General features: G+C 69.9%; 95 protein-coding genes, 4 tRNA genes and 9 pseudogenes (2 of these 108 running past the window's edge). 54 read left to right on the top strand and 54 right to left on the bottom strand.

The genetic code is table 11. The features are described 5' to 3' along the window. Positions 1-369 carry the 3' portion of a hypothetical protein gene (locus tag HHL28_RS13850; protein WP_404325793.1) on the top strand. 96 nt of this gene lie to the left of the window's left edge, so 369 of the gene's 465 nt are visible here — the last part of the coding sequence; the start codon falls outside the window, past its left edge; it ends in the stop codon at positions 367-369. A 33-nt stretch (positions 370-402) separates the two neighbouring features. Here the strand turns inward: HHL28_RS13850 and HHL28_RS13855 are convergent, their stop codons facing one another. Further along, the gene (locus HHL28_RS13855) at positions 403-756 is read right to left on the bottom strand and encodes a hypothetical protein (protein ID WP_075769835.1); all 354 of its coding nucleotides are present in this window, start codon (positions 754-756) and stop codon (positions 403-405) included. An 86-nt stretch (positions 757-842) separates the two neighbouring features. Here HHL28_RS13855 and HHL28_RS13860 point away from each other — a divergent pair, with 86 nt between their 5' ends. Beyond that, entirely contained in the window at positions 843-1,496 is a 654-nt protein-coding gene (locus HHL28_RS13860; protein ID WP_169655301.1) for a tetratricopeptide repeat protein, read from the top strand. Here the strand turns inward: HHL28_RS13860 and HHL28_RS13865 are convergent. Beyond that, positions 1,420-2,046, bottom strand: coding sequence for a pseudouridine synthase (locus HHL28_RS13865; RefSeq protein WP_075769837.1), 627 nt, complete (start codon positions 2,044-2,046; stop codon positions 1,420-1,422). The genes HHL28_RS13860 and HHL28_RS13865 overlap by 77 nt on opposite strands. Positions 2,047-2,055: 9 nt before the next feature. Further along, positions 2,056-2,871 carry a TrmH family RNA methyltransferase gene (locus tag HHL28_RS13870; RefSeq protein ID WP_083698899.1) on the bottom strand — a complete coding sequence of 272 codons (816 nt, stop codon included), beginning with the start codon at positions 2,869-2,871 and terminating at the stop codon, positions 2,056-2,058. A gap of 158 nt (positions 2,872-3,029) precedes the next feature. Between HHL28_RS13870 and HHL28_RS13875 the strand changes: the two genes are divergently transcribed. Continuing rightward, a complete protein-coding gene (locus tag HHL28_RS13875) occupies positions 3,030-3,689 on the top strand; it encodes a hypothetical protein (RefSeq protein WP_075769838.1) in 660 nt (219 codons plus the stop codon). A 168-nt stretch (positions 3,690-3,857) separates the two neighbouring features. Here HHL28_RS13875 and HHL28_RS13880 read toward each other — a convergent pair whose 3' ends face one another. The 3 genes from HHL28_RS13880 to HHL28_RS13890 all read right to left on the bottom strand — a co-directional run bounded on the left by HHL28_RS13880 (position 3,858) and on the right by HHL28_RS13890 (position 12,376). Further along, a complete protein-coding gene (locus HHL28_RS13880; protein WP_075769839.1) occupies positions 3,858-7,028 on the bottom strand; it encodes an efflux RND transporter permease subunit in 3,171 nt (1,056 codons plus the stop codon). After that, a complete protein-coding gene (locus HHL28_RS13885; RefSeq protein WP_075769840.1) occupies positions 7,025-8,500 on the bottom strand; it encodes an efflux RND transporter periplasmic adaptor subunit in 1,476 nt (491 codons plus the stop codon). Before HHL28_RS13885 ends, HHL28_RS13880 begins: the two co-directional genes overlap by 4 nt. Before the next feature lie 411 nt (positions 8,501-8,911). Next, the gene (locus HHL28_RS13890; protein WP_075769841.1) at positions 8,912-12,376 is read right to left on the bottom strand and encodes an autotransporter outer membrane beta-barrel domain-containing protein; all 3,465 of its coding nucleotides are present in this window, start codon (positions 12,374-12,376) and stop codon (positions 8,912-8,914) included. A gap of 340 nt (positions 12,377-12,716) precedes the next feature. On the opposite strand from HHL28_RS13890, the gene HHL28_RS13895 reads away from it, so the two are divergent. After that, positions 12,717-13,640, top strand: coding sequence for a pirin family protein (locus HHL28_RS13895; protein ID WP_075769842.1), 924 nt, complete (start codon positions 12,717-12,719; stop codon positions 13,638-13,640). 168 nt (positions 13,641-13,808) lie between these two features. Next, positions 13,809-14,462 (top strand): TerC family protein, encoded by a 654-nt coding sequence (locus tag HHL28_RS13900; protein ID WP_075769843.1) that lies wholly within the window; start codon positions 13,809-13,811, stop codon positions 14,460-14,462. Between the two features lie 80 nt (positions 14,463-14,542). Here the strand turns inward: HHL28_RS13900 and HHL28_RS13905 are convergent, their stop codons facing one another. The 7 genes from HHL28_RS13905 to oppB all read right to left on the bottom strand — a co-directional run bounded on the left by HHL28_RS13905 (position 14,543) and on the right by oppB (position 23,425). Next, the gene (locus HHL28_RS13905; RefSeq protein WP_075769844.1) at positions 14,543-15,547 is read right to left on the bottom strand and encodes a TerC family protein; all 1,005 of its coding nucleotides are present in this window, start codon (positions 15,545-15,547) and stop codon (positions 14,543-14,545) included. A gap of 308 nt (positions 15,548-15,855) precedes the next feature. Then, a complete protein-coding gene (locus HHL28_RS13910; protein ID WP_075769845.1) occupies positions 15,856-16,245 on the bottom strand; it encodes a hypothetical protein in 390 nt (129 codons plus the stop codon). 54 nt (positions 16,246-16,299) lie between these two features. Next, the gene (locus HHL28_RS13915) at positions 16,300-19,143 is read right to left on the bottom strand and encodes an ATP-binding protein (protein ID WP_075769846.1); all 2,844 of its coding nucleotides are present in this window, start codon (positions 19,141-19,143) and stop codon (positions 16,300-16,302) included. Positions 19,144-19,487: 344 nt separating this feature from the next. Next, positions 19,488-20,501, bottom strand: a complete 1,014-nt coding sequence (locus tag HHL28_RS13920; RefSeq protein WP_075769847.1) for an ABC transporter ATP-binding protein — start codon at positions 20,499-20,501, stop codon at positions 19,488-19,490. Beyond that, positions 20,501-21,547, bottom strand: a complete 1,047-nt coding sequence (locus HHL28_RS13925; RefSeq protein ID WP_075769848.1) for an ABC transporter ATP-binding protein — start codon at positions 21,545-21,547, stop codon at positions 20,501-20,503. Before HHL28_RS13925 ends, HHL28_RS13920 begins: the two co-directional genes overlap by 1 nt. A gap of 14 nt (positions 21,548-21,561) precedes the next feature. Continuing rightward, complete coding sequence (locus tag HHL28_RS13930) at positions 21,562-22,476, bottom strand: ABC transporter permease subunit (RefSeq protein WP_075769849.1); 915 nt, start codon at positions 22,474-22,476, stop codon at positions 21,562-21,564. Positions 22,477-22,501: 25 nt separating this feature from the next. Further along, positions 22,502-23,425 (bottom strand): oligopeptide ABC transporter permease OppB, encoded by a 924-nt coding sequence (oppB, locus tag HHL28_RS13935; protein WP_075769850.1) that lies wholly within the window; start codon positions 23,423-23,425, stop codon positions 22,502-22,504. Positions 23,426-24,012: 587 nt separating this feature from the next. Between oppB and acnA the strand changes: the two are divergent. Both acnA and HHL28_RS13945 read left to right on the top strand, forming a co-directional pair. Further along, positions 24,013-26,765, top strand: a pseudogene (acnA, locus tag HHL28_RS13940) (aconitate hydratase AcnA). Positions 26,766-27,055: 290 nt separating this feature from the next. After that, positions 27,056-27,598 (top strand): DUF2087 domain-containing protein, encoded by a 543-nt coding sequence (locus HHL28_RS13945; protein ID WP_075769852.1) that lies wholly within the window; start codon positions 27,056-27,058, stop codon positions 27,596-27,598. A gap of 142 nt (positions 27,599-27,740) precedes the next feature. On the opposite strand, the gene HHL28_RS13950 is transcribed toward HHL28_RS13945, so the two are convergent. The 5 genes and pseudogenes from HHL28_RS13950 to rfaE1 all read right to left on the bottom strand — a co-directional run bounded on the left by HHL28_RS13950 (position 27,741) and on the right by rfaE1 (position 34,374). Beyond that, the gene (locus HHL28_RS13950) at positions 27,741-30,581 is read right to left on the bottom strand and encodes a TonB-dependent receptor (RefSeq protein WP_075769853.1); all 2,841 of its coding nucleotides are present in this window, start codon (positions 30,579-30,581) and stop codon (positions 27,741-27,743) included. A 415-nt stretch (positions 30,582-30,996) separates the two neighbouring features. Beyond that, positions 30,997-31,485 carry a hypothetical protein gene (locus HHL28_RS13955; RefSeq protein ID WP_075769854.1) on the bottom strand — a complete coding sequence of 163 codons (489 nt, stop codon included), beginning with the start codon at positions 31,483-31,485 and terminating at the stop codon, positions 30,997-30,999. A gap of 8 nt (positions 31,486-31,493) precedes the next feature. Continuing rightward, positions 31,494-31,736, bottom strand: a complete 243-nt coding sequence (purS, locus tag HHL28_RS13960; RefSeq protein ID WP_075769855.1) for a phosphoribosylformylglycinamidine synthase subunit PurS — start codon at positions 31,734-31,736, stop codon at positions 31,494-31,496. Positions 31,737-31,760: 24 nt separating this feature from the next. Beyond that, a pseudogene (gene purC, locus HHL28_RS13965) lies at positions 31,761-32,524 on the bottom strand (phosphoribosylaminoimidazolesuccinocarboxamide synthase). Positions 32,525-32,922: 398 nt separating this feature from the next. Beyond that, positions 32,923-34,374 carry a D-glycero-beta-D-manno-heptose-7-phosphate kinase gene (gene rfaE1, locus HHL28_RS13970; protein ID WP_075769857.1) on the bottom strand — a complete coding sequence of 484 codons (1,452 nt, stop codon included), beginning with the start codon at positions 34,372-34,374 and terminating at the stop codon, positions 32,923-32,925. A 530-nt stretch (positions 34,375-34,904) separates the two neighbouring features. Here rfaE1 and HHL28_RS13975 point away from each other — a divergent pair. After that, complete coding sequence (locus HHL28_RS13975) at positions 34,905-35,531, top strand: GNAT family N-acetyltransferase (RefSeq protein WP_169655303.1); 627 nt, start codon at positions 34,905-34,907, stop codon at positions 35,529-35,531. Continuing rightward, positions 35,525-35,758 (top strand): hypothetical protein, encoded by a 234-nt coding sequence (locus tag HHL28_RS13980; RefSeq protein ID WP_169655311.1) that lies wholly within the window; start codon positions 35,525-35,527, stop codon positions 35,756-35,758. Before HHL28_RS13975 ends, HHL28_RS13980 begins: the two co-directional genes overlap by 7 nt. 120 nt (positions 35,759-35,878) lie before the next feature. Here the strand turns inward: HHL28_RS13980 and HHL28_RS13985 are convergent, their stop codons facing one another. Beyond that, positions 35,879-36,892, bottom strand: coding sequence for a polysaccharide deacetylase family protein (locus tag HHL28_RS13985; protein WP_075769860.1), 1,014 nt, complete (start codon positions 36,890-36,892; stop codon positions 35,879-35,881). Positions 36,893-36,981: 89 nt separating this feature from the next. After that, the gene (locus HHL28_RS13990) at positions 36,982-37,578 is read right to left on the bottom strand and encodes a gamma-glutamylcyclotransferase (RefSeq protein WP_075769861.1); all 597 of its coding nucleotides are present in this window, start codon (positions 37,576-37,578) and stop codon (positions 36,982-36,984) included. A gap of 125 nt (positions 37,579-37,703) precedes the next feature. Here HHL28_RS13990 and HHL28_RS13995 point away from each other — a divergent pair, with 125 nt between their 5' ends. From HHL28_RS13995 to HHL28_RS14005, 4 genes are all read left to right on the top strand, one after another. After that, entirely contained in the window at positions 37,704-38,726 is a 1,023-nt protein-coding gene (locus tag HHL28_RS13995) for a DUF2125 domain-containing protein (RefSeq protein ID WP_075769862.1), read from the top strand. 81 nt (positions 38,727-38,807) lie between these two features. Beyond that, entirely contained in the window at positions 38,808-40,736 is a 1,929-nt protein-coding gene (locus HHL28_RS14000; protein WP_404325802.1) for a S9 family peptidase, read from the top strand. Further along, entirely contained in the window at positions 40,718-40,858 is a 141-nt protein-coding gene (locus tag HHL28_RS18790) for a hypothetical protein (RefSeq protein ID WP_404325804.1), read from the top strand. The genes HHL28_RS14000 and HHL28_RS18790 overlap by 19 nt, the downstream gene beginning before the upstream one ends. A 66-nt stretch (positions 40,859-40,924) precedes the next feature. Beyond that, entirely contained in the window at positions 40,925-41,383 is a 459-nt protein-coding gene (locus HHL28_RS14005) for a septal ring lytic transglycosylase RlpA family protein (protein ID WP_075769864.1), read from the top strand. A 104-nt stretch (positions 41,384-41,487) separates the two neighbouring features. Here HHL28_RS14005 and HHL28_RS14010 read toward each other — a convergent pair. The 4 genes and pseudogenes from HHL28_RS14010 to HHL28_RS14025 form a co-directional block, all read right to left on the bottom strand. Next, positions 41,488-42,344 (bottom strand): annotated as a pseudogene (locus tag HHL28_RS14010) (prephenate/arogenate dehydrogenase family protein). A 359-nt stretch (positions 42,345-42,703) separates the two neighbouring features. After that, positions 42,704-43,243, bottom strand: coding sequence for a hypothetical protein (locus HHL28_RS14015; RefSeq protein WP_075769865.1), 540 nt, complete (start codon positions 43,241-43,243; stop codon positions 42,704-42,706). Positions 43,244-43,265: 22 nt separating this feature from the next. Further along, a pseudogene (hisC, locus tag HHL28_RS14020) lies at positions 43,266-44,362 on the bottom strand (histidinol-phosphate transaminase). Between the two features lie 41 nt (positions 44,363-44,403). Further along, entirely contained in the window at positions 44,404-45,255 is an 852-nt protein-coding gene (locus tag HHL28_RS14025) for a chorismate mutase (RefSeq protein WP_075769867.1), read from the bottom strand. Positions 45,256-45,494: 239 nt separating this feature from the next. Between HHL28_RS14025 and metX the strand changes: the two genes are divergently transcribed. The 4 genes from metX (at position 45,495) to HHL28_RS14045 (ending at position 48,377) form a co-directional block, all read left to right on the top strand. Next, positions 45,495-46,640: a homoserine O-acetyltransferase MetX gene (metX, locus tag HHL28_RS14030; protein ID WP_169655313.1), complete on the top strand. Its 1,146-nt coding sequence runs from the start codon at positions 45,495-45,497 to the stop codon at positions 46,638-46,640. 2 nt (positions 46,641-46,642) lie between these two features. Continuing rightward, complete coding sequence (gene metW, locus HHL28_RS14035) at positions 46,643-47,278, top strand: methionine biosynthesis protein MetW (RefSeq protein WP_075769869.1); 636 nt, start codon at positions 46,643-46,645, stop codon at positions 47,276-47,278. A gap of 177 nt (positions 47,279-47,455) precedes the next feature. Further along, positions 47,456-48,076, top strand: a complete 621-nt coding sequence (locus HHL28_RS14040; protein ID WP_075769870.1) for a PRC-barrel domain-containing protein — start codon at positions 47,456-47,458, stop codon at positions 48,074-48,076. Between the two features lie 160 nt (positions 48,077-48,236). After that, complete coding sequence (locus tag HHL28_RS14045) at positions 48,237-48,377, top strand: hypothetical protein (protein ID WP_169655316.1); 141 nt, start codon at positions 48,237-48,239, stop codon at positions 48,375-48,377. A 10-nt stretch (positions 48,378-48,387) separates the two neighbouring features. On the opposite strand, the pseudogene proB reads toward HHL28_RS14045, so the two are convergent. Continuing rightward, a pseudogene (proB, locus tag HHL28_RS14050) lies at positions 48,388-49,529 on the bottom strand (glutamate 5-kinase). Between the two features lie 89 nt (positions 49,530-49,618). On the opposite strand from proB, the gene HHL28_RS14055 reads away from it, so the two are divergent. Continuing rightward, on the top strand, positions 49,619-50,074 hold the full coding sequence (locus HHL28_RS14055) for a ribonuclease domain-containing protein (RefSeq protein WP_404326934.1): 456 nt from the start codon (positions 49,619-49,621) through the stop codon (positions 50,072-50,074). Positions 50,075-50,102: 28 nt separating this feature from the next. Continuing rightward, a complete protein-coding gene (locus tag HHL28_RS14060; RefSeq protein WP_083698901.1) occupies positions 50,103-50,555 on the top strand; it encodes a barstar family protein in 453 nt (150 codons plus the stop codon). Positions 50,556-50,602: 47 nt separating this feature from the next. Here the strand turns inward: HHL28_RS14060 and obgE are convergent, their stop codons facing one another. The 3 genes from obgE to rplU all read right to left on the bottom strand — a co-directional run bounded on the left by obgE (position 50,603) and on the right by rplU (position 52,463). Then, the gene (obgE, locus tag HHL28_RS14065; RefSeq protein WP_075769874.1) at positions 50,603-51,661 is read right to left on the bottom strand and encodes a GTPase ObgE; all 1,059 of its coding nucleotides are present in this window, start codon (positions 51,659-51,661) and stop codon (positions 50,603-50,605) included. A gap of 174 nt (positions 51,662-51,835) precedes the next feature. Then, positions 51,836-52,117 (bottom strand): 50S ribosomal protein L27, encoded by a 282-nt coding sequence (gene rpmA / locus HHL28_RS14070; protein ID WP_075769875.1) that lies wholly within the window; start codon positions 52,115-52,117, stop codon positions 51,836-51,838. Between the two features lie 34 nt (positions 52,118-52,151). Further along, positions 52,152-52,463: a 50S ribosomal protein L21 gene (rplU, locus tag HHL28_RS14075; protein ID WP_075769876.1), complete on the bottom strand. Its 312-nt coding sequence runs from the start codon at positions 52,461-52,463 to the stop codon at positions 52,152-52,154. Between the two features lie 359 nt (positions 52,464-52,822). On the opposite strand from rplU, the gene HHL28_RS14080 reads away from it, so the two are divergent. The 4 genes from HHL28_RS14080 to HHL28_RS14095 all read left to right on the top strand — a co-directional run bounded on the left by HHL28_RS14080 (position 52,823) and on the right by HHL28_RS14095 (position 55,578). After that, a tRNA-Ser gene (locus HHL28_RS14080) sits at positions 52,823-52,912 on the top strand. A 298-nt stretch (positions 52,913-53,210) separates the two neighbouring features. Next, complete coding sequence (locus tag HHL28_RS14085) at positions 53,211-54,017, top strand: trypsin-like peptidase domain-containing protein (RefSeq protein WP_075769877.1); 807 nt, start codon at positions 53,211-53,213, stop codon at positions 54,015-54,017. Positions 54,018-54,146: 129 nt separating this feature from the next. Further along, positions 54,147-54,866 (top strand): 2OG-Fe(II) oxygenase, encoded by a 720-nt coding sequence (locus HHL28_RS14090; RefSeq protein WP_083698902.1) that lies wholly within the window; start codon positions 54,147-54,149, stop codon positions 54,864-54,866. A 25-nt stretch (positions 54,867-54,891) separates the two neighbouring features. After that, positions 54,892-55,578: a 2OG-Fe(II) oxygenase gene (locus HHL28_RS14095; RefSeq protein WP_404325809.1), complete on the top strand. Its 687-nt coding sequence runs from the start codon at positions 54,892-54,894 to the stop codon at positions 55,576-55,578. A 269-nt stretch (positions 55,579-55,847) separates the two neighbouring features. Here the strand turns inward: HHL28_RS14095 and HHL28_RS14100 are convergent, their stop codons facing one another. The 4 genes from HHL28_RS14100 to HHL28_RS14115 all read right to left on the bottom strand — a co-directional run bounded on the left by HHL28_RS14100 (position 55,848) and on the right by HHL28_RS14115 (position 59,229). Then, a complete protein-coding gene (locus HHL28_RS14100; protein ID WP_075769878.1) occupies positions 55,848-56,300 on the bottom strand; it encodes a BLUF domain-containing protein in 453 nt (150 codons plus the stop codon). 113 nt (positions 56,301-56,413) lie between these two features. Next, positions 56,414-57,967, bottom strand: coding sequence for an ATP-binding protein (locus HHL28_RS14105; RefSeq protein ID WP_169655318.1), 1,554 nt, complete (start codon positions 57,965-57,967; stop codon positions 56,414-56,416). Then, positions 57,874-58,170, bottom strand: a complete 297-nt coding sequence (locus tag HHL28_RS14110) for a hypothetical protein (protein ID WP_169655320.1) — start codon at positions 58,168-58,170, stop codon at positions 57,874-57,876. Before HHL28_RS14110 ends, HHL28_RS14105 begins: the two co-directional genes overlap by 94 nt. A 48-nt stretch (positions 58,171-58,218) precedes the next feature. Continuing rightward, entirely contained in the window at positions 58,219-59,229 is a 1,011-nt protein-coding gene (locus HHL28_RS14115) for an SDR family oxidoreductase (RefSeq protein WP_169655322.1), read from the bottom strand. A 121-nt stretch (positions 59,230-59,350) separates the two neighbouring features. Here HHL28_RS14115 and HHL28_RS14120 point away from each other — a divergent pair, with 121 nt between their 5' ends. Both HHL28_RS14120 and HHL28_RS14125 read left to right on the top strand, forming a co-directional pair. Continuing rightward, positions 59,351-59,617: a DUF3072 domain-containing protein gene (locus tag HHL28_RS14120; protein WP_075769881.1), complete on the top strand. Its 267-nt coding sequence runs from the start codon at positions 59,351-59,353 to the stop codon at positions 59,615-59,617. A 16-nt stretch (positions 59,618-59,633) separates the two neighbouring features. Next, positions 59,634-60,311, top strand: coding sequence for a UdgX family uracil-DNA binding protein (locus HHL28_RS14125; RefSeq protein WP_075769882.1), 678 nt, complete (start codon positions 59,634-59,636; stop codon positions 60,309-60,311). A 275-nt stretch (positions 60,312-60,586) separates the two neighbouring features. On the opposite strand, the gene HHL28_RS14130 is transcribed toward HHL28_RS14125, so the two are convergent. Both HHL28_RS14130 and HHL28_RS14135 read right to left on the bottom strand, forming a co-directional pair. Further along, entirely contained in the window at positions 60,587-61,141 is a 555-nt protein-coding gene (locus HHL28_RS14130; protein ID WP_075769961.1) for a tetratricopeptide repeat protein, read from the bottom strand. Positions 61,142-61,202: 61 nt separating this feature from the next. Then, positions 61,203-62,606: an APC family permease gene (locus HHL28_RS14135; RefSeq protein ID WP_404325812.1), complete on the bottom strand. Its 1,404-nt coding sequence runs from the start codon at positions 62,604-62,606 to the stop codon at positions 61,203-61,205. A gap of 405 nt (positions 62,607-63,011) precedes the next feature. On the opposite strand from HHL28_RS14135, the gene HHL28_RS14140 reads away from it, so the two are divergent. Together HHL28_RS14140 and HHL28_RS14145 are read left to right on the top strand one after the other, a co-directional pair. Further along, on the top strand, positions 63,012-64,583 hold the full coding sequence (locus HHL28_RS14140; protein ID WP_075769884.1) for a M10 family metallopeptidase C-terminal domain-containing protein: 1,572 nt from the start codon (positions 63,012-63,014) through the stop codon (positions 64,581-64,583). A 117-nt stretch (positions 64,584-64,700) separates the two neighbouring features. Continuing rightward, positions 64,701-65,653 (top strand): annotated as a pseudogene (locus tag HHL28_RS14145) (acetyl-CoA carboxylase carboxyltransferase subunit alpha). 234 nt (positions 65,654-65,887) lie between these two features. Here the strand turns inward: HHL28_RS14145 and HHL28_RS14150 are convergent. Continuing rightward, positions 65,888-66,904, bottom strand: coding sequence for a zinc-dependent alcohol dehydrogenase family protein (locus tag HHL28_RS14150; protein ID WP_075769886.1), 1,017 nt, complete (start codon positions 66,902-66,904; stop codon positions 65,888-65,890). Positions 66,905-67,045: 141 nt separating this feature from the next. On the opposite strand from HHL28_RS14150, the gene HHL28_RS14155 reads away from it, so the two are divergent. Continuing rightward, complete coding sequence (locus HHL28_RS14155; RefSeq protein ID WP_075769887.1) at positions 67,046-67,936, top strand: LysR substrate-binding domain-containing protein; 891 nt, start codon at positions 67,046-67,048, stop codon at positions 67,934-67,936. Positions 67,937-68,167: 231 nt separating this feature from the next. Here HHL28_RS14155 and HHL28_RS14160 read toward each other — a convergent pair whose 3' ends face one another. Further along, the gene (locus HHL28_RS14160; protein ID WP_083698904.1) at positions 68,168-69,505 is read right to left on the bottom strand and encodes a class I SAM-dependent RNA methyltransferase; all 1,338 of its coding nucleotides are present in this window, start codon (positions 69,503-69,505) and stop codon (positions 68,168-68,170) included. A 15-nt stretch (positions 69,506-69,520) separates the two neighbouring features. After that, the gene (locus HHL28_RS14165) at positions 69,521-69,955 is read right to left on the bottom strand and encodes an acyl-CoA thioesterase (RefSeq protein WP_404325815.1); all 435 of its coding nucleotides are present in this window, start codon (positions 69,953-69,955) and stop codon (positions 69,521-69,523) included. Positions 69,956-70,118: 163 nt separating this feature from the next. Between HHL28_RS14165 and HHL28_RS14170 the strand changes: the two genes are divergently transcribed. Then, positions 70,119-70,376, top strand: a complete 258-nt coding sequence (locus tag HHL28_RS14170; protein ID WP_075769888.1) for a hypothetical protein — start codon at positions 70,119-70,121, stop codon at positions 70,374-70,376. Between the two features lie 327 nt (positions 70,377-70,703). Here the strand turns inward: HHL28_RS14170 and HHL28_RS14175 are convergent, their stop codons facing one another. Beyond that, a complete protein-coding gene (locus HHL28_RS14175) occupies positions 70,704-73,184 on the bottom strand; it encodes an ATP-binding protein (protein ID WP_075769889.1) in 2,481 nt (826 codons plus the stop codon). A 230-nt stretch (positions 73,185-73,414) separates the two neighbouring features. Here HHL28_RS14175 and HHL28_RS14180 point away from each other — a divergent pair, with 230 nt between their 5' ends. Next, complete coding sequence (locus HHL28_RS14180) at positions 73,415-74,392, top strand: NADPH:quinone oxidoreductase family protein (protein ID WP_075769890.1); 978 nt, start codon at positions 73,415-73,417, stop codon at positions 74,390-74,392. A 3-nt stretch (positions 74,393-74,395) separates the two neighbouring features. On the opposite strand, the gene HHL28_RS14185 is transcribed toward HHL28_RS14180, so the two are convergent. Both HHL28_RS14185 and HHL28_RS14190 read right to left on the bottom strand, forming a co-directional pair. Next, positions 74,396-74,662 carry a hypothetical protein gene (locus HHL28_RS14185; protein WP_169655324.1) on the bottom strand — a complete coding sequence of 89 codons (267 nt, stop codon included), beginning with the start codon at positions 74,660-74,662 and terminating at the stop codon, positions 74,396-74,398. A 193-nt stretch (positions 74,663-74,855) separates the two neighbouring features. Then, positions 74,856-76,157: an ammonium transporter gene (locus HHL28_RS14190; protein ID WP_075769892.1), complete on the bottom strand. Its 1,302-nt coding sequence runs from the start codon at positions 76,155-76,157 to the stop codon at positions 74,856-74,858. Between the two features lie 472 nt (positions 76,158-76,629). On the opposite strand from HHL28_RS14190, the gene glgC reads away from it, so the two are divergent. From glgC to glgA, 3 genes are all read left to right on the top strand, one after another. After that, on the top strand, positions 76,630-77,919 hold the full coding sequence (gene glgC, locus HHL28_RS14195) for a glucose-1-phosphate adenylyltransferase (protein ID WP_404325818.1): 1,290 nt from the start codon (positions 76,630-76,632) through the stop codon (positions 77,917-77,919). A gap of 23 nt (positions 77,920-77,942) precedes the next feature. Next, positions 77,943-78,776 carry a type I methionyl aminopeptidase gene (gene map, locus HHL28_RS14200; protein WP_075769893.1) on the top strand — a complete coding sequence of 278 codons (834 nt, stop codon included), beginning with the start codon at positions 77,943-77,945 and terminating at the stop codon, positions 78,774-78,776. Positions 78,777-78,928: 152 nt separating this feature from the next. Beyond that, positions 78,929-80,410 (top strand): glycogen synthase GlgA, encoded by a 1,482-nt coding sequence (gene glgA, locus HHL28_RS14205; RefSeq protein WP_075769894.1) that lies wholly within the window; start codon positions 78,929-78,931, stop codon positions 80,408-80,410. 270 nt (positions 80,411-80,680) lie between these two features. Here the strand turns inward: glgA and HHL28_RS14210 are convergent. Next, positions 80,681-81,792: pseudogene (locus HHL28_RS14210) on the bottom strand (asparaginase). A 155-nt stretch (positions 81,793-81,947) separates the two neighbouring features. Here HHL28_RS14210 and HHL28_RS14215 point away from each other — a divergent pair. From HHL28_RS14215 to HHL28_RS14235, 5 genes are all read left to right on the top strand, one after another. Continuing rightward, the gene (locus HHL28_RS14215) at positions 81,948-82,205 is read left to right on the top strand and encodes a type II toxin-antitoxin system RelE family toxin (protein WP_075769895.1); all 258 of its coding nucleotides are present in this window, start codon (positions 81,948-81,950) and stop codon (positions 82,203-82,205) included. Next, a complete protein-coding gene (locus HHL28_RS14220) occupies positions 82,202-82,573 on the top strand; it encodes a helix-turn-helix domain-containing protein (protein WP_083698906.1) in 372 nt (123 codons plus the stop codon). The genes HHL28_RS14215 and HHL28_RS14220 overlap by 4 nt, the downstream gene beginning before the upstream one ends. Before the next feature lie 45 nt (positions 82,574-82,618). Then, positions 82,619-83,455 carry a TrmH family RNA methyltransferase gene (locus tag HHL28_RS18795; protein WP_404325820.1) on the top strand — a complete coding sequence of 279 codons (837 nt, stop codon included), beginning with the start codon at positions 82,619-82,621 and terminating at the stop codon, positions 83,453-83,455. Beyond that, the gene (locus tag HHL28_RS14230) at positions 83,398-83,610 is read left to right on the top strand and encodes a hypothetical protein (protein WP_169655326.1); all 213 of its coding nucleotides are present in this window, start codon (positions 83,398-83,400) and stop codon (positions 83,608-83,610) included. The genes HHL28_RS18795 and HHL28_RS14230 overlap by 58 nt, the downstream gene beginning before the upstream one ends. Before the next feature lie 111 nt (positions 83,611-83,721). Further along, positions 83,722-85,329 carry a catalase gene (locus tag HHL28_RS14235; protein ID WP_075769898.1) on the top strand — a complete coding sequence of 536 codons (1,608 nt, stop codon included), beginning with the start codon at positions 83,722-83,724 and terminating at the stop codon, positions 85,327-85,329. A gap of 80 nt (positions 85,330-85,409) precedes the next feature. Here HHL28_RS14235 and gpt read toward each other — a convergent pair whose 3' ends face one another. After that, positions 85,410-85,871, bottom strand: coding sequence for a xanthine phosphoribosyltransferase (gene gpt, locus HHL28_RS14240; protein ID WP_075769899.1), 462 nt, complete (start codon positions 85,869-85,871; stop codon positions 85,410-85,412). 202 nt (positions 85,872-86,073) lie between these two features. Here gpt and HHL28_RS14245 point away from each other — a divergent pair. The 5 genes from HHL28_RS14245 (at position 86,074) to HHL28_RS14265 (ending at position 87,815) form a co-directional block, all read left to right on the top strand. Next, a tRNA-Arg gene (locus HHL28_RS14245) sits at positions 86,074-86,150 on the top strand. Between the two features lie 35 nt (positions 86,151-86,185). Beyond that, positions 86,186-86,262 (top strand) — tRNA-Arg (locus tag HHL28_RS14250). A gap of 35 nt (positions 86,263-86,297) precedes the next feature. Next, a tRNA-Arg gene (locus tag HHL28_RS14255) sits at positions 86,298-86,374 on the top strand. A 306-nt stretch (positions 86,375-86,680) separates the two neighbouring features. Further along, positions 86,681-87,211: a dihydrofolate reductase family protein gene (locus HHL28_RS14260; RefSeq protein WP_075769900.1), complete on the top strand. Its 531-nt coding sequence runs from the start codon at positions 86,681-86,683 to the stop codon at positions 87,209-87,211. An 82-nt stretch (positions 87,212-87,293) separates the two neighbouring features. Further along, complete coding sequence (locus HHL28_RS14265; RefSeq protein ID WP_075769901.1) at positions 87,294-87,815, top strand: thioredoxin family protein; 522 nt, start codon at positions 87,294-87,296, stop codon at positions 87,813-87,815. 185 nt (positions 87,816-88,000) lie between these two features. Here the strand turns inward: HHL28_RS14265 and HHL28_RS14270 are convergent, their stop codons facing one another. Together HHL28_RS14270 and HHL28_RS14275 are read right to left on the bottom strand one after the other, a co-directional pair. Further along, positions 88,001-88,837 (bottom strand): class I SAM-dependent methyltransferase, encoded by an 837-nt coding sequence (locus HHL28_RS14270; protein ID WP_075769902.1) that lies wholly within the window; start codon positions 88,835-88,837, stop codon positions 88,001-88,003. Between the two features lie 115 nt (positions 88,838-88,952). Next, a complete protein-coding gene (locus HHL28_RS14275) occupies positions 88,953-89,798 on the bottom strand; it encodes an SGNH/GDSL hydrolase family protein (protein ID WP_169655328.1) in 846 nt (281 codons plus the stop codon). A gap of 164 nt (positions 89,799-89,962) precedes the next feature. On the opposite strand from HHL28_RS14275, the gene HHL28_RS14280 reads away from it, so the two are divergent. The 3 genes from HHL28_RS14280 (at position 89,963) to HHL28_RS14290 (ending at position 91,025) form a co-directional block, all read left to right on the top strand. Then, the gene (locus HHL28_RS14280) at positions 89,963-90,205 is read left to right on the top strand and encodes a hypothetical protein (protein WP_075769903.1); all 243 of its coding nucleotides are present in this window, start codon (positions 89,963-89,965) and stop codon (positions 90,203-90,205) included. Continuing rightward, a complete protein-coding gene (locus HHL28_RS14285; RefSeq protein WP_075769904.1) occupies positions 90,202-90,630 on the top strand; it encodes a type II toxin-antitoxin system VapC family toxin in 429 nt (142 codons plus the stop codon). Before HHL28_RS14280 ends, HHL28_RS14285 begins: the two co-directional genes overlap by 4 nt. 71 nt (positions 90,631-90,701) lie before the next feature. Beyond that, positions 90,702-91,025, top strand: coding sequence for a hypothetical protein (locus HHL28_RS14290; RefSeq protein ID WP_075769905.1), 324 nt, complete (start codon positions 90,702-90,704; stop codon positions 91,023-91,025). A gap of 5 nt (positions 91,026-91,030) precedes the next feature. On the opposite strand, the gene HHL28_RS14295 is transcribed toward HHL28_RS14290, so the two are convergent. Beyond that, on the bottom strand, positions 91,031-92,068 hold the full coding sequence (locus tag HHL28_RS14295; RefSeq protein WP_075769906.1) for an NUDIX hydrolase: 1,038 nt from the start codon (positions 92,066-92,068) through the stop codon (positions 91,031-91,033). Positions 92,069-92,342: 274 nt separating this feature from the next. On the opposite strand from HHL28_RS14295, the gene HHL28_RS18800 reads away from it, so the two are divergent. Both HHL28_RS18800 and HHL28_RS14300 read left to right on the top strand, forming a co-directional pair. After that, positions 92,343-92,582: a hypothetical protein gene (locus HHL28_RS18800; RefSeq protein WP_404325826.1), complete on the top strand. Its 240-nt coding sequence runs from the start codon at positions 92,343-92,345 to the stop codon at positions 92,580-92,582. Further along, the gene (locus HHL28_RS14300) at positions 92,483-97,192 is read left to right on the top strand and encodes an NAD-glutamate dehydrogenase (protein WP_404325827.1); all 4,710 of its coding nucleotides are present in this window, start codon (positions 92,483-92,485) and stop codon (positions 97,190-97,192) included. The genes HHL28_RS18800 and HHL28_RS14300 overlap by 100 nt, the downstream gene beginning before the upstream one ends. Before the next feature lie 379 nt (positions 97,193-97,571). Here HHL28_RS14300 and HHL28_RS14305 read toward each other — a convergent pair whose 3' ends face one another. Both HHL28_RS14305 and HHL28_RS14310 read right to left on the bottom strand, forming a co-directional pair. Further along, entirely contained in the window at positions 97,572-98,957 is a 1,386-nt protein-coding gene (locus HHL28_RS14305; protein ID WP_075769908.1) for a hypothetical protein, read from the bottom strand. Positions 98,958-98,968: 11 nt separating this feature from the next. Beyond that, positions 98,969-100,120 (bottom strand): hypothetical protein, encoded by a 1,152-nt coding sequence (locus HHL28_RS14310; RefSeq protein ID WP_075769909.1) that lies wholly within the window; start codon positions 100,118-100,120, stop codon positions 98,969-98,971. 209 nt (positions 100,121-100,329) lie between these two features. On the opposite strand from HHL28_RS14310, the gene trxA reads away from it, so the two are divergent. Then, positions 100,330-100,656: a thioredoxin TrxA gene (trxA, locus tag HHL28_RS14315; protein WP_075769910.1), complete on the top strand. Its 327-nt coding sequence runs from the start codon at positions 100,330-100,332 to the stop codon at positions 100,654-100,656. Positions 100,657-100,839: 183 nt separating this feature from the next. Here trxA and HHL28_RS14320 read toward each other — a convergent pair whose 3' ends face one another. Together HHL28_RS14320 and HHL28_RS14325 are read right to left on the bottom strand one after the other, a co-directional pair. Then, positions 100,840-103,074, bottom strand: coding sequence for a xanthine dehydrogenase family protein molybdopterin-binding subunit (locus tag HHL28_RS14320; protein WP_075769911.1), 2,235 nt, complete (start codon positions 103,072-103,074; stop codon positions 100,840-100,842). Positions 103,075-103,077: 3 nt separating this feature from the next. Further along, positions 103,078-103,536: a (2Fe-2S)-binding protein gene (locus HHL28_RS14325; protein WP_075769912.1), complete on the bottom strand. Its 459-nt coding sequence runs from the start codon at positions 103,534-103,536 to the stop codon at positions 103,078-103,080. A 234-nt stretch (positions 103,537-103,770) separates the two neighbouring features. Between HHL28_RS14325 and HHL28_RS14330 the strand changes: the two are divergent. Beyond that, positions 103,771-105,305 (top strand): annotated as a pseudogene (locus HHL28_RS14330) (YifB family Mg chelatase-like AAA ATPase). Between the two features lie 31 nt (positions 105,306-105,336). Here HHL28_RS14330 and HHL28_RS14335 read toward each other — a convergent pair. The 3 genes from HHL28_RS14335 to HHL28_RS14345 all read right to left on the bottom strand — a co-directional run bounded on the left by HHL28_RS14335 (position 105,337) and on the right by HHL28_RS14345 (position 108,748). Beyond that, complete coding sequence (locus tag HHL28_RS14335; RefSeq protein ID WP_169655330.1) at positions 105,337-107,292, bottom strand: sensor histidine kinase; 1,956 nt, start codon at positions 107,290-107,292, stop codon at positions 105,337-105,339. A gap of 328 nt (positions 107,293-107,620) precedes the next feature. Next, positions 107,621-107,989 carry a GNAT family N-acetyltransferase gene (locus HHL28_RS14340; RefSeq protein ID WP_404325830.1) on the bottom strand — a complete coding sequence of 123 codons (369 nt, stop codon included), beginning with the start codon at positions 107,987-107,989 and terminating at the stop codon, positions 107,621-107,623. Positions 107,990-108,289: 300 nt separating this feature from the next. Continuing rightward, positions 108,290-108,748, bottom strand: coding sequence for a GNAT family N-acetyltransferase (locus HHL28_RS14345; protein WP_075769915.1), 459 nt, complete (start codon positions 108,746-108,748; stop codon positions 108,290-108,292). Between the two features lie 180 nt (positions 108,749-108,928). Here HHL28_RS14345 and HHL28_RS14350 point away from each other — a divergent pair, with 180 nt between their 5' ends. The 3 genes from HHL28_RS14350 to HHL28_RS14360 all read left to right on the top strand — a co-directional run bounded on the left by HHL28_RS14350 (position 108,929) and on the right by HHL28_RS14360 (position 110,816). Beyond that, positions 108,929-109,597 carry a glutathione S-transferase family protein gene (locus HHL28_RS14350; RefSeq protein WP_075769916.1) on the top strand — a complete coding sequence of 223 codons (669 nt, stop codon included), beginning with the start codon at positions 108,929-108,931 and terminating at the stop codon, positions 109,595-109,597. Positions 109,598-109,608: 11 nt separating this feature from the next. Next, positions 109,609-109,749 carry an AbrB/MazE/SpoVT family DNA-binding domain-containing protein gene (locus tag HHL28_RS14355; protein ID WP_169655332.1) on the top strand — a complete coding sequence of 47 codons (141 nt, stop codon included), beginning with the start codon at positions 109,609-109,611 and terminating at the stop codon, positions 109,747-109,749. Between the two features lie 350 nt (positions 109,750-110,099). After that, a complete protein-coding gene (locus HHL28_RS14360) occupies positions 110,100-110,816 on the top strand; it encodes a hypothetical protein (RefSeq protein ID WP_075769917.1) in 717 nt (238 codons plus the stop codon). 92 nt (positions 110,817-110,908) lie between these two features. Here the strand turns inward: HHL28_RS14360 and HHL28_RS14365 are convergent, their stop codons facing one another. Next, positions 110,909-111,805: an SDR family oxidoreductase gene (locus tag HHL28_RS14365; protein ID WP_075769918.1), complete on the bottom strand. Its 897-nt coding sequence runs from the start codon at positions 111,803-111,805 to the stop codon at positions 110,909-110,911. Positions 111,806-111,853: 48 nt separating this feature from the next. On the opposite strand from HHL28_RS14365, the gene HHL28_RS18805 reads away from it, so the two are divergent. Next, positions 111,854-112,621, top strand: coding sequence for a tetratricopeptide repeat protein (locus HHL28_RS18805; RefSeq protein ID WP_075769919.1), 768 nt, complete (start codon positions 111,854-111,856; stop codon positions 112,619-112,621). Between the two features lie 86 nt (positions 112,622-112,707). On the opposite strand, the pseudogene HHL28_RS14370 reads toward HHL28_RS18805, so the two are convergent. After that, positions 112,708-113,127: pseudogene (locus tag HHL28_RS14370) on the bottom strand (MFS transporter) (its annotated part continues 884 nt past the right edge of the window); the annotation flags it as partial.

Here is a 113,127-nt window from a genome sequence, read left to right on the forward strand (position 1 = left end):
TTGCCCACCAAGGTGATGTGGGCCGCCCTGGCCCGGGCGCCGGACTTCTTCGGCACCCTGCACCTGATGCAGGATGCCCACGACCTGTGGGAATACTGCAAGCCGCACCGGCCGGTGATCCTGACCGGCTTGCCCCTGGGCAAATGGGCCGCGCCGCAGAAGCAGCGCTGGGTGGCCAACATGCTGGGCGCAGACGTGGAGGTGATCACCTGCATGGCCCGCGACAAGCCCCGCTGGTCCGGCCCGGGCCACGTGCTGGTGGACGACCGGGAGAAGACCAAACCGGGGTGGGAGGAGAAGGGCGGCACCTTCATCCTGCACCGGAACGCCGCGGAGAGCATCGCGGCGTTGAAGGGGTTGGGGCTTTGACGGGGACAGCGGGTTTCGAATTCGAAACCCGCCCTAACCCGGCGGCAAGGCCTTGAGCCGCCTGGACCAGAACTCCTCGACCATCACCTCCGCCGCGGCGGCCAGGTCATCTTTTGGGTTCTCCCGGCAATAATCGAACATCCCGGCCACCACCGGATCCAGGTCGTCCATGGGCAGGATGTCCCACGTCTCGTCCTTGGCATAGTTGAAGGCCGTCAGGAAACCCTGCACCCAGGTGAGCACCCCGTACCGGACCGCCTGTTCCTTGGCGCCGGCATTGACCTCCTCGCAGCTGGGGGCATAGACGGCGTAGTTGCCGCCCTTGTCCCGGGCCTCGGCCGGTGCCGCCAGCAGGACCAGTGCCGCCACCGGCAGCCAGGCACGCATCCCCATCCGGTTCCCCCCTTCGGCGAATGACTTGCCGCCAGCATGGGGTGGCTGGCATCGGCTGGCAAGATGACTATGTGTGGGCCATGCGACCCATCGATCCCGACAGCCTGTTCCTGCAGGCCCATGCCGGCCTGGTCGGCGACAGCCCCGACTTCGCCCTGGCCGCGACCCTGTTCCGCCAGGCGGCGGAGGCCGGCCATCCCGCCGCCGCCAACAACCTGGCCGCCATGCTGGAGCATGGGTTGGGCATCCCGGAGGACTGCACGGAGGCGGCGCGCTGGTACGGGGTGGCGGCGGAGTCCGGCATCGCCCAGGCACAGTTCAACCTCGGCTTCCTGTACCACCAGGGCAAGGGCGTGCCGCGCGACTTCTCCCTGGCCGCCCATTGGTATGAGAAGGCGGCGGCGCAGGGGGAGGCCACGGCCCTGGCGAACCTGGGCGTGCTGCTGGCCCGGGGCGACGGGGTGCGCCAGGACAACCGCCGCGCCCATGCCCTGTGGCGTCAGGCGGCGGAGTTGGGGGAGGGGCTGGCCGCCTTCAACCTGGGCATCGCCCATGCCGGCGGCCACGGCACGCCCATCGACTTCGGCAAGGCCTTTTATTGGCTGGAGCGGGCCCGCCGCCTGGGCCACCCCGACGCCGGCAAGCGCCAAGCGGAGATCACCCCCGTGATGAGCGAGGCCGAGCGGGCCTTCGCGGCGGACCGGCTGTCGAAGCTGCGCGACCTGCGGGACTGACGGCGGGGGCCGGCACCTCCCGCCATTCCCCCGGCGCCAGCCCGTCCAGGGTCCAGTCCCCCACGGCCCAACGCACCAGCCGCAGGGTGGGGAAGCCGATGGCGGCAGTCATGCGGCGGACCTGGCGGTTGCGCCCCTCGCGCAGCACCAACTCCACCCAGCTCGTGGGGATCGCCTTGCGGAAGCGCACCGGCGGGTCGCGGGGCCAGAGCCACTCCGGCTCCGCCACCAGCCGCGCCTGGGACGGCAGGGTCGGCCCGTCATTCAGGGTCAGGCCGCGGCGCAGCGGCTCCAGGTCGGCATTCGTCGGCGCGCCCTCCACCTGGACGCAATAGGTCTTGGGCCATTTGTGTCGGGGGTCGCTGATGCGGGCCACCAGCGGCCCATCATCGGTCAGCACCACCAGCCCCTCGCTGTCCCGGTCCAGCCGCCCGGCGGGGTAGACGCCGGGCACCGGCACGAAATCCTTCAACGTCGCCCGCCCGGTGCCCTCATCCGTGAACTGGCAGAGCACGTCATAGGGCTTGTTCAGCAGGATGACGCGGGGCATGGCACCCCCTCACCGCGTCATCAGGAACGCCAGGATGGCGGCGGTGGCGCTGACGTTCAGGCTCTGCACCTTGCCGCTGCCGGGGATCATGACCACCTCGGCGCAGGCGGCGCGGGTGGCTTCCTGCATGCCGTGTTCCTCGTTGCCCAGGATGACGGCCACCGGCTTGCCGCCCGCGGCGGACAGCCCGTCCAGCGGCTTGTGCCGGCCCAGGGCCGTGCCGACGGTGCGGTAGAGGGGGCCCAGGGCCCGCACCGCGTCGGGGAAGCGGTTGGCGCCGTACAGGTCCACATGCTCGAACCCGCCCTCCGCCACCCGGTAGGCGGATTCGGACACCAGCGCCTGGGCCGGGTGGTCGGACAGGACCACGCGCCGGATGCCGAAAAAGGCGGCGGTGCGGATGATGGCGCCCAGATTGTTGGGGTTGCTTACCCCGTCCAGCAGCAGCAGCGGGTCCCCTTCCCGCGCCCATTGCTCCGCCTGGTCCAGCGTGAAGACATGGATGGGCCGCGGTTGGGCGACGGCGACGACGCCGCCGTGGAGCTTGGTGCCCGCCACCTTCTCCAGCTCCTCCTCCCCCACCATGCGGTAGGGGCGGCGCAAGGTCGCCATCTCCTTGGCGAAGGGGCCCACCTGCTGGCGCAGCCGCTCCTCATAGAACAGCCGCTCCACCCGGCCGGGGTCGGTCTGGAACAGGGCCCGGACGGAGGCGAAGCCCGCCACGCGGAAGGGCTTCACCCGGGGCGCGCGATTGCCGCCCGGCGGGGGCAGCGGCCCGCCCAGGGACAGGGTGCCGGGGCGGCTAGGGATGTCGTCGTCGGTCATGGCAGGGCGGCCGGGGGTTCGCGGGCGGGTAAGGGTTAGGCTTTCGTCCCCGGCAACAGAAAATGCAAGGCCCATCGTACCGCGGATTACCCCGTCAGCCGCGCGTCGCGATCGATCATTACCGTTCTGTGACATCGCACCCGCAGACATTGCAGGTCATGCTGGCGACCATGCCTACCGACCTGTCCCTCCCCGCCGCCACGATCCCTCCCCACCACCGGACCGCCCCCTGGCTTTACGCCGTGGGGGTGGCGGCACCGCTTGCGGCGGTGGCCGTCGTGACCCTGCTGGGGGCGGACCCGAAATGGACCCTGCGAGACCCGGCCGGGGCGGGCGGGCTGCCGCCCTATGCCGGCTTCTTTTCCAACCTGGGCGTGCTGGCCTGGTGGGCGGCGGCGGTGGCCTGCGTCCTGGCCGCCCTGGTCGTGAGGTGGGGACAGAACCGGCGCGACAGCTTGGCCGACGCCGCCGCCGCGGGCGGGGGGCTGTCGGCCGTGCTGGCGCTGGACGACCTGCTGCTGGTGCATGAGGCGCTGCTGCCGCTCTATGTCGGGCTGGATGAGCGCTGGGCGCTGGCGGCGTACGGTACCGGGGCGCTGGCCTATCTCTGGCGCTTCCGGGCCGTGCACCTGCGGATGGAGACGGGGCTGATGGCCGCGTCCATCGCCCTGCTGGCCGCCAGCTTGGTCGTGGACCTGATGGAGCTGGACGGCGCCAAGGCCCTGCTGCTGGAGGACGGGGCCAAGTTCGGCGGCATCTGCGCCTGGGCCCTTTACCATCTCCGCCTCGCCTGGACGCTGCTGGCGGGGCGGGCATAGAGGGGGTTTACGCTTGTCGGGAACCCCCTGTGGCGGCGACCGCCGCCGCGCGGGCCCGTGCCCGCGTGAGCCAAGCCGCGGATGCGGCGCCGGCAATTGAGGGACACGAAAAAAGGAAGGGCCGCCGGGTTGTCCCCGGCGGCCCCCGCCCTGTCACCCCCTCGCCCCTCAGTCATCCCCGCCATGGGCAGGCCTGGGCGCGTCCGGGTCCCGGGCCAGCCAGCGGCCACCCCGCTTCATCCGCAGCCACAGCCAGCCAAGGCCATGCTTGGCATCCTCCACCGCCAGCAGCATGGCCGGCATCAGCAGCAGGACCAGCACGGTGGCGGTGCCGATGCCGAAGACGAAGGTGATGGCCATGGGCACCAGGAACTGGGCCTGCAGCTCCGTCTCCAGCATCAGCGGCAGCAGGCCGAAGATGGTGGTCAGGCTGGTCAGCGCCACCTGCCGCAGCCGCTCCGCCGCCCCGTGGACGACCGCATAGTGGGGCGGCTGGCCCGCGGCGGTGCGCTCGTCGATGCTGGTCACCACCTGGATGCTGTCGTTCACCAGGATGCCGGACATGCCCATGATGCTGATGTAGGACATCATCGTCATGTCGGCGCCCATGAACCAGTGGCCGAAGATTGCCCCGCCGACGCTGAAGGGGATGACCGCCATGACCGCCACGGGCCGGGCGAAGCTGCCCATGATCCAGGCCAGCACCAGGTAGATCGCCGCCAGCGCCACCAGCACGCCGGCCATGAAGTCGGCCCAGAACTCGGCCTCCTGCTGGCTGCCGTCGCTCATGTTCCGGCTGACGCCGTACTTCTCCATGATCTTCGGCAGGTGCTCCTTCTCCACCTCCTCCCGGATCTTGCCGGGGTTGGAGACGTGGGGGTCCACCTCGGCGAAGACGCTCAGCACCCGCTTGCCGTCGCTGCGCAGGATGCGGGCCAGGCCCGGGCGCTCATGCAGCTCCACCACCTCGCCCAGCAGCACCTCCTCCCCGGCGGGGCTGCGCAGGCGGAACTGGCGCAGGCCCTCCTCGGTCTGGTCGCTTTCCGGGAGGCGGACGCGGATGGTGACCTCCTCGTCGCCCCTGGCGAAGCGCTTGGCGACGGCGCCGTCCAGGGCGTCTCGGAGCTGCCGGCCCACCAGCTCCGTGGTGAAGCCCAGGGCCTCGCCGCGGGGGGTGACCTTCAGCACCAGCTCCGGCTTGCCGGTGGGCAGGTTGTCCCGGATGCCGCTGACGCCGCCATAGGTGGCCAGCACCGCCTTCAGCTCCTCAGACGCCTTCTTCAGCACGTAGGGGTCGTCATGCACCAGGCGCCAGCCCACGCCGGACCCGCCGAAGCCCACCCGCTCCTCGCTGAAGATGATCTGGTCGATGCCGGGCAGCAGCTTCGTCTCCGCCTCCCACTGCTTCATGATGTCGGGCAGGCGGTGGTCGCGGGCGTCCGCGGCGATCAGCTCCGTGTTCATGGAGCCGACATAGTCGCCCACCTGCTCTGGCAGGCTGTCGCCCGTGGTGGCGCCCAGGCGGCCGAAGACCATGTGGATCATCTCGCCGCGCTGGTAGCCCAGCTTCTGCTCCACCCGGTACAGGGCGGCCTCCGCCTCGTCCAACTGCTGGGCCACCGTCTCCTTCGGCGTGCCGGGGCTGAACAGCACGTTCAGGTTCATCCACTGCCCCTCGGGCGTGGGGGAGAAGGTGAAGTGCACCCGCCCGCCCATCATCAGGCCCACCGCCACCATCATCACGGCGATGGCCGCGGCGATGGTGGAATAGCGGTTGTCCGTGGCCCACTGGATTGCCCGGGTGAAGGGGCCGTCGCGGAAGGTATGGAAATGGTGCTCGAACCAGAGCCGGGCCTTGGAGGACTTGCCGTTGTCCTTCTCCAGCCCGTGCTTCAGGTGGGCGGGCAGGATCAGGAAGCAGCCGAACAGGCTGGCCAGGATGACCGCGATGGCCACCATGGGCAGGGGCTCCACGAAGTCGCCCGTGGTGCCGCGCATCATCAGCATCGGGCCGAAGGCCGCCACCGTGGTCACGGCGGCCGCGGTGACCGGCCAGAACATGCGGCGGGCGGCGTATTCCACCGACCGGTTCGGGTCCCAGCCCCGCTCATGGTAGGTCTGCGCCTGTTCCGCCACGACGATGGCATCGTCGCAGATGATGCCCACCATCATGATCAGGGCGAACAGGCTCATCATGTTGATGCTCTGGTCCAGCACCAGCATGATGGCGAAGGTCACGGCCAAGCTGGTCAGCACGTCCACCGTGATCCAGGCGGTGATCCAGGGCCGCAGGAAGACGTAGAGGACGGCCACCACCAGCAGCATGCCCCACACCGCATTGTCCACCAGCATGGCGATGCGGTCCTGCAGGGCGTCGGAGTTGCGGTCGAACACCTCCACCGTCACGCCGGGCGGGAGCGGGGGCTTCAGCCCGGCCAGGTACTGGTCCACCACGCCGGTGATGGCGATCAGGTCGCCGTTCTTGGCCTTCTGCAGGCTGAGCTTGATGGACGGGTTGCCGCCGCGGCGGCCGCTGACGGAGCCTTCCTCATAGGTCTCGTGGACCTTGGCCACCTCGCCCAGCATCAGGCGGCGGCCCTGGTCGTCCGTGCGCAGGGTCAGGCCGGCGACGCCCGCCGCCTCCCGCTCCTCGCCCAGGGAGCGCACCTGCTTCTCGATGCCGCCGGTCAGGCTGCCGGAGGGCACGTCGCTGCTGGCCTGGCCCACCCGCCGGGCCACGTCGCCCAGGGTCATGTCCAGCCGCTCCATCTCCGCGGCGGGGATCTCCACCCAGATCTCCACGTCGCGCATGCCCAGCATGTCCACCCGGTCCACGCCGCGGTCCATCAGCTGGTCGCGGATGCGCTTGGCATGGGCGCGCAGGGCCGGTTCTGGCAGGGGGCCGGAGATGACCAGCTCCATGATCTCGTCATAGATCTCCAGCCGGCGGACGATGGGCTCCTCCGAGCCCTGCGGCAGGGTGGTGATGCCGGCGATGGCGCTCTCCACCTCCGACAGGGCCTTGGACATGTCGGTGCCGTTCTTGAAATTGATGAACAGCTCGCCGATACCCTCGCGGGAGCGGCCGGTCACGTCGTCGATGCCGTCCAGGAAGCGCACCTCGCGTTCCAGCGCCTCGACGATGCTGCGGTCCACGTCGTCGGCGCTGGCGCCGGGCCAGGGCACCACCACGTTGATGGCGGGCACCTCGAAGTCCGGGTCGATCTGCCGGTCCAGGGTCAGCACCGCATAGGCGCCGGACAGGATCATCAGCAGCATCAGGATGTTCGCCGCCACCTTGTGGCGGACGAAGGTACGGATCAGGCCGCCGGGGTTCATTGCCCGCCCTCCTGCTTCTTCGCCTCGGCCGCGGCCTCGGCGGCGTCCTTGGCCGCCTCGGCGGGGGTGCGGATGCCCACCTTGACCCCGCCCGCGATCTCCTGGAAGCGGGTGGTGACCACCCGGTCACCCTGGTTGACGCCGCTGGCCACGAAGACGCTGTCGGCGGTGCGGGCGGCGACGGCGACCTTGCGGGCCTCCAGCCGGTCCTCCGCCCCCACCACATAGACCGTGCCGTCCCCGTGCAGGGCCGTGGCCGGCAGGTGGACCACCTCGGCATAGCGCCGGTCGGGGATGACCACCTGGACGAAGGCGCCGGGGCGCAGGGGCTGCTCGGTGAAGTTGCCCTCCAGCCGGACGAAGACGCCGACGCCGCCGGTGGCGCTGCTGATCCGGTCGGCCACCCGGTCCACCCGGGCGGGATAGGTGATGCGGGCGCTGCCCATGTCCCAGACCACCTGAGCCTCGCGGCCCACAATGCCCTGGCCGTCCTGCACCAGGCGGCCATAGGCGTCGGTGGGCAGGTTGACCTCCGCCTCCAACCCCTCCGCCCCGGACAGCACCGCCACCCGGTCGGCGGGGGACAGGCGCATGCCGGCCTCGGCGTTGACGCTGCCGACGAAGCCGTCGAACGGCGCCACCAGCCGGGTGCGGGCCAGGTCCGTCTCCGCCTTCACCAGTTGGGCGCGCAGCCGTTCCAGCGTGGCCTGCTGCTGCTGCACCCTTGCGTCGGCCGCCTGGGTGGCGTTCTGGGCGGCGGCGAAGGCTTGGCGCTCCTGGGCCAGGGCCACCTGGGCCTGTTCCAGCCGCGGGGCGGCCACGGTGCCCTTCTCGAACAGGGACTGGGTGCGGGTCAGGTCCCGCTCCCGCACGTCGAGCTGCTGGCGGGCGAAGGCCTGCTTCGACCGCTCCGCCTCCGCCGTGGCGCGCAGCTCGGCCAGGCGGGCCTCCGCCTCCTGCACCTCGGCCCGGGTTTCCCGCAGGCCCAGCTCATAATCCAGCGGTTCCACCTGCAGCAGGGTCTCCCCCGCGCGGATGACGCCGCCGTTGCGCAGGGCCGGGGACACGCTTTCCACCGTGCCGGCCACCAGGGCCCGCAGTTCCACCGTGCGGCCGGCCACCAGGGTGCCCGACAGGCGGATGTCCGGCTGGTGGGTGGCCCGGGCGGCGGTGACCGCGTCCACGGTCCAGACCCGCTCCGGCTTGGCTTCCCGCGCCACCTCCGGCGCGGTGCCCACCAGGATGGCCAGGCCGGCCACGCCCGCCAGCAGGATCCCCAGCGCGGTCAGGCCGCGGCGGTAGCGCCGGGCCTTCTGCACGAACCAGGCCCGGTTGGGCCGCGGCAGCGCCCCCCGCCAGCCCGGGGCGCGGGCCTCCGCCTGTCCAGGTATCGCCAGGCGCAACGCCTCCGCCGTGATGTCCGGCCCGACCGGCACCGGCTCGCGGCGGTAGGACGCATCGATGGAATCCATGGAAACTTCCCCCTTCCCATACGTCACCGGCGGTTCCGCCTGCCCTGGCCCCGGGCCCCCGCCCGGACGACCGGGCCGGACGGCCCGCCTTCCCTCGTCTGCCCCGGGCTTTAGCAGCCGCCGTGCCAACTGGGGGCGGGATGCCGGGAACCGCGGGATCGCTGGATTTGGGTCCTGGGGGATGACAGGGGCGTGTGGGGACGATGGCGACTTCGTGGCGGCCTTGTCCACCCAGCGGTGGGATCGGCTACTCGCACCTTCGGTGAATTGGTCCCCCCGCGCAAAAGGAAAGGGGCCGCGGCAAGCGCCGCGGCCCCTGGGAAGGAGGATGGACGGGACCGGCTACCCTTGTGCCCGTGGCCGCCGACCATGACTGGTCGACGGCCCCTCGGGCGCCGGCCGCCCCCGGACTTAGAAGCGGATGCGGACGGAGCCCATGTAGGCCTTGGTGTCCAGGTCGGACCGGTCCGTGGTGGCCTCGTAGCTGAGGGACACCTCGGTGGTGGGGTTGACCTTCACGGTCAGGCCGCCGCCCACCTCGAACCAGCTCTTGTCGCGCTTCGGCACCGGGCCACCCACCACGGGCACGCCGTTGCCGTTGACGAAGGTGGCGTTGGACACCGCCTCGCCGCCGGTCCGGCTTTCGGAGGCGCGGAACAGCGTCAGCTTCGGGATCACCGAGCTCTGCTCGCCCAGCTTGAACTCGCCGTAGAAGGTCGAGCCCATGCGGAGCTGGGCGGACTGCACCATGCGGCTGCCGATCCGCAGGGCGGCGGCGCCACCCGTCTCGTCGTAGCCGTCATAGTCCACGCTGGCATAGTCGTACCGCAGCTCCGGCACCACGCCGAAGGAGCCGGCCTTCAGGTCGTAGCCCACGCCCAGGCCGGCGCTGAACAGCTTGCCGTCCGTCTCGCCCTCCAGGGTGAAGCCCAGGACCCGGCGGGTCGTGTCGGTGTCGACGTTGCCGACACTGCCGTAGCCGTCCACGAAGAAGCCGTTGTTGCTGAAGCTGGCATACAGCGAGGCGGCGTAGGTCTTGACGTCCGACTCCGCCACGTTGCCGGCCACGTCGCTGTCGCCCCACGCATAGGACAGGGCGGCGCCGACCAGGATGTTGTCGTTCAACATCTTGTCCAGGCCGACCGTGGCGAGGGTGTTCTGCAGGTCGCCGTCCAGGCCGGTGGGGGAGGTGGTGTCACCGTCCAGCCGGCGGACGTTCAGGAACAGGCCGTAGCCCGGCTTCAGGTCCGCGACCTTCTCGGCCGTGTCCTGGGCGATCTGGGTCTCAACCGGGTTCATGGCCAGCAGTTGCGACGGGCCGTTGCCGGAGAAGAGCGACGGGGCGAGGCCGGCCATGGTCACGCCCTGGCCGCCGGCGCGGGCAGTGGCCATGCGGTCGGCGATGGCCGAGGACATGAACCCGACCTGGGCCTGGCTGACCTTGCGGGCCAGGTAGGCATCGTCCGGGTTCAGCCGGTCCAGCGCCTCACGCGCCTGGGCGGCGGGCAGCGGGTCCAGCGAGTCGTACAACGGCTTCAGGGCCGTGTAGTTGGCCGCGCGGCCCGCATCCAGGGCACCGGCGAAGCTGCGCTGCGCCGTGCTGTTCAGCGCCACAGCGGTGCTGAACGGCCGGGCGTCGATGCGCAGGGTCACCTGGTTGTTGGCCGTGGTGAACACAGGCACCAGCACGCCGGGCAGGTTGCTGGCAACGCCGCCGAAGTTGCCGGTCACCGTCGTGCCGCTGGCCACCACCCAGGAGGTGTTCCAGGCGGGGACATAGCTGCCCACAGCGTTGACCATGCCCATGCCGCCCAGGGTCAAGGCGCCGGTGACGTTGACCCGGTCGGCCGAGGTGGCGGACACGATGTCGATCCCAAGCGCGCCGGTCCCACTGATGGTCACCGGGCCGGTGATGGCCAGGGTGCCCGCCGCGTCGGTCACGCCGCCGCTGATCACGCCGCCGCTGTTGCGGATGCCGCCGGTCGCCAGCACCGTGCCGGTGCCCTGCAGCCGGCCACCCAGCATATCCAGGGCCCGGGGCGCGAAGGTGCCGCTGACATTCAGCGTGCCGGCGTCGAGGTAGGAGCCCAGTTCCGTGTTCAGGCGGGCACCGGACGCGATGTTCAGCGTGGTGGTGGCGCCGGACAGGTTCAGCCGGTCGATGGTGACGGTGTTGTTCGTGAACACGTTGTTCGCGGACAGGTTCACCGTCTGGCCCGCCCGGTTCAGCGTCACCTCGAAGTAGCGCGCCGAGTTGAACACGCCGGAGGCGCCGTTCTGGTTGTTCGGGCGGAAGTTCCCCACCGTGCCGGGGCCCGACGCGGGCTCGGAACCTGCCGGCTTCGTCCAGGCGGCCGTGGGCTCGCTGGCGGGGGGCAGGGCGGCGGTGGCGATCTTGTCGACCAGGTCGGTGCCGGTGGCGATCTTGTCGACCAGCGTGTCGCCGATGGCGACCTTTTCGGCCATGTCGTCGGCGGACAGCAGGCCCGGCAGGGCGGTGGTGTCACCCGCCGGCCCGGCGGTCGGGCCCGTGCAGTCGCCGAAGAAGGCGCAGAGCGGCAGCGGGTTCGGGTTGGGGTTGACCTTGCCGACGTTGGTGGCGGCCGTGGACACGCCCAGGGCGGGCGTGGTGGGCAGGCCGTTCACCAGCTGGCCGTTCTGCAGGATGAAATAGTTCGGGTCCATGTCCTGGCGCCAGGCGCTGGCGTCGGACCATTCCACCGTGGCGGCGGTGCTGGCCACCGAGACGTACTTGTACGGGTTGTTGGCGACGATGAAGTCCCAGAACAGGAACAGCGGGTTGTAGCCCGCCAGCGTGCCGTAGTTGGCCTGGGGCGGCGCGACGAAGAACGGGTCGGTGTTCTGGCCGAAGAAGAAGCGGGTGCCCTGGGACAACACGCCGATGGAGACGTCGCGGCCATAGGCGTTGGTCACCAGCGGCGAGCCGCTGTCGCCGGGGGCGGTGGACGCCTCGAGCGCGGTGGGCGCGTCGTCGATCGCGTTGAAGTCGAACGGGTAACCCGGGCTCCGCGTCCCGCGCAGCGGGTCGTCGAAATCCACCCAGTACATGTCCTGGTAGGAGTCGCCGGGCGGGTCGAACAGGTCGGCGATCAGCGTGGGGCCGTACACGCCCAGGGTCACGTCCCGGTCGGAGCCCAGGAAGCCCATGATGTTGGTGCCCAGGCGGCGGCGGAAATCGCTCTGCCGGGCGCCGGTCAGGCCGTTGCCGCTCTGGCCGTAGCCGCCCAGCACCACCGGCACGGGACCGGTGACCGGGGAGAAGAGCAGGCCGATGGTGTTGGCGTTGTTCCGGCCCAGGTCGGTGGCGGTGCCGAAGGCCGCCATGGCGATGTCCGCCGACAGGAAGGCCAGGCCGTCGCCCGCGTTGGAGGCGTTCTTGAGCGCCTCCGGGTGGAAGAAGACGTTCACCGACTCGGACGTCATGGTCCGGCCGTCGGACCCGGGCTGCGGCTGGCCGTTGGCCTGGTTGCCGAACAGCCACTGGCGCAGGTTCCCGATGCCGAAGGTCGGGTCCATCGTGTAGGCCACCGAGGCGCGGCTGCCGGCGGCGTTGTACTGGTTCATGGCCGTGTCGTCGACGCAGTGCGCCGCGAACAGGACCGTGCGGGGGTTGATCAGCAGGCCGGTGCAGGTGCTGCCGCCGTTGCCTGCCACGTTGCGGATGCCCAGGCCGACCCAGTAGGGGCGGGTGTTGGTGCCGTCCACGGTGCTGGCGGCGTTGGCGGGCCGCGTCTCCGGCGTGACCAGCGCGTTGGCCGGAACGGAGGCGAGCAGGCCGGCGGCCATGGCAGTGGCGCTGGCGCAGCCGAGCAGCTTGGCGGCGAGCCGACCGCGGCCCTGGGTAATCTTGTCCATGTGTTCTCCCAAACGTTCCCTGCCCCGGCCAGATTGTCCCCACACGGCCGGGGTATGTAATCACTTTAGTAGTAAATCTGATGGTGCCAAGCCTGTTTCGGTCGGATTGCTACCATCCTGTTACGTTTTTAGAGACGATGTGTCGCCTTCCCGCAACGCCGCGACAGATCAGGCAAGTACAAGGACACACGCCGGTGTGCCCTGACCGGTCGAGGCCGGCCGCGGCGCCCGTGCCTTGTCGAAAGTCATAGGCCGGTGACACTGCCACCCCGCCCTTGACGGCGCCGTCCCGGACAGCCGCAATGGTCCCCTTCGTGCAACCGACGGATGGGAGGCGGGCATGAGCTGGCAGCCGGCGCAGGACCCCTGGGACGAGGCGGGCATGTGCCCCGCGCTGGAGGCGGTGATCGTGCCCCGCGCCCGCGACCTGGGCGGGTTCGAGGTGCGGCGGGCGCTGCCCAGCGCCAAGCGGCAGATGGTGGGGCCCTTCATCTTCTGGGACCAGATGGGCCCGGCCACCTTCCAGCCCGGCACCGGCATCGACGTGCGGCCCCACCCGCATATCGGGCTGGCCACCGTCACCTACCTGTTCGAGGGCGAGATCATGCACAGGGACAGCCTGGGCACGGTGCAGCCCATCCGGCCCGGCGAGTTGAACTGGATGACCGCCGGCCGCGGCATCGCCCATTCGGAGCGCACGGACACCACCCTCCGCGGCCATGCCAACCCCATGTTCGGCATCCAGTCCTGGGTGGCCCTTCCCGAGCGGTTCGAGGAGACGGACCCCGGCTTCGCCCATTTCGGCGCCGCCGACCTGCCCGTGGTGGAGGGGGAGGGCAAGCGCGCCCGCATCATCGCCGGGTCCCTGTTCGGCGCCACCTCCCCCGCCCCAAGCTTCAGCGCCATGTTCTATGCCGACGTCTCGCTGGACCCGGGTGCCGCCGTCGCCCTGCCGGCGGAGCATGAGGAACGGGCCATCTATGTGGCCCAGGGCAGCATCACCATCGCCGGTGACCGGCACGAGGCCGGGCAATTGCTGCTGTTCCGCCCGGGCGACGCCATCACCGTCCGCGGGCCGGAGGCGGGGCAGCCGCCCGCCCGGCTGCTGTTCCTGGGCGGGGAGCCCATGGACGGCCCGCGGCACATCTGGTGGAACTTCGTCTCCAGCCGCAAGGACCGGATCGACCAGGCCAAGGCCGATTGGAAGGCCGGCCGCTTCCCGGCCGTGCCCGGCGAGCACGAGTTCATCCCCCTGCCCGACTGAGGCCCCTGCCCCCGCCGGCAGCGTCACCGCCCCCCGACCGGGGCCGGCGGGTGGGGCGCCCATGGCGGCATGACCCTACGGGACAATGCCCTTATGCAGCTTGGGGCGGTTCGCGCCGGGGCGGCGTCGTGCTAGAAGCGTCCCGCTAACCATTTTGAGGATTTTCGGATGGATCTGTCGTTCCTGCATGCCTTGTGGCAGGTGATCCTCATCGACCTCGTGCTGGCAGGCGACAACGCCATCGTCGTCGGCATGGCCGCCGCGGGCGTGGCCCAGGACAAGCGCCGGCAGGTCATCTTCTGGGGCATCGCCGCCGCGGTGGTGCTGCGCATCATCTTCGCCCTGGCCACCACCTGGCTGTTGCAGATCGTCGGGCTGATGCTGGCCGGCGGCATCCTGCTGCTCTGGGTCTGCTGGAAGCTGTGGCGCGAGATCCGGGAACGGGCGGCGGAGGATGTGGGCGCCGAGGTGGTGGCCGAGGGGATAGACCCCTCAGGCTCCAACCCCAAGGCGGAGGCCTTGCCGGCAGAGGGGGTGAAGCCCGTCGGTGTCGCCATCCGGCAGATCATCGTGGCCGACGTCTCCATGTCCCTGGACAACGTGTTGGCCGTGGCGGGCGCGGCCAACGAGCATCCGGAAGTGCTGGTGCTGGGCCTGGCCTTGTCCGTGGCCTTCATGGGCGCCGCGGCCACGCTGATCGCCAAGCTGCTGGAGAAGTATCACTGGATCGCCTATGTCGGCCTGGGCGTCATCGCCTATGTGGCGGTGGTGATGATCTACAAGGGCGGCGTCGAGGTGGCGCCCTATGTGGGCATGGCCTGATCGCCGGCACTTGATTGCACGACAAGAAAACGGGGGCGGCCGCGAGGCCGCCCCCGTCTTCGTTCCGGCATGGCCAGGGGTCAGTCCGCCGTGCCGTGGGCCAGCCTCTTCTCGTCGCTCCGGGTCTTGTACAGGCTGTACAGCACGCCGGCCGCCAGCAGGCCGAAGGTCACGGACAGGGAGATCGCCGGGTCCAGCTTGCCGTAGATCTGGTTCCAGAAGATCTTGCCGCCGATGAAGATCAGCACGATGGACAGGGCGTACTTCAGGTACTTGAACCGGTGCACCATCGCCGCCAGCGCGAAGTACAGGGCGCGCAGGCCCAGGATGGCGAAGATGTTGCTGGTGTAGACGATGAACGGGTCGGTGGTGATGGCGAAGATGGCCGGGACGCTGTCCACGGCGAAGATCACGTCCGCGAACTCCACCATCAGCAGGGCCAGGAACAGCGGCGTGGCGAAACGCACCACCTTGCCCGTCACCGGGTCCGGCTTCTTCACGAAGAAGTCGTTGCCGTGCAGCTCGTCCGTCACGCGCATCCGCTTCTTCAGGAACTTCAGCACGGCGTTCTGGGAGATGTCGTGCTCGTCATCCCCGCTCATCATCAGCATCTTCACGCCGGTGATGATCAGGAAGGCGCCGAAGATGTAGAGCACCCAGTCGAAGTTGGTCACCAGCGCCGCGCCCAGGCCGATCATGATGCCGCGCAGGATGATCACGCCCAGGATGCCCCAGAACAGCACCCGGTGCTGGTAGAGGCGGGGGATGGCGAAATAGGTGAAGATCAGCGAGATGACGAAGACGTTGTCCAGCGCCAGCGCCTTTTCCAGCGCGAAGCCGGTGAAGTACTGCATGCCCGGGGTCGGGCCCATGTACCACCAGACCCAGCCGCCGAACAGGGCGGCGATGGCGATGTAGAAGGCGGAGAGGACCAGGCTCTCCTTCACCCCGATCTCGTGGTCCTTCTTGTTGAGGACGCCCAGGTCGAAGACCAGCAGGGCCACGACGATGCCGAGGAACAGCAACCAGAGCCAGACGTCCTTCCCGAGGAAGTCGCTGGTCATAAACAACATAAGGCTTTCCATTGGGGATGCCTAATCTCTGTGCCTGCGTTGGCGGATGCAGGTGATGTCCGACATCACAGCCGACGCCTCGGCTGCCAGAGGGGCCCGGACCAGGGCCTGACATAAGAAGCCACCCCCGCGCTTCAAGAGGGGGGATGCGCACTACCCCACTTATATTGGGGACATGGAGCCGAACGGTTCGATTGGCAAAGCATTCCGGCAGGCGAACGGCAGGGCGGGCGCGCGAAACCTTCCCCGCGCCGCAGGCATTCTTCTGACCTGTCGGTGTTCCCGTCCGTGCCGTCCCTGTTGACTTGTCCCTTGCCCGCTTACCGGGTCAGCATGTGCACCAGGGTGGTCAGCGCGATGGCCAGGGCGCAGCCGTCCAGGGGGTTGGGGAAGGCGGCCCAGTCGCAGCCTTCCTGCTCCCGCGCCCGGTGGTGGGACAGGTACTCGTCCGCGTCGCCGCTCCACCAGCCGGCGCTGCCCGGCCCGCCGTCGGTCTTCTCCGCGATCCAGCGGCCCAGGTGGGCGGCGGCGGTGCCCAGGTAGCAGAGCTTCACCAGGCTGAGGGCGAACAGGAACCCGCCCAGCTCCGCCGCCGCGGTCGGCACCGACCAGGCGACGGTCCCGCCCACGACGAGGCCGGTGACGGCCGGCAGCAGGACCAGCGTGGCCAGGGTGTTGAGGTCGATGCGGGTGGCGCCGGGCAAGCGCATGGGACGGTCCCTCCGGTGGCGGTCAGGTCGGCCGCCACCCTGCCCGGCAGAGGGTTAAGGCTCCGTCAACAGGCCCTCCGTCCCCTCCCCCTGCTGCGGCTGGGGGGCCACCCGGGGGAAGGTGACGACGAAGCGGGTACCCCCTTCCGCCGGGCTTTCCACGGCGATGCCCCCGCCCAGGCGGCGGGTGGCCAAGTTGTAGACCAGGTGCAGCCCCAGGCCCGTGTTGCCCTGGCTGCGGCGGGTGGTGAAGAAGGGATCGAAGATACGGGCGCGGATGTCGGGCGCCACGCCGCGGCCCGTGTCGGTGACGGTCAGGCGGATCATCTCCGCCCCCTGGGCCGCCGCCTCGATCAGGATGCCGCCCTTCTCCCCGGGGGCGAAGCCGTGGTCCACGGCGTTGACCACCAGGTTGGTGACGATCTGGGCCAGGGCGCCGGGATAGCTGTCCACCGCCAGGTCGGCCGGCGCCTCCACCCGCACGGCGTGGCCGCTGCGGCGCAGCCGGGGGGTCAGGCTGGTCACCACCTCCTCCAGGTAGCGGCCGAGCTGAACCTGCCGGCGTTGGTCGCTGGTCTGGTCGACCGCCACCTCCTTGAAGCTGCTGATCAGCTGGCTGGCCCGTTTCGCGTTGCGCTCGATCAGGACCGTGCCCTCGCGCCCGTCGGCGAACAGCTCCTCCAGGGCGCTGCGCTTCAGCTTGCCGGCGCGGAAATCGGCGTCGGCCCGGTCGATGGCGTCGCGCAGGTTGGTGGCGGCGGACAGGGCGATGCCCACGGGTGTGTTGACCTCGTGCGCCACCCCGGCGACCAGCTGGCCCAGGGCGGCCATCTTTTCCTGCTGCACCAGCCGGGCCTGCGTCTCCCGCAGCTCCGACAGGGCCTTGTCCAGCGCCTCATAGGCGGCGGCGTTGGCCAGGGCGATGGCGCCGTAGGAGGACAGGGTGCGGATGATGTCCAGTTCCCGCGGGCCATAGGCGTTGGGCGCGAAGCTCTGGCAGGTCAGGGCGCCCAGCATGCGGCCCTGCACCGACAGGGGCTGCCATGCCACGGTGCGGGGCCGGCGGGTCAGGCCGGGCAGAAGGGGGGCGGCGGCGATTTCCCCCTCCTCCGCCAGCAGCAGGTCGCCGCCTTCCCGCAGGCAGCGGGCGGCCAGGCTGGAGGGGCTGTCCAAGGGATGGGACACGGGGTGCAGCCGCCGCCCCTCCGCCACCAGGAAGGGCATGTCCAGCCGACGGTCCGCCTCCCGCAGCAGGGCGATGCCGACGATGGGGGCGTCCAGCAGGCCGCCCAAGCGCCCGTGCAGGGTCTCGAATACCCGTTCCAGCTCCAGGCTGGCGGTGACCTCCTGGCCGATGCCGCCCAGCATGGCCAGGGTGCGCGCCTCCGATGCCGCCTCCTCCGCCCGGCGGCGCTCCACGTCGGCCATGGCGCGGGCCCGCTCCAGCTCCGCGTCCGCCTGGGCCTGGGCCATCCGCTCCTGCCGCTCCGTGTCCTCCCCCACCCGCACGGCGGCCAGGGCCGCGGCAAGCTGGGCGGCGGCGGCCCGGTGGTCGCCCTCCGCCATCAGGATGGAGGCCAGCAGCTCCCGCATCTCGGCCGGGGGCGTGTAGCCCTCCACCTCCTCCGCCACGGCCAGCGCCTCTTCCAGCAGGGCCTTGGCGGCCAAAGGCGCCGGGGTGCCGTCGGCCGCGGGCAGGCCGTGGGCCAAGTGGCATTCCGCCATGGCCCTCAACGTCTCGATGATGCCTTCGACCCGGTTGCCCGTCTCCCGCGCCAGGGCCAGGGCCTCGCCCATCAGGGCCAACGCCTCCGCCCCCCGCCCCAGGCGTGACAGGGCCTGGCCCTGGCCGCGGCGGCAGTTCACGGCCAGGTCGGCCTGGCGCAGCCGCTCGGCGATGCGCCAGCCCTCGGCATAGCAGGCGGACGCGTCCTCCACCCGGCCCTGGCGCAGGGCCAGGTCGCCGGCATAGCGCCGGTTGGTGGACACCACGCGGTTCCGCGGCCCGGCGGACAGCAGGTCCCAGGCCTCCGCCAGCGCCGCCTCCGCCCGGTCCAGCCGGCCGGCCCGGATATAGTGGAAGGCCTGGCTGTTCAGCACGAAGCCCACCTGCTGGGTGCGGCCGATGCCGCGCCATACCGCCAACGCCTGGTTCAGCCCCGCCAGATAGCCCAGCTGGTCCCGCATGCGCGACCGGCAGACCGCCCGGTTGGCCAGGCAGAAGCCCTCCAGCACCCGCAGGCTCTCCGCCCGCGCCAGGGCCAGGGCTTGGTCGAACAGCTCCAACGCCAGGGCATGGGTGCCCCGGTCCAGGGCGATCAGGGCCAGGGCATAGAGGGCGGCGGCCTCTGCCGGCGCATCCGCCACCCGCCGGGCCGCCGCCAGGGCCGACTCGGCCAGTTCCCGCGCCGCCGCGGCCTTGCCCTGGTACAGCAGGATGGCGGTGCGGCGGGACACCACCTCCGACCAGGCGGCCACCTCACCCAACGCCTGGTAGGCCTGCTCCGCCGCCGAGAGCCGGGCGACCCGCTCCGCCGTGTCGCCTTCCAGCAGGCCAAGGTCGGCCGCGGCCAGGTCCGTGTCCGCCAGCCCCTTGGTGTCCTGCAGTTGGGTGAAGCCTGCCCGCGCCCGGTCCAGGGCCAGATGGGCGGCGGCGGGATGGCCGGCGTTCATGGCCGCCCAGGCGCGCACCAGCTCCGCCCGGGCCCGCATGGATGCCGCGCCCGTGTCATCCCGCTGCCCCAGCCGGGCCAGCAGGTCCTGGGCTACCCGGTCGGCCCGGGGCGGGTCGCGGTCACGCAGGGACCAGGCAAGGTCGGCCAGCAGTTCCGGAGGTTCGACCCCGGCCCTATCCGGCGGCGCGGACGCTTCCGCCTGCGGTCCCTGGTTGGACGACATCCCAACTCCCGCAAAACACGAGCGGCCGGGATGGTAATACATCCCCCTCCATGGGGGTAGGGGGACGGGTGGGGTATGCCTGTCCCGTCGTGTCCCCCCGGGCGTCCTTGGCCCGGGTGCCTACCGCTGCCCCAATCTCAGCCGTCGCCAAACCATCCGAATGAGGTACAAAATCCTCATCCCGGCGAAAGCCGGGACCCAGGGTTACGGGCCCAACCTCGCCGGGTGTACCCGCCCTGACAAGACCAGCCCAAGCGCTTGTGGCCCCTGGGTCCCGGCTTGCGCCGGGATGACGGCCAGGGGATGGGGGATGTGGGTGAAAACAGGCGCCGTGGCGTCTCCCCTCACACCAGCGCCTGGGCCGGCGGGCCCCAATGGTGGCAGGCCACCTGGTGGCCGGGGGCCTTTTCCTCCAGCTTCGGCACGACTTGCGCGCAGATGTCCGTGGCCCGGGGGCAGCGGGTGCGGAAGACGCAGCCGGACGGCGGGTTCATGGGGCTGGGCAGGTCGCCGCCCAGCACGATGCGCTGCTTGTTCTTCTCCAGGTCCGGGTCCGGGATGGGCACGGCGGAGATGAGCGCCTGGGTGTAGGGGTGCAGCGGCTCGGCATAGATGCTGTCGCGGCTGGCGATCTCCATCACCTTGCCCAGGTACAGCACCATGACCCGGTGGCTGACATGGCGGACGACCGACAGGTCGTGGCTGATGAACAGCAGGGACAGGCCGAATTCCTGCTGCAGATCCATCAGCAGGTTGACGATCTGCGCCTGGATCGACACGTCCAGGGCCGACACCGGCTCGTCGCAGATCACCATCTTCGGGTCCACGATCATGGCCCGGGCGATGCCGATGCGCTGGCACTGGCCGCCGCTGAACTCGTGCGGGTAGCGGTTGATCATCTGCGGCAGCAGGCCGACCTTGGCCATCAGCGCCTTGACCTTCGCCTTGCGCTCGGCGACCGACATCTTGGGGAAGAAGACGGTCAGCGGCTCGGCGATGATGTCGCCCACGGTCATGCGCGGGTTCAGGCTGGCCAGCGGGTCCTGGAAGACGATCTGCATGTGCTGCCGCTGGGCGCGCAGCTGCTCCCCCGCCATGGAGGTCATCTCGTTGCCCAGGAACACCACCTTGCCGTCGGTGGGCTTGATGAGCTGGAGGATGCCGCGCCCCAGGGTGGACTTGCCGCAGCCGGACTCGCCCACGATGCCCAGGGTCTCGCCCGCCTTCAGGCTGAAGCTGACCCCGTCCACCGCCTTCAGGGGCGTGTACTGGCCGAAGACGATCCCGCCGGTGCGGATGGGGAAGTGGACCTTCAGGTCCTGGACGCGGAGGAGCTCTGCGTTCTCGACGGGGGGCATCACGCGGTCCTCACGTCACGGATCACGGGGGGCATCGCCTCCGCCGGGATGGCGGCGCGGGTCGGGTCATCCACCGGGTGTTCCAGGCTTTCCAGGTGGCAGGCCTTGAACTGGCCGGGGCGGGCCTCCTGCAACAGGGGCAGCTCGTCCACGCAGCGCTGGTGCACGAACTCGCAGCGCTCCTGGAAGGGGCAGCCGGCGGGCAGGCGTTGCAGGTTGGGCGGCTGGCCGGGGATGGCGTACAGGGTGGTGCGCCGGTCCTCCGTCAGGCGGGGCATGGAGGACAGGAGGCCCTTGGTGTAGGGGTGCTGCGGCTTGTAGAAGATCTGGCGGACGTCGCCCGTCTCCATGAAGCGGCCGCCATACATCACCTGCACCTTGTCGCACAGGCCGGCGACGGTGCCCAAATCGTGGGTGATCAGCACCACCGCCGCCTTGGTCACCCGCTTCAGGTCGGCCATCAGCTCCAGGATCTGGGCCTGCACGGTCACGTCCAGGGCGGTGGTGGGCTCGTCCGCGATCAGCAGTTCCGGCTCGCACAGCAGGGCCATGGCGATCATCACGCGCTGGCGCATGCCGCCCGACAGCTCGTGCGGGTACTGGTTCAGGCGGCGGGCCGCCTCCGGGATGCGGACCAGGTTCAGCATGTCCAGGGCGCGGGCGCGGGCGTCGGCCCCGCCCATGCCCTTGTGCTCCTCCAGCACCTCGGTCATCTGCCGGCCGATGCGCAGGTGGGGCGTCAGGCCGGTCATGCTGTCCTGGAAGATCATGGCGATCTTGTCGCCGCGGATCTTGTTCAGCTTGTCCACGGGCATGCCCACCAGCTCGGTCCCGCGGTACTTGGCGGAGCCGAGGGTGCGCCCGTTCTTGGCCAGCAGGCCCATCACGGCCATGAAGAGCTGGCTCTTGCCGGAGCCGGACTCGCCGACGATGCCGACGCACTCGCTCTCGTTGACGTCGAAGCTGACGCCGTTGACGGCACTCACCTCCCCGTCGGGGGTGGCGAAACGGACCTGCAGGTCGCGGACTTCAAGAACGGCAGCCATCAGCGCGGGTCCCCTTACCGGTCCTTCGGGTCCAGCGCGTCGCGCAGGCCGTCACCGATGAAGTTGAAGCAGAACAGGGTCACGGCCAGGAACACGGCCGGGAAGATCAGCATATGGGGTGCGTTCTCCATCTGGGCAGCGCCCTCGGAGATCAGCACGCCCCAGCTCGTCATCGGCTCCTGCACGCCCAGGCCCAGGAACGACAGGAAGCTTTCCACCAGGATCACCACCGGCACCATCAGGGTGACGAAGACGATCACCGGGCCGATGACGTTGGGGATGATGTGGCGGCGGATGATGTTGGGGGTGGAGACGCCCGAGGCGCGGGCCGCCTCGATGTATTCCTTGCGCTTCACCGACAGGGTCTGGCCGCGCACGATGCGGGCCATGGTCAGCCACTCCACGCAGCCGATGGCGATGAAGACCAGCACGATGTGCCGCCCGAACACCACCACCAGGATGATGATGAAGAACATCAGCGGCATGGAGTACAGCACGTCCACCACGCGCATCATCAGGCTGTCCACCCGGCCGCCGAAATAGCCGGCGATGGAGCCGTAGGTGACCCCGATGATGAGGGCCACCAGCGTGGTGACGATGCCCACCATCAGCGACACGCGGGCGCCGTAGAGGGTGCGGATGAACAGGTCGCGGCCGTTGGCGTCGGTGCCGAACCAGTGGTTGTTCTCCCACTGCGGACCCACGCCGATATAGTCCCAGTAGACCTCGTCATAGGCGTGCGGGCTGATGACGTCGGCGAAGACAGCCATCAGGGTGATGATGCCCAGCACGATCATGCTGGCCACCGCCATCTTGTTGGCGAACAGCCGCCGCTGCGCGTCCTGCCAGAGGGAGCGGCCCTGGACCTCCTCCCCCGCCTTCTCGATCAGGGCGGCCCGCTTGGTGCCGCCGGTGATGTCAGTGGCCATGGTGCCTGTTCCTTCCTGGCCCAAATCAGTCGTAGCGGACGCGGGGGTCGAGCAGGCCGTAGACCAGGTCGACCAGCAGGTTCATCAGCACGATCAGCGTGCCGTAGGTGATCACGGTGCCCATCACCAGCGTGTAGTCGCGGTTGATGGCGCCCTGCACGAAATAGCGCCCGATGCCAGGCAGGCCGAAGATCTGCTCGATCACCACCGAGCCGGTGACCAGGCCGGCGATGGCCGGGCCCAGGTAGGATACCACGGGCAACAGCGCCGCGCGCAACGTGTGGCGGACGATGATCACCCGCTCCGGCAGGCCCTTGGCGTGGGCGGTGCGGACGAAGTTGCTGCGCAGCACCTCCACCATGCCGCCGCGGGTCAGGCGGCTGATGATGGCGATCTGCGGCAGGGCGAGCGCCACCACCGGCAGGATGATGTACTGGATGGACCCATCGCCCCAGCCCGCCACCGGCAGCATGCCCAGGTAGATGCCGAACACCAGGGTCAGCAGCGGCGCCATCACGAAGTTCGGGATGGTGATGCCGATCATGGCGAAGCCCATGATGGAATAGTCGGTGCGGGTGTTCTGGCGCATGGCCGCCAGGATGCCCAGGGTGCAGCCGATGATCACCGCCAGCAGGATGGCCGTCAGGCCCAGCCGCAGCGACACGGGGAAGCCGGTGCCCAGCAGCTCGCTGACCGTGAAGTCCTTATAGGTGAAGGAGGGGCCGAAATTGCCCTGCAGCGCGTTGCCAAGATAGATGACGAACTGCTGCCAGACGGGCTTGTCCAAATTGTAGGCGGCCTTCAGGTTCGCCTCGATCTCGGGCGGCAGCACCCGCTCGCTGTCGAACGGCCCGCCGGGGGCGGCGTGCATCAGGAAAAACGACAGGGCGACGATCACGAGCAGCGTCGGGATCGCCTCCAGCAGTCGCCGGACGGCATAAGACAGCATCGGTTACGGACCCTCCCTGGCACCCCCGCGCCGCATGGGCCAGCCATGCGCGCGGCGCATTTCGCGCGGCCGGGAATGACGTTTCTGTGAAAAATCCCGGCCTGTCAATCGCCCCCCTGACAAAAAGAGATTCTTGCGGAAGCACGGCCCGGCAAGTAACGAATCCACGATGAGGGGGCCGTTTCCGCAAGCTTCTTTTCGGCAATGCGTCTGAACGACTCACCCCCGACCAGCGTAGGGTTGTTTTCACCCCCCGGACTCCCACCCCCTGCGGGAGTACCCCCGCACGCGGCGCGGCCATTTCCGCCGCCCCTAAGTCATCCGCCCCGCCGGGCACCGTCCTCGTACCCCCGGCCGGGCCCCTTCCGCTGAATTCCTGGCCTGCATTACGCCTGTCGCAGGCAAAGACTTCCGGCGCCAAAGTTGCGAATCGTTCGCAACTCTGCGCGACCATTTGGGCACCCCCTTGGCAAAGCGCCACACGGCCCCAACGGCATTTGCCCCCACGCGCGAAAAGCGCTAAATGACGGCCACCAAACGCCATTGCGGCGGCCCCCCTTGCCCCGGACGCTGGAGCCGGGGCCCACATGCGGACGGCGCGCCGTAGCGACCCCGATGGAGGAGTCTTCCCCGTGTCCACGATCACCGGCCATGACAGCCTGAAGGTCCGCCGTTCCCTGACGGTGGGCGGCAAGAGCTACGATTATTTCAGCATCCCCGAGGCGGAGAAGGCCGGCCTGGGCGACGTGTCCCGCCTGCCCTTCTCCATGAAGGTGCTGCTGGAGAACCTGCTGCGCTTCGAGGACGGGCGCTCGGTGACCGTGGACGACGTGAAGGCGGTCGCCCAGTGGCTGGTGGACAAGCGCTCCGACCGGGAGATCGCGTACCGCCCCGCCCGCGTGCTGATGCAGGACTTCACCGGCGTGCCCGCGGTGGCCGACCTGGCCGCCATGCGTGAGGCGATGGTGAACCTCGGCGGCGACCCGAAGAAGATCAACCCGCTGACCCCGTGCGACCTGGTCATCGACCACTCGGTCATGGTGGACGCGTTCGGCACCGCCACCGCGGCGGATGAGAACGTGGAGCTGGAGTTCCAGCGCAACGGGGAGCGCTACGCCTTCCTGCGCTGGGGCCAGAAGGCCTTCAACAATTTCCGCGTGGTGCCCCCCGGCACCGGCATCTGCCACCAGGTGAACCTGGAGTACCTGGCCCAGACCGTCTGGACCGACACGGACCAGAAGGGCGCCACCGTCGCCTACCCGGACACGCTGGTGGGCACCGACAGCCACACCACCATGGTCAACGGCATGGCCGTGCTGGGCTGGGGCGTGGGCGGCATCGAGGCGGAGGCGGCCATGCTGGGCCAGCCCATCTCCATGCTGATCCCGGAGGTCGTGGGCTTCCGCCTGACCGGCAAGCTGAAGGAAGGCGCCACCGCGACCGACCTGGTGCTGACCGTCACGCAGATGCTGCGCAAGAAGAAGGTGGTCGGCAAGTTCGTGGAGTTCTACGGCCCGGGCCTGGACAACCTGACCCTGGCCGACCGCGCCACCATCGCCAACATGGCCCCCGAGTACGGCGCCACCTGCGGCATCTTCCGATCGACGAGGAGACGCTGCGCTTCCTGGCCTTCACCGGCCGCGACGCCGACCGTGTGGCCCTGGTGGAGGCCTATGCCAAGGCCCAGGGCATGTGGCGTGACGCCAACAGCCCCGACCCGGTCTTCACCGACACGCTGGAGCTGGACCTGTCCACGGTGGAGTCCTCCCTGGCCGGCCCGAAGCGGCCGCAGGACCGGGTGCAGCTGTCCAACGTGGCGAAGGAGTTCGGCGACTTCCTGGCCACCGACATCGCCGGCCGGCCCACCAGCCAGCCCACCGCGGTGAAGGGCACGGACTACGCCGTCGACCACGGCCATGTGGTGATCGCCGCCATCACCTCCTGCACCAACACCTCCAACCCCTCCGTGCTGGTGGCCGCCGGCCTGCTTGCCCGCAAGGCCGCGGCCAAGGGCCTGACCCGCAAGCCGTGGGTGAAGACCTCCCTGGCGCCCGGTTCCCAGGTGGTGACGGACTACCTGGAGGCCGCCGGCCTGCAGAAGGACCTGGACGCCATCGGCTTCAACCTGGTCGGCTATGGCTGCACCACCTGCATCGGCAACTCCGGCCCCCTGCCGGACCCGATCAGCGCCGCGGTGGATGAGGGCAAGCTGACCGTGGCGGCGGTGCTGTCCGGCAACCGCAACTTCGAGGGCCGCGTCAACCCGCAGGTCCGCGCCAACTACCTGGCCTCCCCGCCGCTGGTGGTGGCCTATGCCCTGGCCGGCACCATGCACCTGGACCTGACGCGGGAGCCGATCGGCACCGGCAGCGACGGCCAGCCGGTGTACCTGAAGGACATCTGGCCGACCTCCGCGGAGATCGAGCAGACCATCGCCGAGTTCCTGACGCCGGAGATGTTCCGCAGCCGCTACAGCAACGTGTTCCAGGGCCCGGAGCAGTGGCGGAAGATCGCGACGGCGGAGGGCCAGACCTACAAGTGGGCCGAGGGTTCCACCTACGTGAAGCTGCCCCCGCTGTTCGAGGGCATCTCCATGACCCCCGGCGCCGTGACCGACGTGAAGGGCGCCCGTCCCCTGGCCATCCTGGGCGACAGCATCACCACCGACCACATCAGCCCCGCCGGCAACATCAAGAAGGCGAGCCCCGCCGGTGAGTACCTGCTGGGCTATCAGGTGCGCCCCGAAGACTTCAACAGCTACGGCGCCCGCCGCGGCAACCACGAAGTCATGATGCGCGGCACCTTCGCCAACATCCGCATCAAGAACGAGATGGTGCCCGGCGTCGAAGGCGGCGTGACCAAGTACGTGCCCACGGGCGAGGTCATGCCGATCTACACCGCCGCCATGAAGTATGCCGAAACCGGCACCCCGCTGGTGGTCTTCGCCGGCCAGGAGTACGGCACCGGCTCGTCCCGCGACTGGGCGGCCAAGGGCACCCGCCTGCTGGGCGTCCGCGCCGTGGTGGCGGAGAGCTTCGAGCGCATCCACCGCTCCAACCTGGTGGGCATGGGCGTCCTGCCGCTCCAGTACCCGGCCGGCGTGAACCGCCAGACCCTGGGCCTGGACGGCACCGAGGTGATCGACATCGAGGGGGTGGAGGCCGGCCTGAAGCCCCGCATGCCCCTGAAGATGACCATCACCCGCGCGTCCGGCGCGACCGAGACGGTGGACCTGCTCTGCCGCATCGACACCCTGGACGAGGTCGACTACTTCAAGAACGGTGGCATCCTGCACTACGTGCTGCGCAACCTGGCCTCTGAGAAGCTGGCCGCGGAGTAAGGCACGGGACCTTCGGGTCCGGAGAGTACCGAAGGCCGGCGGGGCGACCCGCCGGCCTTTTGCTTTTGTAAGATATGGCGTCGGGACACCACTTCCCTTCCACCCGCGGATGCGTTATAGGCTGCCCCTGGTCGGCAGTTCACCCAGGCGTCGCCGCCCCTCTTGTCCGGAGGGGAGCTAAACCTGCCAGCAGTGCTTTCAGTACCAGTCCCGACACACTTGTCCCGTGCCGTGTCGGAAGCCGGCGACCACCGATGATCCGTCTGGATAGGCACCGAGAGGGATGAGCCATGTCCAGGACTGTTTTCCCTTACCAAGTGGCCGACATCGCCGCCATCGCCCGCTCCCTGAAGGCCCAATGGGCGGAGGAGCCGCGGCCCCCCGGCCATGTGGAGCTGCTGAACATGCTGGCCCGCGCGGCCGGCTACCGCAACTTCCAGCACTTCCGGTCCCAGGCCGTCGCCGTCGACGCGCTGGAGGCCCTGCCGGTGGCGGCGCCGGAGGTGGATTATGCCAAGGTGCAGCGGCGCTTGCGGTACTTCGGGCCGGATGGCCAGTTCCTGCGCTGGCCATCCAAGTTCAGCGACCAGGAACCCTGCCTGTGGGTGCTCTGGTCCCGGGTTCCGGCGCGGGAGACCTTCACCGAGCGGCAGGTGAACCAGGTGCTGAACGGCTTCCACGGCTTCGGCGACCCGGCCCTGCTGCGCCGGGCGCTGGTGGAGCACAAGCTGATGGCCCGCAAGCCTGACTGCACCGCCTATTGGCGGGTTGAGCAGGAACCGCCCCCTGAGATGCGGGCCCTGATCCGGGCGGTCTCGGCCCGGCTTCCCTGACCAAAAAAGTGGGCCGCCGTCCTGCGACGGCGGCCCCAAGGGAACGACAAGGGTTGAACAGGGCCCGGCTTGCCGAGGGCTTGCCCCCGGCACGCCGGCGCCTGAGGGGGCCCTTGGTCGCGGACGACCAAGGGCCAAGGGATCAGAACGTGGCCCGGACGCCGGCGTAGAAGAACCGGCCGATCGGGTCGTACACGTCGGCGGCGGTTTCCGTGCCGGTGATGTTGGCCGGGAACGGGGTGCCGATGACGGGCGGGTTGCGGTCCAGCAGGTTGTTGACGCCGAAGTACAGCTGGTACTTGTCCGCCACGGTGTAGCGGGCCTGCACGTCGTGATAGGCCAGCTGCGGCAGGCGGTTGTCCTCGAACTCCGACGTGTTGTCGATGTTCGCGCCGCTGAAGTAGCGGACCGTCCAGTTGAAGGCGAACGGGCCCTGCTCGTAGGTGGTGCGCAGGTTGAAGCGATAGCGGGAGTACCCGACCTCACCGGCGAAGTCGATCGCCTCGGCGCCCTTGAAGGCGGTGGAGGCGTTCTTGTCCAGGTAGGTGCCGATGAAGTTGAAGTTCACCCGGCTGTCGCCCAGCGCCTCGGTGTAGTCGGCCAGGTCGACGGTGTAGTCGAGCTGCACGTCCACGCCGCGGGCCTTCTGCGTCGCCACGTTCTGCTGGGTCAGGTCCAGCCCGGTGATCAGGCCGGTGACCGGGTCACGCTGCACCTGGCTGCAGAAGACGTTGCCGGGGTACGGGGTCTGGTCCACGCACTGGTTGACGGCCGTCTGGCGGGCGATGCCCTGGATGGCGTCCTTGATCTTGATGTCCCAGTAGTCGACCGTGACCGACAGGCCCGGGGCGAAGGTGGGGGTGAACACCGCACCCACGGTCCAGGTGTCCGCCTTCTCCGCGTCCAGGTCCGGGTTGCCGCTGTTGAAGCCCGGGATGGACAGCAGGTCCTTGTCCGCCGGCTGGAAGCCGCCGCGGGCGATGGCCTCGCGGATGCCCGGCGTCGCGGCGCAGTTGGCCGCACGGGTCGCGTTCTCGTCGCGGGCCCCGTCGGCGCAGGGGTCGTTGACGCTGGAGAAGGTCTGCTGCGGGGCGTCGAACAGCTCGGAGATGTTCGGCGCGCGCACGGCGCGGGCATAGGTGGCCCGGATGCGGACATCCTCCACCGGGGCATACTCGGCGCCGCCCTTGTAGCTCCACAGCTTGCCGACGGTGCTGTAGTCGGAATAGCGGACCGCGCCGTCGATGCCCAGGTAGTCCACGAAGGGCATGTCCGCGAGCAGCGGCACGTTCACCTCGGCGAAGCCTTCCCAGACGTCGTAGCTGCCGGTGGTGTTGGCCGCCTGGTTGCCCGAGGACAGGCCCGACAGGGTCAGCGGGTCGAACTCGGTGGAGCTGGTCTCCTTCCGCCACTCGCCGCCGAAGGCCACGCCCAGGGCGCCGGCCGGCAGGTCGATCACGTCGCCGGTTATGGTCAGGCTGCCCACCTGCTGCTTCACGTCGGCATCGTAGGTGGAGCTGGCGCGGACATAGTCCAGCCCCGCCCCGGTGGCGGCGCCGGCGCCGAACAGGTTGATCGGCACGCAGCCCAGGGCGCGGGCGCCGGGGTCACGGCAGACCACGGTGCCGTTCGGGCCCGGGATGGCGTCCAGGGCCTGGGCCATGCGCTGGCTGTTGAACACGCCCGTGCTGGTCTGCGCCTCCGTCACCTTGCCGTAGGCGTAGTAGACATTGTACTTCCAGCTCGTGTCCGGGATCAGGTCGCCCTCGAAGCCCGTGGCGAAGCGGAAGGTCTGGCGGGTCACGTCGGACTCGCGCAGGCCCAGCTCGTTGAAGCGGCGCTCGAACTGCAACTGGTCGACGCCGGCCGGCCGGCCGGCCAGCAAGGCCGCCGGGATGAACGGGTTGGTGACCGGGATGGACAGGAACGGCGCGTCCGGCCCGATGCCCACCTGCTGGTTGTCGCCGAAGGCGATGGCCTCGGACTGGCTGTTCGCCTCGGTCCGGGCATAGGTGCCCTCGAAGAACCAGCGGACATTGTCCGTCAGGTCATAGCGGGCCAGGGAGGACAGCAGGTAACGCTCGGTTGGGACCTGGATCAGGCGGTCCTGGTTGCGGTTGTAGCCGTTGGCGTTGCGCACGAACGGGGTGCCGTCCGGGTTCAGCAGGTCGGTGGTGTCGCCGCTGTCATCCGGCAGGTTGTAGTAGTACAGGCCGCCGGGCCCGAAGAAGCTGTAGGCCGGGCGGGAGATGCGGCCATTGACGGCGTTGCGGCTGAGGTCGACGGACGAGAACTCGCGGTCGCGCGAGTAGATGGCCTTGGTCTTGTCGTACACCACGTTCAGGGCGACGTTGCCCTTGCCGTCGGCCATGTTGGCGCCGATGGTGGCATAGGCGTGGGTGTTCTCGCCGTCGCCCTCATCGGTGATGCCGTACTGCGCGCCGGCAGCCGCACCCTCGAAATCATCCTTCAGGATGAAGTTCACCACGCCGGCCACCGCCTCTGAGCCGTACACGGCCGACGCGCCGCCGGTCACCACCTCGACCCGCTCCAGCAGCTCGGTCGGGATGGAGTTGATGTCCACCGCGTTGCTGCCGCCGGTGCCGCCCACGTGGCGGCGGCCGTTCACCAGCACCAGGGTCCGCTCGGTGCCCAGGTTGCGCAGGTTGATCAGGTTCAGGCCGGCGGCGGTGGTGGTGAAGTTGGAGTTGGTGTTGGACACCGCCGGCACGCCCACCGACGGGATCTGGTTCAGGAATTCGGCAGCGTTGGTGGTGCCGCGGGCCTGCAGGGCCTCCTCGCTCACCACGGTCACGGGGGTCGGCGCGGTCAGGTTGGTGCGCGCGATGCGCGACCCGGTGACCACGATCTCCTCCAGGGCCGTATCCTGGGTCTGGGCAGCGGCAGGCAGGGCAAGGCTGACAAGGGCGGCGCCGGCCAGCAGCCAGGCGCGCGAGCCCGCGATGGTACGCGGAGTGTGCATAATGTTCCCAATCCCTTCGGTCGGAAGACCTCTGATCCGGTGGGGGGCCGGGGCGACCGGGGCCGCAAGACAAGCGCCGTCCCCACGGGGCGGGAAATCAGGCCGAAATCATCGCTTCTGCAACAAAAAATGCACAGTCGAGCAATCTCTCTTTTGGCACTGTTGCTTAAAAGTCATTCTTTTGAAGTCAATATCAAGTATAGGCGGATTTATACTAACCTAGCCTCTTTGCTTGGATATACATACATAAGCCGCCTCACTTGCGCCACGGCCCATTTCGGCCTAAATCAGGCGGTCTATCGGGCGAAGCTATTGCCTTGGTAATTACAGAATGTCGCAGGGCCGGGCCAAAAACGAAAAGCCCCGGCACGGGGGCCGGGGCTTCCAGGGCATCAAAGGGACGTTCGGGCCGGGTCTATTTCAGCCGTTCCGCCCGCAGCAGGGTGGGCACCTTCTCGGGCACGATCACGAAGCCGCTCACGGTGCCGCGCCGGACCTCCACCGTTTCCCCGGCGGACAGGCGGATGCGGCCCGTCTCCTTGATCATCCAGACCTGGCCGTTGTCCAGGCTGGCAACGTAGCGCCCGGGGGCCTGCTCCCGCAGGGAGACCACCTTGGCGGTGATCGCCTCCACGGAGCCGCCGGGCTGCTGCTTGCGCAGCTCGGCCGCGGGCAGGCCGAACTGCTGCTCCGGCGACAAGGTCGGGCCCGTGGGCTGGATAGGTGCCGCGGCCGGGGAAGCGGGTGCCGTGCGCAGGGCCGGGACCGCCCGGTCATAGCAGGCCAGCCGGGCGGCGGGATCGGCCAGGTCCAGGCAGCGCAGCACCTCCTCCGTCCCGGCCCGGGCGGCCGGGCTTGCCAGCAGGAAGGCCAGGGCGAGGGCGGGCAGGGCAGCGCGGGCCATGGCCGGCCTCAGCCCACCAGCTCGATGGCGTAGTTCTCGATGACGGTGTTGGCCAGCAGCTTGCGGCACATCTCCTCCACCGCGGCCTTGGCCTTGGCGGGGTCGGTCTCCGCGACCTCCAGCTCGATCAGCTTGCCCTGCCGGACCTCGCCCACCCCCTGGAAACCCAGGGTGTGCAGGGCATGGCCGATGGCCTTGCCCTGGGGGTCGAGCACGCCGTTCTTCAGGGTGACGGTCACCTTGGCCTTCATCATCCTATCCCTATGGGCTGAGGGTCACTGCACCAGCTTGGGCGGGGTATGGTCGCCGGGGCCGGCCTCCGGCAGGATGCCCAGCCGGCGGGCCACTTCCTGGTAGGCCTCGGCCACGTTGCCCAGGTCCTGGCGGAAGCGGTCCTTGTCCAGCTTCTCGTTGGTCTTGCTGTCCCAGAGGCGGCAATTGTCCGGGCTGATCTCGTCGGCCAGGACGATGCGCATCTCCTCGTTCTCCCACAGCCGGCCGAACTCCACCTTGAAGTCCACCAGCTTGAGCCCGATGCCGAGGAAGAGGCCCGACAGGTAGTCGTTGATCCGCAGGGCCAGGGACAGCATGTCGTCCAGGTCCTGGGGGGCGGCCCAGCCGAAGGCGGTGATGTGCTCCTCCGACACCATGGGGTCGCCCAGCTCGTCGTTCTTGTAATAGTACTCGACGATGGAGCGGGGCAGCGGCGTGCCCTCGGGGATGCCGAAGCGCTTGGTGAGGGAGCCGGCGGCGACGTTGCGGACCACCACCTCGATGGGGATGATCTCCACCTCGCGGACCAGCTGCTCCCGCATGTTCAGGCGGCGCACGAAGTGGGTGGGGATGCCGATCTCCCCAGCTTCTGCATCAGGTACTCGCTGATCCGGTTGTTCAGCACGCCCTTGCCGGTGATCGTGCCCTTCTTCTGGGCATTGAACGCCGTGGCGTCGTCCTTGAAATACTGGACCAGGGTGCCGGGCTCGGGACCCTCATACAGGATCTTGGCCTTGCCTTCGTAGATCCGCCGGCGTCGGGTCATGGGGATGTCCAGGAAAAGTGGTCGGCAAAAGGGACAAGGACCCGCGCAGCCTAGCCACGCGGGTCCGGTCGTCCCCGTATAGCAAGCAACAGCCGGGAGCACAATGGAGCGCGCCCTGCGGCAACGGAACCCCAGGCAGGACAGAAAAGGGTTTTCAGAGGCAGCCGGCCGGTCCGGCGCTGATTTCCCCACCACTTGCCCGATACGCCTATCCATAGCCGTCATCCCGGCGAAAGCCGGGACCCAGGAGTCCCAAGCGCTTACGGTATGGTTCAGGCGGGAGCAGGCGGAGGTGTCGGGCAGGTGATCCTGGGTCCCGGCTTCCGCCGGGATGACGACTTGGGGTTTTCAGGAGAAACGGGGAACCGTGGTCGTGATCGCGATACGAGCCCCACCCTTCATCCCTTCATCCGGGCGATGGTCCGCGTCGTGCTCTGCCCATCCACCAGCTCGGCCAGCACCACCTGGCCGCCATAGGATTGGACGAAGGGGGCGCCCACCACCGTGTCCACGGTGTAGTCGGCGCCCTTCACCAGCACGTCGGGCCTCAGGGCCTGGATCAGCTCCAGGGGCGTGTCCTCCCCGAAGACCACCACCAAATCCACGCTGGCCAGCGACGCCAGCACCGTGGCCCGGGCCAGTTCCGACTGCACGGGCCGGCTCTCCCCCTTCAGCCGCTTGACGGAGGCGTCGCTGTTCAGCCCCACCACAAGCTTGTCGCAGGCCGCCCGCGCCTGGGTCAGCAGGGAGACGTGCCCGGGGTGCAGCAGGTCGAAGCAGCCGTTGGTGAAGCCCACCCGGCAGCCCAGCCGCCGCCAGCGCTCCACCCGCTCCACCGCGCCCTCCAGGCTCGCCACCTTGGCGTCGTCGGCGGCCCAGCCGCTGCGGCGCAGGGCCCCGCGCAGTTCCTCCGGCCGGACGACGGCGGTGCCCACCTTGCCCACCACGATGCCGGCCGCGGCGTTGGCCAGCCGCGCGGCGGCCGGCAGGTCGGCGCCCACGGCCAGGGCCGCGGCCAGGGTGGCCATGACCGTGTCGCCAGCGCCGGACACGTCGAACACCTCCCGCGCCTCCGCCCGCAGGTGGGTGGCGCCGTCGGCGGTGACCACGGACATGCCTTCCTCGCTGCGGGTGGCCACCACGGCGCCGATGCCGGCCCGGTCCATGACCAGCCGGCAGGCGGCGGCCACGGCGGAGTCGCCGGTGACGGACAGGCCGGTGGCCTGGGCCAGTTCCTTGCGGTTGGGGGTGACGGCGGTGGCCCCGCGGTAGCGGCCATAGTCGCTGCCCTTGGGGTCCACCAGGACCGGCTTGCCATGCCGCCGGGCGAGCGCGATGAGCATGGAGGTCAGCTCATCCGTCAGCACGCCCTTGCCATAGTCGGACAGCACCAGCACCGCCGCGTCCCGCAGCAGCGCGTCCGCCTTCTGGATGAGCTTGCCCGCGCTGCCGTCGGCGATGGAGGCCACGGTTTCCTGGTCGGCGCGGAGCAGCTGTTGCGACCCGGCGATGAAGCGGACCTTGGTGGTGGTCTGGCGCCCGGCCTCGACCACCAGCCCGTCGGCCTGGCCCAGGGTGGCCGTGAGCAGGCGGGACAGCTCGGCCCCCGCCGCATCCTCCCCCACCACGGACAGCAGGGTGGCCCGGGCGCCCAGGGCGGCCAAGTTGTTCGCCACGTTGCCGGCACCGCCCAGCATGGCGGCTTCCCGCTCCACCCGCAGCACGGGGATCGGGGCCTCGGGGCTGATGCGCTCCACCTTGCCATAGGTGAAGCGGTCCAGCATGACGTCGCCCACCACCAGCACGCGGGCCTTGGGCAGGGCATCCACCAGGGAAGAAAGGTCGCTCATGCCCGCCCTTCTACCCCATCCCCGCGCGCCCGCGCCAGTTCCGCCGGAACGGGGCGGGGCGGCGGCCTGTTGCTCCTGCCCTACGATGACGGAGGATGAGATGGGTAGCGAGGGCGACCGCGACCGGGCCACCGCCGAGCGCGACGGCGCCGGCAGCGGCGACATCACCGACGGTCCCGCCCGCAAGGCGGATGATGACGCGCGGAAGCAGACCACCGGCCAGGGCCAGGACGGCCAACCCCTGCGCGGCCGCGGCGAGGGCGGGCAGATCCAGTCCGGCGGCGGGCAGGAGGGGGCGCAATCCTCCCCCAGGGCCAGCGGCAATCCCCCGGCGGGGTGCCGGACCCGGAAGACGGCCTGCGCGACCCGCCGCCCGGCCCGGGCGACCCGGATGAGGCGATCTCCAGCGGCGGCACCGGGCTCCCGCCTCGATAAGCGCCGACCGGGGCACGACTCCCGCGTCCCGTCCGGTGGATATCCAGCCGGGGCGGCCCGCCCTACCCTGCCCCAAACGATCGGGGGGGACGGGCATGGCGGAAGGCATCACCTATCGGCCGGCGGGGCCGCGGGACGCGGGCGCGGTGCTGGACCTGCTGGCCGGCCTGTTCCCCACGGCGTCCCGGGCCTTCCTGCACCGGATGCTGCATGGCAGCTTTGACCCGGACCCGCCCGACCTGGGCTGGATGATGGAGGCCGGGGGACGGCCGGTGGGCTTCTTCGGCCTGGTCTACAAGACGCGGCGCTGGGAAGGCCGGGCGGAGCGGTTCGCCAACATCTGGGGCTATTGCTGCCTGCCCGACTTCCGCAAGGACGGCGCCCACAAGCGCCTGGTGCGGGAGGCGGTGGCCGACCCCGGCCTGAACTATACCGGCCTGACCTGCACCCAACGGGCCTTCGACATCTATCGCGGCCTGGGGTTCGGCTGGATCGATGAACAGCGGGTCTACAGCTTCCCCGGCACCCACCCGCACACCCTGCTGCCCTGGCCCGCCGCATCGGGGTGGAGCGGTTCGAGGCGCTGGCCGATCCCGGCACGGCGGCCCTGTTCCGGGAGCACCGGGGCCACGTGCTGCGGGAGTTCCTGTTCGAACTGGGCGGCCGGTCCTTGGGCCTGGTCTGCCGCCGCGACTACCACCAGAAGCGCTATCCCGTGCTGACGGTCCTGCATGTCAGCGACAAGGCCCTGTTCCGCCGCCATTTCGAGGCGGTGAAGCTGGCCTGCCTGCGGGAAGGGCGGGCCGCGGCCCTGTCGCTGGTGCCCCATCAGGCGGGCTTCCGCCCGGCCCTGTCGGTGCCGGTGCCGGGTTTGCAGGTCTACAAGTCGGCCCACCTGCCGCGGGAGGCTTTCGACGCGCTGTATTCGGAGTTGCTGTATCTGGCGTGAGAGTGATTCTATCCAAATCGGACAAATGTTTCTGTTTCCCCTGCTTTCGCAGGGGAGGCGGTCAGCATTATTTGGAGCGGATTGCTACTGTCCAAAGCACTTGGCCGGTTGGCGTGACCCTCAAGCCGCCAACGCTGCCTCCCCTGCCTCCAGCACCCCCACCGGCAATGTCGCCAGGAAGTTCGCCAAGCGCTCGGGCCGCAAGGTGCCGTCCGGGTCGGCCAGCAGGCCGGCATGGATCTCCACCCGGCCCAGCAGGTCGCTGGCCGGGCGGCCCCCGGGGCAGGCATTGGCCAGCCGGTCGCTGGTGAAGCACAGGGCATGGCCGCTGGCCCGCGCCGCCTGGACCAAGGCGGCATCCCAGCGGCCATGGGGGAAGGACAGGCTGTCCACCGGCGCGCCGGTCATGGCGGTGAGGGATTGGCGGGCCGACGCGATCTCCCCCGCCCCGTCGGGGACGGCGGTCAGGGGCTCGTGGCTGCAGCCGTGCCCGCCCACGGCCCAGCCCACGGCGGCCAGCCTTGCCAGCTCCGCCGGGGTCAGGAAGGCGGGGATGGCGGGACGGCCCCCGCCGCCCAAGGCGCGGAACAGGGCGGAGCGGGCCTCCGGCTCCAGCCGGGCCAGCGCGGCCTGAACGGAGATGTCCGCCAGTTCCGCCGGCAGGTGGTCGGCCAGGTCGGCGCGGCGGATGCGGCCGGTTGCCAGCGCCTCATGCCATTCCTCCTGCCAGAAGGGCCGGGCGGACCCGATCCAGTCGGCCGCCGCGAACAGCACCGCGGGCCAGCCGCGCCGGGCCAGCTCCGGTGCCGCGTAGTGCAGGTTGTCCGACCAGCCATCGTCGAAGCTGACCAGCATGGCAGCCGGGGGCAGAGGGCGCCCACCGGCCCGCGCCTCCACCACGTCGCGCAGGGAGACGGGGGTGAACAGCCCGCCCGCCACGTCAAGGGCCAGGGCGAATTCCTGGGGGTCCAGGGTGTATTGCCGGGTGGCGCCGGGCCAGCGCGGGTCCGCCCGGTCCAGCACCCGGTGGAACATCAACACGGTCAGGCTGTCCCCCAGCCGCCGCCGCGCCACCGCCCCGGTCAGCCCGGCCCGCCAGGCCAGCCGCTTCACCGCATCCCGCGCCGCGCCCATGCCACCGCCTCCCCCGCCATGCCCCTGCCATCAGGACAGGGCGGCAGGGTCGATCCCGCAAGAAAGCGTTAGGAGATTGCCCGGAAGGGTTATGTCGCCGGCTTGCCGTCCACATGCCGGGCCAGTTCCTCCAGCCCGCGGTCGCGGATGCCCAGTTCCCCCAGGTGATCCAGCAGGCTGTGCAGGTAATCCACCCCCCGGCCGGAGATGCCCACACCCTGGCGGATCAGGGCGGCCGTGCCCTCCGTCCCCAGCCGGCCGCAATATTGCCGGTGGCCGCGGTCGGCGATGAAGGCCAGGGCCTGCACCGTGCCCAGGCCGGAAGGCAGCACGGCGGTGACGAAGCGGGGGATGTAGACCCGGTTCATCATCTCCCGCTCCCACAGGTAGGCCAGGGTGGCCTCCGCCTTGTCGCCGGCCACCTGGTAGGCGATGCCGCGGCAGGCCCCGCCCCGGTCCAGGCCCAGGACCGCGCCCGGCACCTCAGGCGTGCCGCGGTGGCGGTGGCTGTAGATGCAGAAGGACCGGTGCCAGCCCCGCACGACAGCCGGATGGCGGGAGACATAGGGAAAACCCGGGTTCCACATCAGGGAGCCGAAGGCGAACACCCATAGCGGCTGCCCCGGCGGGTGGCCGATCTCCGCATGGGGCGGCAGGGAATCCTGGGCAATCGGGCTGTCGGCCATGAAGTCGCCTCACGGTTGGACCATAGACCTAACATCTGCCGCCGCGTCCCCGGAAGGGTTCAGCGCCCTTGCCACCCGTGGCAAGGCCGTGGCCCAATGGCGCGCCCGCCCCTGCCGGATCGACCATGCGCCTCCGCCCCCTCAGCGTCATCGCCGCCTTCATCCTGTTGCTGGTCCTCGCCTATACGGCTTGGTGGGTTTCCGCCTCCTGGCAGCTCCGCCGCGGGATCGAGTCCTGGGCGGAGCAGCAGCGCGCCCTCGGCAACACCGTGAGCTACACCGACCTGACGGTGGGCGGCTGGCCCCTGTCGCTGGATGCCAGCGCCAAGGCGGTGGGCCTGAGCCGCCCGGACGGGGCCAGCGTGGCCGTGCCCCTGTTGCAGGCCAGCGCCGAGCCCTGGAACCCGCTGGTCATCCACCCCGCCTTCCCGCAGGGCCTGTCCCTGACCGCCCCGGCGGCGGACGGGCCAACGACCCTGACGGCAGGGGGCGGCGACGGCCGCGTGACCTTGGGCCTGGACGGGCAGGCGCGGGAAGTGTCGCTGAACCTGGCCAAGGCGGTCCTGGCCACGCCCGGGATCGTCGGGCCCCTGCCCATGGACAGCCTGGCGGGCAGCTGGGTGGCGCCGGACGCGCCGCCGGCCAATTACCAGGAGGTGGCCCTGACCCTGTCCCTGGCCGCCACCGGCATCACCCTGCCCAACCCGGTGCCGCAGCCCCTGCCCCAGCGCGTGGACCGGCTGGCCCTGACCGCCGCCTGGAAGGGCCCCCTGCCGCCGGACACCAAGGCCGACTCGCTGCGCGCCTGGAGCGACGCGGGCGGGACGGTGGAGGTGCAGTCCCTGCGGCTGGACTGGGCCGGGATCGATCTGCGGGGCGACGCCACCCTGGCCCTGGACGCCGACCTTCAGCCGGTGGCCGCCGGCCGCGCCTTCCTGTCCGGCACGGACGTGCTGGTGGAGGCGCTGGTGGCCGGCGGCCAGATGAAGCCCAACCAGGCCGCCGCCGTGAAGGCGGGCCTGGGCCTGCTGACCCAGCCACAGGCGGATGGTCGCCGCGCCGTGCAGGTGCCGGTGACCCTTCAGGAACGCAAGCTGTCCGTCGGCCCGGTGAAGGTGCTGGACGTGCCGCCCGTGGCCTGGGATTGAGCCTTGACGCCGGAATGGACCTACCGCCCGTCCCGGCAACCCTTACATTCCACAAGACCTGACACTTCGGGGAGGAAGACCGTGCGAATCCTGAACACCGGGATGATGGCAGCAAGCGTGGCCCTGCTGGCCGCCATGCCGCTGGCGGGCGCCTTTGCCCAGACCGCCGCGAAGCCGGCTGGCGCCAGCGACGCGCTGATCCCCCGCAAGGACATCTTCGGCAATCCCAGCCGGACGCTGGCCCAGCTCAGCCCCGACGGCAAGCTGATCGCCTTCCTGGCGCCGCGGGACGGGGTGCTGAACGTCTGGGTCGCCCCCGCCGGCAACATGGATGAGGCGAAGCCCATCACGGAGGAGAAGAGCCGCCCCATCCGCCAGTACTTCTGGTCCCCGGACAGCGGCCGCATCCTGTACATCCAGGACAAGGGCGGGAACGAGGATTTCCTGCTGTACGGGGTGGACATCGCCAAGGGCGGCACCACCCCCTACACCCCGTTCGAGAAGACCCGCGTCCAGGTGGTGGCCACCAGCCCCAAGGTGAAGGACGCCATCCTGGTGGGCCTGAACAACCGGGACCCGCGCTGGCACGACGTGCACCGGCTGGACCTGAAGACCGGCAAGCTGGAGCTGGTCCGCCAGAATGACGGCTACGCCGGCTTCGTCGCCGACATGGACCTGAAGCTGCGCCTGGCCGTGAAGCCCCAGCCCGACGGCGGCATGGTGCTGGAGACCATCGGCGAGGACGGCAAGACCGCCAAGCTGCTGGACATCCCGGCGGACGACGCCCTGGCCACCAACGTGGTGGGCATCCCGTCCGGGGGCGACGTGGCCTACATGGTGGACACGCGGGACCGGGACACTGCGGCCCTGCTGGCCCTGGACCTGAAGACCGGCAAGACCAGCCTGCTGGGCGAAAGCGCCAAGGCCGACGTGGGCGGCATCCTGCAGAACCCCACGACCGGCGTGGCGGAGGCCTACAACGTCGATTACCTGAAGGATGAATGGGTCCCGCTGGGCGACGCGCTGAAGGCCGACATCGCGTTCCTGAACAAGGAGGCCCGCGGCCAGTGGTCCGTGACCAGCCGCACCGACGACGACAAGACCTGGACCCTGCTGGTGGACCGGGTGAGCGAGCCGGCCGCCTTCTACCTGTATGACCGGCCGGGCAAGAAACTGACCAAGCTGTTCACCATCCGCCCGGCCCTGGAAGGCAAGACCCTGGCGCCCATGCAGGCGCTGGAGCTCAAGGCCCGGGACGGGAAGACCCTGGTCAGCTACCTGACCCTGCCGCCCGGCAGCGACAAGGACGGCGACGGCAAGCCGGAGAAGCCGGTGCCGCTGGTCCTGAACGTCCATGGCGGCCCCTGGGCGCGGGACGGCTATGGCTACAACCCGGAGCACCAGTGGCTGGCCAACCGCGGCTATGCCGTGATGTCGGTGAACTTCCGCGGTTCCACCGGCTTCGGCAAGGGCTTCACCAACGCCGGCGACAAGCAGTGGGGCCGGGCCATGCACGATGACCTGCTGGACGCGGTGGACTGGGCCGTGAAGCAGGGTGTCGCGCCCAAAGATAAGGTGGCCATCTATGGCGGCTCCTACGGCGGTTACGCCACGCTCTGGGGCATGACCAACACGCCTGATACCTTCGCCTGCGGCGTGGGCATCGTCGGCCCGTCCAACCTGCAGACCCTGCTGGCCAGCGTGCCGGAATACTGGGCCAGCTTCTTCGAGCAGTTGGTCCGCCGGGTGGGCGACCCGCGGACGGAGGAAGGCAGGAAGCTGCTGGCGGAGCGGTCGCCCCTGACCCATGTCCAGAACATCAAGAAGCCCCTGCTGATCGCCCAGGGCGCCAACGACCCGCGGGTGAAGCAGGCGGAGTCCGACCAGATCGTCACGGCCATGAAGGCCAAGGGCATCCCGTCACCTATGTGCTGTACCCGGACGAGGGGCACGGCTTCGCCCGGCCGGCCAACCGGATCAGCTTCTATGCCGTGGCGGAGGGGTTCCTGAGCCACTGCCTGGGCGGCGCCTACCAGCCGGTGGGGGAGGATTTCGCTGGCGCCACCCTCGAGGTGCAGGAAGGGGCGTCCTACGTGCCGGGCCTAAATCAGGCACTCAGCGCGAAGAAGTAGGATCGGGCAACCAAGGGGACCGGGGGCTGTTGTGGGACACATCCGCGACAACCCCCGGTGCATCCCATGTCCGCCAAGGCCGTCGTCCCCCTCGCCGCCTTCCTGTTGCTGGCCCCTGCCGCCCTCGCCAACCAACCCGCCCCGCCGCCGGACGAGCCGGTGGCCGTGGACAAGGGCGAGGCGTCCTTCTATGGCGACCGCTTCCACGGCAAGAAGACCGCGTCGGGCGAGGTGTTCGACAAGAACGCCCCCACCGCCGCCTCCAAGGACCTGCCGCTGGGCACCAAGGCGGAGGTGACGAACCTGGAGAATGGCAAATCCACCGAGGTGACCATCAACGACCGCGGCCCCTATGTGGACGGCCGCATCATCGACCTGTCCGAGGGCTCTGCCAAGAAGGTGGGCATCACCGAGGAGAACGGCGTCGCCCCCGTGGTCGTGGAAGCCCGCCCCTCCGACCAACCCACCGAGGAGCTGAAGCGCAAGGTGGAGCAGGAGGCGAAGGAGCCGGGGAACGGGAAGTAGGGCCGGCGCTCATCCGATAAGGCCGGCGACGGCCGGCCCGCGGGCTCGTGCCCGCGTAAGCCAAGCCCGCGGATGCGGGCGCCCGGCCCTTGAGGGGACAGGCATCAAGCCTGCTTGGCGTCGATGATGCTGCGGCGGATGGTGCGGGTGCGGGTGAACAGGGCTTCCAGGGTCTCGCCCTCCCCCAGCGGATGGCCCGTTGCAGGGCGGTCAGGTCCTCGGTGAAGCGCTGGATGATCTCCAGTACCGCTTCCCGGTTGTTCAGGAAGATGTCGCGCCACATCACCGGGTCCGACGCGGCGATGCGGGTGAAGTCGCGGAAGCCGGACGCGCTGAAGCGGATCACCTCCGATTGCAGGTGCTCCTCCAGGTCGGTGGCCGTGCCGACGATGGTGTAGGCGATCAGGTGCGGCAGGTGGCTGGTGATGGCCAGCACCCGGTCATGGTGCCCGGGCTCCATGATCTCCAGCGTGGAGCCCACCCGGCGCCACAGCTCCGCCACCCGCTCCACCGCCGCCCCGTTGGTGCCGGGAGGCGGGGTCAGGATGCACCAGCGCCCGCGGAACAGCTCCGCGAAGCCGGCGTCGGGTCCGGAATGCTCTGTACCGGCGATGGGATGGCCGGGGACGAAGTGCACCCCGTCCGGCAGGTGCGGCGCCACGTCCCGCACCACCGCCTGCTTGACCGAGCCCACGTCGGTGACGATGGCCCCGTCCTTCAGGTGCGCCCCGATAGCGGCAGCCACGTCGGCATAGGCGCCGATGGGCACGGCCATGATGACCAGGTCCGCCCCTTCCACCGAAGCACCCAAGTCGGTGGTGGCCGCGCTGGCGATACCCAGCTCCAACACCCGGTCACAGACCGCCTGCGACCGATCCCCCGCGGTGACGTGCCCCGCCAGGGAGGCATCCACCCGGAAACACCGGGCCAGCGAGGACCCGATCAGGCCCAGCCCGATGATGGTGACGCGGGGAAGAGGGGGGAGGTCATGATAGCCGCTGGTCCGTCTGCGAGGCGGGCGGCAGTATGGGTAGCCGGGCAGGTCGGGGCAATGGTCAAATCCCGCGCAGCTTCGTTGGCGGAACTTCGGCGTCAGGAAGTCGGATCGGATTCCGGTCCCCGGTGGACCCGCCGGGTAGCGGCCACATCCGGATCGCCATCCACCTCCGGCATCGCGTCCAGCTCCGGCAACGGCGCGCCTGTCCGCACAACCCTGTCAGCCAAAGTCCGGCGACCTTCCAGGGCGCGACGGAACGCCTCCCGCGCCTGGGTTTCCGGCGAGGCGGGTCCCTGGGGCTTCTTGAGGGGACGGCTGCCATGTCAAACCTCCAGCCAGTAATATGGGGGCGACTCCGCCGGCTCGGCAACGGAAAACCCCATTTGCTGGTAAACGAGGCCCAAGCGCGGGTTTAAGGGCCTAAGCCGGACCTGTGACAAGCCAAGGACTTGGGTATAGGCAAGGGCTGCCGCGATGGCGACATGCCGGATGGCTCCCCGCATCGGATGCCGCGGCTGGGGGTTCCCCTCGATCAGCCTGATCCAGAGATGGTCATGTCGAACCTGCCCGGACGAGAGCCCACAAAGCCGGTCGCCAGACCAGATGGCAAGGCAGAACCGGTCAGGCCATGCGCCGATGTCCCTGAATTCATCATCCCATGCAAAGCATGAGTTTAGGGTCGTCCCCGGCGTATGCCATTGTCGGTCCCAGGCAGCGATGCCGCGTGCATCCATCTCTTGCAGTTGCACGGGCGCAAGGGCGAGGTCAGGCAAACCGATGGCTGCGAAGAGGTCCGGCAACTCTTCGGATGCCGCAGCGAACGCCTCCTCGCGCGCGAGCCTGTAGAATATCTCGGCATCCATGGTCGCAGCCGTGGGTGCGGCCTCACCCGTGCACCCACTCTCCCAGCGCCGTCACCACCTGCTCCATCTCCTCCCGCAGGCCGATGGAGACGCGCAGGCAGTTGCCCAGGCCGTAGGCGCCCATCTGGCGGACCAGGATGCCGCGGGACTTCAGGTGCTGGCGGGCCAGTTCCGCGTCCGCCTTCTGGCCCAGCAGGACGCTGAAATCCACCAGCACGAAGTTGGCCACGCTGGGGTGGACCTTCAGGCCCAGCTCCGTCACCGCGCGGGCGAACCAGGCGCGGTTCTCCTCGTTCAGGTGCAGGCTTTTCTCCGCGAACTCCACGTCTTCCAACGCCGCCAGCCCGGCCGCCAGCGCGGGGGAGGAGACGTTGAAGGGACCGCGCACGCGGTTCAGCACGTCCGCCACGTTGGCGGAGCAATAGGCCCAGCCCAGCCGGATGCCGCCCAGGGCGTGGATCTTGGAGAAGGTCCGGGTCATCACGACGTTGGGGAAGCTCTCCACGAACTCCGCCCCGTTGCTGTAGTCGTTCAGCCTGATGTACTCGGCATAGGCCGCGTCGATGACCAGCAGCACATGTTCCGGCAGGCCGGCATGGAGCTTCGCCAGCTCCCGGCTGGTCAGGTAGCTGCCGGTGGGGTTGTTGGGGTTGGCGATGAAGACGATGCGCGTCCGCTCGTTCACCCGGGCCAGCAGGGCGTCCACGTCCGCCTTCAGGTCCTTCTCGGGCGCGGCGATGGGGGTGGCGCCCACGGACTTGGCGGCGATGGGATAGATCAGGAAGCCGTGGCGGCTGTACAGCACCTCCGTCCCCGGGCCGGCGTAGCACTTGGCCAGCATCTGCAACAGCTCGTCTGAACCGGCGCCCAGCACGATCCGCTCGGGGTCATAGCCATAGCGCTTCGCCAGCGCCTGGCGCAGGGCCTTGCCGCTGCCGTCGGGATAGCGGTGGATGGTGTCGGCCACGGCCTGGTAGGCGGCCACCGCCTTGGGGCTGGGGCCCAGCGCCCCCTCGTTGCTGGCCAGCTTGATCACCTTGGCCTGGCCGGGGCATGGCTCTCGCCGCCCACATAGGGGGCGATGTCCAGGATTCCGGGGTTGGGGATCGGGCCGGCCATGGCGTGGTCCTTCAAGGCACTGTGGGGTCAGGGGCGCAGGGTCAGGGGCGCAGGGTCAGGGGCGTGGCATAGACGCCCACGGGCAGCAGGCGCACCAGCGCCTCCCCCAGCTTCTGGGCCAGGGCGTGCAGGCGCGCGTCGTCGGCGGGGATATGGTCCTCCACCTCCACCAGGTGCACCGACCCGGTGTTGCCCGGCATGAAGTGCGTGCGGATCTGGGTCGCGGGCAGGCCGGCGGCCTCCAGGCAATCCTTCAGCCGGCCGCGGCTCATGTCCTGGTTCAGCTCGATGCCCAGCAGGGTGTGGTCGTCGCCCGTGGCTTCCAGCGGCACGGCGGCCAGCACCAGCGCGTCCCCCTCCGACGGCGACACGCCGCGCAGGAAGGGCAGCCGGGCGATGATCCGGGGGGTCTTGGCATCCTCGCTGAACAGGAAGCGCCACCAGGGGTCCGCGTCCTGCTCGTTGGGCCAGGGCACCACCGCCACCGTGGCGTTGCCCTCCGACACCGCCCGCACGGCGGCCACGGGGGTGTTGGTGGCCAGCATGGGCGTGGCGCTGCCGTAATGGTCGCGGGCCAAGTCCCACAGGGGCGTGCGCTGGTCCTCCGGCGCGACGACGGCGACGGCCAGGGGCGCCTGCACCTGGGTCAGCGCGCCCATCATCTCCCGCCAGATGCGGACCAGGGCCTGGACCGGGAAGGCCCCCTGGTGCCGGCCCACCAGGGCGCGGATGATCGCCGCCTCCCGCGCGGGGCGCAGGGCGGGCTGGCCGGGCTGCTTGTGGCCGGCGATGCGCAGCACCACCTCGGTGCGGCGGAGCAGGAGGTCGTGCAACGCCTGGTCGATCTCATCGATCTCGCGGCGGAGGTCGTCCAGCGTCGTCTTTTGCGACATGGGGGCCCGGAAAAGTGGTCCGTGCAGGGTCCCTAGGTGTACGGGGGGCACCGGCCAAAATCAAAGAAAACATTGACGCCCGCGGCAGCCCTGCTACCCCTTGTCTCCCCCGCCGACGGGCGGCCGGACCACCACGGCCCGCGCCGGGCCGGCCTTGAGACACACCCCCCGAATTCGCCGATGACCGCCAGCAGCCCCCTCCCCTCCGCCCCCAATGCCGTGCCCCTGCCGGGCAGCGCATGGTGCTGGGCCAGGACCGGCCCATGCGGCTGGACAGCGGGGTGGAGCTGGGGCCCTTCCGCCTAGCCTACCGCACCTATGGCACGCTGAACGCGGACAAGTCGAACGCCGTGCTGGTCTGCCATGCCCTGACCGGCGACCAGTATGTGGCGGAGCGGCACCCCGTCACCGGCAAGCCCGGCTGGTGGGAGCTGATGGTGGGTCCCGGCCGGCCGCTGGACCCGGACCGCTATTTCATCATCTGCTCCAACGTCATCGGCGGCTGCCTGGGCAGCGAGGGGCCGAAGGAGACGAACCCGGCCACGGGCCAGCCCTGGGGCCTGTCCTTCCCCGTCATCACCATCGCCGACATGGTGCGGGCCCAGGCCCTGCTGGTGGACAGCTTCGGCATCGACCGGCTGTTCTGCGTGATCGGCGGGTCCATGGGCGGCATGCAGGTGCTGCAATGGGCCGTGTCCTACCCGGAGCGGGTGGCCAATGCCGTGCCCATCGCCACCGCGGCCCGGCACAGCGCCCAGAACATCGCCTTCCATGAGGTGGGGCGGCAGGCCATCATGGCCGACCCGGACTGGGCCGGCGGCGACTACCTGTCCCGCGGCAGCAAGCCCACCCGCGGGCTGGCCGTGGCCCGCATGGCGGCGCATGTCACCTACCTGTCGGAAACCGCCCTGCACCGCAAGTTCGGCCGCAACCTGCAGGACCGCAAGGCGGTGACCTTCGGCTTCGACGCCGACTTCCAGGTGGAAAGCTATTTGCGCCACCAGGGCATCACCTTCGTGGAGCGGTTCGACGCCAACTCCTACCTCTACATCACCCGGGCCATGGATTATTTCGACCTGGCGGCGGAGCATGGCGGCGTGCTGGCCAACGCCTTCCGCGTGCCGGGGCCGGGCGGCGTGCCCAAGGCCACGCCGGTTCGCTTCTGCCTGGTCAGCTTCAGCAGCGACTGGCTGTTCCCCACGTCGGAGAGCCGGGCCATCGTCCACGCCCTGAACGCCGTGGCGGCCAATGTCAGCTTCGTGGAAATCAACACGGACAAGGGGCACGACTCGTTCCTGCTTGATGTGCCGGAGTTCTACCAGGTGGTCCGCGGCTTCCTGGATGGGCAGGCCGGGGCCGCGGGCCTGAAGCGGCGGGGGGCGTGACCATGCCGGACGCGCTGCCCCCCCGCCCCCGCGCCGCCATCCGCGCGGACCTGAAGCGCATCGCCGATTGGGTGGAGCCCGGTGCCCGCGTGCTGGACGTGGGCTGCGGCGAGGGGGAGTTGCTGGAACATCTGGTCCACGGCAAAGGCGTGGACGGCCGCGGGCTGGAACTGTCCATGGACGGGGTGCGCCACTGCGTGGCCCGCGGCCTGTCGGTGATCCAGGGGGACGCCGACACGGACCTGAAGGACTATCCCAGCACCAGCTTCGACTACGTCATCCTGTCCCAGACCCTGCAGGCCACCCGCCGCCCGCGGGACGTGCTGGAGCATCTGGTGCGGATCGGCCGTCGGGCCATCGTCTCCGTCCCCAATTTCGGCTTCTGGCGCATGCGGCTGGACCTGCTGCTGAAGGGCCGCATGCCGGTGACGGAAAGCCTGGGCTGGCAATGGTGGGACACGCCCAACATCCATTTCTGCACCATCGCGGACTTCACCGCCCTCTGCCGCGACCTGTCGGTGGAGGTGGAGCGCAGCGCCATCTTAGGACCAGGCGGCAAGAACCTGCTGCTGCCCCATGACAGCGGGCGCGCCAACTGGTTCGGCGAGCAGGGCCTGTTCCTCCTCAGGCACCGCTAGCTTTCGCGTTCCCTCAGTCGCCGGGCGCCGCCATCCGGCGGCTTGGCTCACGCGGGCACGAGCCCGCGGGCCGGCTTTCGTCGGCCTACGGCGCGGAGCGCGGCTAAGCAGATGCGATAGCGGAACGAGTATCCGCGGCACCCGTTGCCATTCCGGACCCATTGGAACGGATCGGCAATGATGCGCGTCCCCAGCCTGCTCATCCTCAGCCTCGCCCTGGCGGCCGGCCCTGCCTGGGCGCAGCAGACGCTCGGCCAGACACCGGTCATCCCGGTCCCGGAAGGAAAGCCGAACCCGGACGCCAACGCGCCCCTGTCCACGGGGCCGCGCCCTGGCGACATCCCCACCACCACGCCCCAGACGGCCCCCAGCAGCCCGGACGGGGACGCCCCCTCCGACGACCGGCAAGGGGCACCCCTCACCACCCAGGCACCCGGCCCCCGCCCGGCGGATGTGGCCGGCAGCCTGTCCCCCGTGGCCGGCCTGACCACGGAGGAAGCCCGCGCCCTGATCGGGCGGGAGGTGCTGAGCCGGGAGGGGGAAGCGGTGGGCACCCTGCGGGATTTCCTGACCGCCGGCAGCAACGCGCGGCTGGAGGCTGCGATCATCGGCCAGGGCGGCCTGCTGGGGGTGGGGCAACGGCTGGTGCGCGTGCCCGTGGACCAGCTCCAGGTCCGCCGCCCCCCGGCGGGGGAAGTGCCCAGCCTGACCCTGTCCCGCACGGCGGCGGAGGTGGAGGCCGCCCCCGCCTTCACCTACCAGGAGGGCGCGAAGGCCATGGTGGGGCCGGGCCGGTAGGGGTCCCCGACCGCCGGCGACATAACCTTGCGGATGGTTGTGCCGATCCGGACCTTCTGTTTCACTGATTGTGACGGGCCGGCGACACGGTCGTGTCCCGAACCGTCCAATGCAATGAAAGGGCGTCCGCCAAGCACGGCCGCCGCAGGAGGAGCAAGCCATGCCCCCATCCGCCAATGCCTTCGCCCGGGCCGCGGCCATGCTGCACCATCGCCGCCTGCGGCTGGAACGGTTGGAACGGGCGGCCACGGCCGGGCTGGGGCTGTCGCTGGCCTTCCTGATGGGGCTGCTGGTGTTCTGATCCCGGCCGCTCACCCTAGGACAAGGTCGTCCCGGTGAATGACCTCATCCCGCCCGCGGAAGCCCAGGATGGCCTCGATCTCCGCGCTGCGCCGCCCGGCGATGGCGCGGGCGTCGTCGGCCGCATAGGCTGACAGGCCGCGGGCCAGCACCTGCCCCTCCGGCCCGCGGACCAGCACTAGGTCCCCGCGCTCGAAGTCCCCTTCCACCCCCCGCACCCCGGCCGGCAGCAGACTGCCCCCGTTGCCCAGCGCCCGGGCGGCGCCCGCGTCCACGGTCAGGGTGCCCAACGGCTTCAGCGACCCGGCGATCCAGCGTTTCCGCGCCGTCAGCGGCTCCGCCCCCGGCACGAACCAGGTGGCCAGCGCCCCGCCCTCCGACGCCGGCCGGCCAAGGGCGGCCAGGGGGTTGGGCCGGTTGCCCCGGGCGATGGCCATGCGGCAGCCTGCGGCCATGGCGATGCGGGCCGCGGCGATCTTGGTCACCATCCCGCCTGAGCTGTAGCCCGGCGGCGGCTCCCCCGCCATGGCGACGATCTCCGCCGTCACCTCGGGCACCAGGGGGATGTGGCGCGCATCGGGGTCCTTGCGCGGGTCGGCAGTATAGAGCCCGTCGATGTCCGACAGCAGCACCAGCGTGTCGGCGCTGATCATCTGGGCCACCCGGGCGGACAGCCGGTCATTGTCGCCGAAGCGGATCTCCGCCGTCGCCACCGTGTCGTTCTCGTTGATTACGGGCACGGCGCTCAGGCGCAGCAGGGTCTCGATGGTGGCGCGGCCGTTCAGGTGGCGCCGCCGCTCCTCCGTGTCGTCCAGGGTCAACAGCACCTGGGCCACGGTGATCCCGTGCCGGGCCAGCGTCTCCTGCCACGCCGCCGCCAGCCTGATCTGCCCCGTGGCGGCGGCGGCCTGCTTCTCTTCCAGCCGCAACGCCCGCCCCACCAACCCAAGGTGCTCCCGCCCGCAGGCCACGGCCCCGAGGTGACCACCACCACCTCCACCCCTTGCGCACGCAGGGCCGCGATGTCATCCGCCACCGTGTCCAGCCAGCCCCGCCGGATCTGGTGCGTCCCCGAATCCACCAACAACGCCGACCCCACCTTGACGATCAGCCGGCGGGCAGAGGCGAGGGATTGGGCGGGGGTATCGGTCATGGCGGCGGGTCCGGGTGTCAGGAGGCTCGCCGGTTATGCGTTTCGTGCTCGGGGAAGGTCAACAGACGCACGATCATTGCTGGGGTGCTATGAAACTATCGCGGAGCAGCCGGTCAAAGAACCTTTCGCTCAGCATTCGATGGGTCGATGCTTTGTTGGGAAGCGCCCACGATGGTCACGGGCGTTTCTCTAGCTATCCCCTAAAGTCGAATGAGGTTGGGAGTCTGGATCTCCGGCCTCACGCAGCCCATTCAAACGAGGTTACTGTGGCAAGCCGGTTAACGAGAAATGCCATACCTCATGGTGAGATCCAGAACAAGCTGGCTGCTATTAAAAACAATATCCCGTCCCGATTTCCTCAAGATGGAAACACGTTTCGAAATACCGATCGAGCCCTCCCTGATAAACCCTTCGGATATTATAAGGAATATGTTATCGCCACGCCTGGTCAGTCTGGTGCTGGCAGGCGCCGGATTGTCTGTGGTGACGGTGGAGAGGTCTATTATACCGCGGATCACTATAGAACTTTTGAACAAGTCAAGTAACTGACCTACGTGAACTAAGGAGAAAAATATGTTTGCATATTACAAAGACAGCTTCGATTTGTCAGGAAAAGATATTTATCAAATGAAAATTCCAGCATGCATAAATTCCAAAGAAGAGTTATTACTAGTTTTGAAGAAAGCCGGGAAATTTCCGAATTACTTCGGAATGAATTGGGATGCACTAAATGACTGCCTTTCAGATTTACAATGGATCAAGCAAAGAAATGTACTAATTGTTCATGAGAATCTTCCGGCACTGAGAAAAGATGAAGAGAGTATATATATAGATATTCTATGGTCCTGCTCAAAAAGGTGGGAAATGATAAACCATGGAAAGATCTCGAACATAGATAAAACAGCCTTAACTCATATTCATGAACTTCATTGTGTTTTTCCAATGCATCTTAAGAGAAAAGTCGAACATATCATCAAAACTGCTGGCATCAAGGAAAATAAGCAAAATAAAGATATATCATTTTAGCAGAATAAAGAGGGCTCTCTATAGAAATTGTCTTTGGTTCATGGCCCTCACTCCTCAGGGATCGGCGCGTAGCGTGCCTTGTAGGCCCGGTCCCTGGCCTCCTCCCCCTCGGCCTCACGGCTGGCCTTGATGTGCTCCAGCAGGGCGTACAGCACCTCCTGCACACCCTCACCCGCCGCCCCTGACAGCAGGTACACCGGCCGCTTGGCGGAGCGGCGGAGCTTGGTGCGTTTCAGCTCCACCTCCTCCGGGGTCAGGGCGTCCACCTTGTTCAGGCACAGCACCTCTGGCTTGTCGGCCAGGCCGCCGCCATAGAGCTTCAGCTCGCGCCGGATGGTGCGGTAGGCGAGCTGCACGTCCTCCTGCGTCCCATCCACCAGGTGCAGCAGCACGCGGGTGCGCTCCACATGGCCTAGGAAGCGGGTGCCGATGCCGCGGCCCTCATGGGCGCCCTCGATCAGGCCGGGGATGTCGGCCAGCACGAACTCCTCCTCCCCCGCCTTCACCACGCCCAGGTTGGGCACCAGGGTGGTGAAGGGATAGTCGGCGATCTTCGGCCGGGCGCGGCTGACCGCCGCCAGGAAGGTGCTTTTCCCCGCGTTGGGCAGGCCCACCAGGCCGGCGTCGGCGATCAGCTTCAGCCGCAGCCAGACCCAGCGCTCCGCCCCCGGCCAGCCGGGCGTGCTGTGCCGCGGGGCGCGGTTGGTGGAGGTCTTGAAATGCTCGTTGCCGAAGCCGCCGTCGCCGCCCTTCAGCAGGACGACCCGCTGGCCCTCCTCCGTCAGGTCGGCCAGCACCGTCTCCTGGTCCTCGTCCAGCACCTGGGTGCCCACGGGCACGCGCAGCACCATGTCCTGGCCATGGGCGCCGCTGCGGGACTTGCCCATGCCGTGGCCGCCGCGCTCCGCCTTGAAATGCTGCTGGTAGCGATAGTCAATCAGGGTGTTCAGCCCCTCCACCGCCACGATCACCACGTCGCCGCCACGGCCCCCGTTGCCGCCGTTGGGGCCGCCATGCTCGATGAACTTCTCCCGCCGGAAGGCCACGGCACCGGGGCCGCCGTCACCGCTCTTCAGGAAGATCTTGCACTGGTCGAGGAATTTCATGACGGCGGACTTTCGCAGGAATGACGTGGATGCCTGGAGCACGTCCACGGCACGGTACCAAAGAGGACGGTTCGGCGGCGGCGGTGCCCGGCGCCTGAGGGGCGGAAAAAACAAATCGGGGAAGCGGTCACCCGCTTCCCCGATCACGAACCGGACTTCCCGTGGCGGGGAAGCTTACTCGGCGGCGGCCGCGACCTCGGCCGGCAGCGGGATGACGGACACGAAGGTCCGCTCCTTCAGGCCCTTCTTGAAGGACACGGTCCCGTCCACCAGGGCGAACAGGGTGTGGTCTTTGCCGATGCCGACGTTGGTGCCCGGGTGGAACTTGGTGCCGCGCTGGCGGACCAGCACGTTGCCGGCCGGGACGACCTGGCCGCCGTAGCGCTTCACGCCGAGGCGCTTGCCAGCGGAGTCGCGACCGTTGCGGGACGAGCCGCCTGCCTTCTTGTGTGCCATGGGGGGATACCTCCTCGAACTGTACCGGGGCCGGTCAGGCCTGGATGCCGGTGATGCGCAGCACGGTCAGGTGCTGGCGGTGGCCGTTCTTCCGCCGGTAGTTCTGGCGGCGCTTCTTCTTGAAGATGATGATCTTGTCATCGCGGGTCTGGGCGACGACCTCGGCCGTCACGGCGGCGTTGGCCACCAGGGGCGAGCCGACGGTGGTGCTACCCTCGCCGCTGACCATCAGGACCTCGTCCAGGGTCAGGGAGGAGCCTTCCTCGCCCGCCAGCTTCTCGACACGGATGACGTCGCCGGCCGCGACCTTGTATTGCTTGCCGCCGGTGCGGATGACTGCGAACATTTGACCCACCACTTGTCCGATCCGGGCAGCCGCGCGACCGGGCCGGCCCTAAGTCCAACAAAAAAGACGCGGGCCCCGGCTGGGACCCGCCCTCAGAGAGGCGCGACTATACGCACCGGCGTGCCCCTGTCAACGGCCAAGCGACTCAAAACCGTCGCATTTCCGGGCTGCGCAGGGGTGCCATATGGGCAAGGCAGGCCTGTCGCAAACCCCCGCCATGAGTCATTCCGGGGCTGCACCGGGCGGGCAGCTCGGGCCCGAAGTCGGTCCTTGCCCCAGCGGGACCTTTTGTATAGTGTCCCGGCCACTCCGCGACAGGCCGGGCCCGACCAGCCCGATGAATGACCCGTCGCGGGCGCGGAGAGGTGGCGGAGTGGTCGAACGCGTCGGTCTCGAAAACCGAAGTACCGGCAACGGTACCGTGGGTTCGAATCCCACCCTCTCCGCCATCCATTCCCCCTCCCGACGTTTCGGCGGTACGCACACTCGTTGATTTGCCGGGCCGGGCCCATGCCGCTCCGCGACCTGGGACCCGCCGCTTCTGTGGCATCCGCTATGAACCGCCGGGTGCGCGCGCCTGCGCCCGCCACGCCGACTGCCCGATCTTTCGGGAGAAAACCGGCCCCCCTCCCCCCGACGTGCCGTCCCGGCCGGGTCCCGGGGCGGGAAGGGCGTTAGCCCGTCTCCCCGTCGGCCCGATGGCCGGAAAGAATCGTTCAAAGGCCAGTCCCAACCGGGGAGGGCCGCATGGGGAAGTACTGGCGCAGGATCGTCCCGCTGTTCGCCGCCTGGATACTGGCCGCCTGTTCGTCCCCTTACGGCCAAGTGGCCGGGACGCCGCTGGAACAGGTGAAGGAGAGCTACCTGTCCGCCAGCCTGGGCGTGCCCGTGTTGCTGGGGGCCACCGGGTCGGCCCTGGTGGTGGAGGACGGCCTGGCCGTGACCAACGCCCATGTCCCCTTGGGCCTTGGCTTCCTGCAACTGCGCAACGCCGCCGGCGACGGCCATGTGGCGAAGGTGCTGGCGGTGAGCGACCGGCTGGACCTGGCCCTGCTGTCCGTGCCCAAGGGCTTCGGCACGCCCATCCGGGCGGCCCGGACCGACCTGGCTGCGGGTGAGATGGTCTGGATGATGGGCACCACGATCATGGGTGCCGCGCCCGTGGCGGACGGGCGGGTGGTCTACCCCGTCGGCCTGGGCCAGTTGACCTGGGTGGACCCGCACCCGGGCATCCAGAGGGTGGATGTGGGCACCCGCCGCAACGTGCCTGTCGTACCGGGCTTCTATGTCATCGGCGGCGGGGGGGCGGGCTATTCCGGCGGCCCCATGGTCAACGGCAGGGGTGAGGTGGTGGGCCTGACCGTGGGCAAGCTGGAGGGCTGGGCCGACCCCAACGGCCCCAAGCCCGGCAAGAACGAGGCGATCCTGTTCGCCTACCGGATCGGTGACGTGCTGGCGGAGGTGGACCGGCTGCTGGGCCGCCGGATGGCCCAGGCGGACACCGACCCGGCGGACACGGTGGCCCTGTCCGCCGCCGCGGCCCCGAACCCTTGAGCATCGGGCAGGGTTGGTGCTGCCGGGCGAACTGTGCGCCGCCCGACCCCTTGACCCAGGTCAAGGCCGGACCCCCTTCGAAAGTACTATGGTGCGACGCAGCATCGCTTTCGCGAAGGTTTCCGCGCCATGGAAGGTGTTTTCCGTCACGCCGCGGCCCAGCAGGGCCGTATCGACTTGGTCCTGTCCAACCTGTACCGGGCCGACTGCCCGCTGGACCTGGAAGGCTTCCGCCGCGCCCCGCTGGCCACGGAGCCGTTCCCCCATCTGGTGATGCCCAACTTCGTGAAGCCGGCCGCCGCCGCCGCGGCCCGGGCCGGCTTCCCGTCCAGCGGGGCCGGCGGGCTGGCCACCGCCCCGGACCCGGAGCATCTGGGCGCGCTGGACCCGCGCTTCGCCGTGCTGCTGGCCCGGCTGCGCAGCCCGGAGACGACGGCCGCCTTCGCCGAGAAGTTCGGCCTGCCCCTGTCCCATGAGGCGCTGCTGGTCACCCTGCGTGACCGCTGCCGCCCCCAGGACGGCCGCATCCACACGGACAGCGAGAGCAAGCTGGTCACCGCCCTGGTCTACCTGAACGACGGCTGGGAGCCGGAGGGCGGGCGGCTGCGCCTGCTGCGCCGGATCGACGACATGGAGGACATGATCGCCGAGGTGCCGCCCCTGGACGGCACGCTGGTGGCCTTCCGCCGCACGGACAACAGCTTCCACGGCCACAAGCCCTATGACGGGGTGCGTCGCTACGTGATGCTGAACTGGATGGTGGACGCGGGCGCCGCCCACCGGGAAGCCATGCGCCATGGCCTGTCGTCGGTCTGGAAGAAGCTGACCGGCGGCCTGCATTCCTTCTGACCCGCCCCGGCACCGGAGGTCCCCCATGCCCGACGCCCTGCTGACCATGCCTGCCGTCCGCCCCAACGCCACCGCCCTGCACCTGCATGACGCGCTGGAGGTGAGCCGGCAGCAGGAATGGCCCTTCCGCCATTGGCTGCTGGCGGACGTGCTGCCGGCGGAGGTGGCGCGGGCCGTGGTGGGCCTGCCCTTCGCCCCGCCGCCCGTGGGCGACACCGCCGGCCGGCGGGAGACGCACAACGCCACCCGCCAGTTCCTGGACACGGCCACCCAGGCCGCCCACCCGGTGGCCGCGGACATCGCCGCCGCCTTCCAGCACCCGGAGACGGTGGGCCTGTTGCGGTCCCGCTGCGGCGTGGACCTGCGGGGCGCCAACCTGCGCATCGAGCTGTGCCTGGATACGGCGGGCTTCTGGCTGGAGCCGCACACGGACATCGGCGCCAAGCTGTTCACCATGCTGGTGTACCTGTCCGATTCGCCCGGGGCGGAGAACTGGGGCACCGACATCTATGCCGACCCTGCCGCCCCGCCGGTGGGCCGGGCCTGCGCGGCCTTCAACAAGGGGCTGGTCTTCATCCCCGGCACGGACACCTGGCACGGCTTCGAGGCCCGGCCCATCGACGGCGTCCGCCGCACCCTGATCATCAACTACGTGAAGCCCGAATGGCGCTCCCGCCACGAGCTGTGCTTCCCGGAGACGCCGGTGGGGTGACGCCAGTGGCGTGATTCCCGAGCTTGGCGCAGGAAACATCCACGGACACGCACACGGAAAGGACACGAACACGCACAGGATCTGGCCAGCGGTCACGGCTCCTTGGCGCCGCAGGCAGACTGCTTTGAAGAGGAGTACTCTCCCGCGGGGTCATCCGTGCGTGCGTGTTCGTGTGTGTTTTGTGCGTGTTCGTGGATGTTGATGGCGCATCCGCCCGTGGTAGGGCGCCCGCCCCAGCCCCAAACCCTACTTTCGAATTCGCAACCCGCTCAGCCCGTCCGGCCCGCGTCGCGGAAGGCGCGCAGCAGGCGGATGGCCTGGTGGGGGGCGTCGGCCCAGGTGGCGGGCTCGAAGCCCTGGTCCAGGAAGGCGGTCAGCCCGTCGCCCAGGGCGGACCGGTCCTCCACGGACAGGCGGTCCACGTCCTGGAACCCCATGCTCCAGCCGTCGAAGGCGCGGCCGGTCGGCTGGAACTTGATCAGGGTCGTCACCTGGGTGTGGCGCGGGTCGATCTGGATGCGCCGGTAAAGCCCCTGCACCAGGGCGTTCGGCCCCTCCAGCGCCTGCATGAACCGCCCCTGCCGATACAGCAGCATGCCCGTCACACGGTCGCGGCTGTTGTTGTTCCGGGCCTGGCGCAGCAGCGACAGCAGCTCCGCCTCGCCCAGGGGCACGGCGGCACGGCTGACATAGACTAGGCAAAGAAGGCCATCTTCGGACATCGGCGTGCTCCGGCGGGCAGACGCGGCGCATTAGAGCGCAGGCCCGTCACTCCCTGCAATCTCAACCTTACAGTCGCCAGGGACAAGCACGCCTGACGTCGCAAGGGGTAGGGTCATGCGGGTTGCGGCTCCCGGTCGGCGGTCGCCGTTTCGTTCGCCGGCCGATCCGGCGACTCGGGCGGGAAGCAGGCCAGGAAGGTGGTTCCGTCCGGCCCCGTGCGCTCCAGCGCCAGGGTGCCGCCCAGCCGTCCCGCCACCTGGGTATAGGCCATGTACAGGCCCAGGCCGCTGCCCCCGTCATCCCGCTGCGTGGTGAAGAAGGGCTCGAACACGCGGTCGCGCAGGGCGGGCGGGATGCCCTGGCCGTCATCGCTCACCCGCAGCTCCACCCAGCCGTCCGGCCGGCTGTCCACGGTGACGGTGATGGTCCCGGACCGCCCGTCGGGGAAGGCGTGCCGCAGGGCGTTGCCCACCAGGTTGCTGACAAGCTGGGCCACGGCGTCGGGGAAGATGTCCACCTCCAGCCGGAAGGCACCTTCCACCAGCACCAGGTGCGGGGTCTTGCGGATCTGGGGCCGGAGGCTGATCACCACCTCCTCCACATGGCCGCGCAGCTCCACGCGGCGGCGGTCCTGGCGGGCCCGGTCCACTGCCACATGCTTGAAGCTTTCCACCAGCCGCGCGGCACGCTCCATGTTGGCCTGGAGGATGCGGGCGGCCTGGGCGGTGGCGTCCAGGTAATCCTTGGTCTGGTCCCGGCGCAGGGTGCCGGTGGCAAGCGCCGTGGCCATGTGGCCCGTCTCCTCCCCCAACCGGGTGGCGGCGGCGAGTGCGGAGCCGATGGGGGTTGCCACCTCATGGGTGATCCCGGCGACCAAGCGGCCGAGGGAGGCCATCTTTTCCGCCCGCACCAGACCGTCCTGGGTGGCGCGCAGCCGGGCCAACGCCCGCTCCGCCTGTTCGCGGGCCAGCCGCTCGGCAGCCGCGGCCCGGCGCTGGCCCGCCACCACGGTACCCAGCGCCAGCCCGGTGGTGGACAGGGCGAACAGGGCGGCATGCAGCATGGCGAAGCTGGCCTGGAAACTGCCCCGGGCGAAGGGCCCCTGCCCCGCGGCCGTGACCACCACCAGCGCCGCGGCGATGGACAGCACGGTGACGGCGGCGCCCGCCTGGCCGAATCGCAGGGCGGACCACAGCACCATCAGGAACATGAGCGGCCGGGCCGCCTCCCGCAGCCAGGGCGGCAGGGCCTCGGTGGACAGCAATGCCAGGGTCAGCGCCACCCCCGTGGCCAGCAGCAGCGCTTCCGCCACGCGGTACCAGGAAGCCCCCACCCCCGCCCCGCCGCGGAGGCCCGACAGCAGCAGCAGGGGCGGGGCGACCACCAGCACGCCCATGGCATCGCCCAGCCACCAGACCAGCCAGACGGACAGGGGGCCGGCCTCGCCGAGCATGCCATTGGCCGCGAGGGCCGCCACGCCCACCCCGGCGCCGAGGGTCGTGGCGGCCAGCACCGCCACCAGGAAGAACTTCGCGAGCCCGCCGAGGTCGTCCAGCAGGGGCCCTCCCCCGCTCAGGCGCCGCAGCAGCCAGACGGATGCCAGGGCCGGCAGGGCGCTGCCCACGGCCGCGGGCAGGGCGAACCCGACCTGTCCCGTCGCCGCCAAGTGGACCGCCAGCGCGCCCAGCGCGACCCCGGCACCAGCCGCAGCCCGCCCAGCCACAGGGCGGCGAAGGCGATCCCCGTCGGCGGCCAGACCAGGGTCACCGCCTCCCCCAGGTAAGGTGCGCGCAGGCCCAGCCAGCCGCCGGCCGCACAGGCGAGGGCCAGCAGCAGGTTCCGGGCCAGGGGAAGGCGGGTCAGCGGCATGTATACCCCCGTATGACCGATCCTGGCCACTTTAGGGGTAACACGCCGTTAGTGAACCCTCGATTTCACGATGACCCGAGTCCCCGGTGCCGTGGGGTCAGTGCCGGGTGCCCACCGACAGGGCCGCCAGGGCCATGCCGCCGATGGCGCCCGCCGCGGCCAGCCAGGGGGTGGTGCCGCCGGCCCGCTGGCCGCCGCCCCGCACGCCCATCCCGTCGCCGGGGGCCCGAACAGGTTGCCGGGTGTCCGCTCCCCCGGCTCCGCCCGGTTCACCGCGCCGCCCATGGTGGCGGCCAGGGTGCTGCCCACCAGGTCGGGGGCGAGGCCATAGGCGAGCCGCCCCAGGCTGGCGGACAGGCCCACCGCCAGGCGGGCCCGCGGGTGCTTCGCCAACCGCACCATCTCCGCCGCGATGCGCTCCGGCTCCTGCATGGGGCCGCTCGGGTTCAGGGCACGACCGGTGTAATTGGCGAAATGCCGCAGGCCGGGGGTGTCCACGACGGCCGGATAGATGCCGCAGACATGGATGCCGGGATAGCGCTTCATGTCGATGCGCAGCGACTCGGTCAGCCCGTGCAGCCCGAACTTTGAGGCGGTATAGGCGGCGGCCATCGGGTTCGCCACCCAGGACCCGATGGAACAGGTGTTGATCAGCACGCCCTTGCCCACCTGGGTGAAGTGGCGCAGCACGGCGTGGGACGCGTTCAGCGCTCCCAGCAAATCCACCTCCAGCACCCGCCGGTGGGTGGCGAGCGGCACCTGCTCGAACCAGCCCACGGCGCCGACGCCGGCATTGTTGATCCAGACGTCGATCTCCCCGAAGGCGTCAAGGGCCGTATCGACAAGGCCGCGCATGTCGCCGGGGTCGGTCACGTCCGCCTCTACCGCCAGGGCGTCGCCGCCCAGCTTCCGGCATTCCTCCACCGCCTGTTCCAGCAGGTCCAGCCGGCGGGCGGCCAGCACCAGGTTGGCGCCCTCCCTGGCGAAGGCATGGGCCGTCGCCCGGCCGATGCCACTGGACGCCCCCACGATCACCACCGTCGCCCCATCAAGGTTCATGGCCGTCACCCCCTGGCTTCCCACTCACGATCGGGAGGGACAACAGCCGGGGCGGGAACTTCGTTGCACCGGGCCGATTGAGACGGGCAGGCGACCCACGCCAGACGCACCGGAGGACCCCATGGGCGACCAGGACCGCGACGACAAGACCAGCCGCATCGCGCAGCAGAAGGGCCACGAGACCCGCAAGGCCAACAGCGCCGACGAGCCGGGCCGCGCGGCGGACGCCCCCATGACCGACCGCCAGCGGCAGCACCTGGACCTGCTGGCCGACCAGGCGGGGGAGGAGCGCAAGGGCGACCTGTCCAGCGGCAACGCGGAGAAGGAGATCGACCGGCTGCAGCTCAAGTCCGGGCAGCGCCCCGCCCCCGGCCGCCAGCCCACCTGACGGGAGGCGTCGCGCCATGCCGCCCCGCGCCCCTGCCGACACCGCCGCCCGCTTCCTGCCGCCCCTGCCGGAACGGACCATCCCCGCCCTGCGGGAGGCGGCCAGCGGCTGCACCGCCTGCCCCCTGCACCTGACCGGCACCCAGACCGTGTTCGGCGAGGGGCCGGAGCGGGCACCGCTCATGCTGGTGGGGGAACAGCCGGGCGACAAGGAGGACCTGGCCGGCCGTCCCTTCGTGGGTCCCGCCGGCCAGTTGCTGGACCGCGCCCTGGTGGACGCGGGCATCGACCGGGCGCAGGTCTATGTCACCAACACGGTGAAGCACTTCAAATGGGTGCAGAAGGGCCGCCGCCGCATCCATGAGAAGCCGGGCCGGCTGGAGATCGTGGCCTGCGTGCCCTGGCTGGAGTCGGAGATCGCCGCCGTCACCCCCACGGGCATCGTCTGCCTGGGCGCCACCGCGGCCACGGCCCTGATCTCCAGGGACTTCAAGGTGACCCAGGACCGGGGGGAGATCCTGGCCACCCCCTATGCCGGCTGGATCATGGGTACCATCCACCCCTCCGCCCTGCTGCGGATCGAGGACCCGGCCATGGCGGAGGCGGGATACGCCCGCTTCGTCTCCGACTTGGTCAAGGCGCAGGAGCGGCTGGCGGGCGCCGCCCCGGACCAGCGGCAGGCAGGGGCGGCGTGAGGGGGCGCCTTACCCCATTGTTGCAGAATTGTGACGCCCGCCGGCCAAGCGGCACCACCGCCCCTGCCAGGGCTGGCGCCGGACGGGCGGTCGGCTATTCTCCCGGCCGTCGGCGCCGCCGTCCCCATGACGGAATGGTGCGGACAGGACATAACCCCGGGCGTGTCTCGCCGACCTGGGGATGACCCACTGGGGAGCCGGTCGTGCCTCGCACCACCGGCTTTTCTTTTTCCGTGCTCCCCCAGGCGCCGGGCGACGCCCTGGGCAGGGATACCCTACAACTCCCTCTCCTTCAGAGCCGCGCGGATGGCGTCGGCGTGGACCTTGGCGCTGCGCAGGTGGGGGTTCAGGTCCAGGGCGGCCTCATAGGCCTTCAGCGCCTCCGGCAGCCGCCCCTGGGCGAGTTGGACCATGCCCAGCCCGGACAGGGCGCCGAAATGGCGGGGTTCAAGTTTAAGGGTCCGGGCGATGTCGGCCATGCTGGCGGCATGGTCGCCCGCCCGGAAATGGGCGGTGGCCCGGCGGTTGAACGCCTCCGCATAGTCCGGGGCCAGGCGGATCGCCTCATCCAGCGCGGCGACCGCCCGGTCGTATTCCTCATGCCGGATATAGTCGGCGGCGGCATCCATCAGCACCTCCACCTCCGGCGCGCCGGGGGGCGGGGCCGCCCAGACGGCCCAGATCTCCGACACCAGGGTGGCCGCCTCCTGTGGGGTGGCGGCGGCCTTCAGCCGGGCAAACAGGCCGTCCAGCCTCGCCCCGTCCGCCAAGGTGGGGAAGGGCAGCAGCAGGGCGGCGGCGAGGGCCACGGAGGCATATCGGTTCGGCATGCTGAACCACATGGGGCAGGGAGCGGCGCCGCCAAGGGACACGGCCCCGCATTCCTGCGCCTCAGCCCGCACGGACCGCTTCCTCGCCCGTGTCCTCACGCACCGGCACGTCGATGATCCGCTTGGGCCGCATGGCGGCATAGAGGGCGACGATGCCCGCCAGCATCACCCCGGCCAGCATGGTGGCCGTGGCGTCGCCGGTCAGGACCCGGTTGCCCAGCAGGGCCAGGCAGACCGCCGCCCCCAGGACGGGCACGAAGATTGGCACCTCGAACCCGCCGCGCGGCTCTTCCGGCCGGCGCTTCAGCACCACCAGGGCCACGTTGACGATGGTGAAGACGAACAGCAGCAGGATGACCGTGGCCGACGCCAGGGCCGTGATGTCACCCGCCAGCATCAACGCCACCACCAGGGCCAGCAGGGCCAGGATGGCCATGTGCGGGGTGCGGCGGCCGGGATGCACATGGCCCAGGGCCCGCGGCAGCAGCCCCTGGCGGGACATGCCGTAGACCAGGCGGGAGGCCATGACGTAATTCAGCAGGGCCGTGTTGCCCACGGCGAACAGGGTGATGACGACGAAGACCGCCGGCGGGATCCAGGGCGCGGCCCGGTTCGCCACCTCCACCAGCGGGCCCGCCGCCTCCTTCAGCTCCTGCCAGGGGACCACCGACACGGCGGTGACGCTGACCGCCAAGTAGATGAAGGTGGCGGCCACCATGGCGATGACGATGCCCCAGGGCAGGGTGCGGCGGGGGTTCTTCACCTCCTCCGCCACGTTCATGCTGTCCTCGAAGCCGATGAAGCTGAAGAAGGTCAGCACCGCGCCCTGGAGCAGCAAAGTGGCGCTGAGGACGCCGGGGGAGCCGTCCTCTGCCGGCGGCAGTTCCATCAGGCTCACGCTGCCCCAGTAGGACGCGCCGACGGCGATGATCACCAGCAGGCCGCCCGCCTCCACCAGGGTACAGATCACGTTCAGCCACATGCATTCCTTGATGCCGCGGAAGACGATGCCCGCCAGCAACAGCAGGAAACCCAGGGCCAGCAGCGTGGTGGGCGCCGCCGCCAGCAGGTCGGAGCGCTGCAAGGTCGTCGCCACCACCCGGGACTGGGTGGCGACGGAGGTGATGCCGGAGCACATGACCGCAAGCCCGACCAGGTAGGTCAGCAGCGGCATCCCATAGGCCTTCTGGGTCACATAGGCCGCCCCGCCCGCCCGCGGATAGCGGGAGCCGAGGCTGGCGTAGCTGAGCCCCGTCAGCAGGGCCGCCACCATGGCCACCAGGAACGCCAGCCAGACGGCGCTGCCCATCTCCCCCGCCGCCTTGCCGATCAGGCCGTAGATGCCGGCCCCGAGCATGCTGCCCAAGGAATAGAGCGCCATCTGCGGCAGGCCGATGGTCCGCCGCAGGGGCGGCTCGTCGTCGGGCCCCATGTCTGTCTCCAACCGCCCCGATTGGTCCGTCACGGTCATCCCTCCGCGCCCCCGTGGCCGGGGACTTCTTGCTTTGCTGATGGATGAACAACTCAGGGCGCGGGCCGGGGGTTCCGTAGCGGTTGGACACCGGACCCGGCGCGTGGGGCGCGAGCCCCGGGTTTGGTTAATGTTTCGACAGTCCAGGCAGTTTCGAACGGCTTCCGCGAGACTTCCAATAAAGCTCCGGCGCAATTCAGGGCAGAAATCAGACAAACCTGCCGAACATTGGTGACTTTGCTTCCAATGTGCCTGACCTGGATCAAAGAAGGATAGTCAGACACTTTCGTGTTAATGCTTGCTTTACAATTACCGCCTCACAGTCCCCTCCAGGTCGATATACCCCAAACGATCGGGGACGGCGGCCGGGCCGCCGGATGTCCTGTGAGGTAGAAACCCATGGTCGCCAGCTATGTCGCCGCTCTTCTGGAGCCGGATTACGCGCAGTGGAACCTCGGCGCCACCAACAAGCCGACGTCCCTGACCTACACCTACCTGACCAAGCTGCCGTCCATCTATACGGCCAACATGCGCGAGGCGAACGGCTTCACCGCCTTCACCGACGCGCAGAAGGCGGCGATGGCCAAGATCATGGCCAGCTATTCGTCGGTCGCCAACCTGAGCTTCGTGGAGAAGGCGCAGACCAGCACGGCGGCGTCCGGCGTGGGCCAGATCGCCCTGGGCAACGCCTACAGCACCAGCATGAGCGGCTGGGGCTATGGGCCCGGCACCACCATCGGCGGCGACATGTGGATGAGCACGGCCAAGACCGGCTGGAACGCCCCCATCGCCGGCCAGCGCCCCTATTGGGTGATGATGCATGAGTTCGGCCACACGCTGGGCCTGAAGCACCCGGGCGACTATGACGCCGCCGGCGGGCAGGAGCTGGGCCCGTTCCTGCCCCTGGGCCAGGACAACCAGCAATACACGGTCATGTCCTACAAGTCGCACCCCACCATGGGGGCGGTGAAGCCGCAGACCCTGCAGCTCTATGACATCGCCGCGGTGCAGCACCTGTACGGCGCCAACATGAGCCACATGGCCGGCAACGACACCTACAGGCTGGCCGGGCTGAACAACTACATCGCCTGCTTCTGGGATGCCGGCGGCATCGACACCTTCGACCTGACGGGGGAGACGAGGGCCGCCACCGTGGACCTGAACGAGGGGGCCTTCAGCTCCATCGGCGCGCGGGGCAGCAACGCGGCGGTGAACAACATCTCCATCGCCTTCGGCGCGAAGATCGAGAACGCGACGGGGGGTAACGGCAATGACAGGATCACCGGCAACGCCCTGGACAATGTGCTGAAGGGCGGGGCCGGCGACGACATCCTTTCCGGGATGGGCGGCAACGACAGCATCGACGGCGGCACCGGCACCGACACCGCCCTGTTCCGGGGCAGGCTGGCGGACTACGCCCTGGCCCTGGACGGCACCACCCTGGTCCTGACCAGCGGCGTGGACGGGACCGACCGGGTGGTGAACGTGGAGCGCTTCACCTTCACCGACGGCACCTGGACCTTCGGCGACCTGGCCGCGAAGGCCGGCGCCCCGCCGGTGGTTCCCCCCGTCTCCCCCACCCCGCCCGCCAGCATCAGCGGCAACCTGGTCACGGGCACCAGTGCCGCGGACAAGCTGTACGGCACCAACGGCGTTGACATCTTCACCGGCGGGGCGGGCAACGACCTGCTCTATTCGGCGAAGGACGGGCAGGCGGACATCTTCGTCTTCGGCAAGGCCAGCGGGGCCGACCGCATCTTCAACTTCGAGCCCGGCATCGACAGGCTGGACCTGACCGCCTATGGCATCGACAGCCTGACCGACACCGCCCTGAAGCTGACCCAGGGCAGCAGCGGCGCCGTGCTGGATTTCGGCGGCGGGCACAAGCTGGTGCTGAACGGCATCGCCGTGGTGGACCTGGTGGGGTCCAAGATGTTCATCGAGAGCCAGACGGACTACGTGCCGGCGTGAGGGCGGGACCGGGCGGGGGCAGCCATCCGGCCCCCGCCCGCCGGACCGGACATCTGGCCCTAGCCCCGCCTTTCCGCGTGTGCTAAGCAGCCGCGTCCTTCCCTATGGTCAGTCCCCATGCATTTCCTGGAATTCGAGAAGCCGATCGCCGAGCTCGAGGGCAAGATCGAGGAGCTGCGGCACCTGGCCGACGGCGGTGACCTGAACATCGCCGACGAGGTGAAGAAGCTGCAGGACAAGGTGGACAAGCTGCTGCGCTCCACCTACGCCAAGCTCACGCCCGCCCAGAAGGTGCAGGTGGCCCGGCATCCCAACCGGCCGCACTGCCTGGACTACATCAACGCCCTGGTCACCGACTTCACGCCCCTGGCCGGCGACCGGCTGTTCGGGAGGACCGGGCCATCGTCGGCGGCCTGGGGCGCTTCCGCGGCCGGTCCGTCATGGTGATCGGCCAGGAAAAGGGCAACGACACCGAAAGCCGGGTGAAGCACAATTTCGGCATGGCCAAGCCGGAGGGTTACCGTAAGGCCCAGCGGCTGATGCACATGGCCGACCGCTTCCACCTGCCCATCATCACCCTGGTGGACACGGCCGGCGCCTTCCCCGGCGTCAGCGCGGAGGAGCGCGGCCAGGCCGAGGCCATCGCCAAGTCCATCGAGACCTGCCTGCGGGTGAAGGTCCCCATCGTCAGCGCCGTGATCGGTGAGGGCGGGTCGGGCGGCGCCATCGCCATCGCCGCCGCCGACCGGGTGCTGATGCTGGAGCACTCCATCTATTCCGTCATCAGCCCGGAGGGCTGCGCGTCGATCCTCTGGCGCTCCGCCGCCAACGCCGCGGACGCGGCCGCCGCCCTGCGCCTGACCGCCCAGGACCTGAAGGAGCTGGGCGTCATCGACCGGATCGTGCAGGAACCCGTGGGCGGCGCCCACCGCCGCCGGGAGGAGACGATCCTCGGCCTGGGCAACGCCATCGAGGACGCCTTCGAGACCCTGCGCGGCCAGGACGGCACCACCCTGCGCCTGAACCGCCGCCAAAAGTTCCTGGACATGGGCCAGAAGGGGCTGAGCTGAGGGGGGGTGGCCTGCCGCTCGCCTAAAACCTTCTTGTCTCCCCCGCGAAGGCGGGGGTCCACAGTTCTTGACCCAACAAGCGCCGTCACCGTGGTTTAAAACCGTGGACCCGCGCCTTCGCGGGGGAAGCAGAAAAGCGATCATCGCCGGTAAGCTAACGCCGGCGGAAGCAGGTGGAGCTTGGGGCTGGACGGTGCGGATCAGCACCGCCCTCGCCCCCTCAGTCAGAAACCCTCAGCCCACCAAGTCCCCCGCCACGTCCACCACCACCTTGCCCACGGCCTTGCCGCTTTCCAGGTGGGTGTGCGCCTCGGCCACCTGGTCCAGGGTGAAGCGGGTGGGGTCCAGGTGGGGCTTCAGGTGGCCGGCATTCGCCATCTCCGCCGCACGGCGCAGGATCCAGCCATGGTGCGACCGGTCCAGCGGGGCCGGGGTGTCGTGCAGCATGGGGATCAGCATGAACACCACGTGCAGGCTCAGGCCCTTCAGGTGCATGGGCGACAGGTCCGCCTCATACATGGACACGATGGTGACCACCTGGCCGTTCAGCCGGGCGGCGGCGAAGCTGGTGGCGATGTCCTTGCCGCCGGTGGCGTCGAAGACGATGTCGAAGCCGCGCCCCTCCGTCAGCCGGGCCACGTACTGCTCCACCGTCTCTTCCCGATAGTTCACCACCTCGTCCGCGCCGAAGGACTTGGCGAGATCCCCCTTCTCGGCGGAGGAGACGGTGGCGACGACGCGGGCGCCCTTTTCCTTGGCGATCTGGATGGCCACGTGGCCCACGCCGCCGGCCCCGCCATGCACCAGCACCGTGTCGCCCCGCTTCACCTGGGCCCGGTCCACCAGCCCTTCCCAGGCGGTGATGAAGACCAGCGGCAGGGCCGCCGCCTCCCGCAGGCTCAGGTCGCCCGGGGCGGGGGCCAGCAGGCGGGCGTCCGCCGCCACATACTCCGCATAGGTGCCGGGCATGCCCTTCACCCCGCCGACGCAGCCATAGACCCGGTCGCCCGGGCGCAGGCCGGAGACGCCCTCGCCCACCGCCTCCACCACGCCGGCCATGTCACAGCCCAGCACGCCCGGCAGTTCCGGCGCGATGGCCCGGCCGCCGCTGCGGTTCTTGATGTCCACGGGGTTCACGCTGGCGGCGGCCACCTTGACCAGCACCTGGCCGGGGCCGGCCACCGGTGTGGGCAGGTCCGCCGGCTGGAAATTGGACACGTCGCCGAAGTCGTTCAGCAGGATGGCCTTCATGGCGTACTCCGAGACTGGATTGCATGTCTGTGCGAACCTTAACCGTCCGCCTCGGCTCGATGGATGCCCTTGACGAACCGATAAGGGAAATGAATTTTTGTGATCGGATCAATCACCGATCCGTATTGATGGGGTAAGGCCGTGCGCCTGCTGGACCTGGACATGGACGCGCTGCGGGCCTTCGTCACCGTGGTGGATGCGGGCGGCTTCACCGCCGCCGCCGACCGGCTGGGCCGCACCCAGTCCGCCGTCAGCATGAAGATCAAGCGGCTGGAGGAGCTGCTGGAGCGCCGCCTGCTGGACCGCTCCAGCCGCGCCCTGTCCCTGACCCCGGCGGGGGAGCGGCTGATGGGCCATGCCCGCCGCCTGCTGGCACTGAACGATGAGACGGTGGCCTTCCTGCTGGCCCCCGACGCGGAGGGGCAGTTGCGCTTCGGCGTGGCGGAATACTTCGCGCCGGAGCACCTGCCCATGATCCTGGCCCGCTTCCGCCGCGCCTATCCGCGGGTGCGGCTGGACGTGCAGGTGGGGTTGAGCAGCGATTTGGTGCGCGACATGGATGCCGGGGCGCTGGACCTGGTCATCGCCAAACGGGACGAAGGCTCCGCCCGCGGCCGGGTGCTGTGGCGGGAGCCGGTGGTCTGGGTCGCCGCCAGCGACTGGGTGGATGAGCCGGGCACGCCCCTGCCCCTGTGCCTGCTGCCCAGCCCCTGCATCTACCGCGCCCGGGCGGCGGAGGGGCTGGAGCGCACCGGCCGCCCCTGGCGCACCGTCTATACCAGCGGCTCCATCACCGCGGTGCGGGCGGCGGTGCTGGCCGGGCTGGGGGTCACCACCCTGGGCGTGGCGTCGCTGGTTCCCGGCCTTCGGGTCCTGTCGCCGGAGGAGGGCTTCCCCACCCCCGACCCGGTGGACATCGCTGTCTTTGGCGAGGAACGCGCCCGCCACGGCTTGGCCCGCCCCCTGGTGGAGTTCCTGGTGCGGGAGGTCCAGGCCCTGCTGGCCCCGGCGGGGCTGGCGGCGGTGGCGTGAGGGGGGGCCGGGTCCTGACCTGGCCATTCGCGGCCCCCAGTCCCTGTGCAACAATCGCTTGCCGCTACCCCTCCCGCCTCCCCTGCGTAAGCAGGGGCCCACGGTTTTTGACCCGGTCCCCAACGGCGCCTTGTTTCAAGAACTGTGGGCCCCTGCTTTCGCAGGGGAAGCAAAAAACACTTTCAGCGGCCGTAAGGGAGAGCGGAAGGAGTCTCCGCCAACAAGCCCCGTCTACCGCCTGAACACCCCCACCAGCTCCAGGTGCGCGGACCAGAGGAACTGGTCCACGGGCGTCACCTCCATCAGCCGGAACCCGCCGGCCAGCAGGGCCTGGGCGTCGCGGGCGAAGCTGGTGGGGTTGCAGGAGACGGCGACCACCGTGGGCACGGTGGATTTGGCGATCTCCGCCGCCTGGGCCTCGGCCCCCGCCCGCGGCGGGTCGAAGACGACGGCGTCGAAGCGGTTCAAATCATAGGGCACCAGCGGGTCGCGGAACAGGTCGCGCCGCTCCACCGTCACTTGGCCCACAGGCAGTTGCTTGGCCCCGCCCTCCAGCGTGCGCACCGCCGTCTCCTCCCCCTCCACCGCATGGACCTTGGCCTTGGTGGCCAGGGGGAAGGTCAGGGTGCCGCTGCCGGCGAACAGGTCGGCCACGACCTTCGCCTCCCCGATCCCGGACAGGGCGAGGGACGCCAGCGCCTGCTCCCCCTGCCGGCTGGCCTGGAGGAAGGCGCCGGGGGCCGGGCTGACGGTGACGGTGCCGAAGCTGACCAGCCCGGTGCGGCGCAAGGCGATGGGCTCAGCCGGCGCGCCGGCCTTGCGCCGCCAGGCGAGGCGGGCCAAGTCCTGCGCCTCCGCGAAGGCGGACAGCATCTCCAGCTCGGACAGCTTGGGTTCTGGGATGCCCTCCAGCACCACCTCAACCCCGTCGTCCAGCTGGGTCAGGGCCACGTCGCACTGCTGCCCGTCCTGGGTCAGCAGTTGGGCCAGCAGCGGCCGCAGGGCCTGGGCCGCCGCCACCAGGGAGGGCAGCAGCACCGGGCAGTGCTCCATGTCGATCAGCCGGTGGGAGGCACGCTCGTTGAAGCCCAGCCACAGCCGCTTGCCCCGGCGCACGGCGGTCATCACCGCGCGGCGGCGGGCCTCCGGCGGGGTGGTGACCATGGGGTGGATCGTCACCCCGTCCAGCAGGCCGTTGCGGCCCAGGATTGTGCGCAGCGTGTCCAGCTTCCAGGCCGCGTACACCTCCGGCCCCATATGCTGCACCACGCAGCCGCCGCAGGTGCCGAAATGCTTGCAGGGCGGCTCGGCCCGGCCGGGCGCCTCTCCCACCAGGGCCACGGGCACGGCCTCCCACCCATCGGCGCGGCGGGCGCCGAACTTCACCATCATCTGGTCGCCGGGCAGGCTCTGCGGCACGTAGAGGCGAGCACCGTGGGACAGGGCCAGCCCGTCGCCGCGGGCACCCACCCGCTCCACCACGATCTCCACCTGCCCCAGGACGGGCGGCTCCTCATGGGCCGGCTTCTGGGGGCGGCGGCTGGGCTGCTTGCGGCGGAAATTGGCCATGGCGGGAACGGGACCTCAGAAGGAGAAGGACAGGAAGCGGGCGCGCAGGCTGTCGGGTACGGGGGTGGGGCGGCGGGTCTGCCGGTCGATCATGACCAGGACGGAGCGGTTGGTGGCGATGCAGCGGTCCCCATGGAACACGGCGCTGCCGATGGTCCAGGAAGTGTTGCCCACGGCCAGGATGCCGACGCCGACCCGCAAACCCGCGGGGCGGTGCAGCTCGGCCAGGAACTCCGTCGCCACGCTGCGCAGCACCGGCTGCCCGTGGGGGCACAAGGTGGGCACGCCGGCCTCGTCATGGAAGCCCAGGCGGCCGGTCTCCAGGTACACCCCGATGGCGTTGTTGTTGACATGGCCCACGGGGTCCAGGTCGCTGAAGCGCACATGCTCCGGCACCCAGAAACGGAAGGCGCCGGGGCTGGTCAGGTCGGGCATCTCGGGGTTGGCCACGGAACCTCCGGCCGGTCTTTCGGTTCGACTCACATGCCCGGCGCAGTGGCCGGGACACGGGGCCAGGGCATAGGTGCTCCCTGATGATTTGGCAAGCAGCGCCCTGTAAAGGGTGCTAGAACGGCGCTCGTTACGATCTCCAACCCGGAAAGGGTCTCTATCCATGTCCGACCAGCAGAACAGCGCGGCCGAGCAGCTTTTCGAGAAGGCTCTCGACATCGCCGAGAAGCATCTCGAGATGGCCATGAAGGAAGGTGGCACGCTGAACGTCGAGGGCAGCCCGTTTTCCGGCTACGTCGCCATCGCCATGATCGAGGCGGCCGTCAACCAGGCGGTCGAGGTGGCCGGCCATGAGGACATCGCCGACATGCTGCGCGACCTCGCGGAGCAGATCGAGGCCGACGCCGAGGACGAGGAGTAAGCGCACCCGCGCTTGCCTTTCCAGGTAAGGATACGCCCCGCCGTGCCACCAGGTACGGCGGGGTTTGTGCTTTCTGGGGGATGGCGGCGGACAAAGGATTGTTGTTGATCGATGTTGTCGTGGTTGGAAAAATAGACATTCACGAACATTCACAAGAACACGCGCGAATATACACGGAATAGATTGCTGCCTCAGGCTTTATTCTTTTGTGTGTTTTCGTGTGTGTATGGTGCGTGTTCGCGTGTGTTTCCTTGACCCGCGCTCAGAGAACAGGGCCAACAAGCGGGACCGTCTGCCAAGCTTGCCACATAGCAACGCCCCGCATCCTTACGCGCTCTTCGCCAGCCGTGCGGGTTCGCCCAGGGCCTGGCGCAAGGCCTGGGCCAGGCGGTCGGGGCTGTAGGGCTTTTCCAGTTGCAGCCAGGGGGTCCCGTCGCCCGCCGTACGGTCGTAGCCGGACATCAGCACCACGGGCAGGTGCGGGTGTTGGGCGGTGGCGGCCCGGGCCAGGGACTTGCCGTCCATCCCGGGCAGGCCGATGTCGGTGACCAGCACGTCCAGGGCCTGTCCCGCCGCCAGCAGGTCCAACGCCTCCTCGGCGGAGCCGGCGGACACCACCCGGTAGCCCAGCTCCGTCAGCAAATCCTCCGTGGACAGGCGCACCAGCGCCTCATCCTCCACCAGCAGCACCGTGGCCCCGCCGCGCCGGGCGGTTTCCAGGGGCGGGGCGGGTGCCAATTCCGGCGGCGGGGCCGCCCTGGCCGCCGTGGCGGGGAAGGCCAGGTCGAAGCGGGTGCCGCCGCCCTGCGCCGTTTCCAGCGTCACCTGCCCGCCGGACTGCTGCATGAAGCCGTACAGGGTGGCGAGGCCCAGCCCGGTGCCCTTGCCGGGCGGCTTGGTGGTGAAGAAGGGCTCGAAGATGCGCGACGCCACGGCCGGCGGCATCCCCTCGCCCGTGTCGGCCACGGACAGGGTCACCCAATCCTTGCCGTCCGGCCCGGCATGCCGACGGGCGGAGATGGTCAGCCGCCCGCCGGCCGGCATGGCGTCGCGGGCGTTGACGGCCAGGTTCAGCAGCCCGTTCTCCAGCTGCACCGGGTCCACCAGCACGGGCGGCAGGCCCGCCGGGATATCGGTCCCCACCGCCACCCGTTCCCCCACCGCATGGGTCAGCAGGGGCAGGGTCTCGGCCACCAGCCGGCCCAGGTCGGTGGGCCGGGGTTCCAGCGGTTGCATGCGTGCGAAGGCCAGCAGCCGTTTCACCAGCGCCGCCCCGGCCCGCGCCGCCTTCAGGGCGCCGTCCAGCCGCTCCGGGTCGGCCTCCGGGTCGGGCAGGGAGCGGACAAGCTCCAGGTTGGTGATGACCGCGGTCAGCAGGTTGTTGAAATCGTGCGCCACCCCGCCGGTGAGCTGGCCCACCGTCTCCATCTTCTGCGCCTGCACCAGCCGCTGGTCGGCCAGCTTGCGCTCGGTCACGTCGCGGGAGGAGCCCAGCAGGTGGGTGATCCGGCCGTCCGGGTCGCGCAGCGGCACCAGGATCGTCTCGTAATGCCGCTGCCCCGCCGGCAGGTCCAGGCTCTGCTCATAGGACACCGGCTTGCCCGCCGCCACGCAGCCCGCATAGTTGCGGCGGAGCTGGTCGGCATGGTCGGGCATGGTCTCCGCGATCTCCCGCCCGTCGGTGATGGCGGCCGGGTCCAGGCCGGAGCTGCGGGCCAGGCTTTCGTTGATCTCCTCCACATAAAAGCGGCCATTCTCGCCCACCCGGACGACGAACAGGCTCTCGGCCGTGTGCTCGAAGAAGCCGCGGTAGCGGGTCTCGCTGGCGCGCAGGGCCTGTTCCGTGGCCCGCCGCCGATCCACCTCCGACCGGAGGGAGGCGAGGGCCGCGCTCTCCCGCCCGGCAGCCCGGTTGGCCGCCAGGGCCAGGGCCAGCAGGATCAGGGCCGCGGGCACCGCGATGGCGGTGAAGGTCAGGCTGTTGGCCCGCCAGGGCGCCAGCACCGCCCCCATATGGCGCGACACCACCACGGCCGCCGGCTGGGTACCCAGGTCCCGCGCCACCACCAGCCGCCGCAGCCCGTCCACCGTGTGGTCGGTGACCACGGGCGCTTCCGAATCCTGGTCCAAGGCCGGGTGCCCGTCCGGCAGGCGCAACCCCGGCACCGCCACGGGCCAGCGGGCCAGCACCACCCCGTCCCGCCGGGCCAGCAGCACGCTGGTGCCCGTGTCCCCCGCCATCCCCGCCCAGTAGCGCTCGAAGTAAGCGGGGCGGAAGGACGCCACCACCACCCCGTCCAGGCCCTGGTCCGCCCCCGGCAGCCGGTGCGCCAGGTGGAACTGGACCTGCCCGGTCAGGTGGCTGTGGGTGGGTTCCCCCAGGAAGCGGGGCTGGCCGCCCTGGATGGCCTTCCAATAATCCCGCTTGATGATGTCGATGGGGGCAAGGGGGAACATGCGGCTGCCCAACCGCGCCGTGCCGGCGGAATCCACCACGGCCAGGCTGTCGGCCTGGGGCAGGCCGGCCACCCGGCCGGCCATCCAGCCATGCAGTTCCTCCGCCTTGGCCACGTCATCCCAACCCGCGCCATCGCGGCGCAGCGCAGCAACCCGGCCGGACAGTTCCTGGAGCAGCAGCTCCTGCGTCTCGAACACCTTCAGCGCGTGCTCGCGGGCGATGTCGGCATCGCGGGCCAGGGCGGCCTCCGCCTCCCGCATCACCTGGGCGTGGTTCATCCAGACGGCGAGCGCCAGCATGGCCGCCGGCACGGCCACGGTGGCCGGCAGCAGCCAACGGAAGTAAGGCAAGGGTTCTCGGCCTCTCGGCTGGTACCGCGCCAAATGTCTCTCCAGACGATAGGGCTGGTGGCAGCATGCCTTCGCCGGCAGCCATGTCCCACGCTCCAAAGGTTCTGATCCCCTAGACGTTATTGCGTAGGGCGAAGGGGGTGGCGGCCCCGGGCGTGCTTGACACCCTTCCCCGCCTCTGCGAGCCTTCAAACAACCGTTTGAAAACGGAACCACTTGGGGAGGGACGCATGAAAGCGCTGCTGTGCAAGGGATTCGGGCCGCCGGAGAGCCTGGTGCTGGAAGAGGTGCCGGCCCCGCCGCTGGGGCCGGGGCAGGTGCGCGTGGCCGTCAAGGCGGCTTCCATCAACTTCGCCGACACGCTGGTGATCCAGGGCAAGTACCAGGAAAAGCCCCCCTTCCCCTTCGTCCCCGGCTTCGAGCTGGCCGGCGACGTGGTGGAACTGGGGGAGGGCGCGCCGCCCCACCTGAAGCCCGGCATGCGGGTCATCGCCTTGTCGCCCAAGGGCGCCTTCTGCACCGAGGCGGTGGTGGACGCCGCGGCGGTGCTGCCCATGCCCAAGGGGATGGACTATGCCGTGGGCGCCGGCTTCCCCGTGGCCTATGGCACCAGCCACATGGCCCTGGTGGACCGCGCCAACCTGAAGGCGGGGGAGACGCTGTTGGTGCTGGGCGCCTCCGGCGGCGTCGGCCTGACGGCGGTGGAGATCGGCAAGGCCCTGGGCGCCCGGGTCATCGCCGCCGCCAGCTCCGCAGAGAAGCTGGCGGTGGCCCGCGAGCATGGCGCGGATGAGGTGATCGACTACACCGCCGAGGACCTGCGCGCCCGGATGAAGGAGCTGGCACCGAAGGGCGCCGACGTCATCTATGACCCGGTGGGCGGCGACGCCTTCGACGCGGCCCTACGCAGCGTGGCGTGGGAGGGGCGGATCGTCACCATCGGCTACGCCTCCGGCCGCATCCCGGCGATCCCGGCCAACCTGCTGCTGGTGAAGAATTGCAGCGTCATCGGCCACTACTGGGGCGCCTATCAGAAGCACAACCCCCGCCGCCTGGGCCAGAGCCTGATGGAGTTGATGCAGATGTGGGCGGAGGGCAAGCTGAAGCCCCACGTCAGCCACGCCCTGCCGCTGGAGCGCTATGCCGAGGCCTTCCACCTGCTGATGGACCGCAAGGCCACCGGCAAGGTGGTCCTGACCATGGGGTGAGGGTCAGCGCTTGTCGTGCCACCCCGGCGGCAACTCGTCGCCGGGGATCACCTCGTCGGCACCGGCCTTCCGGAGGATCTCAAGGGCGCGGTTCGGGTCCGCGTGCCTCACCCGCTCCTCGAAGCGGGCCGACGCGTCCATATGGGCGAGGCACTGGTCCAGGACCGATTGCAGGAACGTCTCCACGGACAGACCCTCGCGCGCGGCGAGTTCCTGCGCGATGCGCTCTGTTTTTTCGCTCAGCGTGATTGAAACGACCCTCTCGCCCATCGAAGGGGCTCCCACCACATCCGTGCCCAACACCAGCCGCATACAAGAAGGCTATCACGCCTTTTGCCCGCGGCAATAGAAAAACCGCCGCCAACCCTCGCGCGGGATGACGGCGGCATGAAGTCTTGACGTTCAACTGACCACAGAACAGGCACCGCCGCCGGGGGTTTCGCCCCGGCGGCGGCGTACCACCTCAGTGCACGGACTCGCCATGCAGGGCGATGTCCAGCCCGTCGCGCTCGGCCTCTTCCTCGACCCGCAGGCCGATGGTGAACTTGATCAGGTACAGGATCACGGCGGTGGCGATGGCCGACCAGGCGATGGTGGCGACGATGCCCCAGACCTGGGTCAGCACCTGGCCCGCATTGCCCTCGATCAGGCCGGCGGTGCCGCCGATGGCCGCCTTGGCGAAGACGCCGGTCAGGATGGCGCCGACGATGCCGCCCACCCCGTGCACGCCCCAGACGTCCAGGCTGTCGTCATACTTCAGCGCGTGCTTCAGGCTGGTGGAGGCGAAGTAGCAGATCACGCCGGAGGCCACGCCGATGCCCAGCGCCCCGTCGATGCCCACGAAGCCGGAGGCGGGGGTGATGGCGACCAGGCCGCCCACGGCGCCGGAGATGATGCCCAGGACCGAGGGCTTGCCCTTCACGGCCCACTCCACGAACATCCAGGACAGGGCCGCCGCGGCGGACGCCACCTGGGTGACCAGCATGGCCATGCCCGCACGGCCGTCGGCGGCCACGGCGGAGCCGGCGTTGAAGCCGAACCAGCCCACCCACAGCAGGGAGGCGCCGATCAGGGACAGGACCAGGTTGTGGGGCTTCATGTCCGAGGTGCCATAGCCCACGCGCTTGCCCAGGATGATGGCGGCCACCAGGCCGGCCACGCCCGCGTTGATGTGCACCACGGTGCCGCCGGCATAGTCCAGCACGCCGTCGCCCATCAGGAAGCCGCCGCCCCACACCCAGTGGCAGACGGGGGCGTAGACCAGCAGCGACCACAGCATGGAGAAGACCAGCAGGGCCGAGAACTTCATGCGGTCCGCGAAGGCGCCGGTGATCAGGGCCGGCGTGATGATGGCGAAGGTCATCTGGAAGGTGATGAACACCGTCTCCGGGATGGTGCCGGAGAGCGAGCCCACCTCGACCCCCGACAGGAAGGCCTTGCTGAAGTCGCCGATGAAGGCGTTGCCCGGCCCGAAGGCGAGGCTGTAACCCACGACCACCCACAGCACCGAGATCAGGGCGCAGATGGCGAAGCTCTGCATGACCATGGCCAGCACGTTGGGCTTGCGCACCATGCCGCCGTAGAACAGCGCCAGCCCCGGGATGGTCATCATCAGGACCAGGGCGGTGGAGGTCAGCATCCACGCGGTGTTGCCCGCGTCCAGGGTGGGGGTCGGGGCAGGCGCGGCAGCATCCTGGGCCATGGCGAGGCCCGCCGGCGCCAGCGCGAGGCCCGCTGCGAGCAAGAATTTCAACAGACGATTCATCGGGGCTCCCCTTCTCATGGGCACGGGGGCCGACCGGCCACCGCACACGCCACCGCTGCCCTATTCAAACTCCATGCCGCGGCGCGGAATGGCGGAATCCCTATGCTCCCGTCTCGGCGCCCCAAGGGCGGCGGCGATGATTCCCGCACCGAATCATGTCCGATTGCCCGGATTTTGGGCACTTTCCTTGCCCTGCCGCACCCCGGCTTGTCATTCCATTACAAGGCTTTAATCCATTCCTGGCGCCTGCCCCCCTGCCCCAGGAGAGGCACTTCCGGCCCATGCACAAAAAATAAGCAGCAGCTGCGGCGCATCCGGGCCCCCGGATGGACAGTCCCGGTTGCGTCACTTCCCCCGGCCTTTCGGGTGCGGCACCAGATGGCCCGCGGTGCGAATGTGTGGCACTGTGTGGGGGGACAAGGGCGCGGCACCCCGGCCTGGCCGCGCCATAGAAACGAAGGGGCACGCTGCCGTGACCACAGCCAACAATGACCAGCGTCTGGACCAGGAACTGCGCCAGGCCCCGCGCCATGCCCTGGCCCTGATCCTGGCGGGCGGCCGGGGCAGCCGCCTGCGCCAGCTGACCGACCGCCGGGCCAAGCCGGCCGTGCATTTCGGCGGCAAGTTCCGGATCATCGACTTCGCCCTGTCCAACTGCATCAATTCGGGCTTCCGCCGCATCTCGGTGATGACCCAGTACAAGTCGCACAGCCTGCTGCGCCACCTGCAGCGGGGCTGGAACTTCCTGCGCGGCGAGATCGGGGAGTTCATCGACCTGCTGCCCGCCCAACAGCGGATCGATGAGACGAGCTGGTACCAGGGCACGGCCGACGCCGTGTTCCAGAACCTGGACATCCTGCGCAGCCACGGGGCTGAGTGGGTGCTGATCCTGGCCGGCGACCACATCTACAAGATGGACTATTCCAACATGCTGACGGCCCACATCCGCACGCAAGCGGACGTGACCGTGGCCTGCATCGAGGTGCCGCGCGCCCAGGCCAGCGGCTTCGGCGTGATGCATGTGGACGAGCAGGACCGGGTGGTCAGCTTCCTGGAGAAGCCGTCGGACCCGCCGCCCATGCCGGGCCGGCCGGACATGTCCCTGGCCAGCATGGGCATCTACATCTTCAACGCCAAGTTCCTGTACGACCAGCTGGAGCGGGACGCCCGCGACCCCGCCTCGTCCCGCGACTTCGGCAAGGACATCATCCCCTACCTGGTGCCCCGGGCCAACGTCATGGCCCACCATTTCGAGCAGTCCTGCGTCTACAACCGCGCCCCGGGGTCGGAGCCCTATTGGCGCGACGTGGGCACGGTGGACGCGTACTGGGAGGCCAACCTGGACCTCTGCCACGTCTCCCCGTCCTTCGACCTGTATGACCGGGAATGGCCGATCTTCACCTACCAGGAGCAGTTGCCCCCGGCGAAGTTCGTCTTCGACGATGATGGCCGCCGCGGCATGGCGGTGGACAGCATGGTCAGCGCCGGCTGCATCATCTCCGGCTCGGTCGTCCGCCGGTCGCTGCTGTTCAACCAGGTGCGCATGCACTCCTACAGCACCCTGACCGACACGGTGGTCCTGCCGGAGGTGGAGATCCACCGCAACTGCCGCATCACCAAGGCGGTGATCGACCGGGGCTGCGTGCTGCCGCCGGGCCTGGTGGTGGGGGAAAACCCGGAGGACGACGCCCGGCGCTTCTACCGCACCGACAGCGGGGTGGTGCTGGTGACCCGGGACATGCTGGCCCGTTTGCAGGGTTGAGGACGCGGGGAAACGCCGCAGCCATGAGGACCGATCCCGGCGCCTTCGTGCTGGACCAGAGGGGCCGCCGCGTCACCCTGCACGGGGCGGAGGCCTTCGCCGGGCTGCGGGCGGCGGGGCGGATGGCGGCGGCCTGCCTGGACCACCTTGCCCCCCATGTGCGGCCCGGCGTCAGCACGGGCGAGCTGGACCGGCTGGTCAACCAGTTCCTGACCAGCCGCGGCGCCATCCCGGCCACCCTGGGCTATCGCGGCTTCCCCAGATCCTGCTGCATCTCCGTCAACCAGGAGGTCAACCATGGCATCCCCTCGGCCACGCGGCTGCTGCGGGAGGGGGACATCCTGAACATCGATGTCACCGCCATCGTCGATGGCTGGCACGGCGACACCAGCCGCATGTATGTGGCAGGCACCCCCAGCCCCGCCGCCCGGCGGCTGGTGGAGGCGACATACCAGGCCACCATGGCCGGTATCCGGGAGGTGCGGCCGGGCGCCCAGCTTGGCGACCTGGGCGCCGCGGTGGAGCAGGTGGCCCGCGCCCACGGCTACAGCATCGTCCGGGAATATGTCGGCCACGGCATCGGCCGCGTGTTCCATGAGGCGCCGGAGATCCACCACACCGGCCGGCGGGGCCGCGGGCTGGTGCTGCTGCCCGGCATGGTCTTCACGGTGGAGCCCATGCTAAACGCCGGCGGGCGGCATGTGCGGCTGCTGGCCGACGGCTGGACCAACGTCACCGCCGACGGCAGCCTGTCCGCCCAGTTCGAGCACACGGTCGGCGTGACGGAGGCAGGGGTGGAGATCTTCACCCTCTCCCCCGCCGGGCACACGCTGCCGCCGTATCCGGCGGTATCATGATGCTCCCTCAAGCGCCGGGCGCCCGCGTCCGCGGGCTTGGCTTGCGCGGGCACGAGCCCGCGGGCCGGCGGTCGCCGGCCTGCAAGGCCAAGGGCCGGGGTCCCTTGGCCTTGCTCCCGAAACACGACCCCCTTACCTGACCCAAGGCTATCATGCGCGTCCTGTTCGTCGCGTCGGAGTGCTTTCCCTACGTGAAGACCGGCGGCCTGGCCGACGTGGCCGGCGCCCTTCCCCCCGCATTGCGCGCCCTGGGCCTGGACGTGCGCATCCTGCTGCCGGGCTATCCCGGCGTGCTGGGCAAGCTGGACGTGCTGCGCACGGTGCGGGACCTGCGCGGCCTGCCGGGCCTACCCCCCGACAGCCCGGCCCGCCTGCTGGCCACCCTGCCGGGGGACGGGCAGGTGCCGCTTTACGTGTTGGACGTGCCCGCCTTCTTCGCCCGGGCCGGCAGCCCCTATCTGGGCCCGGACGGGCAGGACTGGTCGGACAACCATCTCCGATTCGGCGCCCTGTCGCGCACGGCCGCCCTGGTGGGGCTGGACGGGGACGGGGATGGCTGGCTGCCGGACGTGGTGCATTGCCATGACTGGCAGGCCGGGCTGGTGCCCGCCTACCTGCATTATCCCTTCTGGCCCTTCGCCGGGCGGCGGCGGCCGAAGACGGTGTTCACCATCCACAACCTGGCCTTCCAAGGCCTGTTCCCCGCCGACACCGTCCCACTGCTGGGCCTGCCGTGGGAGGCGTTCACCCCCCAGGGGCTGGAGTTCCACGGCAAGCTGGGCTTCCTGAAAGCGGGCCTCGCCTATGCGGACAAGCTGACCACCGTCAGCCCCACCTATGCGGCGGAGATCCAGGGCGGCGATTTCGGCTTCGGGCTGGACGGGCTGTTGCGCCTGCGGGCCGCGGACCTGTCGGGCATCCTGAACGGCATCGACATGGACATCTGGGACCCGGCCCGGGACCCGCTGCTGCCCACCCGCTATGACGCCACGACGCTGGAGGCCAAGGCGGCCAGCAAGTCCGTGGTGCAGCAGGCCTTCGGGCTGGCCGACCGGCCCAATGCGCCCCTGTTCGGCATCGTCAGCCGCCTGACCCACCAGAAGGGCATCGATCTGGTGGTGGAGGCACTGCCACGCCTGGTCTCCCAAGGCGCCCAGCTGGCCGTGCTGGGCACCGGCAGCCGGGAGCTGGAGCAGGCCCTGGCCAAGGCCGCGGCGGACAACCCCGGCCGGGTGGGCGTTCGGCTGGCCTATGACGAGGCCCTGTCCCACCAGATCCAGGCCGGCTGCGACGTGCTGATGGTGCCCAGCCGGTTCGAGCCCTGCGGCCTGACCCAGATGTACGCCCTGCGTTACGGCACCCTGCCCCTGGTGGCCCGGGTGGGCGGGCTGAACGACACGGTCACCGACGTGACGGAGCAGACCCTGGCCGACGGCACCGGCACGGGCTTCGTCTTCGCTCCGGTGGAGGTGGGCGCCCTGGTCCGCGCCATCGACCGGTCCCTGGCCCTGTTCCGCGCGCCCCACCTCTGGCACAAGGTCCAGCAGGCCGCCATGTCCCGCGACGTGGGCTGGGCCGCCCCGGCCCGGGAGTATGACGCCCTGTACGGCGGCCTGTTGGCGGAGGGAGATTGAGGGCTTCGTAGGTCGGATTAGGTGCGCAGCACCGTAATCCGACACCGACGGCGCAAGCCGTCGGATTACGCGGCCTTGCCGCTAGACCCGTTTCCCGCAGACTGGAAACGGGTCTAGCCCTTCGTGTTCCTCAAGCGCCCCCGGATCGGGGTCCGGGGCAGGCTCCGCCGCATCCGCGGCTTGGCTACGCCCGCATGAGCGGGCGCGGCGGCAGTCGCCGCCGGATCGTGTTTCCGGTCAGCGTAAACACGCTCTAATCCGACCTACATCTCAGAACGCCGGCCCACCCCGCAGCGTGCCGACCACCAACCCCGCGCGGTTCTTGATCGGCGGCTCCACCAGGTGCCGGACCTTGTCCCACTCCGCCTCCGACAGCAGGCCTAGCTTGCGCAGCACGGCGGCCATGGCCGGGCCGGCGGCGCGGCCGGCGCCGTCATCCACCTTCACCGCCACGCCGATGCCCGCTTCCGGCACCACGGCGCAGGACAGGCCCTCCGCCCCGCCTTGGTCAGAATGCGGCCGCCCAGGGCCTGCATGAAGTCCGTGTCGAAGGTGTCGGTGCCGCTGACCATCTCCGGGTGTTTGCCCCAGGCGCGGGTGATGCGGGCCGCGGCCTCCGCCCGGCGGCTGGGCAGGTCGCGCGGGTCGGCCATCCTGGCCATGCCGAAGGCCAGCGCCTCCAGCGGCAGGCCCACGGTGGGGATGGAGCAGCCGTCCACGCCCCAGGGCGCGTGCGACAGGTCCTGGGCGGTCACCTGCTCGATGATGCCCAGGATGCGCTGCTGCACCGGGTGCTGGTAGCCCACATAGCCCCGGGTCGCCTCCCCCAGGTGCTTGGCCGTGGCCAGCATGCCCGTGTGCTTGCCGGAGCAGTTGTTGTGCAGGGCGGTGGGCTTCTCCCCCCGTGCCAGCATCGCCTCCCAGGTGGGGGCGTGGTAGGGGGCGTGGCTGCCGCATTCCAAATCGTCGGCGGACAGGCCCATGCGGGCCAGCCAGGCACCGGCGGTGCTGGTGTGCATGGGCTCGCCATTGTGGCTGGCGCAGGCCAGCGCCAATTCGGCGTCGCTGACTCCATAGGCGTCCGCCGCCCCGCTTTCGACCAGCGCCAGGGCCTGGAGGGACTTGTTGGAGCTGCGCGGGTAGACGACGGCCTTCACGTCGCCCCAGGCCGCCAGCACTTGGCCGGAGGCGTCCACCGCCACGGCGCGGGCGCGGTGGGCGGATTCCACGATGGGGCCGCGGGTGACCTCGACCAGGATGGGGTTCGCCCGGTCGTCGGGCAGGCTGACCTTGGCCGGCAGCGCCTCCCGCGCGCCGGGGCCATGGCCGCAGCCGGGGCCATGGACGTGTCCGTTGTTCTCGTTCTGGGGCATGATCGCCATGAATGTCGCGCCCGCGGGGCGGGCCGGGGCCCCAACCTTGCCCACTGCCCGGTTTCTGTGCAAGCGGGGCACAGCCCTGCCCGACGCAACGGTCTCACGCCGAATCCGCGGGGAGCGCTTGACGAGTTGCTCGCCATCAGCGAATCCTGATTGGCATGCGGCTCGTGATCGAGAAGGCTGCGGCCCGTCGCCTATTGGAAATGCCACCCGCACAGGCCCGCGCCCTTCGTGCCAAGCTCGAGGCTATTGCCGCCGACCCGTTCGGTCCCCATCCCCACGTGACGGCGTTGCAAGGGGAAAAGGACACGTTCCGGGTCCGGCAGGGGGATTGGCGGGCGGTCTATGTGGTGGAGCGTGCCGCCGACACGGTCCGGGTCCGCATCATCGACGTAAGGGGACAGGTGTACCGATGAACGCCATCCGGCCAATCGCCGTCACCGACAACACCGTGACCCTTTCCCGCGCGGATTGGGATGCGCTCCAGGAGCAACTGGAGGACCTGCATGACCGGGCCACGCTGCGCCGGGTCGAGGCGGACCTCGCGGCGGGCCGGACAGAGGAACTGCCGATAGAGATGGTGGACCGGCTGCTGGCCGGGGAAAGCCCCGTGCGGGTCTGGCGCGACCACCGGGGCTTGAGCCAGCGGGCGCTGGCGGAGCAGGCCGGCATGGGGCCCGGCTATTTGGCGGACATCGAGGCGGGCCGCAAGCCCGGCAGTGCCGATGCCCTGAAGCGGCTCGCCGCCGCCTTGTCTGTGGACATGGGGGACCTGGTCCGCTAACCCCTCCGGCCTGTACTTGGTGGGGCCCGGGGAGGGCCGGTCAGCATGCGTGGCTATTTCGCCCTGGGCGCCGAGGGGATCAGCAAGTCGGGCAATGTGGGGACGATCCTGCGCACGGGGCATGCCTTCGGCGCCAGCTTCGTCTTCACCGTCAACGCCGTGGTGGACATGACGGAGGTGCGGGTGACCGACACGTCCGGCGGCGACGACCACGTGCCCTTCTATGAGTGGGCGTCGGCGGGCGACATGGTGCTTCCCCAGGGCTGCACCCTGGTGGGGGTGGAGCTGACGGACGACGCGGCCTACCTGCCCAGTTTCCGGCACCCGCTGCGCGCGGCCTATGTGTTCGGGCCGGAGCGGGGCAGCCTGTCCCGGGCCATGCAGGACCGCTGCGACCACATCGTCAAGATCCCGACCAAGTTCTGCGTCAACGTGGCGGTCGCCGCGGCCATCGTCACCTATGACCGCATGATCAGCCTGGGCCGCTTCGCCGAGCGGCCCGTGCGCGTGGGCGGCAGCCGGGAGCTGCCGAAAGAGCAGGGCCATGGCCGCATCCGCATCCGCAACCCCGACAGTCCCCGCATGCGCCCGCTCGTTGGGGATGGGAATAAGCCGTCGGCTGTTATATCCATGTCAGACAACAGCCGAAGGAGCGGCCCGATGACCGCGCGCAACGCCCTGATCCCCGCCGCCGTCCTGGCCCTGCTGTTGGCTGGCCCGGCCGTGGCGCAGCAGGACGCCCGGCCCGCCGCACCCCCGCCCCCTCCGCCGCCGCCGGCGAGCGCCCCCGCCCAGGATGACGTGATCGTCACCGCCCCCGCAGCGTGGAGCCGGACTACCAGTCCGTCCAGGAATACCACGCCCGGGAGTTCGCCCGCCTGAACGCCATCTATGGCAAGCCGCCGCCGGTGGAGCCGCGCGGTGACCAGTCCCTGGACACCGGCGGCGCCATGGAGAACCCCAACAACCGCTCCAGCACCGTGGACGCCATCCGCAACGCCCCGCCGGTGCGGGAGACGCTGGGCAACGGCCCCTGACATCCTGACGATTCTCTCCCCGCCGGCCGGAACGCTCCCCGGCGGGTGCGGTTGGGGCGGCAAGCCCCGCGGCGCAGGCGCCCGGGGCCTCCGACCCAGGGGAGGGACGCCATGGCCGAACAGCCGCTCGACAGCCGGAAGACGGAGACCCTGACCACCCGCCAGGGCCACCCGGTCTCGGACAACCAGAGCCTCCGCAGCGTGGGCGAGCGCGGCCCCGCGACGCTGGAGAATTACCAGTTCATCGAGAAGATCACCCACTTCGACCGGGAACGCATCCCGGAGCGGGTGGTGCATGCCCGCGGCACGGGGGCCCACGGCTATTTCGAGGCCTATGGCCGCATCGGGGACGAGCCCGCGTCCAAGTACACCCGCGCCAAGGTGCTGACCAAGGCAGGCGTGCGCACGCCGGTCTTCATCCGCTTCTCCACCGTCATCGGCGCCAAGGACTCACCCGAAACGGCCCGCGACCCGCGCGGCTTCGCCATCAAGTTCAAGACGGAGGACGGCGTCTGGGACCTGGTGGGCAACAATTTGAAGATCTTCTTCATCCGGGACGCCATCAAGTTCCCGGACATGATCCACGCCTTCAAGCCCGACCCGGTGACCAACCGGCAGGAGCCCTGGCGCTTCTACGACTTCGTCATGCACCACCCGGAAAGCCTGCACATGGTGACCTGGGTGAAGAGCCCCTGGGGCATCCCCGCCAGCTACCGGCAGATGGAAGGGTCCAGCGTCAACACCTACAAGCTGGTGAACGACCAGGGGGAGGCGGTGCTGTGCAAGTTCAGCTTCCAGCCGAAGCTGGGCGTGCGCAACCTGACCAGCCAGGAAGCCGCCGAGATCCAGGCCCAGGACGTGGGCCACGCCACCAAGGACCTGTATGACGCCATCGAGCGCGGCGACTTCCCGGAGTGGGAGATGTGCGTCCAGGTGATGTCCGACGACGCCCACCCGGAGCTGGACTTCGACCCCCTGGACGACACCAAGCGCTGGCCGGAGGACAAGTTCCCCCTGCTGCCCGTGGGCCGGGTGGTGCTGGACAAGAACCCATCCAACTTCTTCGCGGAGGTGGAGCAGTCCGCCTTCGGCACCGGCGTCCTGGTGGAGGGGATCGACTTCTCCGACGACAAGATGCTCCAGGGCCGGACGCTGTCCTATTCGGACACCCAGCGCTACCGGGTGGGGCCGAACTACCTGCAGCTCCCCATCAACGCGCCCCTGAAGCCGGCCCACACCAACCAGCGGGACGGGCAGATGGCCTTCTATGTGGATGACGGGCAGCGCAACGCTCACGTCAACTATGAGCCCAGTTCCATGGGCGGGCTGAGCGAGGCGGGACGGCCGGCCAAGGAATACCACCAGTGGGTGGAGGGCCACCTGGGCCGCTACCAGACCACCCGCACGGCCGACGACTACCGCCAAGCCGGTGAGCGCTACCGCACCTTCGACGACCGGGAGCGGGAGGACCTGATCGCCAACCTGGGCGCCGACCTGCGGGCCTGCCCGGAGCACATCGCCCAGCGCATGGTCTGGCACTTCTGGCACTGCGACGAGGATTATGGCCGCCGCGTCGCCGAAGCCGCCGGCGTGGACCTGGAAACGGCCAAGGCCCTGCCGCCCCTGCCCGGCAAGCCCGCCCCCGGCGAGAAGGGCCAGGGCCCCACCTATACCAGCGGCAAGCGGGAGACGCCCGAGCACCGCGACGCGGCGGAGTAAGGCGGGGCCGGAATGCGAAAACCCTCAATAAGGCTGTCGCCGGACGGTCCTTATTGAGGGTTTTTCGTTGGAATGGCGAATCAGCGCTCGATCTGCAAGTAGCTGACCGGCAGCAGGTCCCAGGGGAAATGGATCCAGGTGTCCTGGCTCACCTCGGTGATGAAGGTGTCCACCAGGGGCCGGCCGGAGGGCTTGGCGTAGATGGTGGCGAAGTGGGCCTTGGGCAGCAGCTTGCGCACCACGGCGGCGGTCTTGCCGGTGTCCACCAAATCGTCGATCAGCAGCCAGCCGGCGCCCTCGTCGGTGACGGCGGTGGGGCTCTTCAGGATGCGGATGTCACCCTGGGTCTGGTTCTCGTACGACTTGACCGAGACCGTCTCGATCACCCGGATGTTCAGCTCCCGCGCCACGATGGCGGCGGGCACCATGCCGCCGCGGGTGATGGCGATGATGCCGGTCCACGGCCCCTTGTCCTGCAGCCGCCAGGCCATGGCCTTGGCGTTGCGGTGCAGCTCCTCCCACGTCACGGGGAAGTTCTTCATGGGATCGGGATGGGCGGCCACGGGCGGTACTCCTGGGTGAGAAAGCGCGACAGATAGCCGAAGCCGCGGCCCGGGGCAACGCGCAGCCCACGCATGTCGCCACGGCCGTTGAGAATCCCGTTGCAATGGGGCGCCTGTTCCGATAGAACCCGCGTCCTCACCGGCCGGTGACGCCACAAGCGCCGCCAGGGTCGGGGACAGGGCGCCCGTAGCTCAGCTGGATAGAGCACCAGACTACGAATCTGGGGGTCAGAGGTTCGAATCCTTTCGGGCGCGCCATTCCCCACCACATGCCGGTTGCAGGCCAAGGCGCTGCGCCCGTAGCTCAGCTGGATAGAGCACCAGACTACGAATCTGGGGGTCAGAGGTTCGAATCCTTTCGGGCGCGCCATTCCCCACCACATGCCGGTTGCAGGCCAAGGCGCTGCGCCCGTAGCTCAGCTGGATAGAGCACCAGACTACGAATCTGGGGGTCAGAGGTTCGAATCCTTTCGGGCGCGCCACCTGCCTGCCGCGATGACAGGCGCGGATCGTTATCCTATCCCCCCAACGTTTGAGCCATGGACCGCCTCCCCTGCGGAAGCAGGGGCCCATGGTTTTTGACCCGCTCTCCGCCGTCACCGTGGCTAAAGAACTGTGGGCCCCTGCTTGCGCAGGGGAGGCAGGAAGGATTGCGGGATGGTGTTTGGTGAGGTAGGCACGGAGGTGCAGGCCTTTCTGTTCATGTGCGTGTCTGTGAATGTTCCCTGGACACCGCCCCCCGGAAAGCGGTCCTCTCGCTGACCAGCGCCAAAAGGCACGGAGGGATCATGGCCAAGCTCGTGTTCGGGATGAACCAGTCCCTGGACGGCTATGTGGACCACACGGGCTTCGCCCCCAGCCCCGGCCTGTTCCGCCACTTCGTCCGGGAGGCGGAGGGGCAGGCGGGCAGCCTCTATGGCCGCCGGATCTATGAGATCATGCGGTATTGGGAGGAGGACCAACCCGGTTGGGGCGCGGATGAGCATGCCTTCGCCGCCGCTTGGCGCCGACAGCCGAAATGGGTTGTTTCCCGCACGCTGACGGAGGTGGGCCCCAACGCGACCCTGGTCGGGGACGACCTGGAGGGCGCGGTCCGCGCGCTGAAGGCCGGGCGTGAGGGGGAGATCGAGGTCGCCGGGCCGGATCTGGCCCGCAGCCTGACCGACCTTGGCCTGATCGATGAGTACCGGATCTACCTGCACCCCGTGGTGCTGGGCCAGGGCAAGCCCTATTTCGCCGGTCCCCGGCCCCCGCTCCGCCTCATGGCCCATGACCGGATGGACGGGGACGTGCTCCGGCTGACCTATGTTCCCGCCTGACCCTGTCGCCAACACGCACTTTCGAATTCGAAACTCTGCGATAGACTGGCGGCACCGTCCGAAGACCGGAAAGCTGGAACGCATGCGCCGTATCGCCCTTGCCGCCGCCATCGCCCTCCTTGCCGCCCTGCCCGTTTCGGCGCAGGTGGCCCCGCCCAAGGTGGGGATCGCGGACCTGAAGGACCTGCCCCAGCCTCTGCCGCTGCCCTATGACGAGGAAGCCGACGCCGACAAGGACCTGGCCGCCGCCATGGCGCGGGCCAAGGCGTCGGGCAAGCGGGTGCTGGTCGATTTGGGCGGCGACTGGTGCCCGGACTGCCGCATCCTGGCGGCGGTGATGGACCTGCCGGAGGTGAAGCCCTTCCTGGCCGCCCACTTCGAGAAGGTCGTCATCGACGTGGGCCGGTTCAACAAGAACCTCCACATCCCCCAGGGCTTCGGGATCGAGAAGCTGCGCGGCGTGCCCACCGTGCTGGTGGTGGAGCCCGACGGCACCCTGGTGAACAAGACCGACAGCGCGGAGCTGGCCGACGCCCGCTCCAAGACGCCCCAGGCCATGGTGGACTGGCTGGCCCGGTACGCCAAGCCGGTGAAGGGGTCGTGAGAACGGCCGCGGTTTAGGCCGAACGCGAGTTGGGGGCAGAGGGTGAGTCCCCCGCGCAGGCGGGGGCCCACAGTTCCTTCGCGACGGCAGCCCTGGCGAAAGGGTCAAAAACCGTGGACCCCCGCCTCCGCGGGGGAAGCGGGGGTGTGGCGGAAGGACGCTTCCTTAAGAACGGGGACGCCCCCTCACTTTGCCGGCTTCACGAACCGCAGGGTCATGCGGTCGCTCTCGCCGATGGCGGCGTACTTGTCCTTGTCCTGGTCCTTCAGGGCGAAGCTGGGCGGCAGGGTCCAGACGCCCTTGGGGTGGTCCTTGGTGTCCTTCGGGTTGGCGTTCACCTCCGACGTGCCCGCCAGCTTGAAGCCAGCGGCCTCCGCCAGCTTCACCACATGGTCCTGCCGGACATAGCCGTTGGCGGCCTTGGGGTCCTGGGGCTGGTCGGTGTTGGCGCGGTGCTCAACCACCCCCAGCACGCCGCCGGGCTTCAGGGCCGCGTACATGGCCTTGAAGGCGTCCTCGGCCCAATCGTCGGCCATCCAGTTGTGCACGTTGCGGAAGGTCAGCACCAGGTCCGCGCTGCCGGGCGGCACCATGGCCAGCTTCTTCGGCCCGAACTCCGTCACCTTGACCTCAGAATAGGCCTCGGGCGTGGCGGCCAGCTTCTCCGCATAGCGCTTCAGGCCGCGCTGCACGTAGTCCGTGGTGCTGTCCTTGTCCCAGCTGGCGGCCACATAGGTGCCCTTGCCCTTCATCACGGGGGCCAGCACCTCCGTGTACCAGCCGCCGCCCGGCCAGATCTCCACCACCGTCTGGCCCTGTTTCAGGCCGAAGAAGGTCAGCGTCTCCTTGGGGTGCCGGTACTGGTCGCGGGCCTTGTTGGCGTCGCTGCGGTGGGCGCCGGCCAGGGCTTGGTCCAGGGCGGCCGAGGTGGCGGCGTCCATCTCCGCGGCGGCGGGCAGGGAGACGAAGGCCGTGGCCAGCAGGGCGAGCCCGGCCAGGGCCGACTTGGGCAGGGGAATCATGGCGTTTCCTCGAAGCGATGGCATGGCCCCGTTGGCCGGGGCCAGTCACCCCTAGACCTAGCATCCGCCCCCCGCCCCGACCAGCACCACTCCCGGCCATGCCGGACGGGGCCGCTCAGCGCGCGCTCGACACCCGGTCCGCCGCCCCGGGGATGGTCCGCAGCGCCGCTTCCGCCAGCTTGGCATGGGCGGCGCTGGTGGGGTGCAGCCCGTCCCAGAACAGGTAGCCGACACAAGAGCGCCGGTCCGGGCAGGCCCCGGACACGTCGCGGAAGCCGGCCTTGGCGGGGTCGGCCATCACCTCCCGCGCCAGGGCGTGCACGTCCAGCCGGTGGACGCGCATGCCGGGATGCCGCGATTCCACCCCGTCCAGCATGCGGGCCAGGGCGGCGTTGTAGCTTTCGGTCAGGGCATTGGCGATGGCCGCCACCTGCGGCCCGAAGCCCCTGACCTGGGGGGCGAGCCCGATGTCCGGCAGGTTGGGTACCAGCACGTTGGTGGCGCCGCGCTTGGCCAGGTCTTCCAGGATGCCGCGCAGGGTCGCCACCGCATCCGGCACCAGGGTGGCGCGGTTGGGCGCCCAGGGGGCCGCCAACAGGTCGTTGCCGCCGCCATAGACCACCAGCAGGGCGTTGGCCGGCACCTTGCCGTCGGGTCCCAGCCCGTCCAGGTAGCGGTCCGCCTGCACCCGCAGGGAATGCGCCCCGCCATGGATGCGCGCCCCGCCCACCGCGTGGTTGTTGCCGCCGCGGGTGGAGGCCACCAGCTTCGACCCCAACCGCTGCGCCAGCACCTCCACCCAGACCGGCCCGTCGCTGAACCGGCCGGCATTGCCGATGTCCGACAGGCTGTCCCCCAGCACCACCAGCGGCACAGGCCCCTTGCCCAGGGGTGCCGCCCCGGTCGACCCCGCCGCCATCACGCCCGCGGCCACCACCATGCCCATCAATCCCTTCAACATCAGACCCGCCTTGCCTTCGACTGCGGGGCGGACAGGTGGGCAAGAATGGGGATGGGGGCAATTACCCGGAATCGCGGGAGGGGTTCGTGGAGCCGTCATGTGGTGGCTGCCAAACACCCGGTGGCCCATGTTATGGTCATCCGACAAACCAGAGGAGCCGTCCCATGCGATGGGCATTGGCTGATGTCACCCGGCGTTTGCCAGAGATCATCGACGCGACCCAGACGTCGCCCCAGGAAGTCGATCTGGGCGAGGGAAAGGGCGTGCTGGTCCTGTCCCTCAGGCCCCCCAAGCCCAAGACCCAGCCCCGCAGCCTGGCCGATGTCCTGATGGACTCCCCGCTCTGGGGGTTCGATTTGGGCGACGACCTCAGGGACAAGTCCCTGCCGCGTGAGGTCGATCTTTGACCTACCTGGCCGACACGAACGTCGTGTCCGTCTTCACCCAGACGGGACGGGACGCCGCGGTCCTGCAACGGTTGGACGCTGTGCCGTTCCTGTCCGTATACGTCAGCATCCTGACCCTCGGCGAATTGCGGTTTGGCATCCGCCGGCTGCCCAGCGGGGCGAAGCGGGACCAGCTCAACGCTTGGCTCGAAACAAGCTTCATCCCCAGCCTTGCCGACCGCGTCCTTCTCGTCGATGAGGCCGTTTGCCAGACGTGGGCCGACCTTCGGGTCGCCGCCGGCCGGACCTTGCCGGTGACCGACAGCCTAATCGCCGCCACGGCCATCGCCCACGACATGGTGCTGGTCACCCGCAACGTCCGGGACTTCCAGGGCGTGCCGGTCCGGCTCTGGAACCCGTGGGACACCCCAACCCCACCCTCCTGACGCCCCAAGGCGCCCTTGGCCGGCAGCGTCCCCTGTCATAGAGTCCCGCCGTCCCCCGCCGGCAGCCGCCAATGAAGTTCATCCGCCTTGAGGCCATCATCCACGCCGACCGCCATGCCACCCTGGCGGCGGCCGCGGACGCGATCAGTGCCGGCGGCGGCTGGGTCACCGACCATTCGCTGTTGTCCGACGTGATGGCGATCCTGAACTTCCAGGTCCCTGCCGACAGCACGGGCCGGCTGGCCGCCGCCCTCCTCGCCGCCGGTATCCCGGCCAAGCCCGCCCTCCCAGAAACCATGGGCAACGGGGCAGAGGATGTGTCCGGGCAGTTGACCCTGACCTTCCCGCAGGGCACCGGCGACTTGCGCCGGGCGGTGCCGGCATTCGACGGGTAGAGCCCCTACTCCACCATCCTGACCGTGGGCAGCCCGATCCCGGCCACCACCTTTTCCCGCAGCACGTCGCGGCGGAAGCGGTGCAGCTCCGCCGGGCGGCCGCCGGTGTTGGCGAGCGTGCCGGTGGGTTCCACCAGGCCGCCGGACAGGACCAGGCGGCGGAAGTTCTGCTTGTGCAGGCGCACGCCCGACAGGGCCTCCACCGTGCGCTGCAGCCGGAACAGGGTGAATTGCTGGGGCAGCAGGTCGAAGACCACGGGCCGGTACTTCAGCTTGCCCCGCAACCGGCCCAGGGCCACGGCCAGGATGCGGCGGTTGTCGTGGGCCATGGCGGTGCCCAGCGGCTGGTTGGTACCCAGGGCCTGGGCCCCGTTTGCCCATTTCGGGTCGGGCAGGCCATGGTGGGCACGCAAGGCGCGGTCCCGCAGCGCCTCCTCCACCAGCCCCGCCTCATACAGCAGCTCATAGCGTTCCAGGACCCGTTCATCGTCCCAGCGATCATCGTCCTGGGCGAAGGTGGTGCCGATCCGCTCGGCCCGCTTGGCCTTCAGGGACGGGTCGGAGGTGGCGGCGCACCAGGCCTCCAGCGCCGGCCGGATGGCGCGGCTGACCAGGGCGGGGCGGCCGTCGCGCCAGTCTTCCCAGGGGAAGTAGTCGTACCAGTCGTGCCATTCCGCCGCCCCGCTGCCGGACAGGGGCGCCTCCTGCACCAGGGCCACATAGCCGGTGCTGACCACGCGGGGGCCGCCCTCCATCTCCCGCGGGTCGCGCCAGCGGTCGCCGAAGGTATAGAGCTGCTCCACATAGCGCAGGGGCAGGCCGGTCTGTTCCTGCACCCAGCGGCGCAGGCCCTGTTCCAGGGTGCGGTCCCGCTCCGCGTTGAACGGGCCGAAGGGCAGGGCGTCCAGCCCGTCCGTGTCGGGGTCCCGCTGTTCCGGCGTGGCAAGGTCGTGGGTCATGCGCCGGACGACCAGCACGCGCGGCACCTCGTCCGTCACCGCGACGATGACGGCGGTCAGGCCCAGGACGGTCGAGTCGGCCATGGCGTCCCCTTCACCCCTCCGCGGCGCCCCGCATCAACGTCCCCCCGGCCGGCGCCGCGGCGGGACCTTCGCAACTCCTTCGGTTCCGGGGCTTGTACGGCAAAGAAACGACGCGCGCAAACCCCGCGGCGCAAAAGCCTTGCGTAATAATACACCCACCGAAGCGGGGTTTGCCCAGCGCACGGAATCCTGCCATGTAAGCGGCCGATAAGATGTCCGCCACAGGGCACGGCTGCCCTGTTAAGGGTCGGGACCGGTATCGGGAGAGAATGCCATGGTGCTGAAGCTCGAACAGCGCAAGGTCGAGCTGGTTGACCAGGTTGCCGCCAAGGTGCGCGACCGCCTGGCCCGGGAGAAGGCGAAGCTGGCCGAGGCCTTCGTCCGCCAGTTCTACGCCAACGTCCCCCCGACGACATGCTGCGCACCGGCCCGGACGAGCTGTACGGCGCGGCCATCGCCGTCTGGCAGTTCGCCTGCCGCCGCCCCGGCGGGGAGCCGCTGGTCCGCGTCCTGAACCCGCGGGTGGACGCCGACGGCTGGCACGCCGCCCACACGGTGGTGGAGGTGGTGCATGACGACATGCCCTTCCTGGTGGACAGCGTCAGCGCCGAGCTGGGCCGCCACGGGCTGAACGTCCACCTGGTGATCCACCCGGTGATCCGCGCCCGCCGCGACGACAGCGGCAAGGTGGTGGAGCTGTTCGCCAACGGCGCGGCGCCGGCCGACGCCACGGCCGAATCCGTGATGCACATCGAGGTGGACCAGCAGACCGACCCGGCCAAGCTGGAGGCGGTGCGCCAGGGCATCCTGGCCGTGCTGGCCGACGTGCGCGCCGCCGTGGCCGACTGGCGGGCCATGCGCGCCCGGGTGGCCGACACCATCAGCGGCACCAAATGCACCACACTGCCCATCCCGCAGGAGGAGATCCAGGAGAGCCTGGCCCTGCTGCGCTGGATGGACGAGGACCACTTCATCTTCCTGGGCGTGCGCGAATACCGCTTCGGCCAGGCCGAGGGGGAGGAGACGCTGGACATCCAGCCCGGCCAGGGCCTGGGCATCCTGCGCGACGACCAGATCAACATCTTCGAGGGGCTGCGCAACTTCAGCCAGTTGCCGCTGGAGGTGAAGGCCTTCATCCGCCACCCCCGCTTCATGATGGTCACCAAGTCCCGGCGGGAGAGCACGGTCCACCGCCGCACGCCCCTGGACGCGGTGATGGTCAAGCTGTTCGACGAGCATGGCACGGAGGTGGGGGAGCGGCTGTTCGTCGGCCTGTTCACCAGCACCGCCTACAACCGCTCCGTCCGCGACATCCCCTACCTGCGCCAGAAGGTGGCCCGCACCATCGCCCGGGCCGGCTTCGACCCGCGCGGCCATGACGGCAAGGCCCTGACCCACATCCTGGAGACCTATCCCCGGGACGAGCTGTTCCAGGTGGGCGAGGATGAGCTGTTCGAAGCCGCCATGGGCGTGCTGCATTTGCAGGAGCGGCAGCGCGTCGCCCTGTTCCTGCGCAAGGACCCGTTCGGCCGCTTCGTCTCCGCCCTGGTCTATGTCCCCCGCGACCGCTACGACACCGAGCTGCGCCGCCGCATGCAGACGCTGATCGAGCGGGCGTTCCAGGGCACCTCCTCCCAGGTCCACGTGGCCCTGTCGGAAAGTGTCCTGGCCCGGGTGCACCTGATCGTGCAGACCACCCCCGGCCAGGTGCCGGACGTGGACGTGACCGACCTGGAGCTGCAACTGATCGAGACGGCGCGCGGCTGGCGCGACCGCTTCCAGCACGCCCTGGTGGAGCATTTCGGGGAGGCCAAGGGCCTGACCCTGGCCCGCCGCTATGGCGCCCTGCTGCCTGCCAGCTACCAGGAGGCCTATGGCGCCGACCACGCCGTGGTGGACATCGAGAAGGTGGAGCAGGCGGCGGCAAGCGGCGGCATGGCGCTCAACCTCTACCGCCCGGTGGATGCGGAGCCGCACGAGGTCTACCTGAAGATCTACCGCCAGGGCCCCGCCATCGCCCTGTCGCGGGTGCTGCCCATGCTGGAGGACCTCGGCCTCAACATCATCGCCGAGCATGGGCCGTTCGAGCTGGAACTGCCAGACCTGTCCGCGCCGTTGACCATCCAGGACTTCCAGATGGAGACGGCCGGCGGCCGTCCCGTGGACATGGAGCAGGTGAAGGCCAACTTCGAGGAGGCCTTCGCCAAGGTCTGGGCCGGCGATGCCCAGTCCGACGGCTTCAACAAGCTGGTTCTGCTGGCGGGCATGAACTGGCGGGAGGCCATGCTTTTCCGCGCCTATGCCAAGTACCTGAAGCAGGCCCGCTTCGACTTCAGCCAGGAATACATCGAGGAGACGCTGGCGGCCCACGCCCCCATCGCCCGCCGGCTGCTGGCCCTGTTCCGGGCGAGCCACGACCCCAAGCTGCTGGCGTCCCTGGGTGGCCAGGAGGTGGACACCCGCCGCAAGGGGTTGATCGTGGAGATCGACCACGCCCTGGACGCGGTCACCAACATCGACGAGGACCGCATCCTGCGCCGGATGCTGAACATCATCCGGGCGACGCTGCGCACCAACTTCTTCCAGCCGGGCAAGGACGGCCAGCCCAAGGCCTATGTCAGCTTCAAGCTGGACAGCGGTTCCATCGAGGACCTGCCCCTGCCCCGCCCCTGGCGGGAGATCTGGGTCTACAGCCCGCGAGTGGAGGCCATCCATTTGCGCGGCGGCAAGGTGGCCCGCGGCGGCATCCGCTGGTCCGACCGCAAGGAGGATTTCCGGACGGAGATCCTGGGCCTGATCAAGGCCCAGATGGTGAAGAACGCCGTGATCGTGCCGGTGGGCAGCAAGGGCGGCTTCGTCGTCAAGAACCTGCCCCCGGCCAGCGCCGGCCGGGAGGCCGTCATGGCCGAGGTGGTCGAGTGCTACAAGACCATGATGCGCGGCTTGCTGGACATCACCGACAATCTGAAGGGCGGTGAGGTGATCCCGCCGGCAGACGTGGTCCGGCTGGACCAGGACGACCCCTACCTGGTGGTGGCGGCGGACAAGGGTACGGCCACCTTCAGCGACATCGCCAACTCCGTCAGCCGCGAATACGGCTTCTGGCTGGACGACGCCTTCGCGTCCGGCGGCTCCGCCGGCTACGACCACAAGAAGATGGGCATCACCGCCCGCGGCGGCTGGGAGGCGGTGAAGCGCCACTTCCGCGAGCTGGGCAAGGATATCCAGGCGGAGGACTTCACCGTCGTCGGCGTGGGCGACATGTCGGGCGACGTGTTCGGCAACGGCATGCTGCTGTCCAAGCATATCCGCCTGGTGGCCGCCTTCGACCACCGCCACATCTTCGTGGACCCGAACCCGGACTCCGCGGTGAGTTGGGAGGAGCGCAAGCGCCTGTTCGACCTGCCGCGGTCGAGCTGGGCCGACTATGACCGGACCAAGATGTCCGCCGGCGGCGCCATCTTCGAGCGCACGGCCAAGTCCCTGGCCCTGACGCCGGAGATCAAGTCCCTGCTGGGCCTCGCCAGCGACCGGGTCACCCCCGCCGACCTGATGAAGGCCATCCTGACGGCGAAGGTGGAGCTGCTCTGGCTGGGCGGCATCGGCACCTACGTCAAGGCGGCGGATGAGACCAACGCCGAGGTGGGCGACAAGGCCAACGACGCCATCCGCATCAACGGCCGCGACCTGCGGGTCCAGGTGGTGGGCGAGGGCGCCAATTTGGGCCTGACCCAGCGCGGCCGGATCGAGGCGGCGCTGGCCGGCCTGCACCTGAACACCGACGCCATCGACAACTCCGCCGGGGTGGACACATCCGACCATGAGGTGAACATCAAGATCCTGCTGCGGGACGTGATGGACCGGGGCCGCATGACCCGTGAGCAGCGCGACGAGCTGCTGGCGGAGATGACAGAGGAGGTCGGCGCCCTGGTGCTGGACGACAACTACAAGCAGACCCAGGCCCTGACGGTGACAGAGGCGCAGGCCCCCGACCTGCTGGAGGACCAGGCCCGCTTCATGCGCTTCATGGAGAAGGCCGGGAAGCTGAGCCGCGCCATCGAGTACCTGCCGGACGAAGACGAGCTGAAGGCCCGCGCCCAAGCCCGCCGCGGCCTGACCCGGCCGGAAACGGCGGTGCTGCTGGCCTATGCCAAGATCGACCTCTATGACAAGCTGCTGGCCAGCCCCCTGCCGGACGACCCCTGGATGGCGGCGGACCTGACCCGCTATTTCCCCACGGCCTTGCAGGAGCGGTTCGGCAGCTTCATCCAGCAGCACCAGCTGCGGCGGGAGATCATCAGCACCGTGGTGACCAACGCCATGGTCAACCGCGTCGGCCCCACCTTCGTGTGGGAGATGGTGGAGCAGACCGGCCGGGACGAGGGCGACGTGGCCCGCGCCTACATCATCACCCGTGAGGCCTTCGGCCTGCGCCCCGTCTGGGCGGGGATCGAGGGGCTGGACACGAAGGTCCCCGCCGCCGTGCAGACGGCCATGATCCTGGAGACCACCCGGCTGATGCGCCGGGCCGTGCCCTGGGTGCTGGTCAACGGCCACTACCCCCTGGACATCCAGGCGGAGGTGGCACGGCTGGCCCCGGCGGTGGAGGAGTTGGCGGGCAGCCTGGCCGACGTGCTGCCCACCGCGGCCCTCACCCACCTGGCGGAGGCCGCGGGCCGGCTGACCCAGGCGGGCGTGCCCAGCGACCTGGCCCGCCGCGTGGCCGCCCTGCCCGTCCTGGCCGCGGCCACGGACATCGCGTCCATCGCCGTGGAGTGCGGCAAGCCGGTGGCCGACGTGGCCGGGGCGTACTTCGGCATCGGGGAGCGGCTGGGCCTGGACTTCCTGCGGGACAAGGCGGCCAACGTGAAGGCCGACAACCACTGGCAGCGCCAAGCGGCCGGCGCCATCCTGGACGACCTCTATGGCCTCCAGGCCCGCCTCGCGGCCCGCGTCCTGGGCCACGCCGGCGGCGGCGACCCCATCGACGCCTTCACCAGCCAACGCCAGGGCCCCATGGAGCGCATCCAGTCCCTCCTCACCGAACTCCGCGCCGCCGCCACGGTGGACATCCCCATGCTGGCGGTGGCCGGGCGGCAGTTGCGGGGGTTGGTGGCGGGGTAAGGCTTGCGTGACGGTCGGGGGCGGGCTTCCGGGCCTGCCCCCGGCTTTGTTTGTGAACGAGACGGTCGGGCTTGGCCGGAGCGTCGGTGCCGGGAACACGGACGACACGGACCCGCTTCGCGGGACACGGACAATCTCGGACAAAGAGCAGGCGCTGGCACTTTTCCCTGCGGCGAAGCCGCAAGACAGAGCTTCTTCAAGAACCGCCCGCGCGACAGGCTGATCGTTTGATTGCGGCTACGCCGCCTTTGGGGCCGAGACGGACCCGCCAGCACCGTCCGTGCTTGTCCGTGTTCCCGCGGAGCGGGGTCCGTGTCGTCCGTGTCAAACGGCCCGACGCCATCCCAGGCGCCACAGCCTCATCCCGGCAACACCCCTCTCACCGCATCCGGTTCCGCCACTCCTTGTACAGACGCTCGGCCTCGTCGGACCCGGCCAGGATCTCGATCACGCGCAGGCTGTTGAACATCTGCCGCTGGGCCTCGGGCGCCAGGCCGTCGCGGGTGCGGGGGCCGGTGCGGAGCAGGGTCTCCGTCTGGGCTTCCAGTTGCTTGCGCACGGCGTTGATCTTGGCCCCCACCTCCTTCTGGATGCCCAGATGGGGCGCCAGCTTGGAGGAGCGGCGCAGCGCCAGGGCCAGCTGCTCCGCCTTCTTCATGTTGCTGTCGTCGATGGGCAGGCTGCCGTCAGCGGTGAACAGGGTGCCCACCAGGGTGCGGTCCAGGTCGGCCACCACATTGCGCACGACGAAGCTGCCGATCTCCGCCCGGGCGCCCTGGACCTTCTGGCTCATCTCCTTGTCGCGCAGGGACATGACCGTGTCGTTGACGGAGTTCAGGCCTTCCGTCAGCCGCTCTGCCGTGGCCGCCAGGCTGTCCGGGTCGTTGTCCCCGCCCTCCGGCATGGCCCGCTCGAAGTCGGCGGTCTGGCGCAGCAGGTTGCCGACCACATAGCCCGACATCTCCTTGGTCAGGGCCTCCTTCTCCTGCGCGGCACCGCCCAGGCGCAAATCGGCCAGCAGCTTCAGCAGGTCACCCGGCCGCTTCATGCGGGAGGTCAGCACCAGCAGGGCCGGCGTGGTCTTGCGGGCGTCCTCCTGCCCCAGCCGGACCAGGGTCTGGCGGATCACGTCCACATGGGATTCCGCCAACTGGCCGATGGGCTTTTCCGGCAGGGCGGCCTTCAGCGCCTCCAGCTCCGGCCCGATCTCGATGGCCTGGCGCAGCGTGTCGAGCTGGCGCAGCACGTCGTCGTCCCGGCCGAACAGGCCCACCTTCAGCTTCAGGTTGGCGTGGCAGTCCGCCACCAGGGCGGCCAGTGCCACCCCACCCTCCACCCACAGGGCCTCACAGGCCTTGGCCTGGGCGGCGCGGTCGCGGGGGTCGGCCAGGGTCAGCCCGGCTTGCGCCGCCGCCACGGTGGCCGGGTTCAGCCGTTCCTTCAGCGCCTTCCAGCAGGGGCCCAGGCTGGTGCGGCAGACGCGGTTCAGCTTGCGGGAATAGCTGCCGGGGTCGTCCAGCAGGTCCTCCGCCGGGCGGAAGAACAGGCGGGACAGGGAGGGCCGGCGCGGCGGGCGCAACTCCACCAGCCGCGGGCGCAGCGTATCGAAGGCGGCGCGGATGTCCGGGTGGTCGCCCACCTGCTCCAGCAGGCTGTAGATCTTCAGGAACTTCGGGTCGGGCAGGCGGGTGGCGTCGGCGGCCAGGGCCGACCATTCCTCGCCGAGGCTCGACTTGCCGGTGCCGGGGGCGCTGCGGTCGTTCATGCCTGCCCCCCTCACGCCGCTACCGATTTCAGGGCTTCGATCCGCATCACCGCGTCCATGTCCAGGCTGCCGGTGCGCCAATCCTCGTTCACCCGCACCCAGCGGCGCTGCACCTTGGCGATGGCGTCCATGTCCAGGGCGTCGGAGGCCCAGGTCACCTCCTCCCGCGGCAGCACGGGCACCAGGCGGGAGATGTCGGTCATGGTGGCCTGCTGCGTTTCCTGCGGCTTGTCGGCCACCGATTCCCACAGGGTGACCAGGAAGTCCCAGCCGTCCAGCAGCCAGGAGACGCGGGACACCTGTTCCACGATGGCGCCGCGCAGCCTGGGCTCGTCATGCACGATCTGCTTCGGGTCGGCACAGGCCTTGTCCAGCAGGGTGATGCGCTGCTTCGCCAGGGTCAGGGTGTGCAGCCCCACCTGCGCCACATAGCGGCCCAGCAGGGCCACGTCGCTGGGGTCCAGGTCGGACCAGCGCTCCACGGCCTGGCAGAACTTGGCCAGGCGGTTGTTCAAGGCCCGCAGGCGGCCGGGCTGGGGCGACTGGGGCAGGCCCACCGGGGCCACGGCGATGCCCAGCGTCTCCACCCGGTTGGTCATCTCGTCCGCGGAGATGCCCACCTGCGCCGCCACCTTGCCCAGGGCGCGCCGGGCCAGGTTCTGCGACTGCTCCGCCGTCATGCCCGGGCGCATCAGGTCCTGCGCCCCGATGCCCACCAGCTTCAGCAGCTCCGTCACCAGCACGAACTGGGTCAGCACCAGGTAATGCTGGTCCTGCTCGATGGCCTTGGCGGCGGCATTGGCCGCGTCCGGCCCGCAGACGCCGCTGGCCTGCACCGTCAGGGAGGCCTGGCGCACCTGCTCCGGCGACTGCCCCTCCAGCGTGCCCAGTTCCTCCAGCAGCAGCCGGTCATGCAGGGTGATGGTCATGATGGAGGACAGGCTTTTCGTGGGCACCACATAGATACCCTTGCCGCCGGTGAAGTTGGGCAGCAGGAACTCGAACCGCTCGTTGCTGTCCAGCCGCAGCCGCGCTTGGCTCAGCAGCGGCGTGGTGAAGGGCACGGCGATCCCCCGCTCCGCGAAGGTGGCGGGCACGAACTCGTCGGCCTTGATGCCGATCGGCCTGCCCTGTGCCCCACCGCCCTGTTCATCACTCGACATGCACGCCGCCTAAGCCGTCCGCCTTAGCCCGAAGGGGTGTAGTGTAGCGAAGTTCCGCCGCGACGGAACCGTACATCTGTGGGGCGGGTTTCCCGCAGGGCTGACGCGCGCCGGGCGCCGGCTTGACCCACGGGGGTGGCGGTGCCTACATTCCCCCCGAGGCAGCCGCGCCATCGCGGTGAACAAGCTACTAGATTTGGGGGTTCCCAATGGCTGGATCCACGACTTCTGTGACGGATGCGAGCTTCGAGGCCGATGTGCTGAAGGCCGAGGGCCCGGTCCTGGTGGACTTCTGGGCGGAGTGGTGCGGCCCCTGCAAGATGATCGCCCCCGCCCTGGATGAGATCGCGCAGGAACTGGGCGGCAAGCTGACCGTCGCCAAGGTCAACATCGACGAGAACCCGATGACCCCGGGCAAGTACGGCGTCCGCGGCATCCCCACCCTGATGCTGTTCAAGGACGGCCAGGTCGCCGCCACCAAGATCGGCGCCCTGCCGAAGCAGGCGCTGAAGAGCTGGGTGAACGAGAACATCTGACCCGCCCGCCCACCTATGGCGCCCCCTTCCAGGCGGAGGGGGCCGGGCCCTTGGCCGCAGGCCGTGGAAGCCGGTCCTGATCCCGAAGCGTGTTGACACACGCTCCGCCGGCACGACCCGCACAAATGAGAAGGGGCCCGGTCGCCCGGGCCCCCTCCCTGCTTCCCCGATACCAACCAGCCGTCAGACGATCCCCGCCTTGGCGAACGGCAGGTCGCGCAGCGGCTTGCCGGTGGCCTTCAGCACGGCGTTGGCCACGGCCGGGGCCGCCGTGGGCACGCCGGGTTCGCCCACGCCGGTCGGGCGTTCCTGGGACGGGACGATGTGCACCTCCACCGCGGGCATGTCGCTGTAGCGCAGCGGCTCGAACGTGTCGAAGTTGGCTTGGTCCACCAGCCCGTCGGTCAGGGTCACCTGGCCGCGCAGGGCGTGGCCGATGCCCCAGCCGGCGCCGCCTTCCATCTGCGCCCGGATGTTGTCCGGGTTGACGGCGATGCCGCAGTCTACGGCGCAGACCACCCGGTCCACCTTGATGCGGCCGTCCTTGACGCTGACCTCCGCCACATGGGCGACATAGCTGTTGAAGCTCTTGTGCACGGCCACGCCGCGGGCCTTGCCGGCCGGCAGGGGCGTGCCCCAGCCCGCCTTCTCCGCCGCCAGCTTCAGCACGTTGGCCAGCTTCGGGTGGTCCTTCAGCATGGCCAGGCGGTATTCCACCGGGTCCTTGCCGGCGGCCAGCGCCAGCTCGTCGATGAAGGCTTCCTTGGCATAGGCGGTGTGGGTGTGGCCCACGGAGCGCCACCAGAGGGTCGTCACCGGCGAGGTGCCCATCTGGTAGTCCACGGCCAGGTTCGGCACCGCGTATTCCATGTCGGCGGCACCCTCCACGGCGGTGGCGTCCACCCCGTCCTTCAGCATCATGGCGGCGAAGGGCGTGCCGGCCATGAAGGACTGGCCGACGATGGTCTGGTCCCAGGCGACGATGTTGCCGTCCTTGTCCAGGCCGGCCTTGACCCGGTGCACGAACAGGGGCCGGTACATGCCGCCCTTGATGTCGTCCTCGCGGGTCCAGACCAGGTGGATGGGGGGCGTGCCCTTGGCCTTGTAGGCCTGGGCGACCAGCGCCGCCTCCGCCATGTAGTCGGCGTTGGGGGTGGCGCGGCGGCCGAAGCTGCCGCCGGCCCAGACGGTGTTGATCTTCACCTGTTCCGGCTTGCAGCCCAGGATGGCGGCCACGGTGGGCTGCTCGATCCCCTGGAACTGGGACCCGGCCCAGAACTCCGCCCCGCCGTCCTTGGTCAGTTGGACGACGCAGTTCAGCGGCTCCATCGGCGCGTGGGCCAGGTAGGGGAAGGTGTATTCCGCCTCCACCACCTTCGCGGCGCCCTTGAAGGCGGCGGCCACGTCGCCCTTGCGGGCGGCCTTGGCGCCGGGCTTGCGGGCCAGGTCCCGGTATTCCGCCAGGATCTGGGCGCTGCCGCGCTTTTCCGCCTTGCTGTCGTCCCAGGTGATCTTCAGGGCGTCGCGACCCTTCATGGCGGCCCAGGTGTTCTTGGCCAGCACGGCCACGCCCACGGGCGTGCGCACCACGTCCACCACGCCGGGCACGGCCCGGGCGGCCTTGTCGTCCACCGACGCGACGGTGCCGCCGAAGCGGGGGCTGCGGGCCATCACCGCCGTCAACTGGCCGGGGCGGCGGATGTCCATGGCGAACACCGCGGTGCCGTCGGTCTTGCTGACATGGTCCAGGCGGTGAAGCTTCCCGTCGCCGATCAGCACGTACTTGGACGGGTCCTTCAGCGCCACCTTCTGGGGCACGGGCTGCTTGGACGCGGCCTCCGCCAACTGGCCGAAGCTGGCGGACTTGCCCGACTTGGCGTGGCTGACCACGCCCTTGGCCACGGTGATTTCCCCGGCCGGGACCTTCCACTGCGCCGCGGCGGCGGCCACCAGCATGGCGCGGGCGGCGGCACCCGCCATGCGCAGCTCGTCCCAGCTGTTGGCCACGGCGGTGGAGCCGCCGGTGCCCTGCAGGCCGAAGAAGTGGTTGGGGTAGAGCTTGCTGTCGGCGGGGGCGAAGTCGCTGCGGACCTGGGCCCAGTCGGCGTCCAGCTCCTCCGCCACGATGGTGGACAAGCCGGTGGCGATGCCCTGGCCCTTGTCCAGATGCTTGATCAGCACGGTGACCGTGTTGTCCGGCGCGATGCGGACGAACAGGTTGGGGCGCGGGTCGGGCGGGCCCACCACGGCGGGCACGGCCGGGCCGGCGGCGAAGGCCTCCCCGGGCAAATGGGCAGCCACCACAAGGGCGCCGCCGATGCCGGCGGCCCCCAGCAGGAAACCGCGGCGGGACGGGGTGGCGGGGCCGGCCGCGGCGGTGGCCGGGGCGGCGGATTCCAGGATGCGGCGGTGCAGCATGGGTCAGGCCTTCAGGGTCTGGGCGGCGTCCTTGATGGCCGCCTTGATGCGGACATAGGTGGCGCAGCGGCACACATTGCCGTCCATGGCCGCCTCGATGTCGCCGTCGCTGGGGTCGGGCGTCTGGCTCAGCAGCGAGACGGCGGCCATGATCTGGCCGGACTGGCAATAGCCGCACTGGGCCACGTCCAGCTTCTGCCAGGCGCCCTGCACGGCCTTGGCCACCTTGCCCTGGATGCCCTCGATGGTGGTGATCTTGGCGCCCTGCGCGTCGGCCGCCGAAAGCTGGCATGACCGGGTGGGCTGCCCGTCCACATGCACGGTGCAGGCCCCGCACAGGGCTTGGCCGCAACCGAACTTGGTGCCGGTCATGTCCAGCTCGTCCCGCAGGACCCAGAGCAAGGGCATGTCGGCGGGGACGTCCACCTTCCGCTCCTGCCCGTTGATGTTCAACGTGACCATGTCCCGTATCCCTTCTTCCCCGAACCGGTGGCAGGGGCCTTCCCCACCCCTTGCCGTTCCTTCTTGTGACCCGCCACTGTGCCCCGGCGGATATGTGCCCGTCTTTCAAATTTTGACCTTGGCCCCATGGGGCGGGGCCTGATGTGGCCTGCCCCGGGCACGGCCATTGCCGCCTGCAAGTGTCATCGCCTACACTCCGCCTGCGTGTTTTGTTCGTAAGCGGCGGAGGCAGGGTTGGCGGCGCGGGTGTCGACGGTGGCGTTCCAGGGCATCGGCGTGCTGGACATCGACTGCCAGGTGCAGATGACGGGCGGCCCCGTGACCATCATGGTGGTGGGCCTGCCGGACAAGGCGGTGGGGGAAAGCCGGGAGCGGGTGCGGGCCGCCCTGCACGCCCTGGGCATCTCCATGCCGCCGCAGCGGCTGATCGTGAACCTGGCCCCGGCGGACGTGATGAAGGAGGGGTCGCACTTCGACCTGCCCATCGCCCTGTCGCTGCTGGTGCTGATGGGCGTGCTGCCGGGGGAGGAGCTGGACCGGTTCTATGCCTTGGGGGAGCTGGGGCTGGACGGCAGCATCATCCCCGTGGCGGGGGTGCTGCCCGCCGCCATCAACGCCGCCGCCAACGACAAGGGCCTGATCTGCCCGGCCCCGTGCGGGGGTGAGGCCGCCTGGGCGGGGGACGAGCTGGAAATCCTGGCCGCCCCCACCCTGCTGTCCCTGGTGAACCACTTCAAGGGCACGCAAATCCTGGCCCGGCCGGAACGGCGGATGGAGCTGCTGGAGGACGGCGCCTCACCCAAGGACCTGCGCGACGTGAAGGGGCAGGAGACGGCGAAGCGGGCGCTGGAGGTGGCGGCCTGCGGCAACCACAACCTTCTGATGCTCGGCCCCCAGGGTCGGGCAAGTCCATGCTGGCCTCCCGCCTGCCCGGCCTGCTGCCGCCCCTGGACCCGACGGAGGCGCTGGAGGTCTCCATGATCCACAGCATCGCCGGCAATTTGGAGGGCGGGCGCCTGATCCGCAAGCGGCCCTACCGGGAGGTGCACCACAGCGCCACCCTGGCCGCCATGGTGGGCGGGGGCACAAGGGCCAAGCCGGGGGAGATCAGCCTGGCCCACCAAGGCGTCCTGTTCCTGGATGAGCTGCCGGAGTTCGCCCGCGGCACGCTGGAGGCGTTGCGCCAACCGCTGGAGACGGGCAAGGCCACCATTAGCCGGGCCAATGCCCACGTCACTTACCCCGCCCGGTTCCAGCTCGTCGCCGCCATGAACCCCTGCCGCTGCGGCCACATGGACGACCCGTCGCTGGCCTGCTCCCGCGTGCCGAAATGCGCGCAGGAGTACCAGTCCAAGATCAGCGGCCCCCTGTTCGACCGCATCGACCTGCATGTGGACGTGCCCGCCGTCACCGCCGCGGACCTGTCCCTGCCCCCGCCGCGGGAGGGCACGGCGGAGGTGGCGGCCCGGGTGGGGCAGGTGCGGGCCCTGCAGCAGGAACGCTATGCCGGCCTGGCCCGGAAGGGAAGCCCGGTTGTCCGCACCAACGCGGAGGCGGACGGGGAGCTGTTGGAGCATGTGGCCGGGCCGGACGCCCAGGGCCGCAACCTGCTGACGGAGGCGGCGGAGCGGCTGAAGCTGTCGGCCCGCGGCTACCACCGGGTGCTGCGCGTGGCCCGCACCCTGGCCGACATGGAAGGCAGCGCCCCCGTACGCCGCATCCATGTGGCGGAGGCCCTGGGCTACCGCCGTATCGCGCCGGGGCGGTAGGACCACAGCCTAGCCCACCGTTCCAAGCCCCCTACACCGCCGGTGCCAACCCCACCTGCGCCTTGGGCTGGACATGCTCCGCCGGGATGCGGAGGCGGCAGGTCAGGCCGGTCTGCGCCCAGTCCAGTTCCAGGCTGCCGCCGAGCTGGTTCTTCACGTTGGCCTGCAGCAGCAGGGAGCCGAAGCCGCTGCGGGTGGGCTTGGCGACCGGCGGGCCGCCGCTTTCCACCCAGTCGATGACCAAGCTGCCGTCGGCCTCCACCCCCCAGCGCACCAGCAGCCGGCCTTCCTTCGCCGACAGGGCGCCGTACTTGGCGGCGTTGGTGGCCAGCTCGTGGAACACCATGCCCACGGCCTGGGTGGCGTCCGGCCCCACCTCCACCGGCGGTCCCTCGGCCCGCAGGCGCCCGTCGGGGCCGCCGAACTCCCCATAGGGCGACAGCTCCTCCGCCAGCAGGTCGCGCAGGTCCGCCCCTTCCCAGCGGTTGCGGGCCAGCAGCGTGTGGGCGCGGGACAGGGCGGAAACGCGCGCCTCCACCGCCTTGGCGAAGGCTTCCGGCGAGTCGGCGGTGATGACCCGCACCAAGGCCTGGACCACCGCCAGCACATTCTTGGCACGGTGGTCCACCTCGCGGGTCAGCAGGTTGTTGCGGGCCTCGGCGGCCTTGCGCCCGGTGATGTCCTGGTCCACGCCCACCATGCGCAGGGGCTTGCCGGCGGCGTCCCGCTCCACGATGGCGGCGGCGGAGACCCAGCGCACCGTCCCGTCCGGCCGGCAGACCCGGAACTCGGTGACGAAGGGCGCCCGCCCCTCGATCCCGGCCACCACCTCCGCCCGCACCCGGGTCTGGTCGTCCGGGTGGACGCGGCCGGTGAAGTCCTCCCCCCGCAGCCCCTTGGCATCAGGGGGGAAGCCGAACAGGACCTTGAAGGTGGGGTCGCAGGTCACGGCGTCCGTCACCAGATCGGCGTCCCACAGCATCAGTTGCCCGGCTTCCAGCGCCAGGCGCAGCCGCCGCTCGCTGGCGCTGACCGCGTCCAGCACGGCCAGCTTGGCTTCTGCCTCCCGCCGGCGGGCCAGGGCCTGGCCGATGCCCAGGGCCAGCAGCACCGCCAGCGCCAGGGCCGCCGCCCCGCCACCCACCAGGGTCAGGCGCAGGCGGCGCAGCGGCACCTCCACCACCCGGGCGGGGGCGCCCACGGCCACGGTCCAGCCGCTGGCCGGGTCGGTGCGGATGGCGGTATAGACCCGCTCCCCCTCCTGGTTCAGGGCGAAGAAGAAGTGGTCGGTGCTCTTCTCGATCTCCGCCGCCAGGGACGGGGTGGCGGGGCGGCCCACGAACTGCTCGGGCGAGACGGTGCGGCCGGCAATCACCCGGTTCGAATCGAGGACGGAGACGAGCCACCCTTCCGGCACCCGCACGCGGCCCAGGGCCTGGTTCAGGGCGGCGGGGCTGATGGTGGCGCCCAGCACCCGGCGCACCTCGCCATCACGCTCCACCGGCACGAACAGCCGGATGCCGTGCCCGCCCTTGCAGGCGCTGGGGCTCTCCACCCCCGCCACATGGACCTGCCCCGCCAGCACTTGCGGCGGCGGCGACGCCGGCTCCACCCCGCCGCCCCCGCCCGCGCGACCCGGCACGGTCAGCAAGGGGGTGCCATCCGGCCCATAGGCGGTGACCGCGCACCATTCGGCCCGGCGGTCCAGGATGTGGCGGACATGGGCCTCCACGAAGGCCGGGTTCCCCTGGCCCAGGCCGGGGGTGGTGGCCAGGGACTCCAGCGTCGCCAGGTGCCAGTCCAGCTCCGCCTCTGCCGTGCCCAGGGCGGCGCCGGCGGTTTCGCGCAGGCCGCGCTCGGCCACCGCCTGGCGCTCACGGTCGAGCATGCCCACGGCCACGCCGGTGAAGGCGAGCAGCGGCAGGGCCACGGCGGCGGCCAGCAGGGCGAAGGCTCCAGGTGTCCTCATAGGGCCGGTGTACCCCATTCACCCAGGCGCATCCATGCCGACAAGGGCATGGGCTACCCCTTCCGGCCAGGAGGCGGACCGATGTCACGTGCCGGGCCGGTCCCGGGCGCCTGGGACCACGCGGGCAGGCCGCTCAGCCATTGTCACAGGCCTGGGCGATGGGAACCCGCGCTGCCCGGCCGTCAGCAGCTTTTCCGCGGGACCAGGCACGGCCTTCGCGAAAATCGCTAGAGCGTGATTACACTGACCGTAAACACGCTCCGGCGGAGCCTGCCCCGGACCCCGATCCGAGGGCGACTGAGGGACTTCAATGGCTAAACCCGTTTCCGGTCATCGGAAAACGGGTCTAGCGGTCCAGCCTCACGGTATATCGCACCATGGGATCGGGGCCGCCGGTGACCTGATCATACAGGGCGCGGGCCGGCGCGTTCTCCAGCCGCGTATGCCAATAGACCCGCGGCCAGCCCTTCTGCCGCGCCAGGTCCAGCAGCCGGTCCAGCAGGGCGCGGGCGACGCCGCGGCGCCGGTGGGCCGGGTCCACATACATGTCTTCCAGGAAGCAGAGGGGGGCCACCGCCCAGGTGTGGTCATGCAGGACGTAATGGCAGAAGCCGACCACCTGCCCGTCCGCGTCGCGGGCGACGATGGCGCTGGTCTGGGACGCCGGGTCCATGATCCGGCGCCAGACCTCCTCCGTGGTCACGTCGGTGACCACCACGTCATAACGGGCGCAATAATCCCCCAGAGCCGGCGCCAGCAGTCCTGGTCGTCCGGTTCGGGCGCAGCAATGGCATAATCCGACACGCCAGGCCTCCGCTTTCCCCGCGGCCGCCCCCGGGCAACTTTCTGTCACCCCGGGGGCGTGGTCCTCCCTATTCGCTACCCCTTCCGTATCGCATCGGGAGATGCTCCTGTCCAGCGGGTACAAGCGTTTCGGCGTTCAGCTTATGGTATCATTTTCCGTATACGGATGGCCTAGCCGGATGGCAGGGCCGGCCATCGCGCCGGCGCCGTGTCACAGCCGGATGACATAGCGGACGAAGCCGTCCCGGCCGCCGGCCACCTTGTCATACAGGGTACGGGCGGTGGCGTTGTCCTCGGCCGTGTGCCAATAGACCCGGTCCCAGCCCTGCTCCCGGCCCATCCCGACCAACGTCCCGATCAGGGCGCGGCCCACGCCCTGGCCGCGTGCCTCCGGCACGGTGAACAGGTCCTCCAGGTAGCAGATTGCCGACGTGCCCCAGGTATAGGCATGCAGCACGTAGTTGCAGATGCCCAGGGCCCGGCCCTGCCCGTCCCGCGCCACCAGCGCCTTCGTGCTGTCGCCGGGCGTGACGATCCGCCGCCAGACCTCCGCCACCGTCCCCTCCCCGGGGGAAACGCCATAGAAGGCGCAATAGGCCGCGAACAGGCGGCGCCAGTCCGCCTCGTCCGCCGGGGTGGCCGCCGCGATCCGGATGCCGGTCTCCTGCATGGGGTACCCTTCCTGCATATGGGATGATCGGGCCGGTATGGCACCCGCCAGCGTTGCTGTCCATGCCGTGCGCGGGCCGGGGCGCTTTCCTTTCCGCACCTGCTGTGGCACACGGGAGGATGGACCATGGGCAAGGCCTGACGGGGCCGCTGCCCGTTGATGCGGGATCGGGTTCACTGGATGCGGACGCTTTACCACCACCCCCTGTCGCCCTTCGCGCGCAAGGTGCGGGTGGCCCTGGCCGAGAAGCGGCTGGAGTTCGGGCTGGAACTGGAGAAACCCTGGGAGCGGCGGGACGAGTTCCTGGTGCTGAACCATGCCGGCGAGGTGCCGGTGCTGGTGGAGGATGACGGCGCCACCGTCGCCGGCCACGGCCCCATCTGCGAGTACCTGGAGGACGCCTATCCCGGCGGCAGCCTGCTGGGCACCGACGTGCTGCACCGGGCGGAGGTGCGGCGGCTGGTCTCCTGGTTCGACGAGAAGTTCTCGCGCGAGGTCACCGACCTGCTGGTGGGGGAGAAGCTGTTCAAGCGCCTGTCCGGCCAGGGCACGCCCCATGCCGCGGCCATCCGCGCCGGGCACGCCAACATCCATTACCACCTGGACTATGTGGGCTGGCTGACGGAGCGGCGGACCTGGCTGGCCGGCGACGACTTCTCCCTGGCCGACGTGGCCTGCGCCGCCCAGCTCTCCGCCATCGACTACCTCGGCGACGTGCCCTGGGACGAGCATACGGACGCCAAGGACTATTACGCCCGCGTCAAGAGCCGCCCCAGCTTCCGCCCCCTGCTGGCCGACCATTTGCCGGGCGCGCCGCCGCCGAAGCACTATGCGGACTTGGATTTTTGAGGGGGTGACGCATGGGTGGGCCGACGGACAAGGAAACCTCACCGCCGCCTGACGGTGGCCCGGCGGGCCCGTGGGACGACTTCTTCGACGCGCCCGGCGCCGACTTCCCGGAACGGGAGCAACCGGACCACCAGGACCACGAGCCGTTCTGAGCCGGTCGGGCTGGTTTGCCAGGGTCGGGAAGGTCGTACGGTCCTTGGCAGCAGGGTCCTGGACGGGGGAAAGCCGCCCGTAACGGCCCCAACCGCCTCCCCCGCGGAGGCGGGGGCCCATAGTTTTTGACCCGCGGCCTGCCACCAACCACAGAAAAGAACCGTGGACCCCCGCCTTCGCGGGGGGAAGCACAAATTCGATGAGGCCGGTGCTCGCAGCCGTCAGGCACTGGGTCATGCCCTGTGGTGACGCCCCCCCAACGGAGCCGCCACCCCGCCCCACCCCGGCCCTATTTCCGCCCCACCGGCCCGGCTATGCTCCGTCCCAGCAACGTTTCCTGGAGCAAGCCATGCGTAGCCTCCCCGCCCTGACCCTCGCCGCCGCCCTGGCCCTGGCCGTGCCGGCCGTGGCAAGCGCCCAGGTGGTCCCGCCGCCGCCGGTGCTGGACAGCGTGTCCCTGAACCTGTCCGTGGAGGAGTGGGTGCGGTCGGAGACGGCGCGCGTCTCCCTGATCGTGGACGCGGCCAGCAACGGCGCCGACGCGGCGAACCTGCGGGCCGAGATCCAGAAGGCCGCCGGGGTCGTGGCCGACAAGGCGGAATGGCGGATCGTGCGGCTGGACCAGCGGGCCGACGAGGCGGGGCTGAACCGCTGGCAGGCGGAGCTTGAGGCGCGGCTGCCGGAGGCGCAGCTCGCCAACCTGGCCGACAAGGCCAAGAAGGCCAGCCGCCCCGGCCTGCAGGTGCGGGTGGGCGGCGTCGCCTTCGACCCCACCCTGGCGGAGGTGGAGGCCGCCAAGGCCAAGCTGCGCGAGTCCCTGTACCGCCAGGTGACGGAAGAGATGAAGCGCCTGAACGCCGCCTTCCCCGACCGCCAATACCGGGTGGGCAACCTGGACTTCATGGACTTCGAGCCGGTGCCCGCCCCACAGCCGGTGATGCGCAGCGCCGTCGCGAACATGGCCAAGGCGGAGAGCATGGAATTCGTTGCCCCCGGCGTGCAGGACAAGCTGCGCCTGACCGCCCGCGTCATGTACAGCGCCTTCGCCACCCCGCCGAAGAACTGATCGCGCTCCCTCAAGCGCCGCCGGTTCGGGGGCCGGGGCAGGCTCGCGCCCGCTCCGCGGGCTTGGCTTGCGCGGCCATGGGGCCGCCGGGCTCAGCCCCCCGCCGCCAGCTGCGCCGCCAGGCCTTCCCGATAGGTCGGGTAACGCAGCACCACCCCCAGCTCCCGCTTGATCCGGTCGTTCCGCACCCGCTTGTTCTCCGCATAGAAGCTGGCGGCCATGGGGGACAGGGCGGCGGGGTCGAAGGGTTGCAGGGGTGGCGGCTCCACCCCCAGCAGGGCGGCGGCGTGGGCGATCACGTCCGGTGATGGGGCGGGCGCGTCGTCGCAGACATTGTAGGCCGCCCCCGGGTCCGGCCGGGCGATGGAGGCGGCGAGGGTCGCGGCGATGTCCTCCACATGGATGCGGCTGAACACCTGCCCCGGCTTGTCGATGCGCCGTGCCGTGCCGGACCTCAAATTGTCGATGGCGCTGCGGCCGGGGCCATAGATGCCGGGCAGGCGGAACAGGTGCACGGGCGTGCCGTGCCGGTTCAGCAGGTCCAGCCACCCCCGTTCCGCCTCCACCCGGCGGCGCCCCCGCTCCCCCACCGGGTTCAGGGGGGAGGTCTCGTCCACCCAGGCGCCGCCGGTGTCGCCATAGACCCCCGTGGTGGAGAGGTACCCGGCCCAGGTGAGGTCTGACAGCCCGGCGATGTCCGCCCCATGCTCGTCCAGCACCGGGTCGCCCTGCCCGTCCGGTGGCACGGTGGCCAGCAGGGCGGTGGTCCCGGCCAGGGCCTTTCCGGGGTTGTCCAGGGGCCGGCCCCGGTCGAACAGGAAGGGCTCTATCCCCCGGGCACGCAGGGCCGCCGCCTTGTCCGGGCCCCGTGTGGTGCCGGCGACGGCCCAGCCCAGGGGCCGCAGCAATTCGGCCAGGGCCAGGGCGCTGTAGCCAAGGCCGAAGACGAACAGGCGGCCGGGCGTCGTCGGGAGTGGGGTGCTGGTCATGGTTTTTTGCCGCTGGACAGACGGGACGGGATGGGGACTCTAGGCGCCATGGACCGCATGCTCAACGTTCTGGCGCTGGCCGCCAGCCTCGTGGCGCTCGCCCAGCCGGCGACCGCCGCCCAGTTCAAGGACCGCAACCAGTGCCTGGCCCGGGCCGAGGCCCTGCCCGACTTCGCCTATGAGGAGGCGAAGCTGTGGGAGAAGGCCGGCGGCGGCACCGACGCGAAGGTCTGCCAGGCTTCCGCCCTGCTGCTCCGCGGCGACTGGAAGCCGGCGGCGGAGGCCATCGAGGCGCTGGCGCCCGCCCTGGCGAAGGAACCCGCCATGGTCCGGGCGAACCTGTGGGGCCGCGCCGGCCTTGCCTGGCAGAACGCAGGCGAGCCCAAGCGGGCGGAGGCCGCCTATGGCAAGGCGGTGGAGATCCTGCCCGACGACCCGCAGCTCCGCCTGGACCGGGCCGTTGCCCTGGCCCAGCAGCAGCGCTGGTGGGACGTGGTGGCCGACCTGGACGCCGCCCTGGCGAAGAACCCCAGGCTGGCCGAGGGCTACCTGCTGCGGGCGGAGGCGCACCGAAAGCTGGCCCAGGACCATGACGCCCTGCTGGACGTGGCCCGTGCCCTGGAGGCCCAGCCGGAGAACGCGGAGGCCCACCTGCTGCGCGGCACCCTGAAGGCGGACAAGGGCGACCTGGCCGGCGCCCGTGCCGACTGGACCCGCGCCCGCCAGCTCGGCGGCAACGGCACCACGGCCAAGCAGGCTACCGACAACCTCAACGCCCTGGACCTGGCGGAGGAGCGGGCGAAGAAGCGGGGGTAGGGCGGGCCTGGCGAAGGGCTATCCCGCCGCGGCTCCTTCACGGTCAGCAGGATGGCAAGGCCGGCGGCGAACAGGACCAGCACCGTGGCCATGCCGGCCCGCTGGGTGTCGAACGCCTCCACCGCCAGCCCATAGGCCAGCGGCCCCAGCAGGCCCACCGCCCGGCCGGTCAGGGCGAACAGGCCGAAGAACTCCGTCTCCATGCCCGGGGCGCCAGCCGGGCCATCATGGAGCGGGCCGCCGCCTGGGCCGGGCCGAAGAAGCAGCCCAGCACCAGCCCGAACACCAGCACCCATTGCTGCTCCGGCGTGAAGGCGCCGACGGGCAGGTCCAGCACCGGCGCCCAGCCCCACCAGGGCGTACCGATGGCCAGCAGGGCCACGCCGGACAGGAACAGCCCGACGATGCTGACCACCAGCGTGGGCTTGGACCCCAGCAAATCGTCCAGCCAGGCGAAGCCGATGGCGCCCAGGCCCGCCGCCACGTTCAGCAGGATGGCGAACAGG

Origin of the sequence: Aerophototrophica crusticola, from assembly GCF_012913305.1 — a bacterium.
Lineage (GTDB): Bacteria > Pseudomonadota > Alphaproteobacteria > Azospirillales > Azospirillaceae > Niveispirillum > Niveispirillum crusticola.

Coding starts and splice junctions, on each gene's coding strand:
- HHL28_RS14025 (WP_075769867.1), bottom strand. CDS start 45,255: ATGTCGCAAAAGACGACGCTGGACGACCTCCGCCGCGAGATCGATGAG.
- HHL28_RS14150 (WP_075769886.1), bottom strand. CDS start 66,904: ATGAAGGCCATCCTGCTGAACGACTTCGGCGACGTGTCCAATTTCCAG.
- HHL28_RS13905 (WP_075769844.1), bottom strand. CDS start 15,547: ATGGAAAGCCTTATGTTGTTTATGACCAGCGACTTCCTCGGGAAGGAC.
- HHL28_RS14100 (WP_075769878.1), bottom strand. CDS start 56,300: ATGTCCGAAGATGGCCTTCTTTGCCTAGTCTATGTCAGCCGTGCCGCC.
- glgA (WP_075769894.1), top strand. CDS start 78,929: ATGCGCGTCCTGTTCGTCGCGTCGGAGTGCTTTCCCTACGTGAAGACC.
- map (WP_075769893.1), top strand. CDS start 77,943: ATGAGGACCGATCCCGGCGCCTTCGTGCTGGACCAGAGGGGCCGCCGC.
- HHL28_RS14005 (WP_075769864.1), top strand. CDS start 40,925: ATGTCCGCCAAGGCCGTCGTCCCCCTCGCCGCCTTCCTGTTGCTGGCC.
- obgE (WP_075769874.1), bottom strand. CDS start 51,661: ATGAAATTCCTCGACCAGTGCAAGATCTTCCTGAAGAGCGGTGACGGC.
- HHL28_RS13950 (WP_075769853.1), bottom strand. CDS start 30,581: ATGCACACTCCGCGTACCATCGCGGGCTCGCGCGCCTGGCTGCTGGCC.
- HHL28_RS14280 (WP_075769903.1), top strand. CDS start 89,963: ATGCGATGGGCATTGGCTGATGTCACCCGGCGTTTGCCAGAGATCATC.
- HHL28_RS13885 (WP_075769840.1), bottom strand. CDS start 8,500: ATGGATTCCATCGATGCGTCCTACCGCCGCGAGCCGGTGCCGGTCGGG.
- HHL28_RS14335 (WP_169655330.1), bottom strand. CDS start 107,292: ATGGGGTACACCGGCCCTATGAGGACACCTGGAGCCTTCGCCCTGCTG.
- HHL28_RS14090 (WP_083698902.1), top strand. CDS start 54,147: ATGGAAGGTGTTTTCCGTCACGCCGCGGCCCAGCAGGGCCGTATCGAC.
- HHL28_RS14125 (WP_075769882.1), top strand. CDS start 59,634: ATGCCGCCCCGCGCCCCTGCCGACACCGCCGCCCGCTTCCTGCCGCCC.
- HHL28_RS14140 (WP_075769884.1), top strand. CDS start 63,012: ATGGTCGCCAGCTATGTCGCCGCTCTTCTGGAGCCGGATTACGCGCAG.
- HHL28_RS13900 (WP_075769843.1), top strand. CDS start 13,809: ATGGATCTGTCGTTCCTGCATGCCTTGTGGCAGGTGATCCTCATCGAC.
- HHL28_RS13915 (WP_075769846.1), bottom strand. CDS start 19,143: ATGTCGTCCAACCAGGGACCGCAGGCGGAAGCGTCCGCGCCGCCGGAT.
- HHL28_RS13955 (WP_075769854.1), bottom strand. CDS start 31,485: ATGGCCCGCGCTGCCCTGCCCGCCCTCGCCCTGGCCTTCCTGCTGGCA.
- HHL28_RS18805 (WP_075769919.1), top strand. CDS start 111,854: ATGGACCGCATGCTCAACGTTCTGGCGCTGGCCGCCAGCCTCGTGGCG.
- oppB (WP_075769850.1), bottom strand. CDS start 23,425: ATGCTGTCTTATGCCGTCCGGCGACTGCTGGAGGCGATCCCGACGCTG.
- HHL28_RS13925 (WP_075769848.1), bottom strand. CDS start 21,547: ATGGCTGCCGTTCTTGAAGTCCGCGACCTGCAGGTCCGTTTCGCCACC.
- HHL28_RS13920 (WP_075769847.1), bottom strand. CDS start 20,501: ATGCCCCCCGTCGAGAACGCAGAGCTCCTCCGCGTCCAGGACCTGAAG.
- HHL28_RS14295 (WP_075769906.1), bottom strand. CDS start 92,068: ATGGCCGACTCGACCGTCCTGGGCCTGACCGCCGTCATCGTCGCGGTG.
- HHL28_RS13985 (WP_075769860.1), bottom strand. CDS start 36,892: ATGGGCGCGGCGCGGGATGCGGTGAAGCGGCTGGCCTGGCGGGCCGGG.
- HHL28_RS14310 (WP_075769909.1), bottom strand. CDS start 100,120: ATGTCGAGTGATGAACAGGGCGGTGGGGCACAGGGCAGGCCGATCGGC.
- HHL28_RS14275 (WP_169655328.1), bottom strand. CDS start 89,798: ATGTTGAAGGGATTGATGGGCATGGTGGTGGCCGCGGGCGTGATGGCG.
- metW (WP_075769869.1), top strand. CDS start 46,643: ATGCCGGACGCGCTGCCCCCCCGCCCCCGCGCCGCCATCCGCGCGGAC.
- HHL28_RS14120 (WP_075769881.1), top strand. CDS start 59,351: ATGGGCGACCAGGACCGCGACGACAAGACCAGCCGCATCGCGCAGCAG.
- HHL28_RS13875 (WP_075769838.1), top strand. CDS start 3,030: ATGCTGGCGACCATGCCTACCGACCTGTCCCTCCCCGCCGCCACGATC.
- HHL28_RS14325 (WP_075769912.1), bottom strand. CDS start 103,536: ATGGTCACGTTGAACATCAACGGGCAGGAGCGGAAGGTGGACGTCCCC.
- HHL28_RS14270 (WP_075769902.1), bottom strand. CDS start 88,837: ATGATTCCCCTGCCCAAGTCGGCCCTGGCCGGGCTCGCCCTGCTGGCC.
- HHL28_RS14190 (WP_075769892.1), bottom strand. CDS start 76,157: ATGAATCGTCTGTTGAAATTCTTGCTCGCAGCGGGCCTCGCGCTGGCG.
- HHL28_RS13880 (WP_075769839.1), bottom strand. CDS start 7,028: ATGAACCCCGGCGGCCTGATCCGTACCTTCGTCCGCCACAAGGTGGCG.
- HHL28_RS13910 (WP_075769845.1), bottom strand. CDS start 16,245: ATGCGCTTGCCCGGCGCCACCCGCATCGACCTCAACACCCTGGCCACG.
- HHL28_RS14300 (WP_404325827.1), top strand. CDS start 92,483: ATGCTGCGCACCGGCCCGGACGAGCTGTACGGCGCGGCCATCGCCGTC.
- HHL28_RS14015 (WP_075769865.1), bottom strand. CDS start 43,243: ATGGATGCCGAGATATTCTACAGGCTCGCGCGCGAGGAGGCGTTCGCT.
- HHL28_RS14085 (WP_075769877.1), top strand. CDS start 53,211: ATGGGGAAGTACTGGCGCAGGATCGTCCCGCTGTTCGCCGCCTGGATA.
- HHL28_RS14170 (WP_075769888.1), top strand. CDS start 70,119: ATGTCCGACCAGCAGAACAGCGCGGCCGAGCAGCTTTTCGAGAAGGCT.
- HHL28_RS14060 (WP_083698901.1), top strand. CDS start 50,103: ATGTTTGCATATTACAAAGACAGCTTCGATTTGTCAGGAAAAGATATT.
- HHL28_RS13860 (WP_169655301.1), top strand. CDS start 843: ATGCGACCCATCGATCCCGACAGCCTGTTCCTGCAGGCCCATGCCGGC.
- HHL28_RS14045 (WP_169655316.1), top strand. CDS start 48,237: ATGCCCCCATCCGCCAATGCCTTCGCCCGGGCCGCGGCCATGCTGCAC.
- HHL28_RS14265 (WP_075769901.1), top strand. CDS start 87,294: ATGCGCCGTATCGCCCTTGCCGCCGCCATCGCCCTCCTTGCCGCCCTG.
- HHL28_RS14320 (WP_075769911.1), bottom strand. CDS start 103,074: ATGCTGCACCGCCGCATCCTGGAATCCGCCGCCCCGGCCACCGCCGCG.
- HHL28_RS13975 (WP_169655303.1), top strand. CDS start 34,905: ATGGCGGAAGGCATCACCTATCGGCCGGCGGGGCCGCGGGACGCGGGC.
- purS (WP_075769855.1), bottom strand. CDS start 31,736: ATGAAGGCCAAGGTGACCGTCACCCTGAAGAACGGCGTGCTCGACCCC.
- rplU (WP_075769876.1), bottom strand. CDS start 52,463: ATGTTCGCAGTCATCCGCACCGGCGGCAAGCAATACAAGGTCGCGGCC.
- rfaE1 (WP_075769857.1), bottom strand. CDS start 34,374: ATGAGCGACCTTTCTTCCCTGGTGGATGCCCTGCCCAAGGCCCGCGTG.
- HHL28_RS14365 (WP_075769918.1), bottom strand. CDS start 111,805: ATGACCAGCACCCCACTCCCGACGACGCCCGGCCGCCTGTTCGTCTTC.
- HHL28_RS13945 (WP_075769852.1), top strand. CDS start 27,056: ATGTCCAGGACTGTTTTCCCTTACCAAGTGGCCGACATCGCCGCCATC.
- HHL28_RS14345 (WP_075769915.1), bottom strand. CDS start 108,748: ATGCAGGAGACCGGCATCCGGATCGCGGCGGCCACCCCGGCGGACGAG.
- HHL28_RS14215 (WP_075769895.1), top strand. CDS start 81,948: ATGCGGCTCGTGATCGAGAAGGCTGCGGCCCGTCGCCTATTGGAAATG.
- HHL28_RS13870 (WP_083698899.1), bottom strand. CDS start 2,871: ATGACCGACGACGACATCCCTAGCCGCCCCGGCACCCTGTCCCTGGGC.
- HHL28_RS14040 (WP_075769870.1), top strand. CDS start 47,456: ATGATGCGCGTCCCCAGCCTGCTCATCCTCAGCCTCGCCCTGGCGGCC.
- trxA (WP_075769910.1), top strand. CDS start 100,330: ATGGCTGGATCCACGACTTCTGTGACGGATGCGAGCTTCGAGGCCGAT.
- HHL28_RS14055 (WP_404326934.1), top strand. CDS start 49,619: ATGAAACTATCGCGGAGCAGCCGGTCAAAGAACCTTTCGCTCAGCATT.
- HHL28_RS18795 (WP_404325820.1), top strand. CDS start 82,619: ATGCGTGGCTATTTCGCCCTGGGCGCCGAGGGGATCAGCAAGTCGGGC.
- HHL28_RS13990 (WP_075769861.1), bottom strand. CDS start 37,578: ATGGCCGACAGCCCGATTGCCCAGGATTCCCTGCCGCCCCATGCGGAG.
- HHL28_RS14180 (WP_075769890.1), top strand. CDS start 73,415: ATGAAAGCGCTGCTGTGCAAGGGATTCGGGCCGCCGGAGAGCCTGGTG.
- HHL28_RS14115 (WP_169655322.1), bottom strand. CDS start 59,229: ATGAACCTTGATGGGGCGACGGTGGTGATCGTGGGGGCGTCCAGTGGC.
- HHL28_RS14235 (WP_075769898.1), top strand. CDS start 83,722: ATGGCCGAACAGCCGCTCGACAGCCGGAAGACGGAGACCCTGACCACC.
- HHL28_RS13890 (WP_075769841.1), bottom strand. CDS start 12,376: ATGGACAAGATTACCCAGGGCCGCGGTCGGCTCGCCGCCAAGCTGCTC.
- HHL28_RS13930 (WP_075769849.1), bottom strand. CDS start 22,476: ATGGCCACTGACATCACCGGCGGCACCAAGCGGGCCGCCCTGATCGAG.
- HHL28_RS14260 (WP_075769900.1), top strand. CDS start 86,681: ATGGCCAAGCTCGTGTTCGGGATGAACCAGTCCCTGGACGGCTATGTG.
- HHL28_RS14220 (WP_083698906.1), top strand. CDS start 82,202: ATGAACGCCATCCGGCCAATCGCCGTCACCGACAACACCGTGACCCTT.
- rpmA (WP_075769875.1), bottom strand. CDS start 52,117: ATGGCACACAAGAAGGCAGGCGGCTCGTCCCGCAACGGTCGCGACTCC.
- HHL28_RS14360 (WP_075769917.1), top strand. CDS start 110,100: ATGCGTAGCCTCCCCGCCCTGACCCTCGCCGCCGCCCTGGCCCTGGCC.
- HHL28_RS13995 (WP_075769862.1), top strand. CDS start 37,704: ATGCGCCTCCGCCCCCTCAGCGTCATCGCCGCCTTCATCCTGTTGCTG.
- metX (WP_169655313.1), top strand. CDS start 45,495: ATGGTGCTGGGCCAGGACCGGCCCATGCGGCTGGACAGCGGGGTGGAG.
- HHL28_RS14160 (WP_083698904.1), bottom strand. CDS start 69,505: ATGGCCAATTTCCGCCGCAAGCAGCCCAGCCGCCGCCCCCAGAAGCCG.
- HHL28_RS14110 (WP_169655320.1), bottom strand. CDS start 58,170: ATGCCGCTGACCCGCCTTCCCCTGGCCCGGAACCTGCTGCTGGCCCTC.
- HHL28_RS13895 (WP_075769842.1), top strand. CDS start 12,717: ATGAGCTGGCAGCCGGCGCAGGACCCCTGGGACGAGGCGGGCATGTGC.
- HHL28_RS14305 (WP_075769908.1), bottom strand. CDS start 98,957: ATGAACGACCGCAGCGCCCCCGGCACCGGCAAGTCGAGCCTCGGCGAG.
- HHL28_RS14290 (WP_075769905.1), top strand. CDS start 90,702: ATGAAGTTCATCCGCCTTGAGGCCATCATCCACGCCGACCGCCATGCC.
- HHL28_RS13855 (WP_075769835.1), bottom strand. CDS start 756: ATGCGTGCCTGGCTGCCGGTGGCGGCACTGGTCCTGCTGGCGGCACCG.
- HHL28_RS13865 (WP_075769837.1), bottom strand. CDS start 2,046: ATGCCCCGCGTCATCCTGCTGAACAAGCCCTATGACGTGCTCTGCCAG.
- gpt (WP_075769899.1), bottom strand. CDS start 85,871: ATGAAGAACTTCCCCGTGACGTGGGAGGAGCTGCACCGCAACGCCAAG.
- HHL28_RS14355 (WP_169655332.1), top strand. CDS start 109,609: ATGGGTGGGCCGACGGACAAGGAAACCTCACCGCCGCCTGACGGTGGC.
- HHL28_RS14095 (WP_404325809.1), top strand. CDS start 54,892: ATGCCCGACGCCCTGCTGACCATGCCTGCCGTCCGCCCCAACGCCACC.
- HHL28_RS14185 (WP_169655324.1), bottom strand. CDS start 74,662: ATGGGCGAGAGGGTCGTTTCAATCACGCTGAGCGAAAAAACAGAGCGC.
- HHL28_RS18800 (WP_404325826.1), top strand. CDS start 92,343: ATGGTGCTGAAGCTCGAACAGCGCAAGGTCGAGCTGGTTGACCAGGTT.
- HHL28_RS14350 (WP_075769916.1), top strand. CDS start 108,929: ATGCGGACGCTTTACCACCACCCCCTGTCGCCCTTCGCGCGCAAGGTG.
- HHL28_RS14130 (WP_075769961.1), bottom strand. CDS start 61,141: ATGCCGAACCGATATGCCTCCGTGGCCCTCGCCGCCGCCCTGCTGCTG.